111 protein-coding genes, 2 tRNA genes, 3 rRNA genes and 5 pseudogenes (2 of these 121 only partly in view) are annotated in these 113516 nt (G+C 47.5%); 66 read left to right on the top strand and 55 right to left on the bottom strand.

Going from position 1 to position 113516, the window contains the following annotated elements; translation table 11 throughout:
- Positions 1-558: the 5' portion of a tryptophanase gene (locus MJO57_RS30905; protein WP_256493399.1), read on the bottom strand. 534 nt of this gene lie to the left of the window's left edge; only the first 558 of its 1092 coding nucleotides appear in the window; it begins with the start codon at positions 556-558; the stop codon falls past the left edge of the window.
- A gap of 70 nt (positions 559-628) precedes the next feature.
- Here MJO57_RS30905 and MJO57_RS30900 point away from each other — a divergent pair, with 70 nt between their 5' ends.
- Positions 629-1669 carry an IS1595 family transposase gene (locus MJO57_RS30900; RefSeq protein WP_252017335.1) on the top strand — a complete coding sequence of 347 codons (1041 nt, stop codon included), beginning with the start codon at positions 629-631 and terminating at the stop codon, positions 1667-1669.
- Here the strand turns inward: MJO57_RS30900 and MJO57_RS30895 are convergent.
- From MJO57_RS30895 to MJO57_RS30880, 4 genes are all read right to left on the bottom strand, one after another.
- Positions 1629-1955: a beta-eliminating lyase-related protein gene (locus tag MJO57_RS30895; RefSeq protein ID WP_252021302.1), complete on the bottom strand. Its 327-nt coding sequence runs from the start codon at positions 1953-1955 to the stop codon at positions 1629-1631. The two genes, MJO57_RS30900 and MJO57_RS30895, sit on opposite strands and share 41 nt — an antisense overlap.
- Positions 1956-2206: 251 nt before the next feature.
- Positions 2207-3247, bottom strand: coding sequence for an IS1595 family transposase (locus MJO57_RS30890; protein WP_252017335.1), 1041 nt, complete (start codon positions 3245-3247; stop codon positions 2207-2209).
- Between the two features lie 613 nt (positions 3248-3860).
- Positions 3861-5609 carry an alpha-keto acid decarboxylase family protein gene (locus MJO57_RS30885; RefSeq protein ID WP_252021300.1) on the bottom strand — a complete coding sequence of 583 codons (1749 nt, stop codon included), beginning with the start codon at positions 5607-5609 and terminating at the stop codon, positions 3861-3863.
- Between the two features lie 758 nt (positions 5610-6367).
- Entirely contained in the window at positions 6368-6943 is a 576-nt protein-coding gene (locus tag MJO57_RS30880) for a helix-turn-helix domain-containing protein (RefSeq protein WP_252021299.1), read from the bottom strand.
- Here MJO57_RS30880 and MJO57_RS30875 point away from each other — a divergent pair.
- From MJO57_RS30875 to MJO57_RS30865, 3 genes and pseudogenes are all read left to right on the top strand, one after another.
- The gene (locus MJO57_RS30875; protein WP_252017330.1) at positions 6942-8456 is read left to right on the top strand and encodes an IS66 family transposase; all 1515 of its coding nucleotides are present in this window, start codon (positions 6942-6944) and stop codon (positions 8454-8456) included. The two genes, MJO57_RS30880 and MJO57_RS30875, sit on opposite strands and share 2 nt — an antisense overlap.
- Complete coding sequence (locus MJO57_RS30870) at positions 8446-9135, top strand: hypothetical protein (RefSeq protein WP_252021297.1); 690 nt, start codon at positions 8446-8448, stop codon at positions 9133-9135. Before MJO57_RS30875 ends, MJO57_RS30870 begins: the two co-directional genes overlap by 11 nt.
- A 29-nt stretch (positions 9136-9164) precedes the next feature.
- Positions 9165-9677 (top strand): annotated as a pseudogene (locus MJO57_RS30865) (GDP-mannose 4,6-dehydratase); the annotation flags it as partial.
- A 204-nt stretch (positions 9678-9881) separates the two neighbouring features.
- On the opposite strand, the gene MJO57_RS30860 reads toward MJO57_RS30865, so the two are convergent.
- A complete protein-coding gene (locus tag MJO57_RS30860; protein ID WP_252021295.1) occupies positions 9882-10823 on the bottom strand; it encodes a transposase in 942 nt (313 codons plus the stop codon).
- Between the two features lie 117 nt (positions 10824-10940).
- On the opposite strand from MJO57_RS30860, the gene MJO57_RS30855 reads away from it, so the two are divergent.
- Both MJO57_RS30855 and MJO57_RS30850 read left to right on the top strand, forming a co-directional pair.
- Entirely contained in the window at positions 10941-11783 is an 843-nt protein-coding gene (locus MJO57_RS30855; RefSeq protein WP_252021293.1) for a transposase, read from the top strand.
- Between the two features lie 71 nt (positions 11784-11854).
- Positions 11855-13372: an IS1182 family transposase gene (locus tag MJO57_RS30850; RefSeq protein ID WP_252017502.1), complete on the top strand. Its 1518-nt coding sequence runs from the start codon at positions 11855-11857 to the stop codon at positions 13370-13372.
- Positions 13373-13525: 153 nt separating this feature from the next.
- Here MJO57_RS30850 and MJO57_RS30845 read toward each other — a convergent pair whose 3' ends face one another.
- Positions 13526-13798 carry a Txe/YoeB family addiction module toxin gene (locus MJO57_RS30845; RefSeq protein ID WP_305881900.1) on the bottom strand — a complete coding sequence of 91 codons (273 nt, stop codon included), beginning with the start codon at positions 13796-13798 and terminating at the stop codon, positions 13526-13528.
- Positions 13795-14049 carry a type II toxin-antitoxin system Phd/YefM family antitoxin gene (locus MJO57_RS30840; protein WP_252027147.1) on the bottom strand — a complete coding sequence of 85 codons (255 nt, stop codon included), beginning with the start codon at positions 14047-14049 and terminating at the stop codon, positions 13795-13797. The genes MJO57_RS30845 and MJO57_RS30840 overlap by 4 nt, the downstream gene beginning before the upstream one ends.
- A gap of 180 nt (positions 14050-14229) precedes the next feature.
- On the opposite strand from MJO57_RS30840, the gene MJO57_RS30835 reads away from it, so the two are divergent.
- Both MJO57_RS30835 and MJO57_RS30830 read left to right on the top strand, forming a co-directional pair.
- Positions 14230-14502 carry a hypothetical protein gene (locus tag MJO57_RS30835; RefSeq protein ID WP_371924724.1) on the top strand — a complete coding sequence of 91 codons (273 nt, stop codon included), beginning with the start codon at positions 14230-14232 and terminating at the stop codon, positions 14500-14502.
- A 136-nt stretch (positions 14503-14638) separates the two neighbouring features.
- Positions 14639-15700 (top strand): ISNCY family transposase, encoded by a 1062-nt coding sequence (locus MJO57_RS30830; RefSeq protein WP_252021291.1) that lies wholly within the window; start codon positions 14639-14641, stop codon positions 15698-15700.
- A 4-nt stretch (positions 15701-15704) separates the two neighbouring features.
- On the opposite strand, the gene MJO57_RS30825 is transcribed toward MJO57_RS30830, so the two are convergent.
- Positions 15705-16385 (bottom strand): transposase, encoded by a 681-nt coding sequence (locus tag MJO57_RS30825; protein ID WP_252021289.1) that lies wholly within the window; start codon positions 16383-16385, stop codon positions 15705-15707.
- Between the two features lie 49 nt (positions 16386-16434).
- Complete coding sequence (locus MJO57_RS30820) at positions 16435-17361, bottom strand: transposase (RefSeq protein WP_252021287.1); 927 nt, start codon at positions 17359-17361, stop codon at positions 16435-16437.
- Positions 17362-17409: 48 nt separating this feature from the next.
- On the opposite strand from MJO57_RS30820, the gene MJO57_RS30815 reads away from it, so the two are divergent.
- The 7 genes from MJO57_RS30815 to MJO57_RS30785 all read left to right on the top strand — a co-directional run bounded on the left by MJO57_RS30815 (position 17410) and on the right by MJO57_RS30785 (position 23489).
- Entirely contained in the window at positions 17410-17733 is a 324-nt protein-coding gene (locus MJO57_RS30815; RefSeq protein WP_252021285.1) for a transposase, read from the top strand.
- A 182-nt stretch (positions 17734-17915) separates the two neighbouring features.
- Positions 17916-18836, top strand: a complete 921-nt coding sequence (locus MJO57_RS30810) for a nucleotide sugar dehydrogenase (RefSeq protein ID WP_252021282.1) — start codon at positions 17916-17918, stop codon at positions 18834-18836.
- A 158-nt stretch (positions 18837-18994) separates the two neighbouring features.
- The gene (locus MJO57_RS30805) at positions 18995-19267 is read left to right on the top strand and encodes a BrnT family toxin (protein ID WP_252021272.1); all 273 of its coding nucleotides are present in this window, start codon (positions 18995-18997) and stop codon (positions 19265-19267) included.
- Positions 19257-19478 (top strand): type II toxin-antitoxin system BrnA family antitoxin, encoded by a 222-nt coding sequence (gene brnA / locus MJO57_RS30800; protein WP_252021270.1) that lies wholly within the window; start codon positions 19257-19259, stop codon positions 19476-19478. Before MJO57_RS30805 ends, brnA begins: the two co-directional genes overlap by 11 nt.
- A gap of 255 nt (positions 19479-19733) precedes the next feature.
- Positions 19734-20555 carry a UTP--glucose-1-phosphate uridylyltransferase GalU gene (galU, locus tag MJO57_RS30795; RefSeq protein WP_252021268.1) on the top strand — a complete coding sequence of 274 codons (822 nt, stop codon included), beginning with the start codon at positions 19734-19736 and terminating at the stop codon, positions 20553-20555.
- Positions 20556-20694: 139 nt separating this feature from the next.
- Positions 20695-22899: a glycosyltransferase family 2 protein gene (locus MJO57_RS30790; protein WP_252021266.1), complete on the top strand. Its 2205-nt coding sequence runs from the start codon at positions 20695-20697 to the stop codon at positions 22897-22899.
- Positions 22896-23489 carry an AAA family ATPase gene (locus MJO57_RS30785; RefSeq protein ID WP_252021264.1) on the top strand — a complete coding sequence of 198 codons (594 nt, stop codon included), beginning with the start codon at positions 22896-22898 and terminating at the stop codon, positions 23487-23489. Before MJO57_RS30790 ends, MJO57_RS30785 begins: the two co-directional genes overlap by 4 nt.
- A 57-nt stretch (positions 23490-23546) precedes the next feature.
- Here the strand turns inward: MJO57_RS30785 and MJO57_RS32980 are convergent, their stop codons facing one another.
- Positions 23547-23681 (bottom strand): hypothetical protein, encoded by a 135-nt coding sequence (locus MJO57_RS32980; RefSeq protein ID WP_256492856.1) that lies wholly within the window; start codon positions 23679-23681, stop codon positions 23547-23549.
- On the opposite strand from MJO57_RS32980, the gene MJO57_RS30780 reads away from it, so the two are divergent.
- A complete protein-coding gene (locus tag MJO57_RS30780; protein WP_252017330.1) occupies positions 23680-25194 on the top strand; it encodes an IS66 family transposase in 1515 nt (504 codons plus the stop codon). The genes MJO57_RS32980 and MJO57_RS30780 overlap by 2 nt on opposite strands.
- 116 nt (positions 25195-25310) lie before the next feature.
- Positions 25311-26129 carry a hypothetical protein gene (locus MJO57_RS30775; RefSeq protein ID WP_252021262.1) on the top strand — a complete coding sequence of 273 codons (819 nt, stop codon included), beginning with the start codon at positions 25311-25313 and terminating at the stop codon, positions 26127-26129.
- Between the two features lie 163 nt (positions 26130-26292).
- On the opposite strand, the gene MJO57_RS30770 is transcribed toward MJO57_RS30775, so the two are convergent.
- Positions 26293-26859, bottom strand: a complete 567-nt coding sequence (locus tag MJO57_RS30770; RefSeq protein ID WP_252021260.1) for a TIGR04219 family outer membrane beta-barrel protein — start codon at positions 26857-26859, stop codon at positions 26293-26295.
- Positions 26860-27112: 253 nt separating this feature from the next.
- Between MJO57_RS30770 and MJO57_RS30765 the strand changes: the two genes are divergently transcribed.
- The 7 genes and pseudogenes from MJO57_RS30765 to MJO57_RS30740 all read left to right on the top strand — a co-directional run bounded on the left by MJO57_RS30765 (position 27113) and on the right by MJO57_RS30740 (position 32975).
- Positions 27113-27676 (top strand): hypothetical protein, encoded by a 564-nt coding sequence (locus tag MJO57_RS30765; RefSeq protein WP_252021258.1) that lies wholly within the window; start codon positions 27113-27115, stop codon positions 27674-27676.
- A 153-nt stretch (positions 27677-27829) separates the two neighbouring features.
- Positions 27830-28177 (top strand): annotated as a pseudogene (locus MJO57_RS32975) (capsular polysaccharide biosynthesis protein); the annotation flags it as partial.
- 243 nt (positions 28178-28420) lie between these two features.
- Entirely contained in the window at positions 28421-29386 is a 966-nt protein-coding gene (locus tag MJO57_RS32970; RefSeq protein ID WP_371924934.1) for a hypothetical protein, read from the top strand.
- Positions 29387-29492: 106 nt separating this feature from the next.
- Complete coding sequence (locus MJO57_RS30755; protein ID WP_252021254.1) at positions 29493-30011, top strand: hypothetical protein; 519 nt, start codon at positions 29493-29495, stop codon at positions 30009-30011.
- Positions 30012-30049: 38 nt separating this feature from the next.
- Entirely contained in the window at positions 30050-31477 is a 1428-nt protein-coding gene (locus MJO57_RS30750) for an IS4 family transposase (protein WP_252018566.1), read from the top strand.
- Positions 31474-32217 (top strand): hypothetical protein, encoded by a 744-nt coding sequence (locus MJO57_RS30745; RefSeq protein WP_252021252.1) that lies wholly within the window; start codon positions 31474-31476, stop codon positions 32215-32217. Before MJO57_RS30750 ends, MJO57_RS30745 begins: the two co-directional genes overlap by 4 nt.
- Positions 32218-32378: 161 nt before the next feature.
- Positions 32379-32975: an acyloxyacyl hydrolase gene (locus MJO57_RS30740; RefSeq protein WP_252021250.1), complete on the top strand. Its 597-nt coding sequence runs from the start codon at positions 32379-32381 to the stop codon at positions 32973-32975.
- A gap of 221 nt (positions 32976-33196) precedes the next feature.
- Here MJO57_RS30740 and MJO57_RS30735 read toward each other — a convergent pair whose 3' ends face one another.
- The 3 genes from MJO57_RS30735 to MJO57_RS30725 all read right to left on the bottom strand — a co-directional run bounded on the left by MJO57_RS30735 (position 33197) and on the right by MJO57_RS30725 (position 36261).
- Positions 33197-33439: a hypothetical protein gene (locus MJO57_RS30735; RefSeq protein WP_252021248.1), complete on the bottom strand. Its 243-nt coding sequence runs from the start codon at positions 33437-33439 to the stop codon at positions 33197-33199.
- A gap of 165 nt (positions 33440-33604) precedes the next feature.
- Entirely contained in the window at positions 33605-34816 is a 1212-nt protein-coding gene (locus MJO57_RS30730; protein ID WP_252021246.1) for a tyrosine-type recombinase/integrase, read from the bottom strand.
- Between the two features lie 281 nt (positions 34817-35097).
- Entirely contained in the window at positions 35098-36261 is a 1164-nt protein-coding gene (locus tag MJO57_RS30725; protein ID WP_252021244.1) for an IS66 family transposase, read from the bottom strand.
- Positions 36262-36286: 25 nt separating this feature from the next.
- On the opposite strand from MJO57_RS30725, the gene MJO57_RS30720 reads away from it, so the two are divergent.
- Positions 36287-37624: a transposase gene (locus MJO57_RS30720; RefSeq protein ID WP_252017304.1), complete on the top strand. Its 1338-nt coding sequence runs from the start codon at positions 36287-36289 to the stop codon at positions 37622-37624.
- Positions 37625-37736: 112 nt separating this feature from the next.
- On the opposite strand, the gene MJO57_RS30715 is transcribed toward MJO57_RS30720, so the two are convergent.
- Positions 37737-38147, bottom strand: a complete 411-nt coding sequence (locus MJO57_RS30715; protein WP_252021242.1) for a DUF6444 domain-containing protein — start codon at positions 38145-38147, stop codon at positions 37737-37739.
- Here MJO57_RS30715 and MJO57_RS30710 point away from each other — a divergent pair.
- Positions 38146-38295, top strand: a complete 150-nt coding sequence (locus MJO57_RS30710; protein ID WP_252021241.1) for a hypothetical protein — start codon at positions 38146-38148, stop codon at positions 38293-38295. The genes MJO57_RS30715 and MJO57_RS30710 overlap by 2 nt on opposite strands.
- On the opposite strand, the gene MJO57_RS30705 is transcribed toward MJO57_RS30710, so the two are convergent.
- The 6 genes from MJO57_RS30705 to MJO57_RS30685 form a co-directional block, all read right to left on the bottom strand.
- Positions 38257-39987 carry a transposase gene (locus MJO57_RS30705; RefSeq protein ID WP_252021239.1) on the bottom strand — a complete coding sequence of 577 codons (1731 nt, stop codon included), beginning with the start codon at positions 39985-39987 and terminating at the stop codon, positions 38257-38259. The genes MJO57_RS30710 and MJO57_RS30705 overlap by 39 nt on opposite strands.
- 741 nt (positions 39988-40728) lie before the next feature.
- A complete protein-coding gene (locus tag MJO57_RS33545) occupies positions 40729-40854 on the bottom strand; it encodes a phage holin family protein (RefSeq protein WP_371924722.1) in 126 nt (41 codons plus the stop codon).
- A gap of 106 nt (positions 40855-40960) precedes the next feature.
- Positions 40961-43651, bottom strand: coding sequence for a response regulator (locus tag MJO57_RS30700; RefSeq protein WP_252021237.1), 2691 nt, complete (start codon positions 43649-43651; stop codon positions 40961-40963).
- Between the two features lie 131 nt (positions 43652-43782).
- A complete protein-coding gene (locus MJO57_RS30695; protein WP_252021235.1) occupies positions 43783-44316 on the bottom strand; it encodes a YfiR family protein in 534 nt (177 codons plus the stop codon).
- A gap of 21 nt (positions 44317-44337) precedes the next feature.
- Positions 44338-46461 carry a TonB-dependent siderophore receptor gene (locus MJO57_RS30690; RefSeq protein WP_252021233.1) on the bottom strand — a complete coding sequence of 708 codons (2124 nt, stop codon included), beginning with the start codon at positions 46459-46461 and terminating at the stop codon, positions 44338-44340.
- Positions 46462-46633: 172 nt separating this feature from the next.
- On the bottom strand, positions 46634-48028 hold the full coding sequence (locus tag MJO57_RS30685) for a S8 family peptidase (RefSeq protein WP_252021231.1): 1395 nt from the start codon (positions 48026-48028) through the stop codon (positions 46634-46636).
- Positions 48029-48247: 219 nt separating this feature from the next.
- Between MJO57_RS30685 and MJO57_RS30680 the strand changes: the two genes are divergently transcribed.
- Positions 48248-48691: a YHS domain-containing (seleno)protein gene (locus tag MJO57_RS30680; RefSeq protein ID WP_252021229.1), complete on the top strand. Its 444-nt coding sequence runs from the start codon at positions 48248-48250 to the stop codon at positions 48689-48691.
- Between the two features lie 85 nt (positions 48692-48776).
- Here the strand turns inward: MJO57_RS30680 and MJO57_RS30675 are convergent, their stop codons facing one another.
- Entirely contained in the window at positions 48777-49316 is a 540-nt protein-coding gene (locus MJO57_RS30675) for a DinB family protein (RefSeq protein WP_252021227.1), read from the bottom strand.
- Positions 49317-49677: 361 nt separating this feature from the next.
- On the opposite strand from MJO57_RS30675, the gene gcvH reads away from it, so the two are divergent.
- Together gcvH and MJO57_RS30665 are read left to right on the top strand one after the other, a co-directional pair.
- The gene (gcvH, locus tag MJO57_RS30670; RefSeq protein ID WP_252021225.1) at positions 49678-50070 is read left to right on the top strand and encodes a glycine cleavage system protein GcvH; all 393 of its coding nucleotides are present in this window, start codon (positions 49678-49680) and stop codon (positions 50068-50070) included.
- A 37-nt stretch (positions 50071-50107) separates the two neighbouring features.
- Complete coding sequence (locus tag MJO57_RS30665) at positions 50108-50854, top strand: molybdopterin-synthase adenylyltransferase MoeB (RefSeq protein WP_256492846.1); 747 nt, start codon at positions 50108-50110, stop codon at positions 50852-50854.
- A 28-nt stretch (positions 50855-50882) separates the two neighbouring features.
- Here MJO57_RS30665 and MJO57_RS30660 read toward each other — a convergent pair whose 3' ends face one another.
- On the bottom strand, positions 50883-51149 hold the full coding sequence (locus tag MJO57_RS30660; RefSeq protein WP_252021221.1) for a TfoX/Sxy family protein: 267 nt from the start codon (positions 51147-51149) through the stop codon (positions 50883-50885).
- A gap of 403 nt (positions 51150-51552) precedes the next feature.
- Here MJO57_RS30660 and MJO57_RS30655 point away from each other — a divergent pair, with 403 nt between their 5' ends.
- The 4 genes from MJO57_RS30655 (at position 51553) to MJO57_RS30640 (ending at position 56277) form a co-directional block, all read left to right on the top strand.
- Entirely contained in the window at positions 51553-53049 is a 1497-nt protein-coding gene (locus MJO57_RS30655; protein ID WP_252021219.1) for an IS1182 family transposase, read from the top strand.
- Between the two features lie 144 nt (positions 53050-53193).
- Positions 53194-55530, top strand: a complete 2337-nt coding sequence (mrcB, locus tag MJO57_RS30650) for a penicillin-binding protein 1B (protein ID WP_252021217.1) — start codon at positions 53194-53196, stop codon at positions 55528-55530.
- Entirely contained in the window at positions 55527-55964 is a 438-nt protein-coding gene (locus MJO57_RS30645; RefSeq protein WP_252021216.1) for a tetratricopeptide repeat protein, read from the top strand. The genes mrcB and MJO57_RS30645 overlap by 4 nt, the downstream gene beginning before the upstream one ends.
- A gap of 1 nt (position 55965) precedes the next feature.
- The gene (locus MJO57_RS30640; RefSeq protein WP_252021214.1) at positions 55966-56277 is read left to right on the top strand and encodes a YqcC family protein; all 312 of its coding nucleotides are present in this window, start codon (positions 55966-55968) and stop codon (positions 56275-56277) included.
- A gap of 130 nt (positions 56278-56407) precedes the next feature.
- Here the strand turns inward: MJO57_RS30640 and MJO57_RS30635 are convergent, their stop codons facing one another.
- Together MJO57_RS30635 and MJO57_RS30630 are read right to left on the bottom strand one after the other, a co-directional pair.
- Positions 56408-59317, bottom strand: a complete 2910-nt coding sequence (locus tag MJO57_RS30635; RefSeq protein WP_371924933.1) for a hypothetical protein — start codon at positions 59315-59317, stop codon at positions 56408-56410.
- Positions 59318-59829: 512 nt separating this feature from the next.
- Positions 59830-60081 (bottom strand): hypothetical protein, encoded by a 252-nt coding sequence (locus MJO57_RS30630; protein WP_252021210.1) that lies wholly within the window; start codon positions 60079-60081, stop codon positions 59830-59832.
- 57 nt (positions 60082-60138) lie between these two features.
- On the opposite strand from MJO57_RS30630, the gene MJO57_RS30625 reads away from it, so the two are divergent.
- Positions 60139-61709 (top strand): IS3 family transposase gene (locus MJO57_RS30625; protein ID WP_252017319.1). Its coding sequence is split into 2 segments (ribosomal slippage): positions 60139-60613 and positions 60613-61709, totalling 1572 coding nucleotides; the frame shifts between segments, so codons are not numbered across the junction.
- 40 nt (positions 61710-61749) lie between these two features.
- On the opposite strand, the gene MJO57_RS30620 is transcribed toward MJO57_RS30625, so the two are convergent.
- The 3 genes from MJO57_RS30620 to MJO57_RS30610 are packed head-to-tail and all read right to left on the bottom strand — an operon-like array spanning position 61750 to position 63194.
- On the bottom strand, positions 61750-62784 hold the full coding sequence (locus MJO57_RS30620; protein ID WP_252027146.1) for a transposase: 1035 nt from the start codon (positions 62782-62784) through the stop codon (positions 61750-61752).
- Between the two features lie 54 nt (positions 62785-62838).
- Positions 62839-63057 carry a DUF4124 domain-containing protein gene (locus MJO57_RS30615; RefSeq protein ID WP_252021209.1) on the bottom strand — a complete coding sequence of 73 codons (219 nt, stop codon included), beginning with the start codon at positions 63055-63057 and terminating at the stop codon, positions 62839-62841.
- A complete protein-coding gene (locus tag MJO57_RS30610; RefSeq protein WP_252021207.1) occupies positions 63057-63194 on the bottom strand; it encodes a hypothetical protein in 138 nt (45 codons plus the stop codon). The genes MJO57_RS30615 and MJO57_RS30610 overlap by 1 nt, the downstream gene beginning before the upstream one ends.
- Here MJO57_RS30610 and MJO57_RS30605 point away from each other — a divergent pair.
- The 3 genes from MJO57_RS30605 to MJO57_RS30595 all read left to right on the top strand — a co-directional run bounded on the left by MJO57_RS30605 (position 63193) and on the right by MJO57_RS30595 (position 66340).
- A complete protein-coding gene (locus MJO57_RS30605; protein ID WP_252018143.1) occupies positions 63193-64707 on the top strand; it encodes an IS66 family transposase in 1515 nt (504 codons plus the stop codon). The two genes, MJO57_RS30610 and MJO57_RS30605, sit on opposite strands and share 2 nt — an antisense overlap.
- A gap of 272 nt (positions 64708-64979) precedes the next feature.
- Complete coding sequence (locus tag MJO57_RS30600) at positions 64980-65870, top strand: hypothetical protein (protein WP_252021205.1); 891 nt, start codon at positions 64980-64982, stop codon at positions 65868-65870.
- On the top strand, positions 65861-66340 hold the full coding sequence (locus MJO57_RS30595; RefSeq protein WP_371924932.1) for a transposase: 480 nt from the start codon (positions 65861-65863) through the stop codon (positions 66338-66340). The genes MJO57_RS30600 and MJO57_RS30595 overlap by 10 nt, the downstream gene beginning before the upstream one ends.
- 201 nt (positions 66341-66541) lie before the next feature.
- Here the strand turns inward: MJO57_RS30595 and MJO57_RS30590 are convergent, their stop codons facing one another.
- Positions 66542-67057 carry a LysR family transcriptional regulator gene (locus tag MJO57_RS30590; protein WP_252021169.1) on the bottom strand — a complete coding sequence of 172 codons (516 nt, stop codon included), beginning with the start codon at positions 67055-67057 and terminating at the stop codon, positions 66542-66544.
- A gap of 285 nt (positions 67058-67342) precedes the next feature.
- A complete protein-coding gene (locus MJO57_RS30585; protein ID WP_252021201.1) occupies positions 67343-67603 on the bottom strand; it encodes a YdcH family protein in 261 nt (86 codons plus the stop codon).
- A gap of 245 nt (positions 67604-67848) precedes the next feature.
- Here MJO57_RS30585 and MJO57_RS30580 point away from each other — a divergent pair, with 245 nt between their 5' ends.
- Positions 67849-68889 carry an IS1595 family transposase gene (locus MJO57_RS30580; RefSeq protein ID WP_252017335.1) on the top strand — a complete coding sequence of 347 codons (1041 nt, stop codon included), beginning with the start codon at positions 67849-67851 and terminating at the stop codon, positions 68887-68889.
- On the opposite strand, the gene MJO57_RS30575 is transcribed toward MJO57_RS30580, so the two are convergent.
- Positions 68849-69520, bottom strand: a complete 672-nt coding sequence (locus tag MJO57_RS30575; RefSeq protein ID WP_252021200.1) for an aspartate/glutamate racemase family protein — start codon at positions 69518-69520, stop codon at positions 68849-68851. The genes MJO57_RS30580 and MJO57_RS30575 overlap by 41 nt on opposite strands.
- A gap of 258 nt (positions 69521-69778) precedes the next feature.
- Between MJO57_RS30575 and MJO57_RS30570 the strand changes: the two genes are divergently transcribed.
- Complete coding sequence (locus tag MJO57_RS30570; RefSeq protein ID WP_252021198.1) at positions 69779-70465, top strand: DUF2959 domain-containing protein; 687 nt, start codon at positions 69779-69781, stop codon at positions 70463-70465.
- 104 nt (positions 70466-70569) lie between these two features.
- Here MJO57_RS30570 and ilvC read toward each other — a convergent pair whose 3' ends face one another.
- From ilvC to MJO57_RS30555, 3 genes are all read right to left on the bottom strand, one after another.
- Positions 70570-71586: a ketol-acid reductoisomerase gene (gene ilvC / locus MJO57_RS30565; protein WP_252021197.1), complete on the bottom strand. Its 1017-nt coding sequence runs from the start codon at positions 71584-71586 to the stop codon at positions 70570-70572.
- Between the two features lie 160 nt (positions 71587-71746).
- Complete coding sequence (locus MJO57_RS30560; RefSeq protein ID WP_252021196.1) at positions 71747-72178, bottom strand: hypothetical protein; 432 nt, start codon at positions 72176-72178, stop codon at positions 71747-71749.
- Positions 72178-72465: a hypothetical protein gene (locus MJO57_RS30555; RefSeq protein WP_252021195.1), complete on the bottom strand. Its 288-nt coding sequence runs from the start codon at positions 72463-72465 to the stop codon at positions 72178-72180. Before MJO57_RS30555 ends, MJO57_RS30560 begins: the two co-directional genes overlap by 1 nt.
- A 276-nt stretch (positions 72466-72741) precedes the next feature.
- Between MJO57_RS30555 and MJO57_RS30550 the strand changes: the two genes are divergently transcribed.
- Positions 72742-72954, top strand: a complete 213-nt coding sequence (locus tag MJO57_RS30550) for a hypothetical protein (protein ID WP_252021194.1) — start codon at positions 72742-72744, stop codon at positions 72952-72954.
- A 63-nt stretch (positions 72955-73017) separates the two neighbouring features.
- On the opposite strand, the gene MJO57_RS30545 is transcribed toward MJO57_RS30550, so the two are convergent.
- The 3 genes and pseudogenes from MJO57_RS30545 to MJO57_RS30535 all read right to left on the bottom strand — a co-directional run.
- Entirely contained in the window at positions 73018-74574 is a 1557-nt protein-coding gene (locus tag MJO57_RS30545) for a hypothetical protein (RefSeq protein WP_252021193.1), read from the bottom strand.
- 293 nt (positions 74575-74867) lie between these two features.
- Positions 74868-75275 carry a hypothetical protein gene (locus MJO57_RS30540; protein WP_252021192.1) on the bottom strand — a complete coding sequence of 136 codons (408 nt, stop codon included), beginning with the start codon at positions 75273-75275 and terminating at the stop codon, positions 74868-74870.
- 183 nt (positions 75276-75458) lie between these two features.
- Positions 75459-75560: pseudogene (locus tag MJO57_RS30535) on the bottom strand (IS200/IS605 family transposase); the annotation flags it as partial.
- Between the two features lie 199 nt (positions 75561-75759).
- Between MJO57_RS30535 and MJO57_RS30530 the strand changes: the two are divergent.
- Both MJO57_RS30530 and MJO57_RS30525 read left to right on the top strand, forming a co-directional pair.
- Positions 75760-76173, top strand: coding sequence for a DUF6444 domain-containing protein (locus tag MJO57_RS30530; protein WP_252017959.1), 414 nt, complete (start codon positions 75760-75762; stop codon positions 76171-76173).
- Positions 76174-76228: 55 nt separating this feature from the next.
- Positions 76229-77155 (top strand): transposase, encoded by a 927-nt coding sequence (locus MJO57_RS30525; protein WP_252021191.1) that lies wholly within the window; start codon positions 76229-76231, stop codon positions 77153-77155.
- Here the strand turns inward: MJO57_RS30525 and MJO57_RS30520 are convergent.
- The 4 genes from MJO57_RS30520 to MJO57_RS30505 form a co-directional block, all read right to left on the bottom strand.
- The gene (locus MJO57_RS30520) at positions 77142-78506 is read right to left on the bottom strand and encodes an IS66 family transposase (protein WP_252021190.1); all 1365 of its coding nucleotides are present in this window, start codon (positions 78504-78506) and stop codon (positions 77142-77144) included. The genes MJO57_RS30525 and MJO57_RS30520 overlap by 14 nt on opposite strands.
- On the bottom strand, positions 78496-79173 hold the full coding sequence (locus MJO57_RS30515) for a transposase (protein ID WP_252021189.1): 678 nt from the start codon (positions 79171-79173) through the stop codon (positions 78496-78498). Before MJO57_RS30515 ends, MJO57_RS30520 begins: the two co-directional genes overlap by 11 nt.
- Positions 79160-80035, bottom strand: a complete 876-nt coding sequence (locus MJO57_RS30510; RefSeq protein ID WP_252021188.1) for a transposase — start codon at positions 80033-80035, stop codon at positions 79160-79162. The genes MJO57_RS30515 and MJO57_RS30510 overlap by 14 nt, the downstream gene beginning before the upstream one ends.
- An 85-nt stretch (positions 80036-80120) precedes the next feature.
- On the bottom strand, positions 80121-80297 hold the full coding sequence (locus tag MJO57_RS30505; protein ID WP_252021186.1) for a DUF6444 domain-containing protein: 177 nt from the start codon (positions 80295-80297) through the stop codon (positions 80121-80123).
- Between MJO57_RS30505 and MJO57_RS30500 the strand changes: the two genes are divergently transcribed.
- Positions 80296-80823 carry a hypothetical protein gene (locus MJO57_RS30500; protein WP_252021185.1) on the top strand — a complete coding sequence of 176 codons (528 nt, stop codon included), beginning with the start codon at positions 80296-80298 and terminating at the stop codon, positions 80821-80823. The two genes, MJO57_RS30505 and MJO57_RS30500, sit on opposite strands and share 2 nt — an antisense overlap.
- A 161-nt stretch (positions 80824-80984) precedes the next feature.
- Positions 80985-82067, top strand: coding sequence for an IS66 family transposase (locus tag MJO57_RS30495; RefSeq protein WP_252019955.1), 1083 nt, complete (start codon positions 80985-80987; stop codon positions 82065-82067).
- Between the two features lie 24 nt (positions 82068-82091).
- Here MJO57_RS30495 and ilvN read toward each other — a convergent pair whose 3' ends face one another.
- The 4 genes and pseudogenes from ilvN to MJO57_RS30475 form a co-directional block, all read right to left on the bottom strand.
- Entirely contained in the window at positions 82092-82583 is a 492-nt protein-coding gene (gene ilvN / locus MJO57_RS30490) for an acetolactate synthase small subunit (RefSeq protein ID WP_252021183.1), read from the bottom strand.
- Entirely contained in the window at positions 82583-84313 is a 1731-nt protein-coding gene (locus MJO57_RS30485) for an acetolactate synthase 3 large subunit (protein ID WP_252021173.1), read from the bottom strand. Before MJO57_RS30485 ends, ilvN begins: the two co-directional genes overlap by 1 nt.
- 288 nt (positions 84314-84601) lie before the next feature.
- Complete coding sequence (locus MJO57_RS30480) at positions 84602-85018, bottom strand: transposase (RefSeq protein ID WP_252017803.1); 417 nt, start codon at positions 85016-85018, stop codon at positions 84602-84604.
- Between the two features lie 114 nt (positions 85019-85132).
- Positions 85133-86172, bottom strand: a pseudogene (locus MJO57_RS30475) (IS1595 family transposase).
- A 382-nt stretch (positions 86173-86554) separates the two neighbouring features.
- Here MJO57_RS30475 and MJO57_RS30470 point away from each other — a divergent pair.
- Both MJO57_RS30470 and MJO57_RS30465 read left to right on the top strand, forming a co-directional pair.
- Positions 86555-86677, top strand: coding sequence for a YdcH family protein (locus MJO57_RS30470; RefSeq protein ID WP_252021171.1), 123 nt, complete (start codon positions 86555-86557; stop codon positions 86675-86677).
- A 285-nt stretch (positions 86678-86962) separates the two neighbouring features.
- A complete protein-coding gene (locus tag MJO57_RS30465; protein ID WP_252021169.1) occupies positions 86963-87478 on the top strand; it encodes a LysR family transcriptional regulator in 516 nt (171 codons plus the stop codon).
- A gap of 201 nt (positions 87479-87679) precedes the next feature.
- Here the strand turns inward: MJO57_RS30465 and MJO57_RS30460 are convergent, their stop codons facing one another.
- Both MJO57_RS30460 and MJO57_RS30455 read right to left on the bottom strand, forming a co-directional pair.
- Positions 87680-89041, bottom strand: a complete 1362-nt coding sequence (locus tag MJO57_RS30460; RefSeq protein WP_252017318.1) for an ISNCY family transposase — start codon at positions 89039-89041, stop codon at positions 87680-87682.
- A 371-nt stretch (positions 89042-89412) separates the two neighbouring features.
- A complete protein-coding gene (locus MJO57_RS30455; RefSeq protein WP_252021167.1) occupies positions 89413-89628 on the bottom strand; it encodes a hypothetical protein in 216 nt (71 codons plus the stop codon).
- Here MJO57_RS30455 and MJO57_RS30450 point away from each other — a divergent pair.
- The gene (locus MJO57_RS30450; protein WP_252017330.1) at positions 89627-91141 is read left to right on the top strand and encodes an IS66 family transposase; all 1515 of its coding nucleotides are present in this window, start codon (positions 89627-89629) and stop codon (positions 91139-91141) included. The genes MJO57_RS30455 and MJO57_RS30450 overlap by 2 nt on opposite strands.
- Here MJO57_RS30450 and MJO57_RS30445 read toward each other — a convergent pair.
- Positions 91128-92588 (bottom strand): IS1182 family transposase, encoded by a 1461-nt coding sequence (locus tag MJO57_RS30445; protein WP_252021165.1) that lies wholly within the window; start codon positions 92586-92588, stop codon positions 91128-91130. The genes MJO57_RS30450 and MJO57_RS30445 overlap by 14 nt on opposite strands.
- Before the next feature lie 47 nt (positions 92589-92635).
- Between MJO57_RS30445 and MJO57_RS30440 the strand changes: the two genes are divergently transcribed.
- From MJO57_RS30440 to MJO57_RS33540, 6 genes and pseudogenes are all read left to right on the top strand, one after another.
- Entirely contained in the window at positions 92636-93076 is a 441-nt protein-coding gene (locus tag MJO57_RS30440; RefSeq protein ID WP_252027145.1) for a LysR substrate-binding domain-containing protein, read from the top strand.
- A 100-nt stretch (positions 93077-93176) separates the two neighbouring features.
- Complete coding sequence (pssA, locus tag MJO57_RS30435; protein ID WP_252021163.1) at positions 93177-94010, top strand: CDP-diacylglycerol--serine O-phosphatidyltransferase; 834 nt, start codon at positions 93177-93179, stop codon at positions 94008-94010.
- Between the two features lie 170 nt (positions 94011-94180).
- A complete protein-coding gene (locus MJO57_RS30430; RefSeq protein WP_252021161.1) occupies positions 94181-94489 on the top strand; it encodes a hypothetical protein in 309 nt (102 codons plus the stop codon).
- Positions 94490-94549: 60 nt separating this feature from the next.
- Positions 94550-95590, top strand: coding sequence for an IS1595 family transposase (locus MJO57_RS30425; RefSeq protein ID WP_252017335.1), 1041 nt, complete (start codon positions 94550-94552; stop codon positions 95588-95590).
- Between the two features lie 2 nt (positions 95591-95592).
- Positions 95593-96330 (top strand): annotated as a pseudogene (gene msrP, locus MJO57_RS30420) (protein-methionine-sulfoxide reductase catalytic subunit MsrP); the annotation flags it as partial.
- A 24-nt stretch (positions 96331-96354) separates the two neighbouring features.
- Positions 96355-96672 carry a ferric reductase-like transmembrane domain-containing protein gene (locus MJO57_RS33540; RefSeq protein WP_371924720.1) on the top strand — a complete coding sequence of 106 codons (318 nt, stop codon included), beginning with the start codon at positions 96355-96357 and terminating at the stop codon, positions 96670-96672.
- Here MJO57_RS33540 and MJO57_RS30410 read toward each other — a convergent pair.
- Entirely contained in the window at positions 96639-97613 is a 975-nt protein-coding gene (locus tag MJO57_RS30410; protein WP_252021150.1) for an IS66 family transposase, read from the bottom strand. The two genes, MJO57_RS33540 and MJO57_RS30410, sit on opposite strands and share 34 nt — an antisense overlap.
- Between MJO57_RS30410 and MJO57_RS30405 the strand changes: the two genes are divergently transcribed.
- Both MJO57_RS30405 and MJO57_RS30400 read left to right on the top strand, forming a co-directional pair.
- The gene (locus MJO57_RS30405; RefSeq protein ID WP_252021148.1) at positions 97612-98124 is read left to right on the top strand and encodes a hypothetical protein; all 513 of its coding nucleotides are present in this window, start codon (positions 97612-97614) and stop codon (positions 98122-98124) included. The two genes, MJO57_RS30410 and MJO57_RS30405, sit on opposite strands and share 2 nt — an antisense overlap.
- Positions 98085-98813: an ISL3 family transposase gene (locus MJO57_RS30400; RefSeq protein WP_371924931.1), complete on the top strand. Its 729-nt coding sequence runs from the start codon at positions 98085-98087 to the stop codon at positions 98811-98813. The genes MJO57_RS30405 and MJO57_RS30400 overlap by 40 nt, the downstream gene beginning before the upstream one ends.
- Here the strand turns inward: MJO57_RS30400 and MJO57_RS30395 are convergent.
- Genes MJO57_RS30395 through MJO57_RS30385 form a run of 3 tightly spaced genes read right to left on the bottom strand, consistent with a single transcriptional unit; the run spans position 98774 to position 100994 of the window.
- Positions 98774-99160, bottom strand: a complete 387-nt coding sequence (locus MJO57_RS30395) for a hypothetical protein (RefSeq protein ID WP_252021147.1) — start codon at positions 99158-99160, stop codon at positions 98774-98776. The genes MJO57_RS30400 and MJO57_RS30395 overlap by 40 nt on opposite strands.
- Positions 99157-100584, bottom strand: coding sequence for an IS4 family transposase (locus tag MJO57_RS30390; protein WP_252017676.1), 1428 nt, complete (start codon positions 100582-100584; stop codon positions 99157-99159). Before MJO57_RS30390 ends, MJO57_RS30395 begins: the two co-directional genes overlap by 4 nt.
- Before the next feature lie 38 nt (positions 100585-100622).
- On the bottom strand, positions 100623-100994 hold the full coding sequence (locus MJO57_RS30385) for a DUF6444 domain-containing protein (protein WP_252020011.1): 372 nt from the start codon (positions 100992-100994) through the stop codon (positions 100623-100625).
- Between MJO57_RS30385 and MJO57_RS32965 the strand changes: the two genes are divergently transcribed.
- The 7 genes from MJO57_RS32965 to rrf all read left to right on the top strand — a co-directional run bounded on the left by MJO57_RS32965 (position 100993) and on the right by rrf (position 108301).
- Entirely contained in the window at positions 100993-101124 is a 132-nt protein-coding gene (locus MJO57_RS32965; RefSeq protein ID WP_256492841.1) for a hypothetical protein, read from the top strand. The two genes, MJO57_RS30385 and MJO57_RS32965, sit on opposite strands and share 2 nt — an antisense overlap.
- A complete protein-coding gene (locus MJO57_RS30380) occupies positions 101094-101396 on the top strand; it encodes a sulfite oxidase heme-binding subunit YedZ (protein ID WP_252021145.1) in 303 nt (100 codons plus the stop codon). Before MJO57_RS32965 ends, MJO57_RS30380 begins: the two co-directional genes overlap by 31 nt.
- 703 nt (positions 101397-102099) lie before the next feature.
- Positions 102100-103667: ribosomal RNA gene (locus MJO57_RS30375) — 16S ribosomal RNA — on the top strand.
- Positions 103668-103824: 157 nt separating this feature from the next.
- A tRNA-Ile gene (locus MJO57_RS30370) sits at positions 103825-103901 on the top strand.
- 41 nt (positions 103902-103942) lie between these two features.
- Positions 103943-104018, top strand: a tRNA-Ala gene (locus tag MJO57_RS30365).
- A 338-nt stretch (positions 104019-104356) separates the two neighbouring features.
- Positions 104357-107976, top strand: a 23S ribosomal RNA gene (locus tag MJO57_RS30360).
- Positions 107977-108185: 209 nt separating this feature from the next.
- Positions 108186-108301: ribosomal RNA gene (gene rrf, locus MJO57_RS30355) — 5S ribosomal RNA — on the top strand.
- The 16S, 23S and 5S rRNA genes sit together here with 2 tRNA genes alongside, the layout of an rRNA operon.
- Before the next feature lie 140 nt (positions 108302-108441).
- On the opposite strand, the gene MJO57_RS30350 is transcribed toward rrf, so the two are convergent.
- Positions 108442-108933, bottom strand: coding sequence for a hypothetical protein (locus tag MJO57_RS30350; protein ID WP_252021143.1), 492 nt, complete (start codon positions 108931-108933; stop codon positions 108442-108444).
- A 260-nt stretch (positions 108934-109193) separates the two neighbouring features.
- Between MJO57_RS30350 and MJO57_RS30345 the strand changes: the two genes are divergently transcribed.
- The 4 genes from MJO57_RS30345 (at position 109194) to MJO57_RS30330 (ending at position 113228) form a co-directional block, all read left to right on the top strand.
- On the top strand, positions 109194-110699 hold the full coding sequence (locus MJO57_RS30345) for a TrkH family potassium uptake protein (protein ID WP_252021141.1): 1506 nt from the start codon (positions 109194-109196) through the stop codon (positions 110697-110699).
- Between the two features lie 155 nt (positions 110700-110854).
- Positions 110855-111481 (top strand): YjfI family protein, encoded by a 627-nt coding sequence (locus MJO57_RS30340; protein ID WP_252021131.1) that lies wholly within the window; start codon positions 110855-110857, stop codon positions 111479-111481.
- A 42-nt stretch (positions 111482-111523) separates the two neighbouring features.
- Positions 111524-112213: a PspA/IM30 family protein gene (locus tag MJO57_RS30335; protein WP_252021130.1), complete on the top strand. Its 690-nt coding sequence runs from the start codon at positions 111524-111526 to the stop codon at positions 112211-112213.
- Positions 112214-112232: 19 nt separating this feature from the next.
- Positions 112233-113228, top strand: coding sequence for a DUF2860 family protein (locus MJO57_RS30330; RefSeq protein WP_252021129.1), 996 nt, complete (start codon positions 112233-112235; stop codon positions 113226-113228).
- 20 nt (positions 113229-113248) lie between these two features.
- On the opposite strand, the gene MJO57_RS30325 is transcribed toward MJO57_RS30330, so the two are convergent.
- Positions 113249-113516, bottom strand: partial view of a LysE family translocator gene (locus MJO57_RS30325; protein ID WP_252021128.1) — the 3' portion only. 356 nt of this gene lie beyond the right edge of the window; only the last 268 of its 624 coding nucleotides appear in the window; the start codon falls outside the window, past its right edge — the gene reads right to left on this strand; the stop codon is at positions 113249-113251.

Raw genomic sequence — 113516 nt, 5'->3', positions numbered from 1 at the left:
TTTAGACTGTTCGAACAGGTCATCATCGTTCATACACAGGAAGCCACCAATGTTTACCAGGCAGTCTTTCTTACCGCTCATGGTACAGCCATCGGCATAGCTGAAGGTTTCCAGGACGATTTCCTGAATGGATTTGTCTGCGTAGCCCTCTTCCTGCTCCTTGATGTAGAAAGCGTTCTCTACACAACGAGTGGCATCGTAAAATACTTTGATGCCGTGCTCACGGGCAACTTCAGAAACAGCGCGCATGTTTGCCATGGAAACCGGCTGACCACCGGCCAGGTTTACCGTTACTGCCAGGCAGATGTAAGCAATGTTTTCAGCGCCCTTATCAGCAATCACTGCTTTCAGTTTCTGTACATCGATATCCCCTTTAAATGGAACTTCGATAGCAGCGTTATGCGCTTCTTCACGAATAATATCGATAAACTTCGCGCCATTTTTCTCCTGGTGATAGCGAGTAGTAGTGAAGTACATGTTACCAAGAACATATTGGCCTTCTTTAATCGCTATTTGAGACAAAATGTTTTCAGCACCGCGCCCCTGGTGAGTTGAAATGATAGGCTAAGTTACCGTTAATGGTTGAATCAGCTAAACTCCCATAAAATCTACGTTGTAGGGGAGTGATATGCAATCTGAACTCTTCCAGAATTTTATTGATTCCATTTCAACATTAACCAGTGAACAGCGAGACATTCTTAACAACTCGCTCCTTAGTACTCAAATAGAGGTTACCGAGGTAGTAGAAACCACTGACTCTGAACCTGTTTACAGTGAATCTATACCCAATAACGATAATGCAACACCTGACGTAGAAAAGAGCATACTTGCCCAATTTGCCGAAAACCCCAGGTGCCCCAAATGCAAAAGCCATAGCGTTGGTCGCTGGGGCATACGAAATGGCCGACAGCGCTACCACTGCAAGACTTGCGACTCAACGTTTAACGCCTTTAGTGGAACGCCTTTGGCAAGGCTCAGGCACCCTGAAAAATGGAACAAATACCTCGCAGGTATGACTCACTCTATGGTCTTGCGACCAGCTGCTGCTGAGAATGCCATTGACTTGAAAACTGCGTTCCGCTGGCGTCACCGCTTTCTTGAAGTGATTAATAATGATCAAGCAGAAGAGCTTTGTGGCATTACTGAGCTTGATGAAACATTTTTCCGTGAATCCTTCAAAGGGCAAAGAGAAGGCCTTCCACGGCCAACCCGAAAGCGGGGTAATGATCCCAACAAAGCCCGAAAAGTCCCGGTAATGGTGGCTCGGGACCGTAATCGAAATACCGTTGACGGTGTATTAGAAAACGAAAGTGCTAATGAATTGTGCAGGCATTTAAATGGCCGCATATCGATACAGGCCACGGTCTGTGCGGATGCACACCTCGCTCACGAAAAACTTGCTGACAAGCTTGGATTTGTCTTCAAGGAGCTGGTGACATCAGCAGGTCAACATGTTGTTGAAGGCATCTACCACATCCAGACTGTAAATTCTTATCACAGTCATTTAAAACGCTGGATTGGCGGCGTATTCCAAGGGGTTGCAACTCGTTACCTTCCCCATTATCTGGCCTGGAGGCGAGAACTGACGGCAGCAAAAAAATTAACTGTTGGCCGGTTGATCAGCAGAATTACTGAACATTGGTGCTTCCAACCATTAACGGTAACTTAGCCGGAATGATATGTTTAAAACCAAACAACTCTCTAACCGTGGCTTCCAAATGGTGGAAGTTTTTACTGCCTGCATAGGCTTCATCACCAATCATCATGCCTGCCCACTGCTTATCACTCATTGCAGTGGTACCAGAATCGGTCAACAGGTCGATGTAAACATCTTCACTATTCAAAAGGAAGGTGTTGTAACCCGCTTCTTTCATTCTTTCGGCACGTTGTTCCTTGTCAATCATGGAAACAACTTCAACAGCTTTAATACGGAACGGCTCAGCAGGATATTGCATTTTTTCATTCCAATGATGGTTGAATTACAAGAAGGCATTCACGTCTTCTGGTGCCGACTGTAAAGCACACCTGATTTATCATTATTGACTCACATCAAATAATCCTGATGAACAACAATGAACATCTTAAAACACTGATTTAAGGCAAATTAATTCTGCCAACTTGAAAAACCATGGTCAAATAATAATCAGAATGATCAATTAACATACACCTTTCTCAGCAACTCTCATTAAAATTTATTCCTATGTGGCTAAGTTACCGTTAATGGTTGGAAGCACCAATGTTCAGTAATTCTGCTGATCAACCGGCCAACAGTTAATTTTTTTGCTGCCGTCAGTTCTCGCCTCCAGGCCAGATAATGGGGAAGGTAACGAGTTGCAACCCCTTGGAATACGCCGCCAATCCAGCGTTTTAAATGACTGTGATAAGAATTTACAGTCTGGATGTGGTAGATGCCTTCAACAACATGTTGACCTGCTGATGTCACCAGCTCCTTGAAGACAAATCCAAGCTTGTCAGCAAGTTTTTCGTGAGCGAGGTGTGCATCCGCACAGACCGTGGCCTGTATCGATATGCGGCCATTTAAATGCCTGCACAATTCATTAGCACTTTCGTTTTCTAATACACCGTCAACGGTATTTCGATTACGGTCCCGAGCCACCATTACCGGGACTTTTCGGGCTTTGTTGGGATCATTACCCCGCTTTCGGGTTGGCCGTGGAAGGCCTTCTCTTTGCCCTTTGAAGGATTCACGGAAAAATGTTTCATCAAGCTCAGTAATGCCACAAAGCTCTTCTGCTTGATCATTATTAATCACTTCAAGAAAGCGGTGACGCCAGCGGAACGCAGTTTTCAAGTCAATGGCATTCTCAGCAGCAGCTGGTCGCAAGACCATAGAGTGAGTCATACCTGCGAGGTACTTGTTCCATTTTTCAGGGTGCCTGAGCCTTGCCAAAGGCGTTCCACTAAAGGCGTTAAACGTTGAGTCGCAAGTCTTGCAGTGGTAGCGCTGTCGGCCATTTCGTATGCCCCAGCGACCAACGCTATGGCTTTTGCATTTGGGGCACCTGGGGTTTTCGGCAAATTGGGCAAGTATGCTCTTTTCTACGTCAGGTGTTGCATTATCGTTATTGGGTATAGATTCACTGTAAACAGGTTCAGAGTCAGTGGTTTCTACTACCTCGGTAACCTCTATTTGAGTACTAAGGAGCGAGTTGTTAAGAATGTCTCGCTGTTCACTGGTTAATGTTGAAATGGAATCAATAAAATTCTGGAAGAGTTCAGATTGCATATCACTCCCCTACAACGTAGATTTTATGGGAGTTTAGCTGATTCAACCATTAACGGTAACTTAGCCTTCCTATATCGTGATGATTAATTAATCATCACTTTTTACTTATTGATATGAATCAAATAATTTCACAGCACGCTAATTAAACAGAGCTCTGATGTAATCATCGCAAAAGAAGGAAGGGAGACTGACCGTGAACGCGCCCAGACTAATTACGTCTGTTATGTCAGTGTTGTGTTCATCCACGCAGGCCGCATTGTACAACTTGTTCTTTGATACTGTTTATTTACCTTGTTTGTCTCGCCTGAGACAACTGGGTCAAATTGCTACAAACAATAGGGTCACTTGTTTCAAACCAAATAATCAACCCGAATTACTAACCCGGAAAAATGGAATGCTTCAGCGCTTTACCCCGCCCACGTCTATCGCACACCAAAAGAAAGGCTTGGCAATCCACTCTTTGTGTTTGGCAACAGTACCTGATCGATTGTTTGATAATCAGTCAATCGAAACGCCATAAACACTGATCGTTGACATGCCTTTGGGCAAATCACCGCACCACGACGTCCAGGTGATGCGGCTCAGCTCTAAAAATGACAACTACAAATAACCACTACTTATTACCGGGCTTGCCCTTTCTGGTACCCCAGGTTCGCCCATCTTGCCCAAAGAGCTTACCACAGGCGGTGTAGAGGAATTCGCAACCCAATGGCACCTTGTCTTGTGAGATAACGACCTCTAAATACACGCCGGTCTTGGCCTTACTTGCCTCTGCCAGGGCCGCATCAAGCTCACCGAGTGTGGTAACCCGTTTAGTGTACCACTTGCAACCCTGCGCAATTGGCACGTCAGCGAAGTGCCAGGCCGGAACGTCATTGTACTTTTCGTCGTAATAGCGGTTAGTGACTCTTTCGGCCAGATAACCGTCATTATTGACCAGAATAAAAATCGGCTTCGCCCCATAGCGTTCATATGTGCCAAGCTCTGTGGCTGTCATTTGATGACCGCCCTCTCCACAAAGAATCCAGCAGCGCTTATTTGGCTCTGCTATGCAGTTACCCAATATGGCGGGCGTCCCCCAACCAATGGCACCCCACGACAGTTGGGATTCCAGCTCCACGTTATCCGGTAGCCTGGCACGTGCAGAAAAGTTCATTGAACACATCGCCGTATCAGAGACGAAGATATCGCCTTCTTTTATAAACTGCTGCAGTCTTTCATAAAACGGCTCGTAATCTATCACATCACCGGCCTGGCCACTGGGCGACGACCCGATGGCGACACTGCTCGGGCCTAAATCCGGGCATTTATCAACGAGCTTACTGGAGATTTTCGCAGTCAGGGCCGTTAGCACATCCTTCATCTCTACATTCTTGTAGACCTGGTCTCCAACAGTTGTCGAATGCGGGTTGATTTTGATCAGGTCACTGCGATCGAAGAACAAGGTGTTCATGCCATTATTAAAGTCATGCATTTCGTTGGCCATGGCAACGATGCAATCACATTGTTCTACGTAAGTGGTGACTGCAGGATCTGCCCAGCCGGTCCAGCGACCATCGTAACCACCAATGTAGTTTGGATGCTGCATCGAGATCACCCCCCTTTCCTGGTTGGTGACCGCAAAAGGCAGGCCCGATTTATTGATAAATGCGATGGCTGCGTCCACCGAGTTATATCGACGTATTGTGTAACCGGGTATTACCACGCTCTGTTTGGCATTGGCCAGGCGCGCATGTATCTCAGCAACCACTTTTTCCAGGGTTGCAGGATCGCTTTTAACATTCGTAAGAGGAATGTCCGATTCATTTTTTGGAAACACTACAGGAAGGTTTGCCACATCCCGTGGAAATGCCATGTATACCGGCTTGGAGTAATATCTCAGCGCCGCCAGCAGGCGTTTGGTTTCATACACGCAGTTTTCAGGCGTCATAACCACCGCACTGTTTTCACCCGCAGTCATCGGGCGAATCATATCGACAAACAAATCATAGCGAGGTTTTGGATCACCAACCATATGGTGGTAACGGGTAACGCCATCCTGCTCATCGAGACCCGGCATCCCCGTCAGTACGACCACTTTAGAGTTTTCTGCATGGGCACCCGCCAGACCACCAAAGGTACACAATTCTCCAGCGCCATAAGTCACCACCAGAGCACTGGCTCCCCTGGTACGCGCATATCCGTCTGCAGCGTAGCTGGCGTTGAGTTCATTGGTGCACCCTATCCAGCGTAACTGCCCATCATCCATAACAGCATCATTCACCGGGTAAACAAAATCACCCGGAACTCCAAAAACATCAGTCACTCCCAGCTCTTTGATTTGACCGAGCACGTATTGAATGACTGTCATTTCATTAGACATAATCAACTACCTTTCAACAGGTACCACTGTGTCTATTGACACTGGCACATGATCCAGTAAAGAGAATTTCAAGAATGTTCAGGACTTAACGTATAACATCAGCGTTGGCGTCAGGCTGGCGTGAGTCGTGAGGCGTGAGGATTGTTGAATTAACAGTAGATAAGCAGAGGGTGATTGAACGTCTGTGAGATAGCGGTATTGATGCGTAGATCAGATTGAGTCGCGGATGCTCTTTTATCGACAACTTCAGAGGCCATGCCAAGCTCCTCTTTGGAAAAATTTACGGTTTAATTACACCTCAGTTCTGGCCAGACTTGCGTCAACGCGGCCGGGAATGCCTGTTGTGCAACCGGTCAGGGCTCCCACTCAACCTGTTCTACAAACCAGGCAATAGTGGTTATTAAACTGCTCCGGAAAGAACTTATTGATATAGCCAAGGGCAACATATTTTAGACACCCGTTTGTTTTTCATTGAGAGTTGCGCATGTTTAACTGCTTACTCAGATAGCAGATCCCACAATAAGTACACAGGTTAACAGCGCTCTGACTTTGAGGGCGAAGACTTCCTCATTCGTTAGATTGAGCCATGGTCACGTATTCCCAAGGGGATGAATACGCTTTTTGGAAGGAGTTAACACCTCCGCTTTCAAAAAATTATCTAACGACATTTTTAGTTTAAGAATGAATATTTTTCTAGTTTTAAAACTCCCGCTTGTGCAGCGCAGTCTGCACGCTGCACAAATCTGTGGTTATGTTTACTACTCTGCCCAAGACGTGTCGGTCATTCGAGGATCGTCGACCCTTTGGCCGAAGCAGTTAAAATTTTCTTCTCTGATACGCTTAAACACGAAAGGCTCGAACAGCATTCGGTAGATTTTGGTTTGGGTGCCATTGTCGCTCTGACGGAATGCACTTTCGATCAACTTTTCTTGTTCGAGAATTTTCAGGCAACCGGATACTCTGGGCCTGGAAACGCCAACCAGCTTGCCGAGCTTTTTCTGGCTTGGCCAGCATTCGCCTTCACTGTTGGCGAAGGAGGCCAGGACGATTAGTAGCAACCGTTGGGTGGGTGTCAGGTTATCCAGTTCACCGGTCTGTATTTCTACCCGAATCAATCTTAAAACTCCGATTGTGTAGGCGAACGAAATCATTGCTATACTGCTTCCCGAGCAATAGCTCATTGTGTTTAGAGGAAAACCCGGCGAGGAGTGTCCGCTCCGTTTGAGTCGGGTTTTTTCTTGGCGTAACTGTTCAGCACCCCCACATAAATCTGGAATTTTCTGATTTTTATACCATCCTCTTAAGCACCATTTTTCCACAATATTCGCCAGCATGATTCCAGAACTACCCGCAACTATGTCGGCTGAGATTCTCTTGAAAGAGAATGCAGAGCTGCGGATGAGAGTTGCCTGTCTGGAAGAGCGATGTCGAGAATTGGAAGAAAAGGTTGGCAAGAACAGTCAAAACAGCAGCAAGCCGCCATCGTCTGATGGTTATCAAAAACCTTGTAAAAACAGTAATTCTCCAGATCATTCTGACGACCTTTCCGCAGATAAAGGTACCGATCCATCGGATGAAAAACCCAATCCTAAAAGTCTGAGACAGTCTTCTGGTAATAAAGCCGGTGGAAAGAAAGGGCATCAGGGCACTTGTCTTAAACAGGTCGATATCCCTGACTATATTGAGTACCTTCCGGTTAAAGAATGCAATAAATGTCAGGCGTCTCTTCTTGATAGTGAGCCGGTCAAATATATTGAACGACAGGTGTTTGAACCAGGGAGACCGGGTGAATTTGAAGTAACGGCCCATAGAGCTGAAGTAAAAATCTGCACTTGTGGTTGTCGGAATCAGGCTGAATTCCCGGAAGGTGTTACCGCTGCCGCACAATATGGCTCAGCCACACAGGCTATGGCCGTCTATCTTAACCAATACCATTTCCTGCCTTTTAAGCGCGTGTCAGAGTATTTTAATACTCTCTATAAAATGAGTGTAAGTGCAGGCACTGTCGCCAATTTTGTGGCCAGAACCTATGAAAATCTGGCTTCTACTGAAGAGGTTATTCGTGACGCCTTGCGGGAATCGTCTGTTGCCGGAGCCGATGAAACGGGTATGCGGGCCGAGGGCTCTTTGCACTGGCTACACGTTATGCGGGATGAACAATGGACGCTCTACTACTTGTCTGAAAAGCGAGGTCGTGAGGCCATGGACACGATGGGCATACTGCTAACATTTGCAGGCGTTCTGGTTCATGATCATTGGAAATCCTATTTTGCATATGCGGCAACTCACGTACTTTGCAATGCCCATCACCTGAGGGAGCTTTTGGGTGTTGTTGATAGGGACAGCAATCAACTGGCGTTGCGATTGATGAAGCTACTGAGGCTTTCCTGGCATTACTGCAAGGGCTTTAAGACCATAGGTATGCTACAGATGCCAAGTGTTGTCTGTGAACGAATCGAGAAGATTTATGACCGGTTGCTTCAGCGGGCTCTAATGAAAGAAGTCGTCTATATGGAGAAGCAACGAGAGGAGCTTAAGCGCAAGAAAGTCAAGAATACTAAAGCTTACAATCTCTTCAAACGACTCACTGAGTTCAAGGCTGAGACACTGCGCTTCATGTCAGATTTTACCATTCCCTTCGATAACAATGGCAGTGAGCGGGATGTTCGAATGGCCAAGTTAAAGCAGAAAATCTCAGGCTGCTTCAGGAGTGCAGACGGTGGTTCTATGTTTGCACGGATTCGCAGCTATTTGTCGTCTGCCAGAAAACAGGGAATGGACATATATCAATCACTTCATAGAGCTGTTCGGAATTACTGTAATATGCCTTTGCTCAGTGCTGAATAGTTACAATTTTTTAACATCGTATTTTTCAGACAAGATTATCCTTCTTTCAGAATATGCCTATAATGTAGTTGTTAATAAGTACCCATTTTTTTCAAGGAAATGTTCTGTTAACCATCTTTTGCTTGTTAATAATGGCCGTATCAATAATAAAAAGTACAAATATATATCTTATATTGGACATGTTAATAAAGGTAAGGGTATCAGTGATTTTATCGGATTTGTTAATTTTCTAGCTAAAAATAATCTTAATCTACCCGGCGAATCTAAGTTGTGCTTGATTACTTCATCTGATATTTCTTGCTATTTAAATGAGCTTCCTTCTAACTGGATAGAATATCTGATAATAATTAATAAAGAAAGCATTTCAGATCAAGAAATAGAAGATGTAATAGTTAATAGTCTATGTGTTTTAGTATTGCATCAGTCTGCAACGCAATCAGGTGTATTAGCGCAATGCAGTAGTTTTTCAACGCCCGTATTAGTTAGAGATATACCTGCATTTACACAGTATATTAAAAAAGACTCTTGTGTTCTTTCCTTTCAATTCTCATCTAAAGAACTTTATGATAAATCAAAGCAAGCATACATTGATGCAGATAGTAATGTTTCAATGATGTCAGATTTATATGGTAAATATTTTTCACCTATAAATTTTGAAAAATATTACCCTGACCTTTAAAGTTTCTTAATTTCTTTTGGATCATAGATATGGCAAATAAAATTGCTTTAATAACTGGTATTACTGGGCAGGATGGTTCCTACCTTGCCGAATTCCTTTTAAAGAAAGGCTACGAAGTCCATGGCATCAAACGTAGAGCTTCGTTATTTAATACTGACCGTGTGGATCATATTTATGAAGACCCCCACACTAAAAACCAGCACTTCAAACTCCACTACGGCGATCTGAGCGACAGCTCCAACCTGACCCGTATTATCAGCGAAGTGCAGCCGGATGAAGTGTATAACCTAGCGGCACAGTCCCATGTGGCGGTCTCTTTTGAGGCGCCGGAATACACCGCTGATGTGGACGCACTGGGTACGTTGCGACTGCTGGAAGCCATTCGCTTTTTAGGTCTTGAGAAAAAAACCCGTTTCTATCAGGCATCTACTTCTGAACTGTATGGTTTGGTACAGGAGATTCCTCAAAAAGAAACCACACCTTTCTACCCTCGTTCCCCTTACGCTGTAGCCAAGATGTATGCGTACTGGATCACGGTTAACTAGTTCTCGTCCAAAAACGCATCAGGCAATCATAATTAGATTGTACGTGCGTTTTGATATTTCCTGAAATTCCAGAGAGCCGCAAAAACTCTTCCCTTTTTTTCTCTAATCTGGGACGGATATTGGAGAAAAACGTGAAAAGCAGGCAGAAAACATCCTCCCACCATGCTGGAAAGGTACTTTCATGTAGCGTGGAGGTGGCTATCAGGATGGTGCCGGGTGTCTGGCCAGAATCACCAGGTTGTAACAGACCACCGATAACCAGCAATGAGAATCAAAACGCTCAGAACCCTTGCAGTGGCAACGTGATAGCCCAAAACATCTCTTTAGCCACGAAATTCCCGCTTCAATACCTGCCCGGAAGCGAAAGAGCGTTTTATACACATACTGACTTTTAGTCATCTCTTCGACTTCAAGTCCGCGCTTCTTATTAAAAGCTACATCGCTGATTCCCATGGCCTTGGCTTTTTCCAAATTAGCGCGACACGCGTATCCGCCGTCACCGCTTGTCTGGCGAGGTACACGACCATAAATTTCTTTTTGTCTTTCCATCATCGGAATGAATTGGTCCGAATCCGCTGGGTTACCTTCCTCAATAACCAGGTCCAGGATCAATCGACTTTTTCCCTGAACCAGGTTCAGTTTATGGCCATACTGTACTTGCCGCCTGTCTTTTACGATGATATCCGTATGGGGTTCATACAGGCTAACCACTTTTTCCTGGGCTGGCACCTTTTCACCCTTAAAGACCCTGCGCTCTGTCTGGGAGACTATTGCATCCACCAGGGGTAACAGGTGATCCACATCGGCCTGCCACTTGTCGGCATCATCAGCCAGGAGACACTGCCCCTGCTGACGGGCGTTTGCTAGCGTGACAGTAGCTTCGATAAGTACCTTCCGGGATTTTCGGGTCAACTGCAGCAGTTTTTTATAATGCTGATGCCGCTCTTCTTTGCCAGCGTAGATGCATTTTCTGGCCGCATCTTTTACGGCTCGGTTGTGATGGGTATATTCATAAAGCGGTGTCGCTGTCAGTGTTTGTCCCCGTTCCAGCAGCCGACAAATTTCTTTAACGGAACTGGCTAAAAGATCACTGTCGCAAGGAGGTTTGATATCCGATTCGGTGACTGTGCTGTCAATAGCCACAGTGCGCCCTTTTTCAGGAAAAACTGCAGGAAAAACTGGGTCAGGTCTTGATTCTTGACCAGCATTAAAACTGTTCTACTTTTATAGCTCCTTGATTATAAAGTGGGGGCATAAAAAATGAGCAGGCCGTTACGGATTCAGTATGCAGGTGCGCTTTACCATGTGACTTCCCGTGGGAATGAGCGCAAGGCAATTTATCGGGAAGAGGTGGATTTCAATCTGTTCCTGGATGTGCTGGCTGAGGTCTGTGACCGGTTTAACTGGGTGATTCATTCCTGGTGTCTGATGACCAATCATTACCATCTGGTGGTGGAAACGCCAGATGGTAATCTTTCGGCGGGTATGCGACAGCTTAATGGTGTTTATACCACACGGTTTAATCGTCGTTATGGGCGGGTGGGGCATTTGTTTCAGGGGCGTTACAAAGCGATTCTTGTGGATAAGTCGGCTTATCTGCTTGAGTTGAGTCGCTATGTAGTACTTAATCCGGTTCGAGCTCGTATGGTCGATCATCCCGGAGACTGGCTATGGAGCAGTTACCGTTACACCCTCGGTGAACTGCATTCACCAGACTGGCTGGCAACCGACGCCATGTTGCTGCAGTTTTCCGACAATCGTGAGCGAGCCTGTGAACGGTTTGTTGCGTTTGTGCTGGCAGGTGTCGGCGTGAATCTCTGGGTGCATCTTAAGCAGCAGATTTATCTGGGTGATGATCAGTTTGTTTCTCATCAGCAGCAATATATCGATAGACCTGCAAAGGATAAAACGCTGACTGAAGTACCTCATAAGCAACGGCGCAAGCCTGGACGATCACTTGAGTTTTATCAGGCAAGTTGTGAGTCTACTAAAGCGGCAGTCTGTTCGGCCTTTGCATCCGGCAGTTATACACAAAAGGCCATAGCGGATTTCTTTGGTTTACATTATTCCACTGTAAGCAAGATGGTTGCCCGGCAGACCTAGGAGGCTGTCCGAGAATAGCCTGATTAAGTATAATCAGGCATCTTCTGCCCACTTTGTTGTTGCCGAAACGGATGTCATCAATCAAATTCAAAGATAACCCTGCTGATTTTGACCAGCACCTGATGTTTCCATCGAACATCTTCGACCTGCTGCCACCAGATCATGATTGCTTCGTTTTTGAAGATATCTTCAAGCATATCGACACCTCTGAAGTGGAAAAGCAGTATCACCATCTTGGCCAGAATGCCTACCACCCACGACTGATTATATCGATCCTGATCTATGCCTATAGCCATGGTGTGTTCAGCTCCAGGGAGATTGAACGGCGCTGCAATCAGGACTTGGCTTTCATGTATATCGCCAAACAGCACTGCCCAAATTTCCGGGTGCTCAGTGACTTTCGTAAAAACCAGGCCACCTTTTTTAAAAGCAGTTTCAAACAGAGCGTGCTGCTCGCCCGGGAACTACAGATGGCCTCGCTGGGCCACATCGCTCTTGATGGTTCCAAATTCAAAGCCGACTCATCAAAGCATAAGGCCATGAGCTACGCACGACTTAAGGCCAAAGAAGCTGAATTAATGGCTGAAGTTGAGGCCCTGATTAAAAAAGCCGAAACCAGTGACAGTGAAGAGGACGATGCTTATCAGCAGGAGACTGGCTACAGCATTCCTGAAGACTTGCAATTCAAGCAGGAACGGTTAGAGAAAATCCAGGAGGCCAAAAAAGCGCTTGAAGAACGGGAACAGGCCCTGAATCCCGATAAGCCGATAGACGACAAAAAGCAAATCAGCTTTGCTGATCATGATGCCAGGATCATGGGTAAAAAAGGCAGTGGCTATCAGTACAGTTATAACGCCCAGATCAGCGTCGACAGCGATAATGGTATCATTGTTGGCCAGCACATCAGCCAGCATGCCAATGACAAGCAGGAAGTAAAGCCTGCACTTGAAGCCATTGCAGAAGCAACAGATAACGCGTCCATTGGCAAAATGAGTGAGGATAATGGCTATTACTCAGGGCCCAACCTGCAAGCGTTTGATGATGCGAACATTGACGCTTACATGGCTACGGATCGACAGGAGAAGCCTGCAACAGAGGGACTGGAAGACTCTGACAGAAAGTTTGTCAAAGCGGATTTTATTTACCATGAAGCAGACGACAGCTTTACCTGCCCTGCCGGTGAGAAGCTGATTTATAACACGGCTAGCAAAGCAAAACACAAAAGCTACCGCGTCAGTAAAGATATCTGCCGGGATTGCCCGTTACGTAAAAGGTGCAGTGGTGACAACAAAGACCCGGGGAAAGTGATTCGCACAGACCGCCACGAAGCCATACGCCAGGCGATGAACCGCAAAATGGAAACCAAAGAGGCCAAAGCGGTTTATGAGCGTCGCAAGGTGATTGCGGAACCGCCTTTTGGCCAAATCAAGAACTCAGGATTCAGAGGGTTCAGTGTCCGGGGTAAGGAAAAAGTGGCTGGAGAATTTTCACTGGTCTGCAGTGCTTATAATTTCAAAAAAATTGTCAAATCGGTTTCAACGGGATCAATCCGTCTTGAAGAAGCAAAAAGGCTTAAAATGGCAGCATAAAGGCAAGCAAAAGGGTAAAAAACGCAATTTTTACCCCAAAACAGGCTAAATTTAGGTCAATATTTGATCAGCCAAGAAAATGCTGAAGCTTTCGTTTTTTCAATAGCTAGTTCTCGGACAGCCTCCTAGGGTTGTTTTTGTATCGTCAAGGTTTCAGTAGTGGAAGCGGCATTGGAGTATAAACAGGTTATCGTTACTGTAGGCGTATACCAATCGATGTTCCTGGTCAATCCTGCGCGACCAGAATCCTGAAAAGTTACCTTTCAGGGGCTCAGGTTTGCCTGTGCCTTCAAAGGGGGTACGCATACATTCTTTAATGAGCTTTCTTAGTTTCCTGGCTTTTGGCTTGTCGTTGTCCAGCCAGTATTGGAAGTCTTCCCATGCTTCTTCTGCCCAGCTTAACGTGATTTTTTTCGGGGTACTCATAATTCAGGCAGATCCCTTTTAATGCCCTTATTAGCTTTGAATTGTTCAGCGGCGGATTTCAACCGACGGGCATTTTCAGGTGACGAGAGCAGATACAGCGTTTCCATCAGGCTGTCGTAACTTTCTTTCGACATAACTACCGCATCTTCTGCGTCACGCCGGTGAATGACGGTGTGGGTTGCATCATTAACAACGCTGTCCAGAACCGCTTTGAGGTTTTTTCTCATTTCTGTGTAGGAAACCACATTCATTTTATTTTCCATATACCTGTACGTGATAAAGTACAAGTGTAATTGACTCTTGTTATTTGGCAAGAAAAACCCGAGGCTTTATCTTGCTCCGCTTTTATCGCTGGTAAACATTTATACTTGATGGCCCGGTTGATTCCAGCCAGGGTGTTTTCTTCTTTTTTATCGCTTCGTTAATTTCTTATGAAAATCGCAATTGCCGGTACAGGCTACGTAGGCCTGTCCAACGCCGTTTTATTAGCCCAGCACAACCAGGTGATGGCCGTTGATATCATTGCCCAAAAGGTGGATATGATTAACGACCGACTATCGCCTATTGTGGATGTGGAAATTGAAGAGTTTCTGGCCAACCGTGAATTAAACCTCAGGGCAACCACCGATTCGCAATTGGCCTATGCTGATGCGGAGTTTGTGGTTATTGCCACGCCAACGGATTATGACCCAAAAACTAACTAGTTCTCGTCCAAAAACACAACCAATTGAAAACTGTAGATTTTATCCTGAAAAATTAAGTGGAGCCCTACTGCTATCTGGCGACTAAACTTCCCAAGAGCAAGAAACATAAGGGATTGCCAAAAACAGAGGACTCCAAATGCGCAAAAAACGCAACCCGCAGTGTAGTATGGAACTCCATTACGTACCTCATGAAATCTGCTCCCAGCTTTCCGGTATCTCGCAATGGCTTGACGCCCATCCACAGTTCAATGACTGGATTTATGAGGACTTAAGTTCTGGTGATAAACAGAACACTGGGCGGAACGGACTATCAGCAGAATCCGTTCTTCGTGCGGCACTCCTGAAACAGTATTTGAATTGTGATTATGACTACTTGTCGTTTGTTTTGATGGACTCCATGCTCTTTCGAGACTTTTGTCGCCTCGAACCAAACCAGCGCCCCAGTCGCTCCAGTTTGCATGGGCTCATCAGCCTTCTTACTGCATCTACATGGGAACGGATTAATAACTGTCAGCTAATGACCGCTAAAGATCAGGGTATTGAAAAAGGGCGCACTGTGGCTATTGACAGCACAGTCACCGAATCGGATATCAAACCTCCTTGCGACAGTGATCTTTTAGCCAGTTCCGTTAAAGAAATTTGTCGGCTGCTGGAACGGGGACAAACACTGACAGCGACACCGCTTTATGAATATACCCATCACAACCGAGCCGTAAAAGATGCGGCCAGAAAATGCATCTACGCTGGCAAAGAAGAGCGGCATCAGCATTATAAAAAACTGCTGCAGTTGACCCGAAAATCCCGGAAGGTACTTATCGAAGCTACTGTCACGCTAGCAAACGCCCGTCAGCAGGGGCAGTGTCTCCTGGCTGATGATGCCGACAAGTGGCAGGCCGATGTGGATCACCTGTTACCCCTGGTGGATGCAATAGTCTCCCAGACAGAGCGCAGGGTCTTTAAGGGTGAAAAGGTGCCAGCCCAGGAAAAAGTGGTTAGCCTGTATGAACCCCATACGGATATCATCGTAAAAGACAGGCGGCAAGTACAGTATGGCCATAAACTGAACCTGGTTCAGGGAAAAAGTCGATTGATCCTGGACCTGGTTATTGAGGAAGGTAACCCAGCGGATTCGGACCAATTCATTCCGATGATGGAAAGACAAAAAGAAATTTATGGTCGTGTACCTCGCCAGACGTAATTTCTCAAAAACTGCTGGCAGCACCACACGGAAGATGACGTGAAGCCTCCTCAATCAGGTTACTCAATCTCGGAAATAACCCATCGCCCATTAGTCGGCTTTTCAGATAATCCCAAAAAGAGAGACCATACAGGCGACACGTTTTTTTCAGGCTGGCAAAGGTGTCGCGACATTGCCGCCCCAAATCGCTTCGCGTCCCACTACTGATCTTTCGTCGTTTAACATATTCTCGTATCTGACTCTCGCTCAGGTTGTTGTGCAGCGGTAAGCTCGGGTCATCCAGAACCAGTAATAGCTCTTCCTTGATTACAGCCAACCCTGACAGAGCATCCTGAAGAAGCCCACTGCACGTTTGGGTTTGGATCAGCGCCTGGAACCCCTGTCGTACTTTTATTGCCTTTTTTTCAGTTGGCTCTGTCTTGAAGTCTTTAAGGTCATCGTAAATGGCCCAGAACCATGTCCGAAGCCATTTCTGAGCCATGGCCTGCTGATCATTGACCGGATGAACTTTTGCCAGCCCTCGCTCTGCATGTATCCAGCACTGGCTGTGTTTGAAAACGTCGAACTGCCTTGCCCCATCACTGAAGGTGGTAAGATGTCCTGCTCCATGCTGTATCAGGCTGCCATAAATCATGGCTTCACTGGCCTGCTGGCGCCGTCTACCAGTTAGTCTCAGGTCTTTCATACATTCTTCCCAGGCTTCATGGCTCAGGAAGGTGACGCCTCTGTATGGATTAAGAACGCGTAGCCACTTTTTGGGTAATCCAGTTTTCCAGATAGATCAAGGCATCGTCGGTGAACGTGTAAGTTGACCATGGGCGGTGCAGTAGGCTTACGAAATTTTCCCGGCTTTTGCTGTCTGTGCTCTCGAACCAGGCAAAGGACTCGTTATTGATGATGGTGCAGTAACCGTTCTTCCCCTTATGCCTTGTTCCCGTGTCGTCTGTCTGGATATAACTTGAACAGCGAATACCTGTAGTCAACAGCTCATCTTTCTCAGCATGGAACTGCTCGTGTCCTTTCGTCAGAAGCTGGCTGAGTTCCCCGCTGGAAATAGAGATTCCAATGTCCCATAGCCAGTCCAGCAGTTCTGGCTGGGTAACGGAGCAACCATGATACTGGTGCAGAACGTAGGCCTGCAGCATTGGCCCGTAATGATGTCCATGAAGGCTGGCTGGCGGTTTGGCCGTAATGGTTTGTCCATCGGGTGTCACCCATTGCTCTAAAAGATATTCAATACTGGATGTTTGTATTGTCAGTTCCTGAACATGAAAAGGGGTGGTTCCATTCCTGATTGATCCCTCCGGAACATCAGTGGCAGCAATGGGTATGGATTTTTCCGCCGATGGCTTTCGGGGCTGTTTACGCTGCTTTCTGGTTTTCTCGTTGGGCTTCTTAACCTTCTGCTTTGACGAGGTGTCTGGGCTGGCTCCATCGTTACCCTCAGGAGCGGATGGATCTCCATCAGGGCTGCCGGTGTCATCATCGGGAGGTTTGGTGTTTGGTTTGATGTCAGGCTTTGCGGGCAGTTTTTTTAGACGACGAATCTCTGCTTCAAGCAATTCTATCTGCTCTTTGAGCTGAATGATCTGCTCTTGCTGCTGAGTGATGAATCTCAGTAGATCTTCAGGTTGTAACTGCTGGTGTTCTAGAAAAGCCATGGTGAGAGGATAGACGACTGACCGAAATTATCCTGCTTCCAGCACTTTTTGAGAAATTACCGCCAGACAAGCGGTGACGGCGGATACGCGTGTCGCGCTAATTTGGAAAAAGCCAAGGCCATGGGAATCAGCGATGTAGCTTTTAATAAGAAGCGCGGACTTGAAGTCGAAGAGATGACTAAAAGTCAGTATGTGTATAAAACGCTCTTTCGCTTCCGGGCAGGTATTGAAGCGGGAATTTCGTGGCTAAAGAGATGTTTTGGGCTATCACGTTGCCACTGCAAGGGTTCTGAGCGTTTTGATTCTCATTGCTGGTTATCGGTGGTCTGTTACAACCTGGTGATTCTGGCCAGACACCCGGCACCATCCTGATAGCCACCTCCACGCTACATGAAAGTACCTTTCCAGCATGGTGGGAGGATGTTTTCTGCCTGCTTTTCGCGTTTTTCTCCAATATCCGTCCCAGATTAGAGAAAAAAAGGGAAGAGTTTTTGCGGCTCTCTGGAATTTCAGGAAATATCAAAACGAACGTACAATTTAATTATGATTGCCTGATGCGTTTTTGGACGAGAACTAACTACTTTAATACCGCTTCTGTGGAGGCGGTGATTAAACAGGTCATGGCGATTAATCCCAATGCGGTGATGGTGATCAAATCCACAGTGCCTGTTGGTTATACCCAGCGCATTAAAGAAGAGCTGGGCTGTGACAATATTATTTTCTCACCGGAATTTCTGCGGGAAGGTAAGGCGCTGTACGACAATCTGCATCCCTCCCGCATTATTGTCGGTGAACAGTCAGAGCGGGCGGAACGGTTCGCCCGGCTACTGGTAGAAGGTGCCGAGAAAACCGATATCCCGATGTTGTTTACCGATTCCACCGAAGCGGAAGCTATCAAGCTGTTCTCCAACACCTACCTGGCCATGCGGGTGGCATACTTTAATGAGTTGGATACTTACGCCGAGGTTCATGGCCTGGATGCCCGCCAGATTATCGAAGGGGTGGGTTACGACCCGCGGATCGGCGGACACTACAATAACCCCTCCTTCGGTTACGGCGGTTACTGCCTGCCCAAGGATACCCGACAGCTGCTGGCCAACTATCAGGATGTGCCCAACAATATTATTGGCGCCATTGTGGATGCCAACACCACCCGCAAGGATTTTGTCGCCGAGTCCATCCTCAAGCGCAAACCACAGGTGGTGGGTATTTACCGCCTGATTATGAAGGCGGGTTCCGATAACTTCCGGGCATCGTCCATCCAGGGCATTATGAAGCGCATCAAGGCCAAGGGCGTTGAAGTGGTAGTGTATGAGCCGGTGCTGGATGAACCGGAGTTTTACCATTCCCGGGTGATCAAGGATCTGGAGGAGTTCAAGCAGATGGCAGATGTGATTGTCTCCAACCGTTTGGTGGATGATCTTGCCGATGTGCTGGATAAGGTTTATACCCGTGACCTGTTTGGATCGGATTGAAAATCGTCGGGGCGATTTTGTTGAAGCGTTGAAGGTTTAAGCGTTTAAAAGAGCTTTGCAACGCTTTAACGTTTAAACCTTCTTTTTGTGTGATTTTATTCTTAATACCAATTTTTGTGCTATATTGATCCTCTGGAGGGTTCATTATGGTATAGGATATGGGTAAAACTAGATTTGAGTACGATATAGCCAAAAGCCATGCCAACCGGGATAAGCACGGTATTGATTTTGATGAGGCTACGGCTCTGTGGGAAGACAGTAACCTCGTCTGCCTGCCGTCAACAGTCAAAACCGATGAACTGAGGTTGCTCTTTATTGGTCAAATAAAATCAAAGCACTGGACAGCGATAGCGACTCAGAGGGGTGAGTGTCTCAGGATTATTTCAGTGCGTCGCTCTCGAAAAAATGAGGTGGATCTTTATGAAAGCTGAAGACATTGACAAAAAGTTTGATTCCGGAGAAGACGTGCTGGAATACTTTGACACCGATAATCCCCTTCGGCCCAACCTGGAAGCCAAAAGGGTTAATATTGATTTCCCCGCCTGGGTGGTTAATGCCCTGGACAAAGAAGCCAATGCCATAGGTATTAGCCGTCAGGCCCTGATTAAAACGTGGATTGTTGACAGAATCAGGCATCCTTGACCGGGCAAAAAACAGGACGAGGTCTTGATTCTTGTTGTTGAAGCGTTGAAGGTTTAAGCGTTTAAGCATTTAAGCGTTTAAAAGAGCATTGGAACCTTTTAACGCTTGAACGTTTCATCTATACAAAACAACTCCCACACAATGCTTTACACAAAAACTGTCCAGCCTGACTGCTCATTCATTACCAATGGCTGTAACGTTTCAGCGTTTAAACGTTGCAACGCTGAAACGCTTTAACCTTCTTACCGAGTGTTTATGTTAAAAAAATGCCTGTTCCCCGCTGCCGGTTACGGCACCCGTTTTCTCCCCGCCACTAAAAGCATGCCCAAAGAGATGATGCCGGTGGTCTCCAAACCGCTGATTGAGTACGGGGTTGAAGAAGCCCTGGAAGCCGGGCTGGCGGATATTTGTATGGTCACCGGTCGGGGCAAGCGAGCCTTGGAAGATCATTTCGATGCCAACTATGAGCTGGAACACCAGATTGCCGGGACCGATAAGGAATCCCTGCTGACTAATATCCGCCAGTTGATTAACCGGTGCTCTTTCTCCTACACCCGGCAACGGGAGATGAAAGGGCTTGGCCATGCTATTCTCAGTGGCGAATCGCTGATTGGCGAACAGCCCTTTGGCGTGGTACTGGCCGATGACCTGTGCATCAATCCGGATGGCCCAGGTGTGCTGTCGCAGATGGCTTTGCTCTACAAACAGTTCCGTTGCTCTATTGTGGCGGTGATGGAAGTGCCGGAAAACGAGGTGCATAAGTACGGCGTAATTGCCGGGCAGGCCATCTCCGATGATTTGATCCGGGTGGAAACTATGGTGGAGAAGCCTCCTAAAGAGGATGCGCCCAGCAATCTGGCCATTATTGGCCGCTACATTCTGACACCGGATATTTTCGACCTGATTCGGGATACTCAACCCGGAAAAGGTGGTGAGATCCAGATTACTGATGCCCTGATGATGCAAGCTCAGCGTGGCTGCGTACTGGCTTACAAATTCAAAGGCAAGCGTTTTGACTGTGGCAGTATCGAGGGCTTTATCGAAGCGACCAACTATTGCTACGACAAACTTTATTAACAATCGCTGGGCGATTTTTGTTTAAGCGTTTAAACGTTTCAACGTTTTAGCGCTTTAACTTTTAAACACTTCAACATTCTCATTTATGACGTATTTGGATATTGCTGGTTGGTTGCACAGAAACCCGGTTTTTCGGTTATTGCCTGTTAATCATCTTGGAAAAATTTCTGAATCCGATGGCTGTGGCTTTGAATGGCATGCGACGGGTGATGACCCTGCCTTTAAGGTGAAATGCAAAAAGCGGTTACCCGTTGGATGGTACATGTTGACCGTGAAGGTTAAAGCGGATTGTACTCGCCTGGCGGGGAAGCTCTATCTGGATTATGGCAAGGGTATTGATGAAGCTGAAGCACTACGTTTGCCTTTAACCAGCGGGAAAACTTTGAAAAGGGTCTGTTATTTTCCTGAGCTGCCTGTTGCCATGCGTTTTGATCCAGCGGAAAACACCTGTCGCTTTTCCATCGATTCGTTCAGCATGAGCAAGTTGACGGCGGGGTATGCAAAGCAATTGATGCTGAAAAAGCTGAATGCCCGTCGTTCCACAGAGTTGGACTCGTCACTGTCGCTGGATGCTATTTATCAGGCTTACCATGCGTTATTTGAGCCTTGCCAGACTACGATGACTTATCCTCAATGGGTAGCAAGTCATGAGGGCAGGCACTTTGGTGAAGAGAATATCGCCAGGTTTTGGCAGCAGATCGAGCGCAAACCGTTTTTTTCTGTTCTGGTGGCCACCTATAACACGCAAGAGACGTTTCTTCGGGCATGTATTGAATCCGTTATCCAACAATCCTATGGCCATTGGGAACTGTGTATTGCTGATGATGCTTCTACGGATGAGAAGGTTCGGGATATTATCCGGGAGTATGCCAGTCAGGATGACCGCATTAAAATGGTGTTTCGAGAAACCAATGGTCATATTTCTGTAGCCAGTAACAGTGCCCTGAAGCTGGCTGGCGGTGAGTATATCGCCCTGCTGGATCACGATGATGTGCTGACCAAGCATGCACTTTTGATGATGGCAGCGACGATCAATAACCATCCGGATGCCAAACTGATTTACTCCGACGAAGATAAGATCGATGAGCAGGGTCGGCGGTTTGAGCCCCATTTCAAGTCGGATTGGAACCGTGACCTGTTTTACTCGCACAATTATATTACCCATTTGAGCGTTCTGGATCGGTCACTGGTGAACGCAGTGGGTGGCTTTCGCCCCAGTGTTGAGGGCAGCCAGGATTACGATTTGCTGTTGCGTTGTATGGCGCGGGTAGGTAACCGGGAGATTGTTCATGTTCCCCACATTCTCTATCACTGGCGGGCCATTGAAGGATCAACAGCGCTAACCTCATCTGCCAAGGATTATACGACGGAAGCCGGATTGAAGGCGCTGCAGGACTTTTTTGCCGCGACACCTCTGGATGTAAAGGTGACAAAATCCGGGCTGGCTAATTGTTATCGGGTGATCTGGCCGCTGCCTGTGCCTGCGCCTCTGGTTAGCCTGTTGATTCCGACCCGTGATGGCTATGCGCTGCTGAAACAGTGTATTGATAGCATTGTTACCAAAACCACCTATGCTCATTACGAAATCGTGGTGCTTAATAATCAGACCACCTGCCAAAAAACACTTAACTATTTTGAGGTACTAAAGCGTTCCCCGACTATTCGAGTGGTTGATTATGACCAGCCCTTTAACTATTCCGCCATGAATAATATGGGGGCTACCCATGCGCGGGGTACTATTCTGGGGCTGATCAATAACGATATTGAGGTAATATCCCCCGAGTGGCTGGATGAGATGGTACGTCAGGTGTCCCGGCCCGATATTGGTTGTGTAGGGGCTAAATTGCTGTACCCGGATGATCGCATCCAGCATGCTGGCGTTGTGCTCGGTATCGGCGGTGTGGCAGGCCACAGTCACAAATATTTCTCAAACCGGAATCCTGGTTATTTCTCCCGGCTAAGACTGACCCAGAACTATTCTGCTGTAACCGCAGCGGCTATGTTGGTTCGCAAGTCGGTATTTGAGGAAGTGGGGGGGCTTGAGGAGAATCATCTCAGGGTCGCTTTTAATGATATTGATTTCTGCCTGAAAGTGCGGGAAGCGGGGTATCGTAATCTTTGGACACCCTACGCTGAGTTGTACCACCATGAGTCGGTAAGTCGTGGCCACGAGGATACGCCGGAAAAGCAAGCGCGTTTCCGAAAGGAAGTGGAGTTTATGAAGGATAAGTGGTGTGAACAGTTAACCAGTGACCCATGTTATAGCCCCAACCTGACATTGATGCATGAAGATTTTTCTTACCGCATTGAACCGGAAGTGATCGATTCAGAGGCAAAGGTTTGAGTACACCAATTTTACTGCTGGGCCCTTCCGGGGTTGGCAAAACCACTGTCACCAAGTATGCCTTGGGCAAAGTCAAACATATCACCTGTCTGGTGCTTGATAATATTGCCCATAAGCACGCCAGAGAACAGGGGTTAATTGATAGGCGGGAAGACCTTAATGCCTTAATTTGTGCATTGGATGGCAATCGTGACCGCTTGCTGGATTTTGGTCGGGCTGCTCTGGAAAAGGAACTTGCACAGACTGATGAGGGGCCGGTTGTGGTTGATGTGGGGACCGGTTTTCTGGATGCCAGCCACTCTCTGGACTGGATAACCGGGCAGCAGGCGATTGCCATCACTGCGGATTCTGCCTGTGCCTATGATCGCTTTCGTAAAGCGCGAAAGCTGGATATTTCCTATGAGCAATATGCCATTACCCAGTTCTCCCGGAAACGAAGAACGATTTATGATCATGCGGGTGTTGTTATCAAGTCAGACCATTTGTCTGAGCAGCAGCTTTGCCGGTTGTTTTTACTGACCCTGATTGGTTGCCTTGAACCAGAATATGCCCGCCTGGCGCTGAATGGATTGGTAGACTGTGATCTTTAACCGAAGCAGGCAAGGGCTTTTCCAGCCACTTGGGCAGTATACGGTACCTTCGACAAATCATTGGGTGGTTGTCGGGAACTGCTCATCAGCAACTATTGATTGTAACTGTTCAGCACCCCCACATAAATCTGGAATTTTCTGATTTTTATACCATCCTCTTAAGCACCATTTTTCCACAATATTCGCCAGCATGATTCCAGAACTACCCGCAACTATGTCGGCTGAGATTCTCTTGAAAGAGAATGCAGAGCTGCGGATGAGAGTTGCCTGTCTGGAAGAGCGATGTCGAGAATTGGAAGAAAAGGTTGGCAAGAACAGTCAAAACAGCAGCAAGCCGCCATCGTCTGATGGTTATCAAAAACCTTGTAAAAACAGTAATTCTCCAGATCATTCTGACGACCTTTCCGCAGATAAAGGTACCGATCCATCGGATGAAAAACCCAATCCTAAAAGTCTGAGACAGTCTTCTGGTAATAAAGCCGGTGGAAAGAAAGGGCATCAGGGCACTTGTCTTAAACAGGTCGATATCCCTGACTATATTGAGTACCTTCCGGTTAAAGAATGCAATAAATGTCAGGCGTCTCTTCTTGATAGTGAGCCGGTCAAATATATTGAACGACAGGTGTTTGAACCAGGGAGACCGGGTGAATTTGAAGTAACGGCCCATAGAGCTGAAGTAAAAATCTGCACTTGTGGTTGTCGGAATCAGGCTGAATTCCCGGAAGGTGTTACCGCTGCCGCACAATATGGCTCAGCCACACAGGCTATGGCCGTCTATCTTAACCAATACCATTTCCTGCCTTTTAAGCGCGTGTCAGAGTATTTTAATACTCTCTATAAAATGAGTGTAAGTGCAGGCACTGTCGCCAATTTTGTGGCCAGAACCTATGAAAATCTGGCTTCTACTGAAGAGGTTATTCGTGACGCCTTGCGGGAATCGTCTGTTGCCGGAGCCGATGAAACGGGTATGCGGGCCGAGGGCTCTTTGCACTGGCTACACGTTATGCGGGATGAACAATGGACGCTCTACTACTTGTCTGAAAAGCGAGGTCGTGAGGCCATGGACACGATGGGCATACTGCTAACATTTGCAGGCGTTCTGGTTCATGATCATTGGAAATCCTATTTTGCATATGCGGCAACTCACGTACTTTGCAATGCCCATCACCTGAGGGAGCTTTTGGGTGTTGTTGATAGGGACAGCAATCAACTGGCGTTGCGATTGATGAAGCTACTGAGGCTTTCCTGGCATTACTGCAAGGGCTTTAAGACCATAGGTATGCTACAGATGCCAAGTGTTGTCTGTGAACGAATCGAGAAGATTTATGACCGGTTGCTTCAGCGGGCTCTAATGAAAGAAGTCGTCTATATGGAGAAGCAACGAGAGGAGCTTAAGCGCAAGAAAGTCAAGAATACTAAAGCTTACAATCTCTTCAAACGACTCACTGAGTTCAAGGCTGAGACACTGCGCTTCATGTCAGATTTTACCATTCCCTTCGATAACAATGGCAGTGAGCGGGATGTTCGAATGGCCAAGTTAAAGCAGAAAATCTCAGGCTGCTTCAGGAGTGCAGACGGTGGTTCTATGTTTGCACGGATTCGCAGCTATTTGTCGTCTGCCAGAAAACAGGGAATGGACATATATCAATCACTTCATAGAGCTGTTCGGAATTACTGTAATATGCCTTTGCTCAGTGCTGAATAGTTACTATTGATTTTTACTTTCGATCCCGTAAAACGTGGCCGACAAGTTATATCGAGCTGGATGCAGGTGATGAAGCGCTATTAACGCAGTTATGGTCCCGTGTGCCGGAAGGCGCTTTGGTTATTCTGAGCCGTGATGTGCCGATTGAGTGGCTGCAGCGTATTATGGCCATTGCAGCTCGTCTTTCCGGTGTTGTTTGGTTTATGGATGATGATATTCCCGGAGCGGTTCAGGATAAGACGCTACCACCGGCTTACCGAAAGCGATTGTCGGGTTGGTACAACAAAGCGTATCCATTACTGAGAACGCTTTGTGACAAGGTCTGGGTTTCGACTCCGTATCTGGCCCAAAAATATGGCCTGCCAGAGTCTGCGGTATTGTCTCCGGTTGAGCCAGAATGCCCGGTTCCGTCACCACTGATTCGCTGCTTTTACCATGGCAGCAGCTCTCATACACAGGAGTGGGGGTTCGTTCGGGAGGTGGTAAAACTCGTTCAGGCACGTAATCCCCATACCTGGTTTGAGTTGATTGGGGATCATGGGTTGTATCGCCAGTTTCGGGGTATTCCGAGAATATCTATTCTGCACCCCATGCCCTGGCCAGACTATCTGGCCATGACTTCCTCAAGAACCATGGATATCGGGCTGGCACCGTTAATGGTTACGCCATTTAATCTCGCTCGCTCCCATACCAAGTTTCTCGATATTACCCGGCAGAAAGCCGTGGGGATTTATTCGGAACGGTTCTCCCATGCCCAGGCCATTGAGGAAGCCGGGGCAGGGATTGCGTTGCCGGATGACCCTGAACTTTGGGTTACCGGTATTGAAGCATTGCTGAAAAAAAACCGTGGGGTAATGTTGAACCGGGCGCAGGCATTGGTAACAGCTTGGCAGAATGAGAGTAATGTTTTACCACATTGTGAGCGAGAGAAATAACGGCACTGGTAGCGGGCTTGCCTAGATTGGGCTGACTACGTTGATGTAACGATGATTGAATGAAAAGCCGGAGTAGCTATTTGCTGCTTCCGGCTTTTTTTTACGACGGAAAAACACTATTCCAGGCTCTCAAATCATTTTCATGATTCGAGCCGGGCAACTATTACATATCGATATGCAGCCCTGCAGTGAGTCCTTTAATGGTATCTGAATGCCCATTATCATTATCGGTTTCCATATCATAATGGCGATAACCAGCCTGAAGATAAATAGCGGGCAGTAACTGGAAACGGGCTCCGGCACTGATGTCGGTTACGGTAGCATCGGTGTTTTTTGCGTAGTTCAGTTTGCTGTAGTAAGAAATCTGGCTGCCCGGAAACCATTCAGCATCGGCAACCGCCATGGGCAGGGTTTCGTTGTAATGGCGACTGCCACTGATATTGTGCAGGCCTGCGCCCAGGTCGATGGAGACCAGGTCGTTATCCAGGATTTCGTAGTAGCCGAAGGCGTCTACATTGTTCAAACCGTCCACATCGCCCTCAAGCGTAGTTGCACGCAGGGCAACGTTGGGCAGTAGAGGCACAGGGTGCTCGATTTGGGCATAAGCGGAGCCTGCTTTGCCGTGATCTTTGGTATGCCAGTAATCCAGTCCGGCCTTTGCACCGATAATATCTGCCTGGGCCAGTGTACTGGTAAGTAATAGCAACGATAAGCTGATCGTTTTTTTCATCAGAGTAGGTTTCGGTTTACGCGGTTAAGATAGAAATTAGCGTGTACTGTACAGTGCATTCTACAGTGTGTATTTAGGGTTTTACCGAAGCCTCTGCACCATCTGTTACTCTTCTGGCGGTTTCTATTCTGACTTAGCATCGTTGCTTATTACTTTTCAAGGCTTTATTCGTGAATCTCCCGATTGGGCCGGCGGATAAAGACTGATACAGTCGTTTTTTATTGGCCTGAATCAAAGGTAGGTAGTTACAACCTTGAGCCATTTCCTGTCTCTTTCTGCCGGCATTGTCCGTGCCCCTGAGTTGAAGGCGTTGCTTCAGGGGACCTTAGACCTGTATAAGCCCTGGCATCAATGGTTGGGTATATACCCTGAAGTGGAGGCGGTATTGGGCTGGGGTATGAAAGCCAATACGGCAAAAGCAACAGCCCTGGCAGAAAGGTTGCAATTACCCTTCTGGCGACTGGAAGACGGTTTTATCAGCTATCTTGGGCACCCGGCATTGGGGGATCGTCGTTTTTCTCTAATCGTGGATAAGACCGGTATTTATTACGATGCTACGCAATCTTCTGACCTGGAAAACCTGCTTAATAATCCATGCTGGCTAACGCCGGAACTGGAAGACCGCAGCGTTAATCTTATTGATACCATTTGCACCCACCATATCAGCAAATATAACCATGAGCCGGTTGGCCTGTGGCCGATGCCTGCTGAAAGTATTGGCAAGCCCAAAGTGTTGGTGGTGGACCAGACGTTTGGGGATTGTTCTGTATCCTTCGGCATGGCTAATGGGGAAAGTTTTAAAGCAGGCTCTATTTGATTTCCGAACTGCTCTGCAGTGAAAATTGGATGTGGACCACGCAATGTAAGGCTTGAGGGCAAATTGCCGAGCAAAGCTCTGAGAGCCTTTAATGATAAGTGCTTCAGCCAGGTTCAATCTGGGAACAGTCTGTAATCCAATAAGAGCCTTAAAGCAATGCTGAATGCGGCATTGCAGGAGAATCCTGCAGCAGAAGTGTGGGTTAAGGTTCATCCGGATGTGGTTTTGGGTACCAAGCAGGGCTATTTCCCGTTGGAATATGGCCATATAAAGGGTGTGACGGATGCGCGGGTTAAGGTGCTGGCGGATAAGGTCAATGCCCAATCACTGTTCCCGCACTTTTATAAGGTGTATGTGGTAACTTCCCAACTGGGGTTTGAAGCGCTACTGCACAATAAGCCGGTGGTCTGTTTTGGTGTTCCTTTCTACAGCGGCTGGGGACTGACCGATGACCGGGTAGGTTGTGATCGTCGTGTTCAGAAGCATACGCTGGCCAGTCTGTTTGCTGCGGCCTGTCTGCTGTATACCCGGTATATTGACCCGGAAACCGGCGAACCCGGTGAGCTTGAAGATGTTGTGGAGCTGATTGCGTTGCAAAGACAAAACCAACGACCTCAGGTTGATCGGCTTTACACATTGGGTTTCAGTCTTTGGAAGCGAGCCTTTGTGAAAGAGTTTGTTGCCGGGCTGGCGGGTGAAGTGGTCTTTGTTGGTAACCATCAGGCGTTGAAAAGAAGGTTATTAATGGATACTGGCAATTCAGGCTTGCTGGTGTGGGGACGAAAGCCGTTACCGGAAGGGGTTGAGGCCGGTTCGATGCCGGTCTGGCGAATGGAGGACGGTTTTATCCGCTCCTGTGGTCTTGGAGCCGATCTGCGCCGGCCAGCCTCCCTGGTGCTGGATGACCGGGGTATTTATTACGATGCCACTACGCCCAGTCGGCTTGAGTATCTGCTCAATACTTTCGAGCTTTCCCCGGAACAGGGACAGAGGGGAGAAGCGTTAGTTTCCCTGCTGATACAGCAGCGAATCAGCAAGTACAATCTGGTTGGTCGTGGCAATACACCGTTTGTTGATGCCAGGCCCGGGCAGCGTCGTATTCTGATTACCGGACAGGTGGATTCTGATGCCTCGTTAAAATTCGGCAGCCCGGTGATCTTTCGCAATATTGATCTGCTAGCTCGGGTTCGTCAATGGCTGGATGACGAAGGCATTAATGCCTATGTGGTTTATAAGCCCCATCCGGATGTGGTTCAGGCTGGCAGGCAGGGCCATGTGCCCGAGGCTGAGGCTCTGAAGTATGTTGATCGGGTGGTGACCGACAGCGATATTTTTGATTGCATCAGCCAGTGTGATGAACTCCATGTGATGACTTCCCAGGCCGGTTTTGAAGCACTGCTTCAGGGGAAAACAGTAAATTGCTGGGGGATGCCATTTTATGCAGGCTGGGGGCTAACCCATGACCATATGGCGGGGAGTGCTATTGACCGTCGGCAGCGTTCCCGAACATTGGCGGAACTGGTTTATCTGGCATTGTGTGAATACCCCCGGTATGTGCACTGGCAGACCCGGCGCTTTACCACACCGGAAAGGGTGGTAAGGGAGCTTGCCCGGCAACGAGCCCGGGCTAATGGGCATTACCGGGATAGTGGCTGGCTGGGGCGCAAGCGTCGAAAGGTGCAGTTTTTACTGGAAGTGATCAGAGCCTGACGGGCGCTGATTCGGACCCTATTTGAGGTAATAATAAGCAGTGGCAGTAATGCAGTCGCCATCGATTCTCTTTCTTCAGGGACCGCTTGGTCCTTTTTTTCGGGAAATGGCTCGAGAGTTTTCTACCCATGGCTACATCACCCATAAGATCAATTTTAATGGTGGGGATCGCTTTTACAGTGGCGCTGACCACTGCATGGATTACACCGGTTCGGTCAGTCAGTGGCCTGACTTTCTGGAAAGCTATTTGTTGAAGCATCAGATTCGGGCGGTGTTTCTCATGGGGGACTGTCGTCTGTATCATCGGTTGGCCAAGCCGGTCTGCGAGCGTCTGGGTGTCCAGTTTATGGTGTTTGAGGAGGGCTATCTCCGACCGGATACCATTACCCTGGAGCGAGGGGGAGTGAACGATCTCAGCGCTCTGGATTTTTCGCTTATAGGGCTGGCGTCAGCCTCCAGTCAGCGATTGAGTGCAGAGGTGCCTATGCCCCCATCAATGAGTCATAGAACGAGGTATGCTGCGCTCTATTACTGGGCTGCCTGGTTTCAGCGTGAGCATTTTGCTGGTTATCAGCACCATCGGGCTTTTTCTCCTGTGGTGGAGCTGTCTCTTGATCACAAATAGCTACCTTGTTCTATCATTTCTCACTGATAAAACAGGTCATGCTTCCACTTTCTCCTAAACCATGGTCAGAACTAACTTTTGGATGTGCTGATTTGGGCGATACTCGACGTACAAAACGACTTGTCAAAGTTGCTGCCGAGCTTTCAGCTCATACCGGTAATTCTTTGTCATCTTCATGCGAAGGTTATACCGCACTGGTAACTGGAGCTTACCGGCTGATTGAGAATGAGGCCGTAAAGCCTGAAGCAATAGCTGAGGCAGGCTTTCAGGCAACTGCCAAAATAGCGAGACAGTCTCGCCTACTTCTGGCTCTCGAAGATACAACAACCCTGGGTTATAAACATGCTGTCAGATCCGAGCTTGGTGATCTTGGAGGTCCTGAAGGCTCTAAAACCAGAGGATTCCACGTCCACTCTGTCTTCTTGGTTGATGCGGATACAGAGCGAAGCATTGGGCTTATTGATCAAGAACGATGGGTTAGAGAGGACGTTCAGCGGGGGAAAAAGAACCAACGTCGTCAGCTACCTTACGAGGGAAAGGAAAGCTTTAAGTGGCAAAGAGCCTCTGAAAACACAGAACAAAGGATGGGGGGTAAAATGCCTGACATCATCAGTGTTTGCGACCGGGAGGCGGATATATACGAATATATGCACTACAAACTGGATAACCGACAGCGGTTTGTTGTAAGAGCTACACAAAACAGAATCCTGGTGGATGGCGAACTCTTATTATTTGATTCCTTAGCTCAGGCTGAAGTGTTGGGGAAATATACGATAGTGGTTCCTCAAAAAGGAGGTAGAAAGAAGCGAAAGGCAACGCTGCAGGTCAAAAGAAAGAAGATGACAATACAGGCGCCGCAAAGGCCAGGCGGCAGGCCGGAACCGGTAACTATGAATATTGTGTCGGCTGAAGAGATTGGCAATGACTCCGAAGACCGTTTGCACTGGGTACTATTGACAACTGAAGATATTGAAACATTCGAAGACTGTCGCTCTATCATTCGATTTTACGAGCTCCGATGGCGAATAGAAGAGTTCCATAAGGCTTGGAAATCGGGAGCAGGAGTAGAAAGGCTTCGTCTGCAATCTCCGGATAACATTGAACGACTTGCGGTCATATTAATGTTTGTCGCTGTCAGACTAATGCAAATCCGTGAAGCATTAATGTTACCGAATGACAGGCAGCACAAAGACAGAAAGCTTTGGAGTGAAAAAACACTCGCGAATGAGGTGGTCAGTGATGATGAATGGCAGGTTCTCTGGCTAACCTATGAAAAAAAAGCGTTGCCCGATAAGCCGCCAACAGTCACTTGGCTGCTTCAAACGATTGCTCGGCTTGGTGGTTGGGGTGATTCAAAGCATACAGGGCAGCCCGGCTGGTTAGTGGTATGGGAAGGCTGGGCGAAATTGCAGGATCGGGTAAAAACCTGGCAGATAGCCCGGCAGTTCAGCGCTGGAGAGATGTGATCAAGAGTCAGGTGGTGGAGGGGGCGAAATGGTTGCGGGGCTTTGCCCGTAAATATTTAAACAGGAAGAATGACCATTGTCTTGAGCAGCAACTGACCGGAGAGCTCAGTGGCCGTTTTTTCCTGGTAGCCCTGCAGGTACACGATGATTCACAGATGCTTTTCCACTCGGATTACCCATCGGTAGAAGCCTTTATTGAAGAAGTGATTGCTTCGTTTGCTGATTTTGCAGATCACAGGGATTTTCTGGTGTTAAAGCATCACCCGATGGACCGGGGTTATACCGATTATCAACAGGTCATTGAACAGTTGGCTCTGCGCTACGGTGCGGTGGGCCGTATTATCTATTGCCATGATATTCCGCTGCCTGCCCTGTATCACCATACCCGGGGAGTGGTGACGGTCAACAGCACGGTCGGTATTTCTGCGCTGCTCCATAACCTGCCGGTGAAAGTAACAGGCCGGGCCTTTTACGATATTCGCCACCTGACTTCTCAATGTTCTCTGGACCAGTTCTGGAAGGCACCGGAGCCGGTACATTCGGAGTTGTTTAACCGTTTGCATTCGCTTATTTTCCGGGAGAGTCAGATTAACGGCAGTTTCTTTAATGAGCTAGCCCTGACTTGCCGGAATGCGCGACTCTTTTATGAGCAGAAGTTTGCACCGATGTCTGTTGAGGACATTGTCAATGTGGTGGAGCCGGTGCAAGTGGTTGCTAATGGGGAGCAGACGGTAGCCTGAACGGTGTTAATTTATTTTGGCAATTAAAAAATAGTTAATTCTTTAAAAAAAGTATATTTATATCGCTATAGGAATTTAAAACTCCATCAATACTGATAGATATCGCATGAGCAAGACAGCTCAGTGATTTCCTCGAAGTTAATCAGTAAGGAGTTTGAATCATGGAGAAGGGATCTCTCCGCGGTATTGTCCTAGCGATGGCAATTACCCCCGCATTATCTTCCGCTTATGATCTCACGCCAGATGGTGCTTCCATCGGTTATGGTCACTATCTACAAAATAAAGCTGAACTCAATGATTACCGTGCCAGTCTTCGTTGGGACTGGAATAGAAACTGGTTTGAGGATTCCGACACTTGGCATTTGACCGGTTTTTCCGACCTGGCCGTGAATTTCTGGACCAGCCAGCTTGGACCGGAAGATGAGCCAAGCCCAGATGGTGCTGCGGATGTCTACGCTATCAGCTTTTCTCCTGTGTTCCGTCTTGAACATAATACCTCGGACTGGATGCGACTTTTTGTCGATGCCGGGGTTGGCCTCAGTTATCAATCCAAAAAAGATATTGAAAAGAAATTGAAGTCACCGATCAATATGGGTGGGCATACGCAGTTTGAGATTCGTACGATGCTGGGCGCTCGCTTTGGTGGGCAGATGCAGTATGAAATGTCTGCCGGGTGGTTTCACTATTCCAACGCTGATTTCCATGACCAGAATGAAGCGCTGGATTTTGGAGTGGTGCAGTTTGGGTATTGGTGGTGATAAGTCAGTAAGGATGCGTTACATGGCTGGGTTGGGTCAGAAGGCCCATCCGTGGCCGTTACTTCTTCCATGAAACGCGATTGAGTGATCCTTACTGTAGTGGATGCATGGTTTGTGCCAATTGTTAATTTCAGTAATTATCCGGGATTAACGCGGTTAGCCTGCTTGGTAAGTGGGGGAACTTGTGTGCCGCCTACGCAGATTTGCCACAGTAGTAAACACTAACCCTGAGTAAACTTTTCTGAATTATCCTTCCCTGGCACTTTATCGAACGCTGCGGTTTCTGGCCGATAGTATTGCCGTTCGATCCATTCCAGTGCCTTGTGAAATGCCTGTCCACCATACCTGGCGCAGCTGAATCGACGGGTGTGAACGGTATCTGATGTATCGCCTTCCTCAAGCTGAAAATGCGCCTTCCAACCGGTTTCTCCATCCTTCAGTTTATATTTTTCGATCTTGATCATAACCGGTGATGTTTCCCTTTGTTGCTGGTTACAGGTTTGATGTGTGCCTATTCTCCTGAAGGTGCGCAATTATTAACCATATATAATGTGCAAGTATTGATACGTATCAATGCCTATTATTGCCGTGCTTTGAATGGTAAAGCTATGGTTGAATTGTGTGGCCGATTAATAACCGGCCAGCTCTGATATGGCTACGTGTTTGCGCTCCGGACTGGTGTGGAGATATTTGGCGGTTACATCCAGCGACTCATGACCCATAAGTTCCTGGATGGTGACCAGGTCGACACGGAGTTCGGCAAGGCGGGTGCCGAAGGTATGGCGTAATCCATGGAAATCGATTTTTCCGGTCAGGCCTGCCGCTTCCCTGGCTTTATACCAGCGCCGGTCTATGTACTTGTCACAGGCTCGCTGGCCAGAGTTGTTCGGGAAGACCAGTTCGGTGTAGCCCGTTTGATCGAGCCAGTCATTGAGTATGCTGGAGGAAATTTCATTCATGGGGATGTAGCGGGTCTGGAGTGATTTGGTGCGCACTTTCTTTTTTGGGTGACTGTCGGAACGGTCCCCCATACCCACCACAGTGATGACTCCGGATGCAAAATCGATGTCGTTTACCTTGAGGTTGAGCAGTTCTCCTTTGCGCATGCCGGTGTGGATGGCCACCATCACTAATGGCCTGAGCATATCGGCAAATTTGCCTTCCTGGTTATCCAGATCCCGGCGGTACTCATCGTATTCATCCAGACCGGCCAGGAGTCGTTTCTCATACTCCCGGGTCAGATATTTGATCTTCTTGCTTTTGTCCTCTTTGAGACGTTTGACTTCCGACATCGGGGTTTTCTCCAGATAACCAGCTGCGACGGCTTTGGTCAGAATGCCTCGAAGATCATTCATAATCCGGTTGCCACCGGAGGGCGCTCCAGGGTAATTGTTGAGCCACTTTCTCATATCAAAGGGGGTTATGTGGGACATAGGCTTATCAAGCCATTTGGAAAAATGCCGCTTTATATTTTTCTCAGCTTCATCTGCCGTCGGCTCGGGGGTGACGCTTCTGAAGTCACCTTCAATAAACGCTCTCAGGGTATTTTGTCGAGCTTTTTCAATCTCCTCACGTCGCTCACGCTTTTGTTCCTGGGGATCGTTTCCCGTTGCTACATCACCGGCAGCCGCTCGTGCCATGGTGCGGGCCTGATCGACGGTAACTTCACCATGCTTGCCAAGAGGATGCTTGCGGTTGGTGCCGGTAACGGGCGATTTGTACTCGTAGTAGAAATACTTCCCGGTTTTTTTTGACTGGCATGAAAAGCCACGGATCTCATTATCCCTGAGGGCTTTTTCTCCCATTTTTGATACACTGCTTTCTGTGATTTTCTTTATCATCTCTAATATCTCCGAGCATTGTTTTTATTGATTCGGACTAGATTCGGACTCAAAACGCCGAAACGGTCTTACATTATTTTGGTATGCTCTTACTAATTAGCTCGGAATGCTAGTAATATCAAGGGCTGCAGAGGTGGGTTAATGTTGGTATTATGGTGCTGAATGGTAGGGTTTCTATGGGTTTCCCTCCCCATGCGAGAGTAGGTCATCGCCAGGCACCTATTCAAGAAATCCCGATAGAGCAATTTATCGGGATTTTTGTTGTGTAAGATTAAATGTAACTATTCAGCACTGAGCAAAGGCATATTACAGTAATTCCGAACAGCTCTATGAAGTGATTGATATATGTCCATTCCCTGTTTTCTGGCAGACGACAAATAGCTGCGAATCCGTGCAAACATAGAACCACCGTCTGCACTCCTGAAGCAGCCTGAGATTTTCTGCTTTAACTTGGCCATTCGAACATCCCGCTCACTGCCATTGTTATCGAAGGGAATGGTAAAATCTGACATGAAGCGCAGTGTCTCAGCCTTGAACTCAGTGAGTCGTTTGAAGAGATTGTAAGCTTTAGTATTCTTGACTTTCTTGCGCTTAAGCTCCTCTCGTTGCTTCTCCATATAGACGACTTCTTTCATTAGAGCCCGCTGAAGCAACCGGTCATAAATCTTCTCGATTCGTTCACAGACAACACTTGGCATCTGTAGCATACCTATGGTCTTAAAGCCCTTGCAGTAATGCCAGGAAAGCCTCAGTAGCTTCATCAATCGCAACGCCAGTTGATTGCTGTCCCTATCAACAACACCCAAAAGCTCCCTCAGGTGATGGGCATTGCAAAGTACGTGAGTTGCCGCATATGCAAAATAGGATTTCCAATGATCATGAACCAGAACGCCTGCAAATGTTAGCAGTATGCCCATCGTGTCCATGGCCTCACGACCTCGCTTTTCAGACAAGTAGTAGAGCGTCCATTGTTCATCCCGCATAACGTGTAGCCAGTGCAAAGAGCCCTCGGCCCGCATACCCGTTTCATCGGCTCCGGCAACAGACGATTCCCGCAAGGCGTCACGAATAACCTCTTCAGTAGAAGCCAGATTTTCATAGGTTCTGGCCACAAAATTGGCGACAGTGCCTGCACTTACACTCATTTTATAGAGAGTATTAAAATACTCTGACACGCGCTTAAAAGGCAGGAAATGGTATTGGTTAAGATAGACGGCCATAGCCTGTGTGGCTGAGCCATATTGTGCGGCAGCGGTAACACCTTCCGGGAATTCAGCCTGATTCCGACAACCACAAGTGCAGATTTTTACTTCAGCTCTATGGGCCGTTACTTCAAATTCACCCGGTCTCCCTGGTTCAAACACCTGTCGTTCAATATATTTGACCGGCTCACTATCAAGAAGACTCGACTTTAGAGTTTTAAGAGCACAATAGTTCCGGCGCATAATCTGCTAAAAGCAACCATCCCCAATGACGAAATTCGAGATGGTTGCCATGCTCACTTCAGATCATCAAGTAATCCTCAGGGAGCTCGCTTCATATACAACCTTTCTTGCTGGAGCGCTATCATCAACTGCAGTACCAACGTTCTGCGAACTGCTGTTCGGTTGCATGCTTTCAGCCGACGGCTTTGTTACACAGGCGTTGTTAACAATTGATTTTCATTGTGTGTGGAGCAGCTACCACCACTGGCTATCTCAGGGCAAGTGGCAATGGAAGAACTTGGCACGCCACTTGATCCGTCTGGTCTGCTCCAAAGCTCCTGAGAATCAACCTGTGGTCCTGGGGCTTGATGACTGGGTAATCGAACGGTTTTCCGACAAAGCCCCTGCTTGTCGTACACATCATCAACACAGCAAGAAACGCAATCGGCCGACGTACATCTGGGGGCAGTGTTGGGTTTCCCTGGCCATCATATTTGAGCGGGCTGCAGATGAAGTATTTACCGCCATACCGGTGATCTCATTTCCGACACCAGCTTCAGGTAACACCAGCAAACTGAAAATTGCCGTGGCCATGCTCAGGGTGGTACGCAATGAAGTGAAGGATCGAGTGCTACGCCTGCTAACCGATTGCTGGTATATGAACTGGACACTGATAAAGCCAGCTCTGGAAATGAACATAGAAGTTGTTGGTCAGATACCTTCAAATCGGGCCCTCTATGCTTTGCCGCCAGCACCCACCGTAAAGAAGCGAGGGCGCCCAAAAAAGTACGGCATCAAGATGACGACAGAACAGGTTAAGAAACTGCCGGAAGAAAAAGCAACAGTATGGATGTACGGCAAATTTCGCAAAATACGTTATCGTACCCTGATCTGTCGCGCCAGATTCCTTAAAGGTCGTGAAGTACGCGTCGTCTGGAGTCGCTTTGAAAATGACAAAGGTCTGACCGAAAGCAGAATATTCATCTCGACCAATCCGGAACTTGAGGGACTGGAGGTGCTTCGTGCCTATTCCCGGAGATGGCCGGTAGAGCCAATGTTTCACCAACTCAAACATGCTTTTGGCTGTTGCCATTTATGGCAGCAGAAATTGCGAACACTGCTTCGATGGATGCATTTGAAAATGGCAGGCTATGCATTATTGCAGTTATTAACCGTTTGTAAAAATCAGGCATGTCTGAATATTTCTCGGATACCCTGGAGAAGCCCGGATACAACCACTGCAGGCATGATGAAAATTGCTCTTTCAGGAATTATTCCGAGGTTCTCTATTCGCAAGGGCTGGAACAGATATAAGCAAAAATATGAGTTCAATTTTCGCGATCTGATCGACCAGTTAATACCGGATAATTCAGAAGCAGCATAACTAAAGGCTTTTAGGCAAAAAACGGAAGTAATAACGAACTTGGAAAAACAGTTCACTGATTTCGGCTTGCTTCACTATAAAAAGCTGACCGAATTATCGTTTTATACAGACTCTAAAGTCGAGCAAGAAGAGACGCCTGACATTTATTGCATTCTTTAACCGGAAGGTACTCAATATAGTCAGGGATATCGACCTGTTTAAGACAAGTGCCCTGATGCCCTTTCTTTCCACCGGCTTTATTACCAGAAGACTGTCTCAGACTTTTAGGATTGGGTTTTTCATCCGATGGATCGGTACCTTTATCTGCGGAAAGGTCGTCAGAATGATCTGGAGAATTACTGTTTTTACAAGGTTTTTGATAACCATCAGACGATGGCGGCTTGCTGCTGTTTTGACTGTTCTTGCCAACCTTTTCTTCCAATTCTCGACATCGCTCTTCCAGACAGGCAACTCTCATCCGCAGCTCTGCATTCTCTTTCAAGAGAATCTCAGCCGACATAGTTGCGGGTAGTTCTGGAATCATGCTGGCGAATATTGTGGAAAAATGGTGCTTAAGAGGATGGTATAAAAATCAGAAAATTCCAGATTTATGTGGGGGTGCTGAACAGTTACGATTAAATATTAGTAAGTGCTCAAAAACTCCTACATTGACCACATGGCAGCCAACATGAAACGTATTCAATAATATCCGCCAGTCTCGGAATCGAACCAGTACCTGTTAACCTGTCTGTCAGATATTCCCAAAATGAGAGACCATGCTGGCGACACGTTTTTTTCAGGCTGGCAAAGGTGTCGCGACTCTGCCGTCCTGCATCGCTTTGTGTCCCTCCACTGATTTTCCGCCGTTTTACATGCTCCCTGATCTGACTTTCACTAAGGTTATTGTGCAGGGGTAAGGTCGGGTCATCTAGAACCCTGAGCAGTTCTTCTTTAATGACCATCAGGCCTCCCAGAGCCTTCTGTAACTCTGTGCTGCCTGTTTGGGTCTGTGTCAGGGCATCGAACCCCTGTCGTATTGCATCGGCCCTGGATTCTGAAGGTTCTTCCTTGAACGCCTTCAGGTCCCGGTAGATATCCCAGAACCAGTTCAGACACCAATATTGTGCGTTTACCTGCTGTCTGTTGACCGGAATGACTTTTTCCAGTGGTCTTCCCGCATGCAGCCAGCACTGAGCATGGTCGTATACATTAAACTGCTGGGCGCCATCACTGAATGTGACGGTCTGACGATTGAATCCATGATGAATCAGGCTACCGTATAATACGCCTTCTGTGGCTTTTTGGCGTAACCTGGGGCCATCAAGGCCAATATCCTTCATAAACTCTTCCCACGACTCCCGGTTTAGAAAGTGAACGTCGAGATATTTCGCCAGTGTCTTCCGCCACTTTTTCGAGAAGCTGTGTTGCTCCAGGTAGTCCAGCGCATCCTGATTAAGAACGTATGCCCTCCAAGGCCTGTGCAGCAGTGATAAAAAGTTCTCCCGGCTCTTACTGCCAGTGCTGCCAAACCAGGTAAACAGATCATTGACGATGACGGTACAGTAACCATTCTGCCCCTTGTGCCTGGATCCGGTGTCGTCTGTCTGCAGGTAATGGGAGCAACGTATTCCTGTGGCCAGCAACTCATCTTTTTCAGCATGGAAGGCATCATGGACTTTGGTTAGCAGGTTACTGAGCTGTCCAGCTGAGATGGATACACCGGCATCCCAGAGAAGTTCCAATAATTGAGGCTGGGTAACAGCGCAGCCATGATGCTGAACCAAGGCATAAGCCTGTAGCAGTGGACCATAATGGTGACCGTGCAGATTGGCTGGCGGTTTGCCACTGATGGTTTTGCCTTCCGGTGTCAACCACTGTTCAAGCCAGTATCGAATGGTCTTGACCTTAACTTCCATTTCCTGAACGGTATAAGGCTCTCGACCGTGCCGAACAGAACCCTCGGGAATGTCTTCAGGGGCAATAGTATCTTCATCAGAGACAGGAGGGCATTGCGGTTGGGAGCGCTGGCGTGGAGTCGACTCATCAGGTTTGTTCACTTTCCGCTTGTGATCGTCGCCGGAGCTGTCTTCGGATGTGTCGTCGCTGTCGCTTTCATCCGATCCGGAACCTGAAGTCCCCTGGTCGTTATCTGCAGGCGGCTTGGTGTTGGGTTTGAGGTTGGGTCTGGTATTGAGCTTTTTCAGACGAGTGATCTCGTTTTCGAGTTGATCGATCCGAGTCTGTTGCTCGACAACTACTTCCTGCAGCCGAATGTTCTGTTCCTGTAGTTGAGCAATAAACTCAAGCAGGTTGGGTGACAGATCTTCATTAGGTGACGTGAACATGGAAGAAAGGTTAGACGATAGAATAGAATCTTGCTTCATGTACCGGTTTTTGAGGACTTAGTGTGCCGAGATAAATCGACAAGATGTTAAGGGTGAAAGTCCCTGTGGGGTAAGACTGGCGGGTCGCCCCAGCCTCGAGTCATGCGCCTGATATCGTAAGGTATCCGGTGAAGCGTTGACAGGGGGGCCTGTAGGCTAAGTATTGAGCTGCGAAATCAAATAGTCCGAGGTGCTGATGTTGTTAAGTGATGCAGAAAGCAATATTACAGGTTGCACTACACCGCAAGTGACCTGTGGGCCTCGCGCAGTCGGAGACCTTGTGCATGCAGGTACGCATCTTGTGCGGAACTCGGGAGATCCTGCCGGTTTCTCCTGTTTAGCCATAGGAGACGCAGTCGGGAAGGTTAATAGCCATACGCCTATTGTCGTCGGCAGGAAGTCGGACAAGCCCATAGTACCTGAGAAGCGCCGAACAAAGCAGAGAGATCTGTGGCGGAGGTTGTGGAGGAAAGGGGCTTGACCAAGAGGAATATCCAACAGGATGTCCGTGACCCGACTCAGCGCGGGAATAGCACTATGTCCAATCTGTTGGGTATACGTCAGGCTGGGCCGGAGCAACGGTTTGACGTTAAATACTCGAGGTAGGAGCCGTATGCGCTAGCAGTGCAAGTACGGATCTGCGCAGGGGGTGGCGGGTGACCGCCATTCCTACTGTGACCAAATATTACAGGAAGCGAAGTGTGATCACGGCAAACCTTTTGAAGATACTCATGATCAGGCTCATCGATATTGCCCAGCCATTTTTTTGATCTCAAAGCAGTCAACGACCTTGCCGGAGAAAGTCAGGATTAGAACATTGATAACCCGGGAAAATAATCCGAGTGTAATGATCGTGACAGGTAACAAATGGTTTGACTGTGATCAGCTGTAGTCAGAAAGACGTATTGCCGCCAAGCACCAGTCTGTGTTTTCCTGTTCTACAATAAATTGGCAGTGGATAGTAGGAATAACTTTAAGCCTTAGGCTCTCTAAGTGCTTTCATGGTTTCATCAAGCGTTGATTCCAGTAGAGAAATTAACGCAGATGCTGCTCCGATCTTATTCGCTTGTCCTTCCCTCTCTACGTCGGCAGCAATCATTGCCAACTGTGTGGCTCCCAGATTGTTGCTGCTTGATTTCAGGGTATGGGCAGCTCTTACCAGAACCTCCCGGTTTGCATCTTTGGAAGAGGACTGGATATCGGCCATTAATTTAGGAGCGTCTTCTAAATAGCTGTTAATCAGTACCGGGAATTCTTCTTCCATCAGTTCTTTCAGTGAATTGAATATGGACTGATCAATCAATGGATGCTGCTTTGATTGGTTCAGCTTACTATCAATATCCGGTGTTTTTTCTGCAGCCTCAGGTATCACTTTGTGTGGTTGCGTGTCGTGAATAAGCCAGTGTTCCAGTCTTTCCCTGAGATTATCAATTTTGACCGGTTTACTCAGATAGTCGTCCATACCAGCTGCCAGGCACTTTTCACGGTCTTCAGTCATTGCATTGGCCGTCATGGCAATGATCGGTATTCTGGGTAATTGCTGTTCTCGTTCTCTTTGTCTAATCAGACCTGTGGCTTCATATCCGCTCATCAACGGCATTTGGCAGTCCATGAGCAACAGGTCATAGGTTTGATTTCTGCTCATGTCGACAGCTTCGCGGCCATCTTCTGCTAGATGGATTCGACTCAAGCCAATTTTTTTCAGCATGCTGATAGCGACTTTCTGGTTTACCACATTGTCTTCTACCAGAAGTATCTGGATACTCTCTGAGAATACAGGCGTCTCTGCCTCGAGTTGATCGGTTGTACCGTCCGTCTGCTGACTTGCATGATGGTAATGCATTACTTGCATTGTGGTATCCAGTAACCTGGACTGCCGGAACGGTTTGCTCAGACAAGCGGAAATACCGGCAGCTTGCTGCTCTTCCTGAGAGATAAAAGCACTCGAGCTGAGCATTATTCTGCGGGCTGGTTTTAAGTCGGGATCTTCTTCGATCACTTTAGACAGTTCCAGCCCGTCCATTTCCGGCATATCCATATCAAGAAAGACAAGCTCATAGGGTTGGTTATTGTTATAGGCTTTTCTCAATATCTGAAGCGCTTCTTTTACCGTTGATGCCTCATTATGAACCAGACCCCAGGCTGTTAGGTAGTGGCAAAGAATCTCGCGGTTGGTTTTGTTATCATCAACGACCAGGGCCTTTATCCCATCCAATGCATGAAGTACCTGAGACTTTTGAATCCATTGGTTTTGGGATATTTCCATATCCAGAGTGAAGGTGAATGTTGAGCCAAGACCTTCAGCACTGACAACACTGATGCTTCCTCCCATTAATTCCACTAACTGTCTGGAGATAGTCAGGCCCAGGCCGGTGCCCCCGAACTTCCGGGTAGTACTGCCATCGGCCTGGGTAAACTCATTGAATAGTGTCGGTAAAATATTTTCAGCGATACCAATACCGGTATCCTCTACAGAGAATTGAACTTGTGCAGACGTCTGTGATCGTTTGATGAGGTTTACTTTAATGCTGACCTCTCCTTTGATTGTGAACTTCACTGCATTACCAATCAGGTTCGTTAGAACCTGTCTCAGTCTTACAGAGTCACCTTTCAGTGTTCTGGGCAGGTCAACATCGATATAGCAGTTAAGCTCAAGACCCTTTTCTCGTGCGGTGCCTGCCAGTAATGTGCAGACATCTTCAGCAATATCCCTGACACTGATATCTATTTTTTCAATAGTCATTTTGCCAGCTTCAATTTTTGAAAAGTCGAGAATGTCGTTAATGATGGAAAGTAGAGAGTCAGCAGAGGAGTAAGCTGTATTTAGAAAATCATTTTGTGTTTTTGTGAGAGAGGTGTCTTTCATCAGTTCCAGCATGCCAAGAATGCCATTCATGGGCGTACGGATCTCATGGCTCATATTGGCCAGGAAGGAACTTTTCGCTTTGGCCGCATCTAATGCCACCTCTTTGGCTTCATTAAGCTCGGTCAGATTTTCTTTTAAATCCCGATTGGCCATTTTTAGTTCATTAGTTCTACTGGCAACGGTTGCTTCCAGATTTTCACGATGTTGCCGTAGTCGGTCATCCCTCTCTTTTATCTGCATCAGCATGTCATTGAAGCAGTCATACAGCTGTCCAATCTCATCGTTATCGTATTTTTGCACATGACGATTATATTGCTGATATTCCGTTATTTCGCTGATGGTATCCGCCAGTTCTGTAATAGGTCGTGCCAGAAGTTTTTGTAGCCTGGAGCTCAGCACTGCCGCCAGCACGATAGAAATTAGTGCTGCAACCATGACCAGAAATAAGATATGAGAAAGGTGCAGATAAAGTTCGCTCAAATTTGATTGTACATAAATAGCACCAATGAACTGACCATCCATATTAATGGGGCGATATAAATGCAATTTGGAGTTACTGAATAATGTAACGGGCTGGTTGAGTTCTTCCAGCGTAAAAGCCCAGGGCTGCTTCTTTTCGCGATAATAACCTGCAATCCGCTCACCGGCAGGGTTTAATAAGTAGGCTGCTTCAATTTCATTGGTGTTGGAAAAGCCATTCAATAGTTGTTCAGCTGCTACAGCATCCTCAAACATCAGAGCTGCCTGTGTATTGGCGCCAATGACTTCAACCAGGGTTTCCAGTTTACTGATCAGCAAAGACCGTGAGTGCATATATTCACTGACAGTTTGTACACTCAGGGTCACCAGTAGAACGGAGTACGCCGTTAGCAGCATGGCGTACCGTAACTTCTTTTTAATGGGCAGGTTCTTAAATGTTATCATAGTGACTATTTAATAACCTTGGCTAACCCCATCAATTGGGCATTAATTGAAAGGCCTGCATTTCTGGTCGCACTTTGACTAATGGCAAATTGAATTCGGTTACCGGTACGAATCAGTCCTATCACGCCACCGTGATAAGCAAAGTTCTCACTATCACTGATTGTCAGTACCGATTTGTTTTTTAGTTTCTGTACTATCCCGGATATGACGTTTGGCTGTGAGTTATGGATGTAGACAATATCACACAGTTTTTCCAGCGGAGCGTTATGTGTTTTATGAGTGACTGATATACGCCGTCCCATGCTGAATTTATGATTAATTTTTAAGAGTTCACTGTTAATGGCTCCACTGCCAATAATGCACAGTGCCAGGGTCTGCTTTTTTTCTGGCCATGCAACAAATTTGGTCAGTTTGTAGACAATGGCAGCTTTAACCTTATCTGCTTTGGTAACGTCGCTGGCGGCTGATTGAATTACATTGAAACCACAGAGCAGAGCCATTGCAATTATTGCGCACGCTTTATTGATTTTTATCGGCATGAAGTTGTCTCCCCCATCCGATTAATATTGCCAGCGTAACTGTAGGTACCAAGATTCCTGTACCTCAGTTTCGCCCAGTCCACTGAATACTTCGCTGAACTCCAGTCGCTGTTTATCGAAAAGATTCTTGCCGGTTAAGGAAAACTCCAGGTCTTTGCCGATTTTTTTGGCAACCCTTACGTCCAGTGCCGTGTAGGCCTTAACCCGGGCATTTTTCAGGTTGTCCATGTAACGTACCCAGAAATCCAGATACCACTGGTTGGGCAGGTTCATGTAGGAACGGATATTGGCGGTATGGTTGGCACTGAGAGTTTCTAACAGGTTTTCATTGCCTTTCAGGTAATCATTAGTGATTGGGGAGTTGCTCTTGTCGCTGAATGCATCAACGCCGAGAAAGCTGTAGTTGAATTGTAATTTCCACCATGGTTTTGCTTGCCAGTCAGTTGTTAGTTCCAGGCCAAAGGTATTGGCCGTCAACTCATTGGAGAAGGTGGTCGGATACTCAAGTACAATATCTCCTTCTATGTTGGGGCTACCACCGTTGTAGGAGCAGACTGAAAATAGTGAACTTGTTCCGTCCAGACAATCTGTTTGGTCAATGTAGACTAAAAGATCCTTATATTGATTGAAAAAGGCAGTGATATCGAATAGAAGTCTATTATTGAATTGTTCTCTGTAACCAACCTCTAAAGCAAATAGTTTTTCTGATTCAAGCTGTTTGTTGCCACTGATAGCCAGTAAGTCCAGAGTGGCAATTGTAGGTATGGGAGAATCATCTTCACGTAAAAAAGTAATACCGCGAGATGTAACAGATGTTTCACTGATAGATGGGGTTTTCAATGCACTGGCTGCTTTTAACCACAGGGTTTGCTGATCTGATATTTTCCAGGTCAGGCTGGCATTGGGTTGCACTTCGTAACCAGTGAAATCATTATGTTCAAACCGGGAACTCAGGGTCAGAGCCCACTCAGGTGTTAGTGTGATGTGGTCCTGAATGAATGCACTGTAAAGCTGATCGGTTCGGCGGGTTTCTCCCATAGTGATATTATTCATGCCGCTGAGATTATATTTGGTTAACCGATAGCCCATTCCCCAGATAATGTCATGGTTATTCCTGGGGAGAATCTGGTGCTGGAATTCCAGATCACCAATATCCCTTTTTTCCGTAACCCTGTAATCATAATTCTCATAACGGTCGTAATAGCCTTTGAGAGTAAAATGGCTACCATCAGCGAGGTAATGCTTATAGTTACCGATCAGGTGACCGCCCCTTTGATCACGGTTTTGATGAGTAATGAGATCTTGCGTAAACGTATCGGCATTGAATATTTTCAAAGCAGGGCGTGTGGTTCCATCATATATTTCACTCTGTAATGATGCTTCAGCACCTGTCTCTGTGCGCCAGTCTGCCCGAAGGCCTGCACGGTTTAATTGCCAGTCGTCATTAGCGTCTGATCCATTGGCCGTAGCCAGTGCATCACGGTTGAACGTTTTAAAGAAGGCTCGATAATAACCATCATCTCCCAACTCTCCACCATAGCGATAAGCCGCAAAGGCTTTCTCTTCAGAACCAAACCCGGTAGATAGCAGACCACTCTGGGTATCTGCCGCATGTTTGGTAATAATATTGATTACACCATTGACCGCATTGGCCCCCCAAAGTGCCGCACCCGGGCCGCGAATCACCTCTATACGGGCAATATCTTCCAGCATGGTGTCCTGAACATCCCAGTTAACGCCTGAGAACAAAGGTGAGTAAACCGTGCGTCCGTCGATCAGCACCAGCAATTTATTAGCAAAAATGTAGTTAAAACCCCGGGTACTGATTGACCAGGTGTTACTGTTCAACCGGGCTACCTGCATACCAGGCACCATTCTCAGTGCCTCTGGAATGGATGTCACTCCTGAACGCAGAATATCCTCATCGGTAATGACAAACACAGCGGCAGGGGAGTCCATCAGGCGCTGTTTTCTTTTGGATACCGATGTGACGTCGGGAACATCCAGAGATATCAGCTCTTCCAGGCTGAGATCCAGAAGCCCATTATCGACAACTGCCAAATCAGAATTAGCTTGAAGACTCACAGAAGTGATGAAAGAGGAAAGTATTCCAGTCAGCAGCAGTGAATGATTCAATGGTTTCAAGGTTCCACTCCATTGGATTTATGGAAGAGAGAAGCACTGCTGAATCATTCTCTCTTCATCCCAAGTATTACTGCACCAATGCTTATTTCGTTTGAAGCGTTGCAATACTTGCTTATCTTGTTAGCTCTTATTAAAACCTAGACCTAATTTCGAGGGCCCGTCTGAATATTTTTCACCTGGCCTTCCGGATTGCTCTCAGGAAGGCTGCAGCATCAGCAATTCCGGCACCGCATCTGAAGGTTGAGCAATTGCTATCTGAGGCAAAGGGTCTTGCCGTTTCTTTCAAGAGCCGCTTGCGTTCGGAAGGTGGCAGTGTTGGATCGACAGCGTAGCTAAGGTCGATCAAGCCTGCGATATGAGGTGTCGCCATGCTCGTGCCTTGCAGCTCGGCATAGGAGGGACCCTGCGGATTCTTCAGCCCTGAATTGTATAAAGACAAGATACCATTGCCCTGAAAATGTGTTTCACCACCGGGGGCCATAATGTCGATACCAGTACCGTAATTTGAGTACCAGCTGCGATTTCCTGTGCGATTGATAGCGCCAACAACAATGACATTCTTGCAGTTTGCCGGCGTACTCATAGCCACATTCTGTTGCTCATTCCCTGCCGCAACAACGACAGTAACACCGGCGGCAACCACTTCATCAATGGCATCCTGATAGGATAGGGGGCACCAGAGTGCTGTTCCACCAAGGCTCAGGTTAATCACATTGACCGGATCGGGATTGATTGGCAGGCCATAGACTTTAAGACCTGCCGCCCATCGTATGGCGGATACAATATCGGATGTATAGCCACCACATCGCCCAAGCGCCCTCAGAGGTTGTACTCTGGAGAGCCAGGTTACACCGGAAACCCCGGCATTATCGTTAGTTTTTGCGGCAATCGTGCCGGCAACATGTGTGCCATGCCAGCTACTCTTTTGGGTATTGGCAGGAATTGGATTGCCAAATGAGGTCCCACAGGCGCCCGGTTGCAGAGAGTCGCCGGGATCCCGGGGGTTACTATCCCAGCCATCACCATCATTAGCCATCCAGGGGTCTGAAACAAAATCATAACCTGATACCAGCCTGTCATTAATCTCTTTATGGTCCGTAATGCCGGTATCAATAACAGCAATCACATTTTCAGTGCTGCCAATGGATATTTCCCAGGCCGCAGGGAGATTAATACCCGCTCTGGCTTCAAAGTATTGCCATTGCTGATTATACAGAGGGTCATTGGGGACTCTCATGGTCTGCATTACCAGGTCTGGTTCAGCAAACTTTACCTGCGGATCATCTTCTAATCCCTTTGCCAGAATTTTTGCATCTTCCAGATTAACGGGGGCACCTATTGACAGCACTTCCTGCCTTTTGCCTGCAGCAACTCCATATCCACCGTGGGTTGCTCCCTGTTTAATAAAGGCTAATGCTCTGGCTTCGGTAGGCTTTTCGTTAAAGTGAACAATGACTCTGTCGGTTCGTTGTAATAAAAGCCGGTAATTATCCACTTCAGCCTGTGAAATGAATGTTGGTGTTAACAGTGTTGCTGCTAAAACAATCCTTGTTAGCAGTGAGTTCATTGATGCTTACCTCAGGGTAGGGTACCCATACTTCGATTTTGGAGTAGATTCATCGTGCTGTGAATGTCGACATAGTGAACGTTTTCCAGAGATAACCATTGTTTTGGTTCTCAAGCGAGAGCCGGTGCGATTTGGAATTCACTTAAGAAAAAAGTATGGTTGATGGATATAGAGGCATCAAAGTATTTTTGTTGGTATTTTTACTGCGGATGGACGCTCATGAGTAAATTGCTAAGGATGGTTACGATCTTGTTGATGGCATTCAGCACCAACGCCACTGCTGACAAACATATTTATACTGGCTGGCTTAGCAGTAAAGCCGTCAGTGGTTATGATACCGTTGGTTATTTTACGGAAGGAAAACCAGTAAAAGGGAGTGCCAGGTATAAAATTGAACACTTGGGTGTGGAGTGGTACTTCTCTTCAGAAAAGCATGCAAACCTTTTTAAGCAACAACCTGAGTTGTATATGCCTCAATATGGCGGTTATTGTGCATGGGCTATTGCTGCAAAAAAACAACGGGCACCGGGAAACCCAAAACATTGGAAAATTGTCGATAATAAACTGTATTTGAATTACGACAGCAGTATTCAGGATAAGTGGCTTATGGATATTCCCGGCTTTATTAATGCTGCTGATAAAAATTGGCCAGAAATGAACTGATGTAATGCTGAATTGCCTTAATGACAAAGAACTACCATCGAATATTCTCATTCAGCGTTGCAGCGGTTTTGTGAAGTACCCAGGATCAGGAGGCCTGGTTTTCAGAGGATGTTTCCTGCTGTGTTTGATAAATCAGTGTTGAGGTGGCAATTCCGAGATTCTTAGGGGGTTGATGACCTGACTGTTGCAGCAGCAGATTGATAATTGCCATATGGTGCGTGGTGTGATTTTGCAAAAATAGCAGCTCACGAACGATGGATGTTTCCACCTTAATGACACTTCCATTAGTATCAGTGCAGGCATTGAGGGTTAGATTGATCTTACTCGATGTTTTTGTCAGCTTAACCAGCCGTTCCTTAATACCCAGCAAAGCGTTTACTGCTGAAGCGACATTCCTCTCGCATTCCGCGTCTCTGTTCCTGTTGTCGTAGTTAATGGATCTACTCTCAAGACCTGACAAAAAACACAGATAAAACTCAATGATATGGCGTATATGAGTGCCTATCGTTTGGCGGCTACCAGGAGCCGCAGATTTCTGATAATGATTTGCAGGAAGTCTTTCAATCGCCTGAATCAAATCAGACAACAATTGTTCATTACATTGGCAGGCATTTTGCAATGACACTCGACTCTGAACCTCATCACTTGATTTACTATGAATCCGTGTCGTGTTTGCTCAACTTCAGATGCACGGCACACTTCAGGCTATTCTGCCCTGTCATTTGTCTCTTCAGTGTTGCACAGGCTCTCGGGTTTTGTATACACGACAGTCAGCTCAACAGTCAAAGGTTCATTCAGGCCGTTAACCGAGGCGGTACTATGTAAACTTCCCACTAAACTCGTTAGAATGCTCGTACCAGTCAGCCATGAGCTTGTCGACAGCAATGAGCCAATAAGCAGTGTTTGATTTCACCGTATTGTCTTCTGGAGGGGGATAATAGGGTGAGGCACCTTAGCTTTACAGAGAATCAACCGAGGATAAACAGATGAGTAATATACCTTCTGAGTTACGGTATCTGCGTTCCCATGAATGGGTCAGGTTGGAGGAAGATGGTACCGTCACTATTGGTATTACAGATCATGCCCAGGAAGCCCTGGGTGACGTGGTTTTTGTTGAACTGCCTGAGCCCGGTGCTGTATTCGCTGCAGGTGATGAGGCTGGAGCGGTGGAATCTGTAAAAGCTGCCTCAGAGATCTATGTACCATTGACTGGTGAAGTTCTTGAAGTTAATAGCACACTGGAAGACGCTCCGGAAACCGTCAACAGTGACCCTTATAATGATGGTTGGTTCTTCAAGCTGAAACTTGAGGATGAAGGTGAACTCAGTGATTTGATGGATGCAGAAGCCTATGGTGAGTTTGTTGAGTCAGAGTCCTGACTGATTCTGTGAATTTTATTAAGGACCGTTACCGTCCATGAATGATGAGCAGTTACTCCGCTATAGCCGACAAATTATGCTTCCCCAGGTTGATATCGAAGGTCAGGAACGGTTGCTGTCATCGAGCGTTTTAATTCTTGGTCTGGGTGGGCTGGGCTGCCCGGCTGCTCAGTATCTGGCGGCAGCAGGTGTTGGAAAAATGGTGCTGGTTGACCCGGATGCGGTTGATACCACCAACCTTCAGAGGCAGTTACTTTATTGTGCAGACGATCAGGGGGCAGCAAAAGTAGCCGCTGCCCGGGTCCGGTTGTTGGCAGTTAATGACAGTATTCAGATTGAGACTATCCATGGACGGCTGGAAGATGAAGGCCTGTTAGAGCAGGTGAGAAAAGCGACCGTGGTGCTGGATTGTACCGATAACTTTACCAGTCGGTTTGCCATCAATGCTGCCTGTGTCAGGAGCTCTGTTCCTCTGGTCAGCGGTGCAGCCATCAGGCTTAATGGCCAGCTGACGGTTTATGATCGTCGTCAGTCTGATGCACCCTGCTATCGGTGTCTATATGATGAGCAGAGCAATGAAAACCTCAGCTGTTCTGAATCAGGAGTTCTTGGGCCAGTGGTCGGAGTGATAGGCACAATGCAGGCATTGGAAGCGATCAAGCTGATTACCGGATTTGGAAAAACGTTGAATGGTCGTTTGATGATTTTTGATGCGATGACCATGGAGTGGCAGACAGTGAGACTGCAGGCAGATCCAGAGTGTCCTGTCTGCGGCCAGGCCTAAAATAGTATTGAGCTTTCGATAGGGGGGGTCAGGATGGCGGAGGACTGTCTTCTACTGCCTCTAAAAGGCGAGCCTTGTAATCTGAGTCCAGGTCATTCCAGTGTGCTCCTATAAGGGCTCCTTCAAGCGCGTAGAGCAATACCTTTGAAACTTTAAAGCCACGATCACGAACTTTGCAGTAGGCTGCGACAGAGCCTATGTCATGGAGTTGTTCAAGCGTTCTGATGCCTACAGCGTTTAACCATTGTACGGATGTTTTGCCAAGGTTTTTTAATTCGATCAGATCAGTTGCCATGTACTGGATCCCTAACTCAACTCCAGCGTCCGTACCAGAGACAGCATGATTATTAAAAAGTCAGAAGTCATTTTCTCTTAAGAATAGACCAGACTTTTGAAGTCCTCCCATAGAGTTATCAGTTATTACCGATGCCATGGTATTTTGACGCTTGATTGGGACTTTCTGGCAAACGCTTCGGGCGGTCCGTTGTTTTTTTAACTCATCCTGCCAATAAGGGGGTTCGGTGTTCAACCTGATCAGAAACGGTTCACGAACTTTCCCAAAGGGGAAGAATATAGACATTTTCCAATTGTTTTCGTTTTCCGAAAAAGATCATCAATAGGCTCTAGGAGGCTGTCCGAGAATAGCCTGATTAAGTATAATCAGGCATCTTCTGCCCACTTTATTGTTGCCGAAACGGATGTCATCAATCAAATTCAAAGATAACCCTGCTGATTTTGACCAGCACCTGATGTTCCCATCGAACATCTTCGACCTGCTGCCACCAGATCATGATTGCTTCGTTTTTGAAGATATCTTCAAGCATATCGACACCTCTGAAGTGGAAAAGCAGTATCACCATCTTGGCCAGAATGCCTACCACCCACGACTGATTATATCGATCCTGATCTATGCCTATAGCCATGGTGTGTTCAGCTCCAGGGAGATTGAACGGCGCTGCAATCAGGACTTGGCTTTCATGTATATCGCCAAACAGCACTGCCCAAATTTCCGGGTGCTCAGTGACTTTCGTAAAAACCAGGCCACCTTTTTTAAAAGCAGTTTCAAACAGAGCGTGCTGCTCGCCCGGGAACTACAGATGGCCTCGCTGGGCCACATCGCTCTTGATGGTTCCAAATTCAAAGCCGACTCATCAAAGCATAAGGCCATGAGCTACGCACGACTTAAGGCCAAAGAAGCTGAATTAATGGCTGAAGTTGAGGCCCTGATTAAAAAAGCCGAAACCAGTGACAGTGAAGAGGACGATGCTTATCAGCAGGAGACTGGCTACAGCATTCCTGAAGACTTGCAATTCAAGCAGGAACGGTTAGAGAAAATCCAGGAGGCCAAAAAAGCGCTTGAAGAACGGGAACAGGCCCTGAATCCCGATAAGCCGATAGACGACAAAAAGCAAATCAGCTTTGCTGATCATGATGCCAGGATCATGGGTAAAAAAGGCAGTGGCTATCAGTACAGTTATAACGCCCAGATCAGCGTCGACAGCGATAATGGTATCATTGTTGGCCAGCACATCAGCCAGCATGCCAATGACAAGCAGGAAGTAAAGCCTGCACTTGAAGCCATTGCAGAAGCAACAGATAACGCGTCCATTGGCAAAATGAGTGAGGATAATGGCTATTACTCAGGGCCCAACCTGCAAGCGTTTGATGATGCGAACATTGACGCTTACATGGCTACGGATCGACAGGAGAAGCCTGCAACAGAGGGACTGGAAGACTCTGACAGAAAGTTTGTCAAAGCGGATTTTATTTACCATGAAGCAGACGACAGCTTTACCTGCCCTGCCGGTGAGAAGCTGATTTATAACACGGCTAGCAAAGCAAAACACAAAAGCTACCGCGTCAGTAAAGATATCTGCCGGGATTGCCCGTTACGTAAAAGGTGCAGTGGTGACAACAAAGACCCGGGGAAAGTGATTCGCACAGACCGCCACGAAGCCATACGCCAGGCGATGAACCGCAAAATGGAAACCAAAGAGGCCAAAGCGGTTTATGAGCGTCGCAAGGTGATTGCGGAACCGCCTTTTGGCCAAATCAAGAACTCAGGATTCAGAGGGTTCAGTGTCCGGGGTAAGGAAAAAGTGGCTGGAGAATTTTCACTGGTCTGCAGTGCTTATAATTTCAAAAAAATTGTCAAATCGGTTTCAACGGGATCAATCCGTCTTGAAGAAGCATAAAGGCAAGCAAAAGGGTAAAAAACGCAATTTTTACCCCAAAACAGGCTAAATTTAGGTCAATATTTGATCAGCCAAGAAAATGCTGAAGCTTTCGTTTTTTCAATAGCTAGTTCTCGGACAGCCTCCTAGCGTATAATCACCCGCATGGTAAAGAAATCGACGATCAAAAAAGGCAGGCCTGCCAAAAAGACCAAATCATCCGCAAAGCAAAAACAGGGTAATCCGGTACCGTGGAAATCCATCCTGCTCAAGCTGGGCTTGACGCTGGTGGTTCTGGTTGGTGCTTACGCTGTCTATCTGGATGCCATAGTCACCAGGCAGTTTGAAGGAAAAAAATGGGCGATACCCGCTAAGGTATTTGCACGTCCTGTTGAATTGTATTCTGGCAAGCTGATAACGCCCGGTGATCTCCAGTCTCAGCTCAAGCGTCAGGGTTATCAGGCGGTTCGTGATGTGAGTCGCCCCGGAACGTTTGCCCGCAATGGCAGCCAGTTCGTTATTTTCAGCCGGGGATTTCACTTTCCCGATGGTACTGAGCCATCGCGCTATGTGAAGGTTGACTTTCAGGGCAGTGAAGTGATTCGCCTCGTCGGCCGGAATGGTAAAAACCTGCCACTGTTGAGGCTTGATCCCCAGCCCATTGGTGGTATTTATCCGGCCAGTTATGAAGACCGCCTACTGATTCGCACCGCCCAGGCTCCCCGATACCTGATTCCTGCCCTGCTGGCCATTGAAGACAGGGACTATTACGACCATTTTGGTCTCTCTCCCACCTCCATTGCCCGTGCCATGGTAGCCAACCTGAAAGCTGGCGGGGTTGTTCAGGGGGGCAGTACCATTACCCAGCAGTTGGTGAAAAACTTTTTTCTGACCAATGAGCGCACCCTGGTTCGCAAAGGTAAAGAAGCCATTATGGCGCTGCTGCTGGAGTTGCATTACGGCAAAGAAGAGATTCTTGAAACCTATTTAAATGAAGTTTATCTGGGACAGCATGGTCGCCGGGCCATTCATGGCTTTGGCCTGGCCAGTCAATTTTACTTTGCCCAGCCGCTCAGGGAGTTAGATCTGGCACGGACTGCTCTGCTGGTGGCTATGGTCAAAGGACCATCTTATTATGACCCAAGGCGATATCCGGAGCGCGCCCTGGAGAGACGAAACCTGGTGCTGGATGTTCTGGCGGAGCGATCCATCATTCCGGTTGCCGAAGCTGAACGGTCCAAAAAACTGTCACTAGGCGTCGTCAGTCGGGAATTGGTCAGTACCAACGATTTTCCTGCATACATCGATATGGTTAAGGAGCAGCTGCGCAAGGATTATGATGAGAAGGATCTGACCTCTGAAGGACTCAGGATTTTCACCAACCTGGACCCGGTGATTCAGCGGGAGGCACAGAACAGCGTTACCAGCACGTTAAAGACTCTGGGCAAGGATAATCAACTTCAGGGTGCCATGGTGGTCAGCTCTGCCCAGACGGGTGACCTGCTTGCTGTTGTGGGGGATCGAAACCCCGGTTATGCCGGATTTAACCGTGCTATTGAGGCTCGCAGGCCGGTTGGTTCCCTGTTGAAGCCGGCCATCTATCTAACCGCTCTTGAACGGCCTGGCCAGTACACATTAACGACGCCTGTCCATGATACGCCGGTGAAAATCAGTGATGGTCGTGGTGGTTACTGGGAGCCTCAGAATTACAGCCGTAAATCCCATGGGCAGGTGCCACTCTACCTGGCCCTGGTGAAATCCTATAATCAGGCGGCAGCCAATACCGGGATGGCGGTTGGTTTGCCATCGGTATTGGATACGCTCAAGCGACTGGGCATTGAGCAGGCGTTGCCACCTTATCCATCCGTCTTGCTTGGCTCTCCATCGATGGCTCCGATTGAGGTTGCCAATATGTACCAAACCATCGCCAGTGGTGGTTTTCGTATGCCATTGCGGGCTATTGATGCGGTGGTAGACAGTCAGGGCAAGCCTCTGAGCCGTTACAGTATTTCGGTAGAGCAGGCTTTTGCACCGGGGCCAATGGAACTTCTGCGTACAGCCCTGGGTATGGTCATGAAAGACGGCACGGGGCGCAGCGTATACCGGTATGTTGAGCCAGGTATTGCGCTGGGGGGCAAAACAGGCACCACCAATGATCTCCGGGATAGCTGGTTTGCCGGTTACTCCGGAGATCTGGTGGCAGTGACCTGGATTGGCCACGATAACAACAGCCCGACAAAATTGACGGGCAGCAGTGGTGCTTTGAAGATCTGGGGTAACTTTATGTCGAATGTGCCGGTTCAGTCGGTAACATCGCTGGGAGCCAGCAATGTGTCGAGCATCTGGGTGAATCCATCGGCCAATGGTCGCAGCCATCGTTACTGTAAGGGCGCTATACAGTTGCCCTATATCAAGGGCTCTGAGCCACAAGCCTATGCCGGCTGTAAAGCCGATGTTGTGAAGGGTTCTCTGTTTGACAGAATTAAAGGGTGGTTTGAATGATGCATAACACTATCTTCCTGACCTCCCTGACCAAGCGGTGTGGAAAAGTGCTATCGTTTTCACCCGGATTGTTCGTGGTGCTGTTTTTGACTGGCGTTCTGGCGGGTTGCTCTTCGCCGGTATTGATACAGGAAGAGCAGCCTGATGTGTCATCATCACCCTATGGGCAGCGTCAGGATGCGTTGGGCACATTATTGAACCAGGCCTGGAATGCCCGGGAAGCTGGCAGATTTGATGAAGCTGAAAGTGCACTTGGACGGGCGATGCGCATCAGTCCAACGGCCCCGGACGTTTATTACCAGCTGGCCTTGCTGCGCAGGGATCAGGGACGTTTTGCACAGTCCCGGCAATTAGCAGAGAGAGCGTTAAGCCTGAAACCGGGTTTTATGCTGGAACGAAAAATCAACCATTTGTTAAGCGCATTAAATAGCTGATATGTCTGAAGAAGTTATTGTTTTGCTGGAGGCTATTGAGTCAGAGCTCCGCAGGCAGGATGTCTGGCTTCCCATGCCCCCGGCCGTTGAAACCATGGCCAGCACCACACCTTTTTGTATGGATACCATGGCATTCAGTCAGTGGTTGCAGTGGATTTTTGTTCCCCGTGTCCGGGCCATTATCGATAGCGGAGGCACTCTGCCAAAGGGTTCAAATATCAAGTCCTATGCAGAAGAGGCCTTGCCGCTTGAGCGGCTGGACGTTGAGAAGCTGTTGCTGATTATTGAGCAGTTTGATCGCTTAATGAGTTGACCTGCTGTCTAGGATTTATGAGATCTGCTGGCAAACTCTGGCTGGATGCTCAGTTGTCGGATTTTGGTGAGTGATGACAGGCGCTTCGATCTCCAATACCACAAAGTTTCGAAATAAGTCGCGTACTGTATCACCTGATGGATTGCGGTGAAGACTGTTTTATACAGGCACGAATTCTTTGGTCCTCTTTCACCACAACAGACTCTATATGATATGCCTGCTTAAGAGCCTTTATTAATTCAATATTCTCCCAGGTACCGGATAATGAGAACTGGTTGTTTTCTTTCATGAGTTGACCGGTACCTTCAATATCCAGTCGTGAAAGGAGCGTTAATACCTCATGCCAGGATAGGTGTTTTACCTGTTGCGACAGTAAACGAATCTTTTCCGGTGATGTGGCCATTGCCATCAGTGTCTCAAGCCGGATGAATCCGATTTTCATGGCAAAGTGTTCAGCTGGCTGTGAGGTTATGGGTGATAGCATTGCAGCCAATATACGACCATCAATTTCATTTTCATCGTTTAACAGGTTGCAGAGCCATAACTGATCATTGACCTTAATTTTGTCGCTGGAAAGCAGTCTTACAATGGTATTAACCGTTAATTGAGTGGTATTCACGGCGCTGGCTTTGTACTCATTCCAGAAACGTAACAGATAGTCAAAGGCGGTGTCAGGCTTACCGTGATTTTCATTTTTCGCCAGCCACTCAAGGCTTACGAATGAAAACTGGCACTTGGGATGCTGACTAATGATCTCAATCCGACTTGGGGATATATCTTTGAGGTTAAGGTCCTCAAGATAAAAAGCAGGAAATGCCGAGAGAAGCTGGTTTAACGTTGCATCCCGGATTTCTTTGGTGTGAATAAGAACCATGAGCAGGTTAGCTGTATCTGGGTTATTAGGTAGTGCGTGCAATGCCAGCGTTTCTGTATTTTCCGGAATAGAGATAAACTTGATGAGCAGTGGATTTAAAGAATTTTTCTGATTTAACTGAAAGATATGAAGAACATCGGCCCATGAAGCAGTAACCAGATTTTCCTCTAACAATTGGGCGGATAATGACAAACTGTAATTCAGTGTTTCCCTGATACTGGGCAGTTTGTGCCTTGATTGTTTAAGTAACTGCATTTTGTCGTCCGTTTTCAATACAGGAGCGTTCAAAAGCTCAACAAGGTAACGCTGATCCTCTTTAAGATCAGGCTGGACAAGAAGTACATTGGTCACAAACTCATGCAGGTTTTCATGTATCTGGCCTATCAACCTGTGATGCCCGCAAGAGCATAGGGCAGAGTAACTGATTGGCGCCAATGCCGTTGGTTGTTGTTCGGTGGTAAATGCCAGAAGTAATCCCACCATGTGAGAATTCAACGTATACATTTCGTCTTCAATGATCCTGAAAGCCATTCTCTGTGTACAATGCCTGAGAGAAAGACGGTCAAATTTCACCTGATGTTTTTTCAGCCAGGCCCATATCTCTGGATGGCTGTCGACCAGTCTGACAATGGGGCGAATATCTGTGATGGCCGCAATTGAGGAAATAATCGCCTTGCTTACATTGTCATGGTTCCCGTCAAAGTTGCTATTTTTCTGGCTGACAGTGCTGACCTGATACTTAAGGTGTTGCGGGGGGATCGTGACCGGTTGCCATGAAGTGACCTGATTTTCATCAGGTGTATCTGGAGAGCAATAAAACAGATAGTCCCGGTAATCTTCTGCAAAATACCCATTTATGATTAAGTAGAGTACAGGGCGAAAGTGCTCTACCGTGAGCTCTCTCGAAACTGAATTCGCCCTAACGCCCTGATGCAGCATTTCAGCAACCGTTTTATCCGGCAGCTCATTTTCATTGAAAACCTTCCAGAATATTCCCATATCATGGGTTAATTCTGCATGCTCTTTTGGATAAAGGTTCTTAATGACAACCATGGAAAACAGCTTGTTTTTATTCAGCGCTTTATGACCCGGGGAAAACTGGTCAAGGTAAATATGAAATTCATTGACGATATTGGCCATCAATTCCATGTCATCAATGGCATGTGCCACATTGTAAATCAACGCTTTATCCATCTGATCAGCGACATTCCGGCCACTGCTTTTGATGGTTTTCAGCTGCTTGTACAGCCTGTAACCGGCATTTTCACAATTAAGAGCAGGCGTAATGGGAATAATCAGGTCAAAAAAGCGGGTACGTTCTCTGGCCGTCAGTATTTCATCCGCCAGAACATAGACAAAATAGATTGGTTGTTGAATGAGACCTGAGCCATTCAGGTATCCATTGACACGATGCAGTGTGTCCAGTTGGCAGCGGCTTAGCATATTCTCAACAATGACAACATTATGCCCGCTATGGGCAAAGGCATGAGTGATTTGATGGAGGTAACTATCGGAAGCGGATCGACCTGTACTGCTCTCCAGCCTGGGTAGCCTGCTTATTTGGCCAGATCTCAGTTTTTGTAATCCTGAGAATAGGTACAGTATCATAAGTGTTGCAATCAATAGTACTGAGAGTTCAGCCAATAAGGGGGCATACTTCTTCGTAAAGGCCAGCATCGGGTCAGGTAAATGTCGATGAAGTGCTTTGATGATTGCACTTTGATCAATACCCAGGCTGCCGCTGAGATAGCCAAGTGTTGCAATGGAATAGCTGGTTAATAAGGCCATAAGCACAGTAATGACTCTCTGCCAGCCTCTGGACTGAGGCTGTTCCACCTTCATTTCATCCGGTGTTTTACCTGTGATATTGAACAGAAGTTGCCCTAATAATGCCTTCTCATTTTCGTTCTCATCTGCGTTCTCATCTTGGTTCTCATTTTGATGGTTGCCTGGTGGAATGCTGGCATTGATTTCTGACAACGCTGGCAAAGCAATCCGGGCGTATTTGAATTGTGGGTTACGCTCTATGAATGTGTTAATAAATGAACTGTTGCCGCTATTAATGGTTCCGGAGATGGCAATATTTCGGATTTCGGGCTGTTCTTCTGCATTCAGGGCAGTCTGAAGCTCTCTTTCGTACCTTTCGATTGGGTCATGTTGTCCCATCGCCGGGGGCAGAGGCCTGAAGAGTGATTGGCTATCATGACTTTTCAGAAATTGGGAAAATGTCCTGCCTGCTTTCTGGTGAGCTAAATGGATAGTAGTCGCTTGGTCATGCTCAGGATATTGCTGAGAGTACTTTTCTCTGGCCGCTTGCCAGCCTGCCTTTGCTGCTCTCCAGCCAACCCTGACTGTGTTGTAAAATCTGCTTTTAAGGCGAACCAATCCTGACTGTTGAATAAGAGCCATCATTTTCCTGCAGCCTTTCTTCCATGACCAATGTTGGTGAGCTGATAGCTGGTAAAACTCGGTTGGACGAGCAACGACTGGTCGTTATCAATCAACACCAACACATTAACTATTCAAAATCGGCAGGATTCGGCCGGGGGTGAGCATCGGTTGGCTGGTTTTTTGATCCACCAGCCGATACTTTTCATAGAAAGATGCGGACGTTTTTTCCTATGTTTATACGTCCATAAGCAATTTGGTTGCTCTCTGTGAAGTAAGGTATATGCCTCCTAGTGACAGAACTCATTAAGAAGTTTGTTAATTCGGGCCATCTCCTTTTGACGGCCGGCATCATCGAGAATTTCATACTCTCCATTTTTGTTTTTTATGCGAAGCCGCGGGCTACTTTTCAACATGGCTATATTACCTTTCAGTGAATTGCAGTAGGCCCGTTCTTCTTCTGTTTTCGGCCGCGGTTCTTCGATGGATTCTATTGCCTGTTTTTTGACAGCTGCTTCACTATCTTCCCCCTGTGTCAGCATAGTTGTCGCCTCTCCTGAAATTAGAAATCTCAACAGGGGGCGGTCTATGAGTAATCAATGGCCCGCTATTCAGAAGAGTTCAAAGAGTCCATCATTCAGAAGATGATGCCACCCAATAATGTGCCAGTTTCGCAGTTGGTACGTGAGACTGGTATCTCTGATGTGACCCTGTACACTTGGCGAAAGAAAGCAGTATCTAAAGGAGTGCCTGTGCCGGGCGACGGAAAGAATCCAGATCAATGGACAACTGAAAACAAGTTAGCCGTAATCATTGAAACGGCTGCGTTAAATGAAGCAGAAATGGCTGAATACTGTCGTAAAAAAGGTCTGTTTGCTGAACAAATTCAGCAGTGGAAGGCTGCCTTTATTAACAGTGTTTCTGTCCAGCCTGAAAGTCAGTCAAAACAGCGTAAGGCGCTGTCTGACGAACACAAAAAAGATAAGAAAACCATCAAAAAGCTTGAGCGTGAACTCAATCGCAAGGACAAGGCGTTAGCAGAAACTGCTGCCTTGCTGGTACTCACAAAAAAGGCCCAAGAGATCTGGGGGGCGCCAGAGGACGATTAGTCTCTCTCCCGGATCGACAAAATGCTGTTAGCCTGATTAAACAGGCAGTTAAAGATGGGGCTCGTCAGTCAAAAGCCTGCAAAGCCCTTGGTCTTACAGAAAGAACTGTACAACGCTGGATGCAGGGTGATGACGTGCGCGCAGATAATCGCAAAAATGCTGACAGGCCAGAACCGGTTAACAAGTTTTCTGAAGCTGAGCGACAGGCGATTGTTGACGTCTGTAACAGCGAGCGGTTCAAAAGCCTTCCGCCCAGCCAGATTGTGCCCACATTGTTAGATGAAGGTCTCTATATGGGGTCTGAAAGGACATTTTACCGGGTGTTGGAGGAAACAGGGCAACAGCATCATCGGGGCAGTGCTGCCAAGCCAAACAGGTATAAGCCAACGTCCTGGTGTGCTACCGGACCCAACCAGGTCTGGTCCTGGGATATTACCTATCTGCGCTCTCCGATACGGGGGCAGTTTTATTACCTGTACCTGGTGATAGACATCTTTAGTCGTATGATTGTTACATGGGAAATTCATGAAACCGAATCAGCTGAGCATGCATCAGAAATGATCACTAAAGCCTGTATCAAACAGGGAATTGCAGCCTTGGAGTGGCCACTGGTTCTGCACTCAGATAATGGTAGTCCCATGAAGGGTGGCACTATGCTGTCAACACTGCAGCGTCTTGGGGTCGTGAGCTCATTCAGTCGTCCCCGGGTCAGTGATGATAACCCCTTTTCCGAGGCCATATTCAGAACCCTGAAATACCGCCCTGGTTATCCGCGCACGCCATTTGCTGATCTTGAAGCAGCACGTAGCTGGGTGCATGGTTTTGCCCAATGGTACAACGAAGAGCACAAGCACAGTGGGCTGAAATTTCTGACACCCGGGCAAAGGCATCGTGGTGAAACCAAGGTGCTTATGGCTAACCGCAGAAAGGTTTATGAACAAGCCAAAGAACGTCACCCAGAGCGCTGGGGAAAGAGGTCAACAAGGAACTGGGATCTGGCTGATGAAGTCTGGTTGAATCCCGACAGACCTGCTGATGATCAACTAAGCAAAGCCGCTTAAGTTGAGGCGACAACTATGTTGACAAACACCGTCTTAGGACTTACGCATTGATGACACCGATAAATTTTGGTAGGAGGTGATCCTTCCCCTTTGCAAAACTCTCAATGAAAGCGCCTATTGTCTCTTTAAACAGCCCCCGTTGGTGCTGATAAATATTCGTAAACTCCTGCTCTATCTGCATTTTCTGGAGATAAACAAAAGCTAAAATTGCAGCAAATATATGGTTTCTGACGGGTCGTTCGCTGCGAACCTGAAAGTGCTCAATATGGCAAACCTGCTTGATCGCCCTGTGAAACTGTTCGATCTGCCAGTGCTGGTCATGGATCTGCTTGAAGTCATTGCGTTCAAAAGGGACTTCCTCTGGCAAGTAAACCACGTAGTGGCGACGCTGGTCTTTTAGCATCGTCCTGAACAACCGGATCTTACCGAAGTTTTTGAGCCATACATCCAGACCATTGTCGGGGATGTCGAGGTGTTGAACCTGCTGCCATTTACCTTTTTCCAGTGATACTGTCCTGTTTTTCTCAACGGCAAACATAAACCCAGTCTGATGGTTTTTAATCGTCTTCAGGTTAGTCGTGCAGCTGTACCAGGAGTCACCGGTAACGAACGCTGGCTTCAGCCCCCATACCAGCACTTCAATCAACATTTCACGGAAGTAGTCGTTTTTTGTCTTGTCTTCCGATTTGTCGTATATCCTGTAATTCACCGGCATATGGCGCCCGGATACGTCGGTGTAATAAAGGGTGATGAGGTTAACTCCCTTAACCACTCGGTGATGTTTACCCGACCAAAAGTGGCCAACCAGTGCCACGGAGTAGCTATAAGGTTTGTCGAGCACGCTGTCATCAACGCTCAGGGTGCCGCCAATAGGGTTTAAACTTTTGACTGCTTCATCGTACATATCTTTGGGCTGATAGTTTTCACGCTTAAGAAAGCGGTTTGCGCTATCGTGAGAAAAGTCGGTAACCTCGGCCAGTCTTGTGCATGTTGATGATTTTGGCTCACTAATCAAAAAGCCAATGTATTTTGCAAGAGTGCATCGTGCAGTGGTCGGTCGAGTGGTAGTTCTCACTTTCATCCCTGAAGACATCTGTTTTTTGGCATTATCAAATTTTAGAGCCTGTTGTCAATGCGTAAGTCCTACGTCTTCTTTATTCTGAGCCATTTGACTGGCACCGTTTGAGATTCTTTGTGGTTCAGGTTTGGCAATAGTCTCAGTATTGATTTGCTGTTCAGGTGGAGTCGTTGAGAAGTGCACAACCCCTTTGTTGTCTTTCCACTTATAGATAGGCTCTGCTATTGCAGCTGAAGACAACAGTAGAGCAATAAAAAACAGTCGTTGCATCACGTTATTGATTCCTGATTGGTTCCTGATCTTTTATTGTTGCATCGTAACTGTTCAGCACCCCCACATAAATCTGGAATTTTCTGATTTTTATACCATCCTCTTAAGCACCATTTTTCCACAATATTCGCCAGCATGATTCCAGAACTACCCGCAACTATGTCGGCTGAGATTCTCTTGAAAGAGAATGCAGAGCTGCGGATGAGAGTTGCCTGTCTGGAAGAGCGATGTCGAGAATTGGAAGAAAAGGTTGGCAAGAACAGTCAAAACAGCAGCAAGCCGCCATCGTCTGATGGTTATCAAAAACCTTGTAAAAACAGTAATTCTCCAGATCATTCTGACGACCTTTCCGCAGATAAAGATACCGATCCATCGGATGAAAAACCCAATCCTAAAAGTCTGAGACAGTCTTCTGGTAATAAAGCCGGTGGAAAGAAAGGGCATCAGGGCACTTGTCTTAAACAGGTCGATATCCCTGACTATATTGAGTACCTTCCGGTTAAAGAATGCAATAAATGTCAGGCGTCTCTTCTTGATAGTGAGCCGGTCAAATATATTGAACGACAGGTGTTTGAACCAGGGAGACCGGGTGAATTTGAAGTAACGGCCCATAGAGCTGAAGTAAAAATCTGCACTTGTGGTTGTCGGAATCAGGCTGAATTCCCGGAAGGTGTTACCGCTGCCGCACAATATGGCTCAGCCACACAGGCTATGGCCGTCTATCTTAACCAATACCATTTCCTGCCTTTTAAGCGCGTGTCAGAGTATTTTAATACTCTCTATAAAATGAGTGTAAGTGCAGGCACTGTCGCCAATTTTGTGGCCAGAACCTATGAAAATCTGGCTTCTACTGAAGAGGTTATTCGTGACGCCTTGCGGGAATCGTCTGTTGCCGGAGCCGATGAAACGGGTATGCGGGCCGAGGGCTCTTTGCACTGGCTACACGTTATGCGGGATGAACAATGGACGCTCTACTACTTGTCTGAAAAGCGAGGTCGTGAGGCCATGGACACGATGGGCATACTGCTAACATTTGCAGGCGTTCTGGTTCATGATCATTGGAAATCCTATTTTGCATATGCGGCAACTCACGTACTTTGCAATGCCCATCACCTGAGGGAGCTTTTGGGTGTTGTTGATAGGGACAGCAATCAACTGGCGTTGCGATTGATGAAGCTACTGAGGCTTTCCTGGCATTACTGCAAGGGCTTTAAGACCATAGGTATGCTACAGATGCCAAGTGTTGTCTGTGAACGAATCGAGAAGATTTATGACCGGTTGCTTCAGCGGGCTCTAATGAAAGAAGTCGTCTATATGGAGAAGCAACGAGAGGAGCTTAAGCGCAAGAAAGTCAAGAATACTAAAGCTTACAATCTCTTCAAACGACTCACTGAGTTCAAGGCTGAGACACTGCGCTTCATGTCAGATTTTACCATTCCCTTCGATAACAATGGCAGTGAGCGGGATGTTCGAATGGCCAAGTTAAAGCAGAAAATCTCAGGCTGCTTCAGGAGTGCAGACGGTGGTTCTATGTTTGCACGGATTCGCAGCTATTTGTCGTCTGCCAGAAAACAGGGAATGGACATATATCAATCACTTCATAGAGCTGTTCGGAATTACTGTAATATGCCTTTGCTCAGTGCTGAATAGTTACGTTGCATCAGTTAATTATCGCCCTACTGTGAAAAAAATCGTACTCATTGAAGCAAAACCTGTCTTTGTATTGACTGATGGCAGCTGAAAGTCAAAAATGGCGTCTCCTGAAGTTACCTAAGAAGTTACCTAGTTCTCGTCCAAAAACACAACCAATTGAAAACTGTAGATTTTATCCTGAAAAATTAAGTGGAGCCCTACTGCTATCTGGCGACTAAACTTCCCAAGAGCAAGAAACATAAGGGATTGCCAAAAACAGAGGACTCCAAATGCGCAAAAAACGCAACCCGCAGTGTAGTATGGAACTCCATTACGTACCTCATGAAATCTGCTCCCAGCTTTCCGGTATCTCGCAATGGCTTGACGCCCATCCACAGTTCAATGACTGGATTTATGAGGACTTAAGTTCTGGTGATAAACAGAACACTGGGCGGAACGGACTATCAGCAGAATCCGTTCTTCGTGCGGCACTCCTGAAACAGTATTTGAATTGTGATTATGACTACTTGTCGTTTGTTTTGATGGACTCCATGCTCTTTCGAGACTTTTGTCGCCTCGAACCAAACCAGCGCCCCAGTCGCTCCAGTTTGCATGGGCTCATCAGCCTTCTTACTGCATCTACATGGGAACGGATTAATAACTGTCAGCTAATGACCGCTAAAGATCAGGGTATTGAAAAAGGGCGCACTGTGGCTATTGACAGCACAGTCACCGAATCGGATATCAAACCTCCTTGCGACAGTGATCTTTTAGCCAGTTCCGTTAAAGAAATTTGTCGGCTGCTGGAACGGGGACAAACACTGACAGCGACACCGCTTTATGAATATACCCATCACAACCGAGCCGTAAAAGATGCGGCCAGAAAATGCATCTACGCTGGCAAAGAAGAGCGGCATCAGCATTATAAAAAACTGCTGCAGTTGACCCGAAAATCCCGGAAGGTACTTATCGAAGCTACTGTCACGCTAGCAAACGCCCGTCAGCAGGGGCAGTGTCTCCTGGCTGATGATGCCGACAAGTGGCAGGCCGATGTGGATCACCTGTTACCCCTGGTGGATGCAATAGTCTCCCAGACAGAGCGCAGGGTCTTTAAGGGTGAAAAGGTGCCAGCCCAGGAAAAAGTGGTTAGCCTGTATGAACCCATACGGATATCATCGTAAAAGACAGGCGGCAAGTACAGTATGGCCATAAACTGAACCTGGTTCAGGGAAAAAGTCGATTGATCCTGGACCTGGTTATTGAGGAAGGTAACCCAGCGGATTCGGACCAATTCATTCCGATGATGGAAAGACAAAAAGAAATTTATGGTCGTGTACCTCGCCAGACAAGCGGTGACGGCGGATACGCGTGTCGCGCTAATTTGGAAAAAGCCAAGGCCATGGGAATCAGCGATGTAGCTTTTAATAAGAAGCGCGGACTTGAAGTCGAAGAGATGACTAAAAGTCAGTATGTGTATAAAACGCTCTTTCGCTTCCGGGCAGGTATTGAAGCGGGAATTTCGTGGCTAAAGAGATGTTTTGGGCTATCACGTTGCCACTGCAAGGGTTCTGAGCGTTTTGATTCTCATTGCTGGTTATCGGTGGTCTGTTACAACCTGGTGATTCTGGCCAGACACCCGGCACCATCCTGATAGCCACCTCCACGCTACATGAAAGTACCTTTCCAGCATGGTGGGAGGATGTTTTCTGCCTGCTTTTCGCGTTTTTCTCCAATATCCGTCCCAGATTAGAGAAAAAAAGGGAAGAGTTTTTGCGGCTCTCTGGAATTTCAGGAAATATCAAAACGCACGTACAATCTAATTATGATTGCCTGATGCGTTTTTGGACGAGAACTAGCTAGTTCTCGGACAGCCTCCTAGGGAAAGAGATAGAAAAGGAGGCTGCATCAGGGCTTCAATATCAAAAGCCAGGAGAAAATCACACCGCCCTTCCTGAAGCCCTTCAACGGCCAGGTCGACATCAATACTCTCCACCCGACTTCTCAGAACATGGCCATCATTGCTCATGGTCTGTATCAGTTCCGGCAACAACGTGACGGAAAGAGAGTGAGCTGCCGCAAAATCCAATGGTTGTGGCCCAACGCCGTTCTGGCCTTTCAGCTGATGCAGGCCATCTTCCATCTGTCGAAGCAGATTCCGGGCGGTGGTATGGAACAGTCGCCCTTCCGGGGTCAGTGCCAGCGGTGTTGTAGCCCGATCAATCAGCTCGACACCAAGGGAATGTTCAAGGCTGCGTATACGACGACTGAATGCCGGTTGCGTAACATTCCTGAACTGCGCAGCCCGGGAGAAGTTGCGCAGCTCCGCTAACGCCAGAAAATCTTCCAGCCATTTGGTTTCCAGATTCATTCACAGGACCATTCAAATGCACCCTTAACCCGTAATTGACCACATGCATAACTGTCCACAGGAAATCACATGGCTGACAACAACCTCAGGCTGGCTCAGGGCGGAGAGAGAGAATGCGGTAAAGTGAGCATCACCGACTATCGCTACAGGACTTTTTCAATACCCACTGAGTCTGCCACAGTCGTAGAAAGGAGGGAAAATATATCGCTTCCCGTCTCTCACCGGAGTGAAAAAGAAAGCACCGGAAAAGGTGCTTTCTTTTTCACTCTCCGTTTCAACACGCATTTAAGGGGATTGATTTGCCGTCAGCATCTGATAAAGCTCATCTTTTAGCCTGGCCCGACGCTGTTTCAAATCGTCATAAACGTCATCGGTCACGGGTACATCACTGTCCTCAAGCCCACGCACCTGATGATCCAGCTTGTGATATTCGTTTGCCTTTTCAGCAAAGGCGCTATCCGTTTGTTTCAATCTGTTGATTTGCTCATGATGCTCTGGAAACTCATGATAAAGGCTATGACTCAGGGCATCTTTCATTTCAGACATGGCGCAACCTCCCTTAGAGCAACCTGAATCAGTTTAGGCAGCTTCCGGGACAGGCGCTATTGTCCATGTGTCATGCAGCTTGCTTCTGGTAGTCGCCCTGATAATGATTGTCGTGACCGTTGTAGAACCAGTCGACACAGGCTCTGGCCAGCAGCTCTGTCGCATCAACACACAGTTCAGGCTAAGTTACCGTTAATGGTTGAATCAGCTAAACTCCCATAAAATCTACGTTGTAGGGGAGTGATATGCAATCTGAACTCTTCCAGAATTTTATTGATTCCATTTCAACATTAACCAGTGAACAGCGAGACATTCTTAACAACTCGCTCCTTAGTACTCAAATAGAGGTTACCGAGGTAGTAGAAACCACTGACTCTGAACCTGTTTACAGTGAATCTATACCCAATAACGATAATGCAACACCTGACGTAGAAAAGAGCATACTTGCCCAATTTGCCGAAAACCCCAGGTGCCCCAAATGCAAAAGCCATAGCGTTGGTCGCTGGGGCATACGAAATGGCCGACAGCGCTACCACTGCAAGACTTGCGACTCAACGTTTAACGCCTTTAGTGGAACGCCTTTGGCAAGGCTCAGGCACCCTGAAAAATGGAACAAGTACCTCGCAGGTATGACTCACTCTATGGTCTTGCGACCAGCTGCTGCTGAGAATGCCATTGACTTGAAAACTGCGTTCCGCTGGCGTCACCGCTTTCTTGAAGTGATTAATAATGATCAAGCAGAAGAGCTTTGTGGCATTACTGAGCTTGATGAAACATTTTTCCGTGAATCCTTCAAAGGGCAAAGAGAAGGCCTTCCACGGCCAACCCGAAAGCGGGGTAATGATCCCAACAAAGCCCGAAAAGTCCCGGTAATGGTGGCTCGGGACCGTAATCGAAATACCGTTGACGGTGTATTAGAAAACGAAAGTGCTAATGAATTGTGCAGGCATTTAAATGGCCGCATATCGATACAGGCCACGGTCTGTGCGGATGCACACCTCGCTCACGAAAAACTTGCTGACAAGCTTGGATTTGTCTTCAAGGAGCTGGTGACATCAGCAGGTCAACATGTTGTTGAAGGCATCTACCACATCCAGACTGTAAATTCTTATCACAGTCATTTAAAACGCTGGATTGGCGGCGTATTCCAAGGGGTTGCAACTCGTTACCTTCCCCATTATCTGGCCTGGAGGCGAGAACTGACGGCAGCAAAAAAATTAACTGTTGGCCGGTTGATCAGCAGAATTACTGAACATTGGTGCTTCCAACCATTAACGGTAACTTAGCCCACAGTTCAGGTTTCTGTCTGGCAATATTGGCAAGACCAATTGGAATTTCAGTACAGCCCAGAATAACCGCCTCAGCACCTTCATTGACCAATGCATCAAAGACCACTTCCATGCCCTGTGCTCCCTGCTCCAGGCGACCAGCCTTGATATCATAAATAGCGGTCATGACTTGTTGCTGCGCAAGGTCATCAGGTACCAGACACTGGCCATCCATAGTGTGAATGCGCTTCTTGTAAATCCCGGCAGCAACCGTTGCATTGGTTGCCATCAGTCCTGCATTCAGAATTCCTCGCCTGGCCAGCTCGTAACAGACGACATCCACAATGCTGATCATCCGGACTGAAGCTTGCTCCTTCAGAGCATCAAACCAGTAATGAGCGGTATTGCAGGGAATAACCACACATTGCGCACCTGCATTTTCCAGCCTCTTTAGCCCACCCAGCAGCGCCGGAAACGGGTCTTCTCTACCCTGAAGGATACAGGCACTGCGATCCGGTATCTGCGGTACATTATGTACCAGCATCGGGATATGATCCTGATCAGTGGCTGCCTGACTCAGGGCAATCACCTTGTGCATAAAATCCACGGTTGCCAGTGGCCCCATTCCACCAAGAATCCCCAACATCATTCCGCTCCACACCAGAATTGGTCTCTGGGAACAGTGTTTTTCATAGGGCAGGTGGTTGTGAAATGCCGAAAATGGTCAAATGATGCCAAAACGGCATAATGCCCGAACTAGCCTCAGGCGTACGCCCAAAAGCCATTCACCTTTCGCTATCCGTTAAGCTTTATGCTACAAAAACTGTGAACTGCCGTTTGCCAATACCAACTGGCAGACAAACGTAACCAAGAGTTGGTCGAAGCCCTTGATAAATAAAGATTGAGTATGAACATACGAACTTCGCTGTCTAACCATCGCTTCCAGCCCCACCGCCTGAAAATTGCCGGAGCTCTGACTATTTCACTGATGGTCGCCGGCTGCCAGAGCACCTATTACAGCGCCATGGAAAAAGTGGGCATCCATAAACGCGATCTGATGGTTGATCGCATTGAAGATACCCAGGTTGCACAGGAGCAGGCACAGGAGCAATTCCAAAGTGCACTGGAGCAGTTCCAGAGTGTCATCAACTTTGATGGTGGTGACCTTGAAGCGGCGTACAAAGACCTGAACTCAGAATACGAAGACAGCCTGGCCGCCGCCGAGAAAGTAAGAGACCGCATTGCCAGCGTTCAGAGTGTTTCCGAGGCACTGTTTGACGAGTGGGAAGATGAACTCAACCTTTACACGAGCGATAGTTTGCGCAGGGCCAGTGCCCAGAAGTTGAAAGACACCCGCCGTCAGTATCAGCGTATGATGGTCAGTCTGGAAAAATCTGAACAACGGATGCAGCCAGTACTGGATGCTTTTCAGGACCAGGTGCTTTATCTGAAGCACAACCTGAATGCCCGGGCCATCAGCGCATTGAAAGGTGAGTTCAATACCATTAAGGCCGATATTGACCGCCTGATCAGTGATATGCAGGTGTCCATTGACCAGTCACGGCAGTTTATTCAAGCACTCAAGCAGCCCTGATTTTCTCCTCTTTATATTCAAGAGTGTGACTCCCAAAAAAACAGGATACTTCTTGCAAAATATCCTGTTTTTTCAAGTGAAAACTCTGAACTCTCAACCAGAATTTAGTTTTTCTCTTTATCAACCAGCTTGTTCGCAGTAATCCAGGGCATCATTCCACGCAGCTGGGCACCCACTTTCTCAATCGGGTGAGCCGCATTGTTGCGACGATAGGCGGTCATGGATGGATAATTCAGAGCACCTTCGGAGATAAACTTCTTGGCATACTCACCGTTCTGAATATCTTTGAGCGCTTCACGCATCGCCTTGCGGGACTCGTCGTTGATCACCCGTGGGCCGGTCACATACTCACCATACTCCGCATTGTTGGAGATGGAGTAGTTCATATTGGCAATACCGCCTTCGTACATCAGGTCAACAATCAGCTTGAGTTCATGGAGGCACTCAAAGTACGCCATTTCCGGAGCATAGCCCGCTTCTGTCAGGGTTTCAAAACCGGCCTTGACCAGCTCAACAGCACCACCACAAAGCACAGCCTGCTCACCAAAGAGGTCAGTTTCCGTTTCATCTTTGAACGTCGTTTCGATAATACCGGTACGACCACCACCCACACCGGAAGCGTAGGAGAGAGCCACATCCTTGGCCTGGCCAGAAGCGTCCTGGAAAATAGCAATCAGATCCGGAATACCGCCGCCTTTAACAAACTCTGAGCGCACCGTATGGCCCGGAGCCTTGGGGGCAATCATGATGACATCAAGATCTGCACGAGGTACTACCTGGTTGTAGTGGATGGCAAAACCATGGGCGAAGGCCAAGGTCGCTCCCTGCTTCAGGTTCGGTTCAATCACCTCTCGGTAAAGCTGGGACTGGAACTCGTCCGGCGTCAGAATCATCACTACATCAGCCTGGGCAACCGCCTGGGGCACTTCGGCCACGTAAAGGCCGGCAGCTTCTGCCTTGGCCCAGGAAGAGGAGCCCTTACGCAGGCCAACCGTTACTTCAACACCAGAGTCTTTCAGGTTATTGGCATGGGCATGCCCCTGAGAGCCATAGCCAATGATAGAGACTTTCTTGCTGCGGATTATGGAGAGGTCACAGTCTTTATCGTAATAAACTTTCATTGAGTTACTCCTGAAAAAAAACACCGGTTCGGTGGCCAGCTGATGGATTTAGGCTTGTTATTTACACAGCGGCTGCATGCACCGGGAGTGCTGTCCGCTCTCTCAACCTGAAGTACACCATACCCGACAGGTGATTCTGCGTATAGTTGCATTTAGTGATTTAATGCTTTTCGGCTACACCAAAGGAGCCGGGCGCGGGATCTTCCAGCTTAATCTCTATATGAAGAGTGTCGTTTTTCACAAATTCAGAATCATTCAGGGGTTTCAACATAAAGAATTTAGGAAAGCCACTTCTGGAATTTATCAGAGTTGTAGGACGTTGGAAGCCTGGCTTGTCATCAGTGGGAAACGTAAATCCTACATTTTCGGAAGGGTTATATTGATTGATAACAGACAGCCTTATCATCTTTCTCATTGGCCAGCTAATCTGCTCATCGTATTGACCTTTCCACACAGCGATGTAAACCCCGAGATAGCTTGTTCCACTGCGGTGTTTATAAGGACGAACTTGCCCGGAAACGCAATAGCCCCCTGTTGTATAGGCTGGAGGAGAATACAAACTCGGAGATTCCTCTGATACGGCATCTGTCACTACGGCCGCACTTCATTTATTTTGTCTATGGTCTCAAACCGTGCGTTTATTGCCTTAAATGTGTCGCCTACACTGCAAGTGGCCACCAGCAGCTCGTCCATCTTCTCGCTCAATCGCTGATCCAGCGCTTCAGCTTCACGGGCCACAAATTGTATCACCGTATTCTGTATCTCATCAGACTTTGTGAGTTGTGCCTGCAACTCTTTTATCCACTGATCCTGCATCATTAATTTGGTCTTGTCCGGGATGGAGGTAAACTGGCAGTCCCGACAAAAAAAGATGTCCATCTCCAAGACACTGCACTATCGATGTGATCAGGTGGTTTTCACCGCTGCACTTTATGTTTTTCGAAGGAAAATCCATTGTAAAACGAACATTTCGATGAGAAAAAGTTGCTGTTGCGGACTTACATGGGACATCGTCTGAACTACTGGCATTCGCAAGTGCAAGGGTAAGCTCGGTCGATGCAGGTACCATTCTGATTTTCTCCCAGACTACCGTGGAATTTTTATCAAATGTAGCAGGCATTATCCATGCGGGCCCAGACAGGGATTCCTTGCTCAATGAGTGGGGCAACCGCGATTACGTTTCTTGAGGTGGATGTGTTCTTCAAGCAGCTCGGGCAGTTTGAGCTGGTTGGCAAGCCGGGCTATGAACAGGCTTCCGGCCATGCCAGTCAGCTTGGCATCGGTAAAATCAATCTCGATTTTTTTCAGGCTTTGGAATTACCATTTTGTAACGTCCCTGTGCAGCGCCATATGGGTGCGTTGTTATGAGCACAGGTATTTTGCCTGAACAGCACAGGGAACACTCCTTTCAATTCCTTCAGCCTTTCTTTTTCAATTCGTTAAGCGGGACTTAAGGCCTTCTGGTAGTTCCAGATTCTTGAGACCTATAGATTCTATAATTCGTGAAACTAAATTCTCGTTCGGAAAGCCTTTACCATGACAGATGGAGGAAATGGAGCTCAGCCGTTGCCGGTCAAGCTGGCCATCCTTCTGGAGGTCTGGTAGCTTCAGCAACGTGTTCATATCCCCGGCTTTGGGAAAGCCCCGGCCACTCATCATGGAAGAAATGGAGCTCAGCAGTTGCCGGTCAGGCTGGCCATCCTTCTGGAGGCTCGGTAGCTTCAGCAGCGTGTCCACATCCCCGGCTTTGGGAAAGCCTTTTCCATTACAGATGGAAGAAATGGAGCTCAGCAGTTGCCGGTCAAGCTGGCCCTCCTTCTGGAGGCCCGGTAGCTTCAGCAGCGTGTCCACATCCCCGGCTTTGGGAAAGCCTTTACTATGACAGATGGAAGAAATGGAGCTCAGCAGTTGCCGGTCAAGCTGGCCATCCTTCTGGAGGCTGGGTAGCGTCAGCAGCGTGTTCACGTCCCCGGCTTTGGGAAAGCCTTTACCATGACAGATGGAAGAAATGGAGCTCAGCAGTTGCCGGTCAAGCTGGCCATCCTTCTGGAGGCTCGGTAGCTTAAGCAGCTTGTCCACATCCCCGGCTTTGGGAAAGCCTTTACCATTACAGATAGAAGAAATAGAACTCAGTAGTTGCCGGTCAAGCTGGCCATCCTTCTGGAGGCTCGGTAGCTTCAGCAGCGTGTCCACGTCCCCGGCTTTGGGAAAGCCCCGGCTACTCATCATGGAAGAAATGGAGCTCAGCAGTTGTCGGTCAAGCTGGCCATCCTTCTGGAGGCTCGGTAGCTTAAGCAGCTTGTCCACGTTCCTGGCTTTGGGAAAGCCTTTACCATTACAGATGGAAGAAATGGAGCTCAGCAGTTGCCGGTCAAGCTGGCCATCCTTCTGGAGGCTCGGTAGCTTAAGCAGCTTGTCCACGTCCCCGGCTTTGGGAAAGCCCCGGCTACTCATCATGGAAGAAATGGAACTCAGCAGTTGTCGGTCAAGCTGGCCATCCTTCTGGAGGCTCGGTAGCTTCAGCAGCGTGTCCACGTCCCCGGCTTCGGGAAAGCCCCGGCCACTCATCATGGAAGAAATGGAGCTCAGCAGTTGCCGGTCAAGCTGACCATCCTTCTGGAGGCTCGGTAGCTTCAGCAGCGTGTCCACGTCCTCGGCTTTGGGAAAGCCTTTACCATTACAGATGGAAGAAATGGATGTAATAAATGGATAACATGCTATTGCTTGTACATCACGGTCTTCAATACTCAGAAACTCTTTAATGTTTTTCTTTGTTCTTGAGCTTCCTTCGCCCTTCAAGAGCATGCTGGTAATCGTACCCGTGTTTTTAACGGTTCTTTCCACACTACTAAAATAAATGCCAAGCTTGGATACCAGTTGGACTTTCGACTCATTCGGGCAAGAATTAACCAGCTTATCTAACGTTGGTTTAACGGTGATTTTGCGTTCCTGGCAAAGGCCCTTTAATTGATCTAAAGTCGCTATCAATGAATCTTGTTGATACTCATTTTCACGATCCGGTCGTTTTCTCTTTAATTTTTCATCCTGTACTGCAACTTCAATGTGAGAAACATTTCTCTTTAAAGATACTTTTTCTTTAGGGGGCTCATAATTATCTATGGCTGGAAGGCTGCTTCCAATGGGTTCTTGTCTTGATACGTGCCGACCTGAATAGAAAGAGCTTGATGGTCTGGATGACGTTGTGTGATCACTACCAGAAGGTAACCCTGTGGAATTCGCACTCCCCGTCGCCAGACTTGATTCATTATAGAATGGGATCATTATGTCACCAGATTGAACCCGTGGCTGATCAGGCTTCCGTATAACATGGCTTCACTGGCTCTTTGGTGATTTCTGGAGCCTGTGAGACCGATGTCGTTCATAAAGGTTTTCCGGGCTTTCTCACTCAGGAAGTGGACATCCTGATATTGCGCCAGTATACGCTGCCATTTCTTTGCGAATTCATGCTCCCTGAGATAGCCGATGGCTTCTGCATTCAGCACATAGGCCCGGTACGGGCGATGCAATAATGTCAGGAACTTTTGGTGGAACGATTCGTGGCTTTTGGTAATCAGATTACTGAGCTCCCCTGAGGAGATAGAAACACCTATGTTATTGCCGTTATCGTCGTGGCTATCGGATGGTTTGGTGTTTGGCTTTATATCTGGTGTTGGGTTCAGCTTGTTCAAGCGAGTGATTTCGTTTTCCAGAATCTTTATCCGTTCCTGAAGCTGAACCATGTGCTCCTGCTGCTGAGTTATGAAGGCAAGCAGCTTTTCAGTAGAAAGGTTATCAAGCGATGTATTCATGACCCTGAAAGGTAGACTGTAGGGACGGTATTTTCCTCAAAATATTAGTTTTTGAGTACATACCCTCAAACTTCCGTGGATGACTTTTCGTCTTTTCCCGGGAATGAACACGATATGATATTTACAATCCCAGCGAGTATGAGTCAGACTTTTGTAGTCTGGCATAAGTCAAACCTCTTGATTTGTGGTGGAATCTTCGAGGTTAGCTACCGAAGCGTCGGTAAAACCTATGCGAGTCATCCCGGCACAGCCGGGGGTTTACCTAATGATTAATTGTAACTGTTCAGCACCCCCACATAAATCTGGAATTTTCTGATTTTTATACCATCCTCTTAAGCACCATTTTTCCACAATATTCGCCAGCATGATTCCAGAACTACCCGCAACTATGTCGGCTGAGATTCTCTTGAAAGAGAATGCAGAGCTGCGGATGAGAGTTGCCTGTCTGGAAGAGCGATGTCGAGAATTGGAAGAAAAGGTTGGCAAGAACAGTCAAAACAGCAGCAAGCCGCCATCGTCTGATGGTTATCAAAAACCTTGTAAAAACAGTAATTCTCCAGATCATTCTGACGACCTTTCCGCAGATAAAGGTACCGATCCATCGGATGAAAAACCCAATCCTAAAAGTCTGAGACAGTCTTCTGGTAATAAAGCCGGTGGAAAGAAAGGGCATCAGGGCACTTGTCTTAAACAGGTCGATATCCCTGACTATATTGAGTACCTTCCGGTTAAAGAATGCAATAAATGTCAGGCGTCTCTTCTTGATACTCGACTTTAGAGTTTTAAGAGCACAATAGTTCCGGCGCATAATCTGCTAAAAGCAACCATCCCCAATGACGAAATTCGAGATGGTTGCCATGCTCACTTCAGATCATCAAGTAATCCTCAGGGAGCTCGCTTCATATACAACCTTTCTTGCTGGAGCGCTATCATCAACTGCAGTACCAACGTTCTGCGAACTGCTGTTCGGTTGCATGCTTTCAGCCGACGGCTTTGTTACACAGGCGTTGTTAACAATTGATTTTCATTGTGTGTGGAGCAGCTACCACCACTGGCTATCTCAGGGCAAGTGGCAATGGAAGAACTTGGCACGCCACTTGATCCGTCTGGTCTGCTCCAAAGCTCCTGAGAATCAACCTGTGGTCCTGGGGCTTGATGACTGGGTAATCGAACGGTTTTCCGACAAAGCCCCTGCTTGTCGTACACATCATCAACACAGCAAGAAACGCAATCGGCCGACGTACATCTGGGGGCAGTGTTGGGTTTCCCTGGCCATCATATTTGAGCGGGCTGCAGATGAAGTATTTACCGCCATACCGGTGATCTCATTTCCGACACCAGCTTCAGGTAACACCAGCAAACTGAAAATTGCCGTGGCCATGCTCAGGGTGGTACGCAATGAAGTGAAGGATCGAGTGCTACGCCTGCTAACCGATTGCTGGTATATGAACTGGACACTGATAAAGCCAGCTCTGGAAATGAACATAGAAGTTGTTGGTCAGATACCTTCAAATCGGGCCCTCTATGCTTTGCCGCCAGCACCCACCGTAAAGAAGCGAGGGCGCCCAAAAAAGTACGGCATCAAGATGACGACAGAACAGGTTAAGAAACTGCCGGAAGAAAAAGCAACAGTATGGATGTACGGCAAATTTCGCAAAATACGTTATCGTACCCTGATCTGTCGCGCCAGATTCCTTAAAGGTCGTGAAGTACGCGTCGTCTGGAGTCGCTTTGAAAATGACGTAACTATTCAGCACTGAGCAAAGGCATATTACAGTAATTCCGAACAGCTCTATGAAGTGATTGATATATGTCCATTCCCTGTTTTCTGGCAGACGACAAATAGCTGCGAATCCGTGCAAACATAGAACCACCGTCTGCACTCCTGAAGCAGCCTGAGATTTTCTGCTTTAACTTGGCCATTCGAACATCCCGCTCACTGCCATTGTTATCGAAGGGAATGGTAAAATCTGACATGAAGCGCAGTGTCTCAGCCTTGAACTCAGTGAGTCGTTTGAAGAGATTGTAAGCTTTAGTATTCTTGACTTTCTTGCGCTTAAGCTCCTCTCGTTGCTTCTCCATATAGACGACTTCTTTCATTAGAGCCCGCTGAAGCAACCGGTCATAAATCTTCTCGATTCGTTCACAGACAACACTTGGCATCTGTAGCATACCTATGGTCTTAAAGCCCTTGCAGTAATGCCAGGAAAGCCTCAGTAGCTTCATCAATCGCAACGCCAGTTGATTGCTGTCCCTATCAACAACACCCAAAAGCTCCCTCAGGTGATGGGCATTGCAAAGTACGTGAGTTGCCGCATATGCAAAATAGGATTTCCAATGATCATGAACCAGAACGCCTGCAAATGTTAGCAGTATGCCCATCGTGTCCATGGCCTCACGACCTCGCTTTTCAGACAAGTAGTAGAGCGTCCATTGTTCATCCCGCATAACGTGTAGCCAGTGCAAAGAGCCCTCGGCCCGCATACCCGTTTCATCGGCTCCGGCAACAGACGATTCCCGCAAGGCGTCACGAATAACCTCTTCAGTAGAAGCCAGATTTTCATAGGTTCTGGCCACAAAATTGGCGACAGTGCCTGCACTTACACTCATTTTATAGAGAGTATTAAAATACTCTGACACGCGCTTAAAAGGCAGGAAATGGTATTGGTTAAGATAGACGGCCATAGCCTGTGTGGCTGAGCCATATTGTGCGGCAGCGGTAACACCTTCCGGGAATTCAGCCTGATTCCGACAACCACAAGTGCAGATTTTTACTTCAGCTCTATGGGCCGTTACTTCAAATTCACCCGGTCTCCCTGGTTCAAACACCTGTCGTTCAATATATTTGACCGGCTCACTATCAAGAAGAGACGCCTGACATTTATTGCATTCTTTAACCGGAAGGTACTCAATATAGTCAGGGATATCGACCTGTTTAAGACAAGTGCCCTGATGCCCTTTCTTTCCACCGGCTTTATTACCAGAAGACTGTCTCAGACTTTTAGGATTGGGTTTTTCATCCGATGGATCGGTACCTTTATCTGCGGAAAGGTCGTCAGAATGATCTGGAGAATTACTGTTTTTACAAGGTTTTTGGTAACTATTCAGCACTGAGCAAAGGCATATTACAGTAATTCCGAACAGCTCTATGAAGTGATTGATATATGTCCATTCCCTGTTTTCTGGCAGACGACAAATAGCTGCGAATCCGTGCAAACATAGAACCACCGTCTGCACTCCTGAAGCAGCCTGAGATTTTCTGCTTTAACTTGGCCATTCGAACATCCCGCTCACTGCCATTGTTATCGAAGGGAATGGTAAAATCTGACATGAAGCGCAGTGTCTCAGCCTTGAACTCAGTGAGTCGTTTGAAGAGATTGTAAGCTTTAGTATTCTTGACTTTCTTGCGCTTAAGCTCCTCTCGTTGCTTCTCCATATAGACGACTTCTTTCATTAGAGCCCGCTGAAGCAACCGGTCATAAATCTTCTCGATTCGTTCACAGACAACACTTGGCATCTGTAGCATACCTATGGTCTTAAAGCCCTTGCAGTAATGCCAGGAAAGCCTCAGTAGCTTCATCAATCGCAACGCCAGTTGATTGCTGTCCCTATCAACAACACCCAAAAGCTCCCTCAGGTGATGGGCATTGCAAAGTACGTGAGTTGCCGCATATGCAAAATAGGATTTCCAATGATCATGAACCAGAACGCCTGCAAATGTTAGCAGTATGCCCATCGTGTCCATGGCCTCACGACCTCGCTTTTCAGACAACCTCACGACCTCGCTTTTCAGACAAGTAGTAGAGCGTCCATTGTTCATCCCGCATAACGTGTAGCCAGTGCAAAGAGCCCTCGGCCCGCATACCCGTTTCATCGGCTCCGGCAACAGACGATTCCCGCAAGGCGTCACGAATAACCTCTTCAGTAGAAGCCAGATTTTCATAGGTTCTGGCCACAAAATTGGCGACAGTGCCTGCACTTACACTCATTTTATAGAGAGTATTAAAATACTCTGACACGCGCTTAAAAGGCAGGAAATGGTATTGGTTAAGATAGACGGCCATAGCCTGTGTGGCTGAGCCATATTGTGCGGCAGCGGTAACACCTTCCGGGAATTCAGCCTGATTCCGACAACCACAAGTGCAGATTTTTACTTCAGCTCTATGGGCCGTTACTTCAAATTCACCCGGTCTCCCTGGTTCAAACACCTGTCGTTCAATATATTTGACCGGCTCACTATCAAGAAGAGACGCCTGACATTTATTGCATTCTTTAACCGGAAGGTACTCAATATAGTCAGGGATATCGACCTGTTTAAGACAAGTGCCCTGATGCCCTTTCTTTCCACCGGCTTTATTACCAGAAGACTGTCTCAGACTTTTAGGATTGGGTTTTTCATCCGATGGATCGGTACCTTTATCTGCGGAAAGGTCGTCAGAATGATCTGGAGAATTACTGTTTTTACAAGGTTTTTGATAACCATCAGACGATGGCGGCTTGCTGCTGTTTTGACTGTTCTTGCCAACCTTTTCTTCCAATTCTCGACATCGCTCTTCCAGACAGGCAACTCTCATCCGCAGCTCTGCATTCTCTTTCAAGAGAATCTCAGCCGACATAGTTGCGGGTAGTTCTGGAATCATGCTGGCGAATATTGTGGAAAAATGGTACTTAAGAGGATGGTATAAAAATCAGAAAATTCCAGATTTATGTGGGGGTGCTGAACAGTTACGGTTTTTGATAACCATCAGACGATGGCGGCTTGCTGCTGTTTTGACTGTTCTTGCCAACCTTTTCTTCCAATTCTCGACATCGCTCTTCCAGACAGGCAACTCTCATCCGCAGCTCTGCATTCTCTTTCAAGAGAATCTCAGCCGACATAGTTGCGGGTAGTTCTGGAATCATGCTGGCGAATATTGTGGAAAAATGGTGCTTAAGAGGATGGTATAAAAATCAGAAAATTCCAGATTTATGTGGGGGTGCTGAACAGTTACAAAATGACAAAGGTCTGACCGAAAGCAGAATATTCATCTCGACCAATCCGGAACTTGAGGGACTGGAGGTGCTTCGTGCCTATTCCCGGAGATGGCCGGTAGAGCCAATGTTTCACCAACTCAAACATGCTTTTGGCTGTTGCCATTTATGGCAGCAGAAATTGCGAACACTGCTTCGATGGATGCATTTGAAAATGGCAGGCTATGCATTATTGCAGTTATTAACCGTTTGTAAAAATCAGGCATGTCTGAATATTTCTCGGATACCCTGGAGAAGCCCGGATACAACCACTGCAGGCATGATGAAAATTGCTCTTTCAGGAATTATTCCGAGGTTCTCTATTCGCAAGGGCTGGAACAGATATAAGCAAAAATATGAGTTCAATTTTCGCGATCTGATCGACCAGTTAATACCGGATAATTCAGAAGCAGCATAACTAAAGGCTTTTAGGCAAAAAACGGAAGTAATAACGAACTTGGAAAAACAGTTCACTGATTTCGGCTTGCTTCACTATAAAAAGCTGACCGAATTATCGTTTAATACAGACTCTAAAGTCGAGTTCTTGATAGTGAGCCGGTCAAATATATTGAACGACAGGTGTTTGAACCAGGGAGACCGGGTGAATTTGAAGTAACGGCCCATAGAGCTGAAGTAAAAATCTGCACTTGTGGTTGTCGGAATCAGGCTGAATTCCCGGAAGGTGTTACCGCTGCCGCACAATATGGCTCAGCCACACAGGCTATGGCCGTCTATCTTAACCAATACCATTTCCTGCCTTTTAAGCGCGTGTCAGAGTATTTTAATACTCTCTATAAAATGAGTGTAAGTGCAGGCACTGTCGCCAATTTTGTGGCCAGAACCTATGAAAATCTGGCTTCTACTGAAGAGGTTATTCGTGACGCCTTGCGGGAATCGTCTGTTGCCGGAGCCGATGAAACGGGTATGCGGGCCGAGGGCTCTTTGCACTGGCTACACGTTATGCGGGATGAACAATGGACGCTCTACTACTTGTCTGAAAAGCGAGGTCGTGAGGCCATGGACACGATGGGCATACTGCTAACATTTGCAGGCGTTCTGGTTCATGATCATTGGAAATCCTATTTTGCATATGCGGCAACTCACGTACTTTGCAATGCCCATCACCTGAGGGAGCTTTTGGGTGTTGTTGATAGGGACAGCAATCAACTGGCGTTGCGATTGATGAAGCTACTGAGGCTTTCCTGGCATTACTGCAAGGGCTTTAAGACCATAGGTATGCTACAGATGCCAAGTGTTGTCTGTGAACGAATCGAGAAGATTTATGACCGGTTGCTTCAGCGGGCTCTAATGAAAGAAGTCGTCTATATGGAGAAGCAACGAGAGGAGCTTAAGCGCAAGAAAGTCAAGAATACTAAAGCTTACAATCTCTTCAAACGACTCACTGAGTTCAAGGCTGAGACACTGCGCTTCATGTCAGATTTTACCATTCCCTTCGATAACAATGGCAGTGAGCGGGATGTTCGAATGGCCAAGTTAAAGCAGAAAATCTCAGGCTGCTTCAGGAGTGCAGACGGTGGTTCTATGTTTGCACGGATTCGCAGCTATTTGTCGTCTGCCAGAAAACAGGGAATGGACATATATCAATCACTTCATAGAGCTGTTCGGAATTACTGTAATATGCCTTTGCTCAGTGCTGAATAGTTACGATTAATTAACCGACAGTGCTTAAAGAGATAACACTTTTTCCCCACGGGAGATACCGGTCACCCCACTGCGCACAACTTCCAGCACCTGTGCCTGACCAATGGCTTCAATAAAGGCATCCAGCTTTTCCCCGGTTCCGGTCAGCTGGATGGTGTAGACAGAGCTGGTCACATCGACGATCTGACCGCGAAAGATATCCACTGTCCGCTTCACCTCAGCGCGCAGTGGCCCGCTGGCACGCACCTTGATCAGCATCATCTCCCGCTCAATATGGGCACCTTCGGTCAGATCCACCAGCTTTACCACATCCACCAGTTTGTTCAGCTGTTTGGTAATCTGTTCTATGACCTGGGGATTACCCACCGTGGTCAGTGTCAGGCGGGACAGGGTATTGTCCTCTGTGGGCGCAACATTCAATGTCTCAATGTTGAAATTACGCTGGGAGAAGAGCCCGACAATGCGCGACAGGGCACCGGGTTCGTTCTCAACCAGGACAGAGATAATCCGTTTCATCAGGTCCTCTCCGTTTTGCTGAGCCACATATCGGCCATATTGCCGTCCTTGATCTGCATGGGGTACACATGCTCACTGGTATCCACCACGATATCCATAAAGACCAGTCGGTCTTTCAGCGAGAACGCCTCCTCCATAGCCGATGTCAGCTTGGCCGGATCGGTAATTCTCATGCCCACATGCCCGTAGGATTCTGCCAGTTTGACAAAGTCTGGCAACGATTCCAGGTAAGAATGGGAATAACGGCTGTCATACTGCATATCCTGCCACTGTCGTACCATACCCAGTGCCTGATTATTCAGGTTGATGATTTTGACGTTCAAATCATATTGCCGACAGGTAGAGAGTTCCTGAATATTCATCTGGATACTGCCCTCACCGGTGACACAAGCGACATGGCTGTCCGGGAATGACAGCTTAACCCCCATGGCGGCCGGCAGACCAAACCCCATGGTTCCCAGGCCACCGGAGTTAATCCAGCGGTTGGGCTGATCAAATGGATAATACTGGGCAGCAAACATCTGGTGCTGACCAACATCAGACGTGATGTAGGTGTCTGTACCCCGGGTCACTTCATACAGCGTTTCGATTACCTGTTGAGGCTTGAGAATGGTACCGTCACCTGTGTCGTATGGGAACAGACCACCACGACCTTCACGCCACTCATTGATCTGACGCCACCAGCTATCCAAAGCTTCCTGACCAATCCGTGTACTGGTCTCTGCTATCTGATGGATCATGGTGTCCAGTACGGCATCCACCGGCCCGACAATCGGAACATCCACCTGTACATTCTTGGAGATGCTGGCCGGATCGATATCGATATGAACGATCCTGGCATCCGGGCAGAACTTTGACGTGTTATTGGTGACCCGGTCATCAAAACGTACACCCACTGCCAGAATCAAGTCCGCGTTATGCATCGCCTGGTTGGCGCAGTAACTGCCATGCATACCGAGCATTCCAAGAAACTGACGGTCCGATCCCGGATAGGCACCCAACCCCATCAGAGTATTAGTCACCGGCGCATTCAACGTTTTTGCCAGCGCTGTCAGTTGTTCTGATGCCTTGCCCAGAATCACACCGCCACCGGCATAAATAATCGGTTTTTTAGCTCCTGCCAGCAGTTCAACCGCTTTGCGAATCTGGCCATTGTGGCCTTTAACCGGGGGATTATAGGAGCGCAGACGTACCGTTTCCGGGTAATGGTATTCGTACTTTTTGCTCAGGTCGGTAATATCCTTGGGGATATCCACCACAACAGGCCCCGGGCGACCGGTCTGCGCCAGATGGAAGGCTTTTTTGATCACGCCGGGAATATCTTCGGACCGCTTGACCAGGAAGCTGTGTTTAACGATAGGTCTTGAAATGCCCACCATATCCACTTCCTGGAACATATCACTGCCAATGTAGGCAGAGGGTACCTGACCGGAAATAACCACCATAGGAATGGAGTCCATGTAAGCAGTGGCAATACCGGTAATGGTATTGGTTGCCCCCGGGCCAGAAGTGACCAGCGCAACCCCGGGCTTGCCGGTTGCTCTTGCATAACCATCAGCCATATGGGTGGCGGCCTGTTCGTGGCGTACCAGGATATGCGTAATGGCCTTCTGCCGGAAAATAGCGTCGTAGACGTGCAGAAGAGCCCCCCCCGGATACCCGTAGATATACTCGACTCCCTCATCAGCCAATGATCGGACCACCATGTCCGCGCCGGATAATAGCTCCACTTGCTAATCCTCAGCTTTATTTAGAATGACTTTTGGCTCTTTTCGGGTTACAGACTGCTCTGCAATGAAAATTGGCCAAAGGCCTTGATATACAATGCCTTCAGGAAACTGCTGGCTAAATATTGCCAAGCCCTGCCACAGGAGGATTCCAGCCTGATTTATGAAATCAGCAGTCTGCAATACGAAAAGAGCCTGACTTTTTATCAGGAACACTCTGACCTGAGCCGCCGATAAACGGCATCAAATTGTCGCATAATTCCCAACGCAGCTTCTTAGGTAACTTCGTAACTATTCAGCACTGAGCAAAGGCATATTACAGTAATTCCGAACAGCTCTATGAAGTGATTGATATATGTCCATTCCCTGTTTTCTGGCAGACGACAAATAGCTGCGAATCCGTGCAAACATAGAACCACCGTCTGCACTCCTGAAGCAGCCTGAGATTTTCTGCTTTAACTTGGCCATTCGAACATCCCGCTCACTGCCATTGTTATCGAAGGGAATGGTAAAATCTGACATGAAGCGCAGTGTCTCAGCCTTGAACTCAGTGAGTCGTTTGAAGAGATTGTAAGCTTTAGTATTCTTGACTTTCTTGCGCTTAAGCTCCTCTCGTTGCTTCTCCATATAGACGACTTCTTTCATTAGAGCCCGCTGAAGCAACCGGTCATAAATCTTCTCGATTCGTTCACAGACAACACTTGGCATCTGTAGCATACTATGGTCTTAAAGCCCTTGCAGTAATGCCAGGAAAGCCTCAGTAGCTTCATCAATCGCAACGCCAGTTGATTGCTGTCCTATCAACAACACCCAAAAGCTCGGCTAAGTTACCGTTAATGGTTGGAAGCACCAATGTTCAGTAATTCTGCTGATCAACCGGCAACAGTTAATTTTTTTGCTGCCGTCAGTTCTCGCCTCCAGGCCAGATAATGGGGAAGGTAACGAGTTGCAACCCCTTGGAATACGCCGCCAATCCAGCGTTTTAAATGACTGTGATAAGAATTTACAGTCTGGATGTGGTAGATGCCTTCAACAACATGTTGACCTGCTGATGTCACCAGCTCCTTGAAGACAAATCCAAGCTTGTCAGCAAGTTTTTCGTGAGCGAGGTGTGCATCCGCACAGACCGTGGCCTGTATCGATATGCGGCCATTTAAATGCCTGCACAATTCATTAGCACTTTCGTTTTCTAATACACCGTCAACGGTATTTCGATTACGGTCCCGAGCCACCATTACCGGGACTTTTCGGGCTTTGTTGGGATCATTACCCCGCTTTCGGGTTGGCCGTGGAAGGCCTTCTCTTTGCCCTTTGAAGGATTCACGGAAAAATGTTTCATCAAGCTCAGTAATGCCACAAAGCTCTTCTGCTTGATCATTATTAATCACTTCAAGAAAGCGGTGACGCCAGCGGAACGCAGTTTTCAAGTCAATGGCATTCTCAGCAGCAGCTGGTCGCAAGACCATAGAGTGAGTCATACCTGCGAGGTACTTGTTCCATTTTTCAGGGTGCCTGAGCCTTGCCAAAGGCGTTCCACTAAAGGCGTTAAACGTTGAGTCGCAAGTCTTGCAGTGGTAGCGCTGTCGGCCATTTCGTATGCCCCAGCGACCAACGCTATGGCTTTTGCATTTGGGGCACCTGGGGTTTTCGGCAAATTGGGCAAGTATGCTCTTTTCTACGTCAGGTGTTGCATTATCGTTATTGGGTATAGATTCACTGTAAACAGGTTCAGAGTCAGTGGTTTCTACTACCTCGGTAACCTCTATTTGAGTACTAAGGAGCGAGTTGTTAAGAATGTCTCGCTGTTCACTGGTTAATGTTGAAATGGAATCAATAAAATTCTGGAAGAGTTCAGATTGCATATCACTCCCCTACAACGTAGATTTTATGGGAGTTTAGCTGATTCAACCATTAACGGTAACTTAGCCTGAACTGTGTGTTGATGCGACAGAGCTGCTGGCCAGAGCCTGTGTCGACTGGTTCTACAACGGTCACGACAATCATTATCAGGGCGACTACCAGAAGCAAGCTGCATGACACATGGACAATAGCGCCTGTCCCGGAAGCTGCCTAAACTGATTCAGGTTGCTCTAAGGGAGGTTGCGCCATGTCTGAAATGAAAGATGCCCTGAGTCATAGCCTTTATCATGAGTTTCCAGAGCATCATGAGCAAATCAACAGATTGAAACAAACGGATAGCGCCTTGCTGAAAAGGCAAACGAATATCACAAGCTGGATCATCAGGTGCGTGGGCTTGAGGACAGTGATGTACCCGTGACCGATGACGTTTATGACGATTTGAAACAGCGTCGGGCCAGGCTAAAAGATGAGCTTTATCAGATGCTGACGGCAAATCAATCCCCTTAAATGCGTGTTGAAACGGAGAGTGAAAAAGAAAGCACCTTTTCCGGTGCTTTCTTTTTCACTCCGGTGAGAGACGGGAAGCGATATATTTTCCCTCCTTTCTACGACTGTGGCAGACTCAGTGGGTATTGAAAAAGTCCTGTAGCGATAGTCGGTGATGCTCACTTTACCGCATTCTCTCTCTCCGCCCTGAGCCAGCCTGAGGTTGTTGTCAGCCATGTGATTTCCTGTGGACAGTTATGCATGTGGTCAATTACGGGTTAAGGGTGCATTTGAATGGTCCTGTGAATGAATCTGGAAACCAAATGGCTGGAAGATTTTCTGGCGTTAGCGGAGCTGCGCAACTTCTCCCGGGCTGCGCAGTTCAGGAATGTTACGCAACCGGCATTCAGTCGTCGTATACGCAGCCTTGAACATTCCCTTGGTGTCGAGCTGATTGATCGGGCTACAACACCGCTGGCACTGACCCCGGAAGGGCGACTGTTCCATACCACCGCCCGGAATCTGCTTCGACAGATGGAAGATGGCCTGCATCAGCTGAAAGGCCAGAACGGCGTTGGGCCACAACCATTGGATTTTGCGGCAGCTCACTCTCTTTCCGTCACGTTGTTGCCGGAACTGATACAGACCATGAGCAATGATGGCCATGTTCTGAGAAGTCGGGTGGAGAGTATTGATGTCGACCTGGCCGTTGAAGGGCTTCAGGAAGGGCGGTGTGATTTTCTCCTGGCTTTTGATATTGAAGCCCTGATGCAGCCTCCTTTTCTATCTCTTTCCCTAGGAGGCTGTCCGAGAACTAGCTAGTTCTCGTCCAAAAACGCATCAGGCAATCATAATTAGATTGTACGTGCGTTTTGATATTTCCTGAAATTCCAGAGAGCCGCAAAAACTCTTCCCTTTTTTTCTCTAATCTGGGACGGATATTGGAGAAAAACGCGAAAAGCAGGCAGAAAACATCCTCCCACCATGCTGGAAAGGTACTTTCATGTAGCGTGGAGGTGGCTATCAGGATGGTGCCGGGTGTCTGGCCAGAATCACCAGGTTGTAACAGACCACCGATAACCAGCAATGAGAATCAAAACGCTCAGAACCCTTGCAGTGGCAACGTGATAGCCCAAAACATCTCTTTAGCCACGAAATTCCCGCTTCAATACCTGCCCGGAAGCGAAAGAGCGTTTTATACACATACTGACTTTTAGTCATCTCTTCGACTTCAAGTCCGCGCTTCTTATTAAAAGCTACATCGCTGATTCCCATGGCCTTGGCTTTTTCCAAATTAGCGCGACACGCGTATCCGCCGTCACCGCTTGTCTGGCGAGGTACACGACCATAAATTTCTTTTTGTCTTTCCATCATCGGAATGAATTGGTCCGAATCCGCTGGGTTACCTTCCTCAATAACCAGGTCCAGGATCAATCGACTTTTTCCCTGAACCAGGTTCAGTTTATGGCCATACTGTACTTGCCGCCTGTCTTTTACGATGATATCCGTATGGGGTTCATACAGGCTAACCACTTTTTCCTGGGCTGGCACCTTTTCACCCTTAAAGACCCTGCGCTCTGTCTGGGAGACTATTGCATCCACCAGGGGTAACAGGTGATCCACATCGGCCTGCCACTTGTCGGCATCATCAGCCAGGAGACACTGCCCCTGCTGACGGGCGTTTGCTAGCGTGACAGTAGCTTCGATAAGTACCTTCCGGGATTTTCGGGTCAACTGCAGCAGTTTTTTATAATGCTGATGCCGCTCTTCTTTGCCAGCGTAGATGCATTTTCTGGCCGCATCTTTTACGGCTCGGTTGTGATGGGTATATTCATAAAGCGGTGTCGCTGTCAGTGTTTGTCCCCGTTCCAGCAGCCGACAAATTTCTTTAACGGAACTGGCTAAAAGATCACTGTCGCAAGGAGGTTTGATATCCGATTCGGTGACTGTGCTGTCAATAGCCACAGTGCGCCCTTTTTCAATACCCTGATCTTTAGCGGTCATTAGCTGACAGTTATTAATCCGTTCCCATGTAGATGCAGTAAGAAGGCTGATGAGCCCATGCAAACTGGAGCGACTGGGGCGCTGGTTTGGTTCGAGGCGACAAAAGTCTCGAAAGAGCATGGAGTCCATCAAAACAAACGACAAGTAGTCATAATCACAATTCAAATACTGTTTCAGGAGTGCCGCACGAAGAACGGATTCTGCTGATAGTCCGTTCCGCCCAGTGTTCTGTTTATCACCAGAACTTAAGTCCTCATAAATCCAGTCATTGAACTGTGGATGGGCGTCAAGCCATTGCGAGATACCGGAAAGCTGGGAGCAGATTTCATGAGGTACGTAATGGAGTTCCATACTACACTGCGGGTTGCGTTTTTTGCGCATTTGGAGTCCTCTGTTTTTGGCAATCCCTTATGTTTCTTGCTCTTGGGAAGTTTAGTCGCCAGATAGCAGTAGGGCTCCACTTAATTTTTCAGGATAAAATCTACAGTTTTCAATTGGTTGTGTTTTTGGACGAGAACTAGCTATTGAAAAACGAAAGCTTCAGCATTTTCTTGGCTGATCAAATATTGACCTAAATTTAGCCTGTTTTGGGGTAAAAATTGCGTTTTTTACCCTTTTGCTTGCCTTTATGCTGCCATTTTAAGCCTTTTTGCTTCTTCAAGACGGATTGATCCCGTTGAAACCGATTTGACAATTTTTTTGAAGGCTCTATTTTGATTACGAACTGCTCTACAGTGAAAACTGACTGTAGGTCACGAAAAACAAGGATTGGGCAACATTACCGGACAATATGCTGACAACCTTTGTAGATAAAGGGCTTCAGCAATGTTCAACCCAGTAGCAGTCTGAAATCCTACAAGAGCCTTTTTGAAATTATGTAACTGTTCAGCACCCCCACATAAATCTGGAATTTTCTGATTTTTATACCATCCTCTTAAGCACCATTTTTCCACAATATTCGCCAGCATGATTCCAGAACTACCCGCAACTATGTCGGCTGAGATTCTCTTGAAAGAGAATGCAGAGCTGCGGATGAGAGTTGCCTGTCTGGAAGAGCGATGTCGAGAATTGGAAGAAAAGGTTGGCAAGAACAGTCAAAACAGCAGCAAGCCGCCATCGTCTGATGGTTATCAAAAACCTTGTAAAAACAGTAATTCTCCAGATCATTCTGACGACCTTTCCGCAGATAAAGGTACCGATCCATCGGATGAAAAACCCAATCCTAAAAGTCTGAGACAGTCTTCTGGTAATAAAGCCGGTGGAAAGAAAGGGCATCAGGGCACTTGTCTTAAACAGGTCGATATCCCTGACTATATTGAGTACCTTCCGGTTAAAGAATGCAATAAATGTCAGGCGTCTCTTCTTGATAGTGAGCCGGTCAAATATATTGAACGACAGGTGTTTGAACCAGGGAGACCGGGTGAATTTGAAGTAACGGCCCATAGAGCTGAAGTAAAAATCTGCACTTGTGGTTGTCGGAATCAGGCTGAATTCCCGGAAGGTGTTACCGCTGCCGCACAATATGGCTCAGCCACACAGGCTATGGCCGTCTATCTTAACCAATACCATTTCCTGCCTTTTAAGCGCGTGTCAGAGTATTTTAATACTCTCTATAAAATGAGTGTAAGTGCAGGCACTGTCGCCAATTTTGTGGCCAGAACCTATGAAAATCTGGCTTCTACTGAAGAGGTTATTCGTGACGCCTTGCGGGAATCGTCTGTTGCCGGAGCCGATGAAACGGGTATGCGGGCCGAGGGCTCTTTGCACTGGCTACACGTTATGCGGGATGAACAATGGACGCTCTACTACTTGTCTGAAAAGCGAGGTCGTGAGGCCATGGACACGATGGGCATACTGCTAACATTTGCAGGCGTTCTGGTTCATGATCATTGGAAATCCTATTTTGCATATGCGGCAACTCACGTACTTTGCAATGCCCATCACCTGAGGGAGCTTTTGGGTGTTGTTGATAGGGACAGCAATCAACTGGCGTTGCGATTGATGAAGCTACTGAGGCTTTCCTGGCATTACTGCAAGGGCTTTAAGACCATAGGTATGCTACAGATGCCAAGTGTTGTCTGTGAACGAATCGAGAAGATTTATGACCGGTTGCTTCAGCGGGCTCTAATGAAAGAAGTCGTCTATATGGAGAAGCAACGAGAGGAGCTTAAGCGCAAGAAAGTCAAGAATACTAAAGCTTACAATCTCTTCAAACGACTCACTGAGTTCAAGGCTGAGACACTGCGCTTCATGTCAGATTTTACCATTCCCTTCGATAACAATGGCAGTGAGCGGGATGTTCGAATGGCCAAGTTAAAGCAGAAAATCTCAGGCTGCTTCAGGAGTGCAGACGGTGGTTCTATGTTTGCACGGATTCGCAGCTATTTGTCGTCTGCCAGAAAACAGGGAATGGACATATATCAATCACTTCATAGAGCTGTTCGGAATTACTGTAATATGCCTTTGCTCAGTGCTGAATAGTTACGAAATTATAAGCACTGCAGACCAGTGAAAATTCTCCAGCCACTTTTTCCTTACCCCGGACACTGAACCCTCTGAATCCTGAGTTCTTGATTTGGCCAAAAGGCGGTTCCGCAATCACCTTGCGACGCTCATAAACCGCTTTGGCCTCTTTGGTTTCCATTTTGCGGTTCATCGCCTGGCGTATGGCTTCGTGGCGGTCTGTGCGAATCACTTTCCCCGGGTCTTTGTTGTCACCACTGCACCTTTTACGTAACGGGCAATCCCGGCAGATATCTTTACTGACGCGGTAGCTTTTGTGTTTTGCTTTGCTAGCCGTGTTATAAATCAGCTTCTCACCGGCAGGGCAGGTAAAGCTGTCGTCTGCTTCATGGTAAATAAAATCCGCTTTGACAAACTTTCTGTCAGAGTCTTCCAGTCCCTCTGTTGCAGGCTTCTCCTGTCGATCCGTAGCCATGTAAGCGTCAATGTTCGCATCATCAAACGCTTGCAGGTTGGGCCCTGAGTAATAGCCATTATCCTCACTCATTTTGCCAATGGACGCGTTATCTGTTGCTTCTGCAATGGCTTCAAGTGCAGGCTTTACTTCCTGCTTGTCATTGGCATGCTGGCTGATGTGCTGGCCAACAATGATACCATTATCGCTGTCGACGCTGATCTGGGCGTTATAACTGTACTGATAGCCACTGCCTTTTTTACCCATGATCCTGGCATCATGATCAGCAAAGCTGATTTGCTTTTTGTCGTCTATCGGCTTATCGGGATTCAGGGCCTGTTCCCGTTCTTCAAGCGCTTTTTTGGCCTCCTGGATTTTCTCTAACCGTTCCTGCTTGAATTGCAAGTCTTCAGGAATGCTGTAGCCAGTCTCCTGCTGATAAGCATCGTCCTCTTCACTGTCACTGGTTTCGGCTTTTTTAATCAGGGCCTCAACTTCAGCCATTAATTCAGCTTCTTTGGCCTTAAGTCGTGCGTAGCTCATGGCCTTATGCTTTGATGAGTCGGCTTTGAATTTGGAACCATCAAGAGCGATGTGGCCCAGCGAGGCCATCTGTAGTTCCCGGGCGAGCAGCACGCTCTGTTTGAAACTGCTTTTAAAAAAGGTGGCCTGGTTTTTACGAAAGTCACTGAGCACCCGGAAATTTGGGCAGTGCTGTTTGGCGATATACATGAAAGCCAAGTCCTGATTGCAGCGCCGTTCAATCTCCCTGGAGCTGAACACACCATGGCTATAGGCATAGATCAGGATCGATATAATCAGTCGTGGGTGGTAGGCATTCTGGCCAAGATGGTGATACTGCTTTTCCACTTCAGAGGTGTCGATATGCTTGAAGATATCTTCAAAAACGAAGCAATCATGATCTGGTGGCAGCAGGTCGAAGATGTTCGATGGGAACATCAGGTGCTGGTCAAAATCAGCAGGGTTATCTTTGAATTTGATTGATGACATCCGTTTCGGCAACAACAAAGTGGGCAGAAGATGCCTGATTATACTTAATCAGGCTATTCTCGGACAGCCTCCTAGGCAACACGGAACTCAGGCCTGTTTGTGCGCCTGATGCAGATGGTCTACCCCGTTTCAAACCTTACCAGGCCGAGCCTGTCCCCATTTTGGGTTATAGTCCGGCAGCGTTTATGGGAAGGCAGGTGAATGGTTTGCTTCGAGCTATCAATGACCTTCCCCGATTTCAGCCAGTTATGGAGTCTTCGCTGACCAACTTGTTGAAAGTCATGGCATTGAATGGCAGCGGCATTGCCTGGCTGCCGGGTTATGCCATTGTGGATGAATTGGCCAGTGGACAGCTGGTGGACTTCGTCAACCCAGAAAAACATCAGGAATATTGGGGCTCTGTGGAGATCAAGCTTTACCGGAATGATGTTCGTCTGCATGCCGGTGCTGAGCGGTTCTGGTCTTCACTTCGTAAACGATGTCAGTAGGGGTGGTTCCTTACCTAATGTTTGATCTGACTGTATCCCTCCAAAAGCGTATTCGTGGTACAGTCCCACGCTGGTTCTGTAATGATGAGCAGATGTGTCAATGACTGAGAAAATGGAAAAGCCGGAGAGTAATAAAGATGCCGTCGACGGTTTTTTTCCTATAGACGAGCACGAAGAAGAGGTAATTGAAGAAGGGCAGGCGATCCGTCGCAAAGGGATCTACCTGTTACCTAACCTTTTCACCACCGGAAACCTGTTTTGTGGCTTTTACGCCATTATCGCTGCACAGGCGGGTAATTTTTCCCTGGCCTGTATCGCCGTATTTGTTGCCATGATTCTGGATGGTCTGGATGGTCGCGTGGCCAGGATGACCAACACCATGAGCAAGTTTGGTGAGCAGTATGACAGTCTGGCGGATATGGTCACCTTCGGTGTTGCCCCAGCCATGGTGGCTTTCAGCTGGGCACTGCAGGAGCTTGGCAAGTTTGGCTGGATGATTGCCTTTGTCTATGCAGCCTGTGCAGCCCTGCGGCTGGCCCGGTTCAATGCCCAGATTGAAGAAACCGACAGTCGCTACTTTACCGGTCTGGCCAGTCCGGCGGCTGCCGCAGTGGTGATTGGTATGGTATGGGCATTAAGTGACTTTGGTTTCAATGGTGAGTCCACCTTTATTGCCTTACTTGGCTCGCTGGTTACCGGGGGAGCGGGTGTCCTTATGGTCAGCAATATTCGCTATCACAGCTTCAAGAAGATTGACCTGAGAGGTCGGGTACACTTTGTGTTCCTGCTGGCGATTGTGCTGGCCTTCGCTGTGGTGTTTATGGATCCACCCCGCACACTGCTGCTGATCTTCCTGGCTTATGCCTGTTCTGGCCCAATCACCGCGATCTGGCGGCTTGGGGAAGAGAAGAGTGATCACGAAGGAACGGTTTAGATTTTCTTCGATTTTTTATAAAGCCAGCATTGCTGGCTTTTTTTATACGTGAGATCCGTGGATGCTTGAGCTCTTTAATTTCCCTTGGCATTATGAGGAAAATTCGGCCATGGGTGTGATCACCTCTCCAGAATGACCGTAATAAAAGTAGTGTTTGGTAAGGAGATATCATGCTACTGAAAATAAAAAAACGATCCGATATCTGCAGCAGTGAAATTACACCAGAGCCTATCTATCACGACCGGCGTCGTTTTATGCAGCAGTCCGGACGTGTTGCCATGGCCGGGCTTGGGCTGATGTTGGCAGGATGCTCTCAGGAAGGGGAGGCCATTAGTCAAAAAGCCCAGGTCGATACCATGCCTTCCCAGCCAGGTCCACAATGGCTGAAAAAGCAGGTGCTTGAGTTTACCCCCAACGTTTATACGACAAATGAAGTACTGACACCGCATAAAGATGTTACTACCTACAATAACGGCTAAGTTACCGTTAATGGTTGAATCAGCTAAACTCCCATAAAATCTACGTTGTAGGGGAGTGATATGCAATCTGAACTCTTCCAGAATTTTATTGATTCCATTTCAACATTAACCAGTGAACAGCGAGACATTCTTAACAACTCGCTCCTTAGTACTCAAATAGAGGTTACCGAGGTAGTAGAAACCACTGACTCTGAACCTGTTTACAGTGAATCTATACCCAATAACGATAATGCAACACCTGACGTAGAAAAGAGCATACTTGCCCAATTTGCCGAAAACCCCAGGTGCCCCAAATGCAAAAGCCATAGCGTTGGTCGCTGGGGCATACGAAATGGCCGACAGCGCTACCACTGCAAGACTTGCGACTCAACGTTTAACGCCTTTAGTGGAACGCCTTTGGCAAGGCTCAGGCACCCTGAAAAATGGAACAAGTACCTCGCAGGTATGACTCACTCTATGGTCTTGCGACCAGCTGCTGCTGAGAATGCCATTGACTTGAAAACTGCGTTCCGCTGGCGTCACCGCTTTCTTGAAGTGATTAATAATGATCAAGCAGAAGAGCTTTGTGGCATTACTGAGCTTGATGAAACATTTTTCCGTGAATCCTTCAAAGGGCAAAGAGAAGGCCTTCCACGGCCAACCCGAAAGCGGGGTAATGATCCCAACAAAGCCCGAAAAGTCCCGGTAATGGTGGCTCGGGACCGTAATCGAAATACCGTTGACGGTGTATTAGAAAACGAAAGTGCTAATGAATTGTGCAGGCATTTAAATGGCCGCATATCGATACAGGCCACGGTCTGTGCGGATGCACACCTCGCTCACGAAAAACTTGCTGACAAGCTTGGATTTGTCTTCAAGGAGCTGGTGACATCAGCAGGTCAACATGTTGTTGAAGGCATCTACCACATCCAGACTGTAAATTCTTATCACAGTCATTTAAAACGCTGGATTGGCGGCGTATTCCAAGGGGTTGCAACTCGTTACCTTCCCCATTATCTGGCCTGGAGGCGAGAACTGACGGCAGCAAAAAAATTAACTGTTGGCCGGTTGATCAGCAGAATTACTGAACATTGGTGCTTCCAACCATTAACGGTAACTTAGCCTACAATAACTTTTATGAGTTTGGTACAGGGAAAGGGGATCCGGTCAGGAACGCACACTCCCTGAAAACCGATCCATGGTCAGTGGTTGTTGAAGGTGAAGTTGCCAAGCCCGGCCGCTACCATCTTGAAGATATTCTCAAGCCTCACGCTATGGAAGAGCGAATCTATCGGCTTCGGTGTGTTGAAGCCTGGTCCATGGTGATTCCGTGGATTGGTATCCCTCTGGCCAATATTCTCAAGCCGTTTGAGCCAACGTCCAAAGCCCGTTTTGTCGAATTTACCACGCTGTATGATCCTGAACAGATGCCGGGACAGAGGTCTTCTTTTGCTTCGCTGGACTGGCCCTATGTTGAAGCTTTGAGAATCGATGAGGCCATGAATCCGCTGACGTTGATGGCAACAGGGCTGTACGGCGATATATTGCCCAATCAGAATGGTGCACCGTTCCGGCTGGTGGTGCCCTGGAAGTATGGTTTCAAAAGCATTAAGTCCATTGTCAAAATACGTCTGACCGAGCAGCAGCCTGCAACCACCTGGGAAACATCAGCACCACAAGAGTACGGGTTCTATGCCAATGTAAACCCTGCCGTTGATCATCCCCGCTGGAGTCAGAAATATGAGCGACGGTTGCCGGGTACACTGCTCTCTCCCAATCGAATTGAGACACAGCCTTTTAATGGCTACGGCGAAGAGGTTGCTGACTTATATAAAGGCATGGATTTAACGCGCTTCTATTAACAGGTTCACATAAAGGAGAGAGGCATGAATCGGGTTGCAAAAATCAAACTTGTTGTGTTTCCTCTCAGCCTTTTTCCCTTGGCCTATCTGATGATCAGGGCCATTGAAAATGATCTGGGGCCAGATCCGGCCAGTGCACTCACCCACGGGTTGGGAGAGTGGGCATTAATATTTTTGCTCTTATCTCTGGCTATCTCACCTGCACGACGGCTGACGGGCATTGGGAAGCTGATTCGATTTCGACGGATGTTGGGTTTATTCGCCTTATTTTATGCGGTTTTGCATCTATTGGCTTATCTGGCTTGTAACTATTCAGCACTGAGCAAAGGCATATTACAGTAATTCCGAACAGCTCTATGAAGTGATTGATATATGTCCATTCCCTGTTTTCTGGCAGACGACAAATAGCTGCGAATCCGTGCAAACATAGAACCACCGTCTGCACTCCTGAAGCAGCCTGAGATTTTCTGCTTTAACTTGGCCATTCGAACATCCCGCTCACTGCCATTGTTATCGAAGGGAATGGTAAAATCTGACATGAAGCGCAGTGTCTCAGCCTTGAACTCAGTGAGTCGTTTGAAGAGATTGTAAGCTTTAGTATTCTTGACTTTCTTGCGCTTAAGCTCCTCTCGTTGCTTCTCCATATAGACGACTTCTTTCATTAGAGCCCGCTGAAGCAACCGGTCATAAATCTTCTCGATTCGTTCACAGACAACACTTGGCATCTGTAGCATACCTATGGTCTTAAAGCCCTTGCAGTAATGCCAGGAAAGCCTCAGTAGCTTCATCAATCGCAACGCCAGTTGATTGCTGTCCCTATCAACAACACCCAAAAGCTCCCTCAGGTGATGGGCATTGCAAAGTACGTGAGTTGCCGCATATGCAAAATAGGATTTCCAATGATCATGAACCAGAACGCCTGCAAATGTTAGCAGTATGCCCATCGTGTCCATGGCCTCACGACCTCGCTTTTCAGACAAGTAGTAGAGCGTCCATTGTTCATCCCGCATAACGTGTAGCCAGTGCAAAGAGCCCTCGGCCCGCATACCCGTTTCATCGGCTCCGGCAACAGACGATTCCCGCAAGGCGTCACGAATAACCTCTTCAGTAGAAGCCAGATTTTCATAGGTTCTGGCCACAAAATTGGCGACAGTGCCTGCACTTACACTCATTTTATAGGGGGCTTTTACAGGTTGGCGGATGAAAAGTGAGGGGTTGCAACAGAAATAGCCTTCAGAGGAAGATTGATTTGTAAGGATCAAAACTTCTGAAGGATCAGACATGTCTGCAACCCCATCACTTCGTCCTATGTTCGCATTTCCTGGCTGGGTAATCGAGCGAATTGATATTGACTGGAATATCAAACATGCCTTTGTCCATCTCCGTCGGGATGGCCGTATACAACACGTCAGATGTAGTAAGTGCGAAACACCTATGGGGCAGATGAAGACAAACGATCGAAGCGTTCAGGATCTGCCACTGGGGACTCTTCAGGTAAATCTTCTCTTCACTGCATTTCAAGGGCGTTGCTCTCGTTGCGGTAATATAGAAACAGTCACTCCTCCGGGGCTTGCACCTAAAGCTCAAGCAACAGAGCGACTTAAAAGGCATGTCAGCCATCTATGCCGCTATATGCCATGTGACAAGGTTCCTGAATTCATTGCTATCTCTGGCGGCACCGCTCGTCGCTGGGATAAAGAGATGCTCATGAAGATGCTGCCTGCACCCAAGCGGGATGGTATTCGCGCTTTCTTATCGATGAAAAATCCATTGGTAATGGGCATCATTTTTTAACCGTTGCTCTGAATGCTGATACCGGTGAAACGCTGTTCCTTGGTGAAGGAAAAAAGAAAGAAGTTCTGGATCGGTTCCTTTCCAGTCTGACAGAAGAACAAAAAGCAAGCATTGAATGCGTTGGTATTGACCGTGGTGGAAGCTATCAGGCTTCAGTGAGAGAGCATCTGCCAAACGCCGATATTGTATACGACAAGTTTCATATTATTGCCAATTACAACGATGTGATTGACCAAATCAGGCGCAGGGAGTGGCGACAGGCAGAAGAAGAGGACAAGCCGTTTATCAAAGGGCAACGCTTTAACCTGTTCAGAAATCCTGAGAATTTAACACCAAAAGGGCAAAGTAATCTGAAGGAGTTGTTAGCCATGAATGAGGATCTCAATCAGGCATATATCCTGAAAGATATGCTAAAACAGCTATGGACGTACAAATATAAAGCCTGTGCCAGAAAGTGCCTGGACAACTGGATAGCACTTGCCAAAGAAACAGGGATATCCGAGTTAAAGAAGTTCGCCAAGGGGTTAGACAGAGCTAGAGAAGGGTTACTGTCATACTGCCAGCATCGTATAACCAGCGCGAAAATCGAAGCCTTCAATGGGGTTATCAAACGGATCATCTATAAAGCATGCGGTTACAATGACCTTGATTACCTATATTTGAAAATTAGACAGGAGGCTCTGAAATGATCAGCCAACCTGTAAAAGCCCCTTTTATAGAGAGTATTAAAATACTCTGACACGCGCTTAAAAGGCAGGAAATGGTATTGGTTAAGATAGACGGCCATAGCCTGTGTGGCTGAGCCATATTGTGCGGCAGCGGTAACACCTTCCGGGAATTCAGCCTGATTCCGACAACCACAAGTGCAGATTTTTACTTCAGCTCTATGGGCCGTTACTTCAAATTCACCCGGTCTCCCTGGTTCAAACACCTGTCGTTCAATATATTTGACCGGCTCATTATCAAGAAGAGACGCCTGACATTTATTGCATTCTTTAACCGGAAGGTACTCAATATAGTCCTGACTCTTGATCACATCTCTCCAGCGCTGAACTGCCGGGCTATCTGCCAGGTTTTTACCCGATCCTGCAATTTCGCCCAGCCTTCCCATACCACTAACCAGCCGGGCTGCCCTGTATGCTTTGAATCACCCCAACCACCAAGCCGAGCAATCGTTTGAAGCAGCCAAGTGACTGTTGGCGGCTTATCGGGCAACGCTTTTTTTTCATAGGTTAGCCAGAGAACCTGCCATTCATCATCACTGACCACCTCATTCGCGAGTGTTTTTTCACTCCAAAGCTTTCTGTCTTTGTGCTGCCTGTCATTCGGTAACATTAATGCTTCACGGATTTGCATTAGTCTGACAGCGACAAACATTAATATGACCGCAAGTCGTTCAATGTTATCCGGAGATTGCAGACGAAGCCTTTCTACTCCTGCTCCCGATTTCCAAGCCTTATGGAACTCTTCTATTCGCCATCGGAGCTCGTAAAATCGAATGATAGAGCGACAGTCTTCGAATGTTTCAATATCTTCAGTTGTCAATAGTACCCAGTGCAAACGGTCTTCGGAGTCATTGCCAATCTCTTCAGCCGACACAATATTCATAGTTACCGGTTCCGGCCTGCCGCCTGGCCTTTGCGGCGCCTGTATTGTCATCTTCTTTCTTTTGACCTGCAGCGTTGCCTTTCGCTTCTTTCTACCTCCTTTTTGAGGAACCACTATCGTATATTTCCCCAACACTTCAGTCTGAGCTAAGGAATCAAATAATAAGAGTTCGCCATCCACCAGGATTCTGTTTTGTGTAGCTCTTACAACAAACCGCTGTCGGTTATCCAGTTTGTAGTGCATATATTCGTATATATCCGCCTCCCGGTCGCAAACACTGATGATGTCAGGCATTTTACCCCCCATCCTTTGTTCTGTGTTTTCAGAGGCTCTTTGCCACTTAAAGCTTTCCTTTCCCTCGTAAGGTAGCTGACGACGTTGGTTCTTTTTCCCCCGCTGAACGTCCTCTCTAACCCATCGTTCTTGATCAATAAGCCCAATGCTTCGCTCTGTATCCGCATCAACCAAGAAGACAGAGTGGACGTGGAATCCTCTGGTTTTAGAGCCTTCAGGACCTCCAAGATCACCAAGCTCGGATCTGACAGCATGTTTATAACCCAGGGTTGTTGTATCTTCGAGAGCCAGAAGTAGGCGAGACTGTCTCGCTATTTTGGCAGTTGCCTGAAAGCCTGCCTCAGCTATTGCTTCAGGCTTTACGGCCTCATTCTCAATCAGCCGGTAAGCTCCAGTTACCAGTGCGGTATAACCTTCGCATGAAGATGACAAAGAATTACCGGTATGAGCTGAAAGCTCGGCAGCAACTTTGACAAGTCGTTTTGTACGTCGAGTATCGCCCAAATCAGCACATCCAAAAGTTAGTTCTGACCATGGTTTAGGAGAAAGTGGAAGCATGACCTGTTTTATCAGTGAGAAATGATAGAACAAGGTAGCTATTTGTGATCAAGAGACAGAATATAGTCAGGGATATCGACCTGTTTAAGACAAGTGCCCTGATGCCCTTTCTTTCCACCGGCTTTATTACCAGAAGACTGTCTCAGACTTTTAGGATTGGGTTTTTCATCCGATGGATCGGTACCTTTATCTGCGGAAAGGTCGTCAGAATGATCTGGAGAATTACTGTTTTTACAAGGTTTTTGATAACCATCAGACGATGGCGGCTTGCTGCTGTTTTGACTGTTCTTGCCAACCTTTTCTTCCAATTCTCGACATCGCTCTTCCAGACAGGCAACTCTCATCCGCAGCTCTGCATTCTCTTTCAAGAGAATCTCAGCCGACATAGTTGCGGGTAGTTCTGGAATCATGCTGGCGAATATTGTGGAAAAATGGTGCTTAAGAGGATGGTATAAAAATCAGAAAATTCCAGATTTATGTGGGGGTGCTGAACAGTTACTCTGGCTTTTATGCTGTCCTGGGAGTGGCAGACACTGTTAGAAGACCTTTATAAGCGTTCTTATATTATTGTCGGTGCTTTTGCGCTATCAATTTTGATAGCTTTGGGGGTGACTTCAACAAAAAACATGATGAGGCGATTGGGTAAGCAGTGGAGTCAATTGCATCGACTGGTTTACGTTGCTGCGGTTCTTGCGGTTATACACTTTCTCTGGCTAGTGAAGAGCGATTATACAGAGCCGCTTATTTATGGCGCTGTGCTAACCACCCTTTTGCTGCTCAGGACTAATCTGTTTTCCCTTAACAAACAGTAATGCGAGATGATTGCAGAACCTGTAAACCGATCCCTCCTCCCTGATCGGACCTTAGCCCGAATAGTTCATAAATAAGAGCAGGTACCAAACTGGCGGTACTTGGGCGATCAGCTGTTTTGAAGGAAACCTGATAACGCCTTCATAATAGGAAAATGTCGTATACGTACTAACCAAGGGTTGGCGCAGCCCTTTAAGTGCGTATAATGCGCCCCACTTCCACGGACTGACCCAGAGGTCATCCACGGATTAGCAGAATGAATCATCATCACTGACCGGGAAGTGCGGTTTGAAAACAGGTTGTTTGCATTGAATGAAAAACAACCGGTTGACAAATCAAACTGGCGCGGTAAGATGCGCCTCCGCTGACAGGGCTTGAGAGCAGCGTTAGCGGGTTGGAAAGCTTCTTTCTTCTACGGAAAAACGAATGCTTGACAACGAAAACCGCCACGGTAAGATAGGCGGCCTTGCTGATCGGCATTGACTGCTGAATCGGCGATTAAATCACCACGATTTAATCAGTTCTTTAACAAGATATCAGACAATTCGTGTGGGCGCTTGTGCGATGGCATCGGTAACAAAGCTTCGGCTTTGAACACTTTAAGATGCTTAATTGATCAAGCGAACATACCTGTAAATTCATGTACGTTTAATTGTGACATTGAGCCGTTGTTTTGTTCTTCGGAATAAAACGACAAAACGATTTAAACTGAAGAGTTTGATCATGGCTCAGATTGAACGCTGGCGGCAGGCCTAACACATGCAAGTCGAGCGGTAGCGGGAAGAGCTTGCTCTTTGCCGACGAGCGGCGGACGGGTGCGTAACACGTAGGAATCTGCCTGGTAGTGGGGGATAGCCCGGAGAAATCCGGATTAATACCGCATACGCACTAGCTCTTCAAGAGCGGTGGAAAGGAGGGGATCTTCGGACCTTTCGCTATCAGATGAGCCTGCGTCGGATTAGCTGGTTGGTGGGGTAAAGGCCTACCAAGGCGACGATCCGTAGCTGGTCTGAGAGGATGATCAGCCACACTGGGACTGAGACACGGCCCAGACTCCTACGGGAGGCAGCAGTGGGGAATATTGCACAATGGGCGAAAGCCTGATGCAGCCATGCCGCGTGTGTGAAGAAGGCCCTAGGGTTGTAAAGCACTTTCAGTGGGGAGGAAAGGCTGAAGGTTAATACCCTTCAGCTGTGACGTTACCCACAGAAGAAGCACCGGCTAACTCCGTGCCAGCAGCCGCGGTAATACGGAGGGTGCGAGCGTTAATCGGAATTACTGGGCGTAAAGCGTGCGTAGGCGGCTACCTAAGTTGGATGTGAAAGCCCCGGGCTCAACCTGGGAACTGCATCCAAAACTGGGTGGCTAGAGTACGGGAGAGGAGTGTGGAATTTCCTGTGTAGCGGTGAAATGCGTAGATATAGGAAGGAACACCAGTGGCGAAGGCGACACTCTGGCCTGATACTGACGCTGAGGTACGAAAGCGTGGGGAGCAAACAGGATTAGATACCCTGGTAGTCCACGCCGTAAACGATGTCTACTAGTTGTCGGTTGTCTTGTACGACTGGTAACGCAGCTAACGCGATAAGTAGACCGCCTGGGGAGTACGGCCGCAAGGTTAAAACTCAAATGAATTGACGGGGGCCCGCACAAGCGGTGGAGCATGTGGTTTAATTCGAAGCAACGCGAAGAACCTTACCTGGCCTTGACATCCTGCGAACTTTCTAGAGATAGATTGGTGCCTTCGGGAACGCAGAGACAGGTGCTGCATGGCTGTCGTCAGCTCGTGTCGTGAGATGTTGGGTTAAGTCCCGCAACGAGCGCAACCCTTGTCCTCAGTTACCAGCACGTGATGGTGGGCACTCTGGGGAGACTGCCGGTGACAAACCGGAGGAAGGTGGGGACGACGTCAAGTCATCATGGCCCTTACGGCCAGGGCTACACACGTGCTACAATGGTGCATACAGACGGTTGCCAAGCCGCGAGGTGGAGCTAATCTGAGAAAGTGCATCGTAGTCCGGATTGGAGTCTGCAACTCGACTCCATGAAGTCGGAATCGCTAGTAATCGTGAATCAGAATGTCACGGTGAATACGTTCCCGGGCCTTGTACACACCGCCCGTCACACCATGGGAGTGGGTTGCTCCAGAAGTAGTTAGTCTAACCCCTTTTCTTTCGGGATAGGGGAGGACGATTACCACGGAGTGATTCATGACTGGGGTGAAGTCGTAACAAGGTAGCCCTAGGGGAACCTGGGGCTGGATCACCTCCTTAATTGATACTAACCAACCGCCGTCCATAAGCGTTCACACGAATTGTTTGATTTAAAATTGCCTTGGCGATTTTATAACTTGTTAAGACAGCTTTGTCCTGAGGCTGTTCAGCTCTTTAATAGTGTGTTTAATGAATCCGTTATCTTGATTCAGATACCGGGTCTGTAGCTCAGTCGGTTAGAGCGCACCCCTGATAAGGGTGAGGTCGGCAGTTCGAATCTGCCCAGACCCACCAAGCTTTCAAGAGATGAAAGCCTGGTTCAACGGAAAGAATAGGGGGCTATAGCTCAGCTGGGAGAGCGCCTGCTTTGCACGCAGGAGGTCTGCGGTTCGATCCCGCATAGCTCCACCAAATCTTTTCACAAAGAGTTTGACGGAAAACCGATTCATTAAGCGTATTTGCTTTTCTTTCCTTTGTGAAAGAATGCTCTTTAACAATGTGGAATCCAAATTTAAGCTGAATTGATTTAGACAACTTCGGTTGTTTAATGAAAATTCTTGCTGAGACACTCTCAAGTTAATTACCGAAAGGTAATAGCTAATGTGTATGGCGTTCAGTTGTCAGTGGTCAGTTAACAGTGACCAGTTGATGACTGAAGATCGTAAAGGTAGTTATTTACCATTGCTTTTACGGGCCGCAGGTAGCGGGTGGCGGGAAGCGGACCTGAAACAGATTGCTTCGGGTTATATGGTCAAGTGACTAAGCGTGCACGGTGGATGCCTTGGCAGTCAGAGGCGATGAAGGACGTGGTAATCTGCGATAAGTCTTGGGGAGCTGATAAACAAGCTGTGATCCAGGAATTTCCGAATGGGGAAACCCAACGGCATAAGCCGTTATTCCTTAGCTGAATACATAGGCTTTGGAAGGCGAACCCGGGGAACTGAAACATCTAAGTACCCGGAGGAAAAGAAATCAATTGAGATTCCCCCAGTAGCGGCGAGCGAACGGGGACCAGCCCTTAAGCAATTTTTGGTTTAGTGGAAGACTCTGGAAAGTGTCGCCATAGTGGGTGATAGCCCCGTACACGAAAGGCCAATCATTGTGAAATCGAGTAGGACGGGACACGTGAAATCCTGTTTGAACATGGGGGGACCATCCTCCAAGGCTAAATACTCCTGACTGACCGATAGTGAACCAGTACCGTGAGGGAAAGGCGAAAAGAACCCCGTTGAGGGGAGTGAAATAGAACCTGAATCCGTGTACGTACAAGCAGTGGGAGTCGGTGGACAGTTGACAGTGGACAGTAGACAGTTAATGTGCAAAAGCACGGTTGACTGCAAGGCTGAAACACCGTCGCTGGATGATAGAACGTCGGAATGGAACAGGGAGCCAGAAACAGGCACTTCCTGAACCGTTCACCGTCTACTGTCAACTGTCCACTGATGACTGCGTACCTTTTGTATAATGGGTCAGCGACTTACTTTCAGTGGCAAGGTTAACCGCATAGGGGAGCCGTAGGGAAACCGAGTCTTAATAGGGCGTGTTCTTCGGAACAACAGTCGCTGGGAGTAGACCCGAAACCGGGCGATCTATCCATGGGCAGGTTGAAGGTTGAGTAACATCAACTGGAGGACCGAACCGACTATCGTTGAAAAGCTAGCGGATGACCTGTGGATAGGAGTGAAAGGCTAATCAAGCCCGGAGATAGCTGGTTCTCCTCGAAAGCTATTTAGGTAGCGCCTCGTGTCTCACCATCGGGGGTAGAGCACTGTTTGGGCTAGGGGGTCATCCCGACTTACCAACCCCATGCAAACTCCGAATACCGATGAGTGCAATCACGGGAGACACACGGCGGGTGCTAACGTCCGTCGTGGAAAGGGAAACAACCCAGACCGTCAGCTAAGGTCCCAAAGTAACAGTTAAGTGGGAAACGATGTGAGAAGGCCCAGACAGCCAGGAGGTTGGCTTAGAAGCAGCCACCCTTTAAAGAAAGCGTAATAGCTCACTGGTCGAGTCGGCTCGCGCGGAAGATTTAACGGGGCTCAAACTGTTCACCGAAGCTACGGGGTTCAGTGGGCAGTTGACAGTGGACAGTACACAGTTTGTTGAGTAAGTCATGCAAGGTTTTGAGCAATTGGAAGTTTTCAAAAAAGCGTATCGGACTTCACTTGAAGTTCATAAGCTAACATTTGACTTTCCAAAGCATGAACAAGTGCGTGGGTTGCTGATCAAATGCGCAGAGCCAGTAAAGGCATATGCGCAAATGTTGCTGAAGGCTATGGCAAAATGAGTATTTCAAAAGCTGAATTTCGAAGGTTCTTATTAATGGCCATCGGATCAGCCGACGAAATGCGAGTATGGATCAGATACTCACTGGATCTCGGATACATCGAGAAAAATCAGTGGGAACACCTGAAAACTGAATACCAGACAATTGCCAAAATGCTAACGAATTTGCACAAAAGTCACCAATGACTCAAGGCAAAACCGTCCACCGTCTACTGTCAACTGTCTACTGAACCGGTAGAGGAGCGTTCTGTAAGCCGTTGAAGGTGCATCGGGAGGTGTGCTGGAGGTATCAGAAGTGCGAATGCTGACATGAGTAACGACAAGGGGAGTGAGAAGCTCCCCCGCCGGAAGACCAAGGGTTCCTGCGCAACGCTAATCGGCGCAGGGTGAGTCGGCCCCTAAGGTGAGGTCGAAAGACGTAATCGATGGGAAACAGGTCAATATTCCTGTACCCCTTCTGACTGCGACGGAGTGACGGAGAAGGCTAGGTCAGCGCAGCGTTGGTTGTCTGCGTTTAAGATAGTAGGCAAGGGATCCAGGCAAATCCGGATCGCTCTCTTAATTGAGAATGCCGAGAATTGATGACGAGGTTCTACGGAACTGAAGTGATTGATGCCATGCTTCCAGGAAAAACTTCTAAGCATCAGGTCAGAAGGGACCGTACCCCAAACCGACACAGGTGGTCAGGTAGAGAATACCAAGGCGCTTGAGAGAACTCGGGTGAAGGAACTAGGCAAAATGGCACCGTAACTTCGGGAGAAGGTGCGCCGGCTTTGGTGATCGGACTTGCTCCGTAAGCTGAGGCTGGTCGAAGATACCAGGTGGCTGCGACTGTTTATTAAAAACACAGCACTGTGCCAACACGAAAGTGGACGTATACGGTGTGACGCCTGCCCGGTGCCGGAAGGTTAATTGATGGGGTTATCCCACCCCCAAATTTTTTTTGCTGCAAGGCAAACGGCTGAGCGAGTGAAGGAGTTTACATACAAGTAAATGACTGAACGAGCGAAGACGTTTAACGCAGTCAGCAAGAAAAATTTGGAGGTGGGAGAAGCTCTTGATCGAAGCCCCGGTAAACGGCGGCCGTAACTATAACGGTCCTAAGGTAGCGAAATTCCTTGTCGGGTAAGTTCCGACCTGCACGAATGGCGTAACGATGGCCACGCTGTCTCCACCCGAGACTCAGTGAAATTGAAATCGCTGTTAAGATGCAGCGTATCCGCGGCTAGACGGAAAGACCCCGTGAACCTTTACTACAGCTTCACAGTGGATCTTGATGTTGCTTGTGTAGGATAGGTGGGAGGCTTTGAAGCGGTGACGCCAGTCATCGTGGAGCCAACCTTGAAATACCACCCTGGCAATATTGAGGTTCTAACCCGGGTCCCGAAACGGGATCGGGGACATTGTGTGGTGGGTAGTTTGACTGGGGCGGTCTCCTCCCAAAGAGTAACGGAGGAGCACGAAGGTGTGCTAAGTACGGTCGGACATCGTACGGTTAGTGTAAAGGCACAAGCACGCTTGACTGCGAGAGGTACATCTCGAGCAGGTACGAAAGTAGGTCTTAGTGATCCGGTGGTTCTGCATGGAAGGGCCATCGCTCAACGGATAAAAGGTACTCCGGGGATAACAGGCTGATACCGCCCAAGAGTTCACATCGACGGCGGTGTTTGGCACCTCGATGTCGGCTCATCACATCCTGGGGCTGAAGCCGGTCCCAAGGGTATGGCTGTTCGCCATTTAAAGTGGTACGCGAGCTGGGTTTAGAACGTCGTGAGACAGTTCGGTCCCTATCTGCCGTGGACGTTGGAAGTTTGAGAAGAGCTGCTCCTAGTACGAGAGGACCGGAGTGGACGGACCACTGGTGTTCGGGTTGTGTCGCCAGACGCATTGCCCGGTAGCTATGTTCGGACGGGATAACCGCTGAAAGCATCTAAGCGGGAAGCCCCCTTCAAGATGAGACTTCCCTGGAGACATGATCTCCCTGAAGAGCCGTTAAAGACTATGACGTTGATAGGTTGGGTGTGTAAGTGCTGTGAGGCATTGAGCTAACCAATACTAATGACTCGTGCGGCTTGACCATATAACGCCAAAGCGATCTCCAGTAAACAGTAGACAGTAGACAGTAGACAGTAGACAGTTTACTGTGAACAGTTAAAGCCATACATGTAGAGTGTCGTGCAAGAATATAAAGCTTAAATAGTGGATTCCTGGTTAATAGTGATAACTGATAACAGTCAACTGTTCACTGTTCACTGTTCACTGTTCACTGTTAACCGACAACCAGATAAGCCTGGCGACCATAGAAAGTTAGAACCACCTGATCCCATCCCGAACTCAGCAGTGAAATGACTTATCGCCGATGGTAGTGTGGGGTTTCCCCATGTGAGAGTAGGACATCGCCAGGCACCTATTTAAGAAATCCCGATAGAGCAATTTATCGGGATTTTTTTGTTGGCAAGCAGGCAGCCAGGTTGTTGTTTAGTCAAGAAGGAATGGAGAAAGAGTTCAGAGACTGCCGATTTCATGGGTTTGAAAATCTTCAGAGTCACGAATCAAACCAAAAAACGATGCGCTCTGCTTTACTCTTCTGTAATTGAGCCAGTTCCTGAAAGTAGTTTTCACGCAGAGTCTCTCTGACAGTACGATTAACAAACTCATCAGGAACAGGAGTCGTTTCAATGTTTCTGTCTCTCAAAGGCTTGTCATAGTTATAGTTAGTCAGTTCCTCAACGGATAACCAGGAATGGCTGTGTCCATCCGATCCATCCTCATCGGATTTGGCCTTGACGGAAGGACTGACATCGTTTGGCAAGCCCCGGGGGGCAACGATTGGGTACGGGGTTACCCTCCGGCCAGTCCATATGCCCCCATTGCCCCACCCGACGAACTGGTCAACGTAGTCGTTTCTGAAACGAACACCAGCAAATAATGAAAAAACATCATAATTGCGATCACTAAAAGGTTCATAGTCCGGGATTTCTTCCCATTGGCCGAGATTATTTCTGTATTCAGCGTATGCATGTATGTCCGTACCCATAGCTTTTCTGCCTCTATAGTTTTGGTAATCGGTTGCCTATATTTTTTATAGTCAGCCGACATGTTAAGACGGTTAATTCAATTATTTCTCTCCTTCACCCGGCTCACAGCCCGGTATGGGAATATACAGAATGGCTAGGTGTAAGCTTCTACAGACATACCTGCTCATACTGATAATAATGCTTCCTGATAATTAGCTGTTGGCTGTTTGCCCATTATCCAGACCCACTGATCGAGAAAAAGTTTCAGACCACAGGACTGATGAATCAGATCAGTATTTTCGAGCACAAAACGCAAAAGCTCTCAAGTTTCTTTAAGACCATGCATTACAAACCTGTACTATACGTCAATGGGCTACTATTGATGACGCTAGCGGCACTCATGTGTATACCGCTGTTTACCAACATTTTTTTTAATACACCCGCTCACTACCTGGCATTCACACTGTCGCCACTGCTGACTTTTGTCGTGGGAGGTAGCTTGTGCTGGTCTTGCAAAACGGAAGTCTTTGGGTTGCGGTCCAGGGAGATTTTCTTGCTGACCAACTCAAGCTGGATATTAGTCTGTGTTTTTGGTGCGCTGCCTTTCATTTTTGAAACGGAAATCAGCTTCACGGATGCATTCTTTGAAACTATGTCAGGCATTACAACGACGGGTTCTACAGTGCTTGTCGGTCTGGATAATATGAATCCGGGTATATTGATGTGGCGCTCCGTTCTTCATTGGTTGGGGGGGATTGGCTTTATCGTTATGGCAGTAGCGGTTCTACCCTTTCTTAAAGTCGGTGGTATGCGTTTGTTTCAGAGTGAGTCTTCAGACTGGTCGGAAAAAGTGATGCCCCGATCAGGTGTGATCGCGAAGCGGATCGTTCAAATATATCTGGGATTGAGTGCTTTGTGTGCCGTGGCCTATTACATGGGGGGGATGACGGCGTTTGAAGCAATTAATCATTCAATGGCAACGCTCTCAACCGGTGGTTTTTCTACCTCCGATGCATCAATGGCTAATTTTGACAATCCGGCAATCCACTGGACGGGAACCGTTTTTATGTTGGTGGGCAGCCTTCCTTTTGTCTTATTGGTAAGATGTCTGTCGGGCAATGCTGAGCCGTTATGGAAAGACTGTCAGGTCCGGGGTTTTCTAAAGTTGATCGGAGTTGTCTGGGCCTCTATGACAGTCTGGTTGGTAATGAATTCTGAGTACGGTGTTTTTGAAGCATTGACCCTGGTTGCCTTTAATACGACATCGGTCATCAGCACGACAGGCTTTGCTCTGACCGATTACTCATTGTGGGGAGGTTTTGCTGCAGCTTCATTTTTCTTTCTGAGCTTTATTGGTGGTTGTTCCGGTTCTACCACTGGTGGTGTAAAGATCTTTCGCTTCCAGCTGGGGCTGAGGTTACTTAATGTGCAGCTGAAGCTTTTGAGTCATCCTCGCGCCTGTTTCAGCATGCAGTACAATGGTCAGCCAATTACTTCGGATATTATTCGCTCATTTGTTGGCTTTACTTTCTTCTTTCTGATGCTGACAGGCATTATGACGCTTCTGCTCAGTTTGATGGGGCTGGACTTTATTACCAGCCTGACCGGATCGGTCACGGCCATTGCCAACGTTGGGCCGGGGCTTGGCGACATTATTGGTCCTGCAGGTAACTTTGCGCCACTGCCTGATATGGCCAAATGGGTGCTGGCCGTTGGCATGCTGATGGGACGATTGGAAGTCATTACGGTTCTGGTGATGTTTACTTCGGCTTATTGGCGACGCTGATACTCTTTCTTTTTGAAAGAGGAATAAAAAAGTTTACATAGAAGGCTGTTGAAAAAAATCATACGACCATTATATTACATGTGACAGTTGTTACATGTAATGAATGTTTTGACAGTTTTATAGTTCAAGCATTTACTGATATAGAGAGTTCATTCATGGCCTTGCGGAAAGACGCTGCACATTATCAGCGACAGTTTCGCTCCAGAATGAGAGAGCAGGGGCTGGTAAAAAAAGAAATCTGGATTTTGCCAGAGAATGCCGACCAGCTGCGGGACATTGAGCAGCAGCTGCGACAAATCGATTCCCATCAACCATCAGGAAACACCATCATGACACAGTCACACAGTGTTTGGACGATTCAAGGCTTATATGACGCATTGACTAATGACGCGTTGAGTACCCGTGGTAATGCAGTATTGAATCTGGTGGACGGGACGGATCCTTGCCTGGAAATCAGTATGGTTGAGTTTGGTGATTTGCCCATCTATCTGACGGTATCCGGTGAGCAGATTATTGCTGATGCTGTGCTCTGGCCCTTATCAATGGTCAAGAGTCCGGTTGCGTTGAATGATGAGGTTTTGCGTACTCACAAACTGTTTCCTCTGTCGACGATCAGTCTGGATCGTTTCCCGGATGGCAAGGAGTACTACACCATTTTTGGCGCACTGAGCTCATCATCCTCACTACAGAATATTGTGCAGGAAATAGAAACATTGGCTGCCAATGCCATTAAGGCCACAGAAGCTTATGGTAGTCATCTGACTTCTGAATCCGTGGCATAAGTACAAAGACTGATTGTTAGAAATTTGAAACAGGTAAATACCATGAGCATTTGGAGTAAAGTGATGACTGCCCTTAAAGGGGCGACCAATGAAGTTGGTGAAGCGATTGCTGATAGCAATGCCTTGCGGATTCTGGATCAGGAGATTCGTGAGGCCAGTGATCAGCTTCAGCAGTCCAAAACTCAGCTGGCCGGCATTATGGCCAAACAAAAGCTCTCCTCACAAAAGTGTTCCGAGTTGAGGGTAAAAGTTGCTGAGTATGAAGGCTATGCCATGCAAGCTCTGAATCAGGGAGATGAATCGCTGGCAACGGAGATTGCCAGTAAAATTGCAGAGTATGAGGCGCAGCTAAATTCAGAACGGGAAATGGAAAAGAGTTTTGCGGGCAGCATTGTCAGTCTGAAGAAAGCAATTGCCGATGCAGAATCTAACCTCCGTCGTCTCAAACAACAGGTTGATACGGTTAAGGCAACAGAGTCTGTGCAAAAAGCGCAGGCCGCTTGTGCTGCCAGACACAGCGGTGTTAACTCAAAAATGGCTACGGCTACTGACTCTCTTGAAAGGATCAAGCAACGTCAGGCAGAACGGGCTGCGCAGATGGAGGCTGCCAGTGAACTTTCTGGTGATACTGCAGAGAATGACCTTCAGGCTAAACTCAAAGCGGCAGGCATTACCAAAGGGGATTCGGATGCTTCCAGTGTGTTGGAACGGCTGAAAGCAAAACAGAAGTGATGTACCAGGATCGTTTAGAATGAGTCATAAAATAATAAAATTCTGTCTGGCCGTATTAACAACAATTCCGCTGGTTGCCAGTGCTCAACTGGCGGAAAACTCAGGCTTCAGTGGTGAGTTGACCGTAATAGGCGGGATGACTTCAACTGACTCCAACCTTTCTACCAATACTCAGAAGAACAAGCAGGGCCTGTTGAACTCCGGGGGAAGTCGGGAGAATACTGGTATTTTTGGGGCTCTCGGCAATATTACCTATACCTTCGGTGTAGATAATGACCGGCAGTTCTTTGCAGGAACTTCCAGAGAAGATATTGCTGTGGGTAATGTGGCGCTGGAAGTTGGCTATAAACAGCTGCTCACCTCTGGCACCAGGCTGACCATCTCTTATCTGCCAACACTGTTGAGTGAAGATGTCTGGTCGGATCCTTTTTTAGTGAATTCAGCGCGAACAGAAACCGAAAGGTCAGGGAATGCTTTCCGGCTTAAGCTTGACAGTATTGTCAATTCTCCGCTTTCTATTGATGTGGCCTATGCCCGGTCAGAAATTGATGATGAACGAAGTGGCTCCGGATCAGGACTGACTGCAGAAGAACAAGATCTGCTGAGACGAGGCAGTGACTCGGTATACATGAAGGTAAGCTACCGACATGCGCTGGTGCCGGGAAGCGGTTTAAGTTCAGCCCTGATTTATCGGAATAGCGAGGCCGATGGCGGTGCAATGGCACATGACTCGGCTGGAGGAGAACTGTCGTATTTTAGCTTTCAGGGACAGGGCAAATACGTTTTGACCGGAAGCTACGAATATCGTGATTATGATCAGGAACATCCCGTATTTGAGAGTACCCGTTCGGATAATGTGTTTGGTGTTTTCCTGGCGTATGAATACATGAACTTTTTGGGCATTCGTCCGCTCTCGCTGGTTTCTCTGGCTGGATACAATGTTGTAAATTCAAATATCAGCTTTTACGACGAGAGTCAGTATCTATTAACGGTAGGTGCAAGTTACCAGTTTTGAGCGAAGAATACGGTTATTTCTTAACCCGGCGGTGATGTAAAAGCGGTGCCAATGCCTAGCAGAATAAAAGCTGACCCTGCCATCCATTTGCCCCACTGTATGCGCTGCTTACAGTGGTGTTTGCCAATGCTGCCAGCAAATAATCCAACAGCGGCATCAATGGGGAAAGCGACGGCCACAAACATCAGGCCAAGCATTAAGATATCAATCGATGCAGAGGGGCTTGATGGATCAATAAACTGAGGGAAAAAAGCCAGGAAAAAAAGAATGACTTTAGGATTCAGTACA

Source organism: Endozoicomonas sp. SCSIO W0465 (assembly GCF_023716865.1).
Taxonomy (GTDB): Bacteria; Pseudomonadota; Gammaproteobacteria; order Pseudomonadales; family Endozoicomonadaceae; genus Endozoicomonas.
The sequence above is the reverse complement of the archived record's forward strand: the minus strand, read 5'-3'. Positions and strand labels throughout refer to the sequence as shown.

What these genes read in the sequence shown, in the direction of transcription:
- MJO57_RS30350 (WP_252021143.1), bottom strand. Translation starts at nt 108,933, where the DNA reads ATGGGTACGGACATACATGCATACGCTGAATACAGAAATAATCTCGGC.
- MJO57_RS30715 (WP_252021242.1), bottom strand. Translation starts at nt 38,147, where the DNA reads ATGATTCCAGAACTACCCGCAACTATGTCGGCTGAGATTCTCTTGAAA.
- MJO57_RS30755 (WP_252021254.1), top strand. Translation starts at nt 29,493, where the DNA reads ATGGCTCGAGAGTTTTCTACCCATGGCTACATCACCCATAAGATCAAT.
- MJO57_RS30725 (WP_252021244.1), bottom strand. Translation starts at nt 36,261, where the DNA reads ATGCGCCGGAACTATTGTGCTCTTAAAACTCTAAAGTCGAGTCTTCTT.
- MJO57_RS30845 (WP_305881900.1), bottom strand. Translation starts at nt 13,798, where the DNA reads ATGAGTACCCCGAAAAAAATCACGTTAAGCTGGGCAGAAGAAGCATGG.
- MJO57_RS30380 (WP_252021145.1), top strand. Translation starts at nt 101,094, where the DNA reads ATGCTGTCCTGGGAGTGGCAGACACTGTTAGAAGACCTTTATAAGCGT.
- MJO57_RS30770 (WP_252021260.1), bottom strand. Translation starts at nt 26,859, where the DNA reads ATGAAAAAAACGATCAGCTTATCGTTGCTATTACTTACCAGTACACTG.
- MJO57_RS30830 (WP_252021291.1), top strand. Translation starts at nt 14,639, where the DNA reads ATGCGCAAAAAACGCAACCCGCAGTGTAGTATGGAACTCCATTACGTA.
- MJO57_RS30510 (WP_252021188.1), bottom strand. Translation starts at nt 80,035, where the DNA reads ATGATTCCAGAACTACCCGCAACTATGTCGGCTGAGATTCTCTTGAAA.
- MJO57_RS30610 (WP_252021207.1), bottom strand. Translation starts at nt 63,194, where the DNA reads ATGCTGGCGAATATTGTGGAAAAATGGTGCTTAAGAGGATGGTATAAA.
- MJO57_RS30455 (WP_252021167.1), bottom strand. Translation starts at nt 89,628, where the DNA reads ATGCTGGCGAATATTGTGGAAAAATGGTGCTTAAGAGGATGGTATAAA.
- MJO57_RS30630 (WP_252021210.1), bottom strand. Translation starts at nt 60,081, where the DNA reads ATGCTGACACAGGGGGAAGATAGTGAAGCAGCTGTCAAAAAACAGGCA.
- pssA (WP_252021163.1), top strand. Translation starts at nt 93,177, where the DNA reads ATGACTGAGAAAATGGAAAAGCCGGAGAGTAATAAAGATGCCGTCGAC.
- MJO57_RS30805 (WP_252021272.1), top strand. Translation starts at nt 18,995, where the DNA reads ATGGGTAAAACTAGATTTGAGTACGATATAGCCAAAAGCCATGCCAAC.
- MJO57_RS30410 (WP_252021150.1), bottom strand. Translation starts at nt 97,613, where the DNA reads ATGTCTGATCCTTCAGAAGTTTTGATCCTTACAAATCAATCTTCCTCT.
- galU (WP_252021268.1), top strand. Translation starts at nt 19,734, where the DNA reads ATGTTAAAAAAATGCCTGTTCCCCGCTGCCGGTTACGGCACCCGTTTT.
- MJO57_RS30635 (WP_371924933.1), bottom strand. Translation starts at nt 59,317, where the DNA reads ATGGGACAACATGACCCAATCGAAAGGTACGAAAGAGAGCTTCAGACT.
- MJO57_RS30730 (WP_252021246.1), bottom strand. Translation starts at nt 34,816, where the DNA reads ATGATAAAGAAAATCACAGAAAGCAGTGTATCAAAAATGGGAGAAAAA.
- MJO57_RS30430 (WP_252021161.1), top strand. Translation starts at nt 94,181, where the DNA reads ATGCTACTGAAAATAAAAAAACGATCCGATATCTGCAGCAGTGAAATT.
- MJO57_RS30855 (WP_252021293.1), top strand. Translation starts at nt 10,941, where the DNA reads ATGAGCAGGCCGTTACGGATTCAGTATGCAGGTGCGCTTTACCATGTG.
- MJO57_RS30695 (WP_252021235.1), bottom strand. Translation starts at nt 44,316, where the DNA reads ATGCCGATAAAAATCAATAAAGCGTGCGCAATAATTGCAATGGCTCTG.
- MJO57_RS30880 (WP_252021299.1), bottom strand. Translation starts at nt 6,943, where the DNA reads ATGCTGGCGAATATTGTGGAAAAATGGTGCTTAAGAGGATGGTATAAA.
- MJO57_RS30655 (WP_252021219.1), top strand. Translation starts at nt 51,553, where the DNA reads ATGTCATCAATCAAATTCAAAGATAACCCTGCTGATTTTGACCAGCAC.
- MJO57_RS30740 (WP_252021250.1), top strand. Translation starts at nt 32,379, where the DNA reads ATGGAGAAGGGATCTCTCCGCGGTATTGTCCTAGCGATGGCAATTACC.
- MJO57_RS30825 (WP_252021289.1), bottom strand. Translation starts at nt 16,385, where the DNA reads ATGAAAGACCTGAGACTAACTGGTAGACGGCGCCAGCAGGCCAGTGAA.
- MJO57_RS30780 (WP_252017330.1), top strand. Translation starts at nt 23,680, where the DNA reads ATGATTCCAGAACTACCCGCAACTATGTCGGCTGAGATTCTCTTGAAA.
- MJO57_RS30705 (WP_252021239.1), bottom strand. Translation starts at nt 39,987, where the DNA reads ATGAAGCAAGATTCTATTCTATCGTCTAACCTTTCTTCCATGTTCACG.
- MJO57_RS30550 (WP_252021194.1), top strand. Translation starts at nt 72,742, where the DNA reads ATGAGTGGGGCAACCGCGATTACGTTTCTTGAGGTGGATGTGTTCTTC.
- MJO57_RS30480 (WP_252017803.1), bottom strand. Translation starts at nt 85,018, where the DNA reads ATGCCAAGTGTTGTCTGTGAACGAATCGAGAAGATTTATGACCGGTTG.
- MJO57_RS30720 (WP_252017304.1), top strand. Translation starts at nt 36,287, where the DNA reads ATGACGAAATTCGAGATGGTTGCCATGCTCACTTCAGATCATCAAGTA.
- MJO57_RS30885 (WP_252021300.1), bottom strand. Translation starts at nt 5,609, where the DNA reads ATGTCTAATGAAATGACAGTCATTCAATACGTGCTCGGTCAAATCAAA.
- MJO57_RS30465 (WP_252021169.1), top strand. Translation starts at nt 86,963, where the DNA reads ATGAATCTGGAAACCAAATGGCTGGAAGATTTTCTGGCGTTAGCGGAG.
- MJO57_RS30340 (WP_252021131.1), top strand. Translation starts at nt 110,855, where the DNA reads ATGGCCTTGCGGAAAGACGCTGCACATTATCAGCGACAGTTTCGCTCC.
- mrcB (WP_252021217.1), top strand. Translation starts at nt 53,194, where the DNA reads ATGGTAAAGAAATCGACGATCAAAAAAGGCAGGCCTGCCAAAAAGACC.
- MJO57_RS30585 (WP_252021201.1), bottom strand. Translation starts at nt 67,603, where the DNA reads ATGTCTGAAATGAAAGATGCCCTGAGTCATAGCCTTTATCATGAGTTT.
- MJO57_RS30900 (WP_252017335.1), top strand. Translation starts at nt 629, where the DNA reads ATGCAATCTGAACTCTTCCAGAATTTTATTGATTCCATTTCAACATTA.
- MJO57_RS30895 (WP_252021302.1), bottom strand. Translation starts at nt 1,955, where the DNA reads ATGCAATATCCTGCTGAGCCGTTCCGTATTAAAGCTGTTGAAGTTGTT.
- MJO57_RS30450 (WP_252017330.1), top strand. Translation starts at nt 89,627, where the DNA reads ATGATTCCAGAACTACCCGCAACTATGTCGGCTGAGATTCTCTTGAAA.
- MJO57_RS30590 (WP_252021169.1), bottom strand. Translation starts at nt 67,057, where the DNA reads ATGAATCTGGAAACCAAATGGCTGGAAGATTTTCTGGCGTTAGCGGAG.
- MJO57_RS30685 (WP_252021231.1), bottom strand. Translation starts at nt 48,028, where the DNA reads ATGAACTCACTGCTAACAAGGATTGTTTTAGCAGCAACACTGTTAACA.
- MJO57_RS30735 (WP_252021248.1), bottom strand. Translation starts at nt 33,439, where the DNA reads ATGATCAAGATCGAAAAATATAAACTGAAGGATGGAGAAACCGGTTGG.
- MJO57_RS30390 (WP_252017676.1), bottom strand. Translation starts at nt 100,584, where the DNA reads ATGCTTCCACTTTCTCCTAAACCATGGTCAGAACTAACTTTTGGATGT.
- MJO57_RS30425 (WP_252017335.1), top strand. Translation starts at nt 94,550, where the DNA reads ATGCAATCTGAACTCTTCCAGAATTTTATTGATTCCATTTCAACATTA.
- MJO57_RS30600 (WP_252021205.1), top strand. Translation starts at nt 64,980, where the DNA reads ATGCGCAAAAAACGCAACCCGCAGTGTAGTATGGAACTCCATTACGTA.
- MJO57_RS30840 (WP_252027147.1), bottom strand. Translation starts at nt 14,049, where the DNA reads ATGAATGTGGTTTCCTACACAGAAATGAGAAAAAACCTCAAAGCGGTT.
- MJO57_RS30850 (WP_252017502.1), top strand. Translation starts at nt 11,855, where the DNA reads ATGTCATCAATCAAATTCAAAGATAACCCTGCTGATTTTGACCAGCAC.
- MJO57_RS32965 (WP_256492841.1), top strand. Translation starts at nt 100,993, where the DNA reads ATGCTGGCGAATATTGTGGAAAAATGGTGCTTAAGAGGATGGTATAAA.
- ilvN (WP_252021183.1), bottom strand. Translation starts at nt 82,583, where the DNA reads ATGAAACGGATTATCTCTGTCCTGGTTGAGAACGAACCCGGTGCCCTG.
- MJO57_RS30445 (WP_252021165.1), bottom strand. Translation starts at nt 92,588, where the DNA reads ATGTCATCAATCAAATTCAAAGATAACCCTGCTGATTTTGACCAGCAC.
- MJO57_RS30680 (WP_252021229.1), top strand. Translation starts at nt 48,248, where the DNA reads ATGAGTAAATTGCTAAGGATGGTTACGATCTTGTTGATGGCATTCAGC.
- MJO57_RS30335 (WP_252021130.1), top strand. Translation starts at nt 111,524, where the DNA reads ATGAGCATTTGGAGTAAAGTGATGACTGCCCTTAAAGGGGCGACCAAT.
- MJO57_RS30530 (WP_252017959.1), top strand. Translation starts at nt 75,760, where the DNA reads ATGATTCCAGAACTACCCGCAACTATGTCGGCTGAGATTCTCTTGAAA.
- MJO57_RS32970 (WP_371924934.1), top strand. Translation starts at nt 28,421, where the DNA reads ATGGATACTGGCAATTCAGGCTTGCTGGTGTGGGGACGAAAGCCGTTA.
- MJO57_RS30660 (WP_252021221.1), bottom strand. Translation starts at nt 51,149, where the DNA reads ATGGCAACTGATCTGATCGAATTAAAAAACCTTGGCAAAACATCCGTA.
- MJO57_RS30645 (WP_252021216.1), top strand. Translation starts at nt 55,527, where the DNA reads ATGATGCATAACACTATCTTCCTGACCTCCCTGACCAAGCGGTGTGGA.
- MJO57_RS30665 (WP_256492846.1), top strand. Translation starts at nt 50,108, where the DNA reads ATGAATGATGAGCAGTTACTCCGCTATAGCCGACAAATTATGCTTCCC.
- MJO57_RS30525 (WP_252021191.1), top strand. Translation starts at nt 76,229, where the DNA reads ATGACGAAATTCGAGATGGTTGCCATGCTCACTTCAGATCATCAAGTA.
- brnA (WP_252021270.1), top strand. Translation starts at nt 19,257, where the DNA reads ATGAAAGCTGAAGACATTGACAAAAAGTTTGATTCCGGAGAAGACGTG.
- MJO57_RS30555 (WP_252021195.1), bottom strand. Translation starts at nt 72,465, where the DNA reads ATGGACATCTTTTTTTGTCGGGACTGCCAGTTTACCTCCATCCCGGAC.
- MJO57_RS30820 (WP_252021287.1), bottom strand. Translation starts at nt 17,361, where the DNA reads ATGGCTTTTCTAGAACACCAGCAGTTACAACCTGAAGATCTACTGAGA.
- MJO57_RS30750 (WP_252018566.1), top strand. Translation starts at nt 30,050, where the DNA reads ATGCTTCCACTTTCTCCTAAACCATGGTCAGAACTAACTTTTGGATGT.
- MJO57_RS30640 (WP_252021214.1), top strand. Translation starts at nt 55,966, where the DNA reads ATGTCTGAAGAAGTTATTGTTTTGCTGGAGGCTATTGAGTCAGAGCTC.
- MJO57_RS30330 (WP_252021129.1), top strand. Translation starts at nt 112,233, where the DNA reads ATGAGTCATAAAATAATAAAATTCTGTCTGGCCGTATTAACAACAATT.
- MJO57_RS33540 (WP_371924720.1), top strand. Translation starts at nt 96,355, where the DNA reads ATGAATCGGGTTGCAAAAATCAAACTTGTTGTGTTTCCTCTCAGCCTT.
- MJO57_RS30385 (WP_252020011.1), bottom strand. Translation starts at nt 100,994, where the DNA reads ATGATTCCAGAACTACCCGCAACTATGTCGGCTGAGATTCTCTTGAAA.
- MJO57_RS30605 (WP_252018143.1), top strand. Translation starts at nt 63,193, where the DNA reads ATGATTCCAGAACTACCCGCAACTATGTCGGCTGAGATTCTCTTGAAA.
- MJO57_RS30570 (WP_252021198.1), top strand. Translation starts at nt 69,779, where the DNA reads ATGAACATACGAACTTCGCTGTCTAACCATCGCTTCCAGCCCCACCGC.
- MJO57_RS30710 (WP_252021241.1), top strand. Translation starts at nt 38,146, where the DNA reads ATGCTGGCGAATATTGTGGAAAAATGGTGCTTAAGAGGATGGTATAAA.
- MJO57_RS32980 (WP_256492856.1), bottom strand. Translation starts at nt 23,681, where the DNA reads ATGCTGGCGAATATTGTGGAAAAATGGTGCTTAAGAGGATGGTATAAA.
- gcvH (WP_252021225.1), top strand. Translation starts at nt 49,678, where the DNA reads ATGAGTAATATACCTTCTGAGTTACGGTATCTGCGTTCCCATGAATGG.
- MJO57_RS30575 (WP_252021200.1), bottom strand. Translation starts at nt 69,520, where the DNA reads ATGATGTTGGGGATTCTTGGTGGAATGGGGCCACTGGCAACCGTGGAT.
- MJO57_RS30810 (WP_252021282.1), top strand. Translation starts at nt 17,916, where the DNA reads ATGCGTTTTTGGACGAGAACTAACTACTTTAATACCGCTTCTGTGGAG.
- MJO57_RS30615 (WP_252021209.1), bottom strand. Translation starts at nt 63,057, where the DNA reads ATGCAACGACTGTTTTTTATTGCTCTACTGTTGTCTTCAGCTGCAATA.
- ilvC (WP_252021197.1), bottom strand. Translation starts at nt 71,586, where the DNA reads ATGAAAGTTTATTACGATAAAGACTGTGACCTCTCCATAATCCGCAGC.
- MJO57_RS30505 (WP_252021186.1), bottom strand. Translation starts at nt 80,297, where the DNA reads ATGATTCCAGAACTACCCGCAACTATGTCGGCTGAGATTCTCTTGAAA.
- MJO57_RS30405 (WP_252021148.1), top strand. Translation starts at nt 97,612, where the DNA reads ATGTCTGCAACCCCATCACTTCGTCCTATGTTCGCATTTCCTGGCTGG.
- MJO57_RS30875 (WP_252017330.1), top strand. Translation starts at nt 6,942, where the DNA reads ATGATTCCAGAACTACCCGCAACTATGTCGGCTGAGATTCTCTTGAAA.
- MJO57_RS30580 (WP_252017335.1), top strand. Translation starts at nt 67,849, where the DNA reads ATGCAATCTGAACTCTTCCAGAATTTTATTGATTCCATTTCAACATTA.
- MJO57_RS30835 (WP_371924724.1), top strand. Translation starts at nt 14,230, where the DNA reads ATGAAAATCGCAATTGCCGGTACAGGCTACGTAGGCCTGTCCAACGCC.
- MJO57_RS30890 (WP_252017335.1), bottom strand. Translation starts at nt 3,247, where the DNA reads ATGCAATCTGAACTCTTCCAGAATTTTATTGATTCCATTTCAACATTA.
- MJO57_RS30460 (WP_252017318.1), bottom strand. Translation starts at nt 89,041, where the DNA reads ATGCGCAAAAAACGCAACCCGCAGTGTAGTATGGAACTCCATTACGTA.
- MJO57_RS30500 (WP_252021185.1), top strand. Translation starts at nt 80,296, where the DNA reads ATGCTGGCGAATATTGTGGAAAAATGGTGCTTAAGAGGATGGTATAAA.
- MJO57_RS30345 (WP_252021141.1), top strand. Translation starts at nt 109,194, where the DNA reads ATGAATCAGATCAGTATTTTCGAGCACAAAACGCAAAAGCTCTCAAGT.